The sequence below is a fragment of the Bacteroidota bacterium genome (assembly GCA_025059945.1).
Taxonomy (GTDB): domain Bacteria; phylum Bacteroidota; class Rhodothermia; order JANXDC01; family JANXDC01; genus JANXDC01.
Map to the genome: position 1 here is coordinate 56,197 of JANXDC010000016.1, position 83,642 is coordinate 139,838.

Consider the following 83,642-nt stretch of genomic DNA (forward strand, 5'->3'; position numbering starts at 1 on the left):
GAGGAGAGCGACTATGGAGCTTGAAGCGATTCCGGGCTACACGTACGGAACGGCCGAGGTGGCGCGATCGCCGCTAACGGATGAGGAGTTCGCTCAGCTCAAGGCGGCCTTGCTTTGGTCTGAGGAGGACGTTCGCTACCTGCATCTAGCAGGCGAAGTGCTGCGCGATCAGGTTGAAGCGGTGCTGGATGTCTGGTATGGTTTTGTGGGCTCCCATCCGCATTTGCTGTACTACTTCGTCGGGCTCGATGGGAAGCCGATCGAAGCCTACCTGGAGCGCGTGCGCAAGCGCTTCGGACGTTGGATCTTGGACACCTGTTTTAGACCTTATGATCGGGCTTGGCTGGACTATCAGCAGGAGATCGGGCTGCGCCATCATCGGAGCAAGAAGAACCAGACCGATGGCGTCGAGGCCCCTGCTTATGTGCCCTTGCGGTACTTGATCGCCTTCATCGCGCCCATCGCGCTCACGATCAAGCCCTTTTTGGCCAAGCGCGGCCATGGGCCCGAGGAGGTGGAGAAGATGCACGCGGCTTGGCTTAAGGCCGTCGTGTTGCAGGTGGCCTTATGGAGCCGTCCCTACGCCCGGGAGGAGGACTACTGAGTCAGCGGGCTTGAGCGGGTCCGCTCCGCGCTTGTATTCTTGACGTCGGACAGGCGGAGCCGGTCCGGGCGCATGTGCTGGGGGTTGCTGTTGAGCGCTGTTCTAGGGGCGGAGCCGGATACCACGGCGGACACGGTTCGGATCCGAGCCGTGCTTCCTGAGCTGGTCATCAGCGCGCCCCGATGGCCCGTGGAGCGTTGGGGCGCGCCGGCCGCCGTGTACGCGGTCGAGGTGCGGCAGCGGGGGCAGGCGGGGGCCCTGCGTTCGCTTGGGGAGCTTCTGGAGGGGCTTCCGGGGCTGATGGCGTTTAACTTTTTCAACGCCGCCCAGGACGTCCGATTGGCCGTGCGCGGCCTGGGCGCTCGGGCGGCCTTCGGCATCCGGGGCCTGCAGGTCTGGGTTGATGGGCTGCCCCTGACGCTGCCGGATGGGCAGACGGCTATCGAACACGTTGATCCGGCCGAGGTGCGCCGCTTGGAGCTCCTGCGCGGCCCCGCAGCGGCCCTCTACGGGAACGCCTCCGGCGGGGTGCTCGCGCTCGAGACGGCCCCCCGGGATTCGGATCCTTCCGTGGAGCTAGACGCTTCTTGGGGGGCCTACGGGTGGAGGCGGCTTGGGATGCGGGCCTGGACCAAGGGCCCGGGGATGCGCCTGGGCGCCTCCGCCGCCTACGGGCGCAGCAAAGGGCATCGCGCCGGAAGCGCATGGGAGCGTTACCTAGTCTCGGCTTGGACGGAGGTGCAATCGGGCCCCCGGCATCGGTGGACGCTTCGCGTGGGGCTGCTCGATACCCCTTGGGCCGGAGATCCCGGAGGGCTTAGCCGGGCGCAGGCCGCAGCCGATCCCTGGGGGGGCGATCTCAGCGCCGTGCGCTTTCGAACCGGGGAGTCGGTGGGGCAACTAATGGGCTCGGCCCGCTATACGGGCCTGTGGGGCGATCACGGGGTCTTCGAAGCGGGGACCTACGCGCTGGGTCGTAGCTTCTTCAACCGGCTGCCCTTTAGCACGGGCGGGATCGTCCTGCTGCAGCGCTGGGTTTGGGGCGGATATGCGCGCTACCGCTGGGAGCGCTTGGGACGAGGCGATCGGGGCCGGCGGTTGCTTCTGGGCTTGGACTTGAGCCGGCAGCGCGACGAGCGGCGGCGCTTCGACAACCGCTCCACAGACGAGCTGGGGCCTCTGCGGCTGGACCAACGCGAGGAGGCCGCCACGTTTGGGCTGTACGGGCTTTTTGAGGGGCGGTGGGGGCCATGGACGCTTCAGGTGGGGCTGCGCCGAGACGAGCATCCTTTTCGGATCCGGGACCGCTGGCTGTCCGATGGGGACGACTCCGGCAGGCGGTGTTTCCGGGCCTGGAGCGCGACGGCCGCTCTGGGGCGCCGGCTTGCGGGGCGCCTGTATGCCCACGCGCGGCTGGGCACGGGCTTCGACACCCCCACGTTTACTGAGCTGGCCAACCCCACGGGGGGCGGAGGCATGAACGCCGAGCTGCGGCCCCAGCGCGCTTTAGGTGGGGATGTGGGCCTGAAAGGCTCTTGGGACTCCGTTCTGAGCCTAGAGGTGATCGGCTTTTACGTGTCCCTGTGGGATGAGCTAGTGCCCTTTGAGCGGCCCGAGTTCCCGGGAAGGCGCTTCTTCCGCAACGCCGGGCGATCCGAGCGCCGGGGCCTGGAGGCCGCCTTTCGGGTGGGACTTCCAGGCGGATGGGCGATCTCGGCCGCGATCACCGAACTAGAGGCCCGGTTTCGGCGCTATGGGCTCGCGGGAGCCGATCTGCGGGGTCGCTCGGTGCCGGGTCTTCCTCGACGGGAGCTTTACGGGGCGCTGTATCGGGTGGCTCAAGACGGTCTTACGGTCCGTCTTTTTGTGCGGCACACCGGTGTGCAGTACGCAGACGAGGCCAATCTGGAGCGCGTTCCGGCTCAGACCTTGGTGGGGATGGTTTGGGGGGCGCGCTGGCGGGTCGGCTCGTTCAGGATCAACCCGTTTGGAGAGGTGCACAACCTTTTCGATGTGGCCCATTACGCAAACGTGCGCCCCAACGCCGCCGGTGGGCGCTACTACGAACCCGGACCAGGCCGGCATCTCGTAGTGGGGCTGCGGCTAGAAGGATAGCCTATAGCCCCTATCCGGCAAAGGCGCTTAAGTGGATGTTCCGAGGTATGGAGGAGAACATGTCCGAAACGCTCTGGGATGCGCGTCGCTACCCGATCGGGCCTTTTCGGTATGCGCCCCCCGCGAGCCGAGAGGAACGGCGCGAGCGCATAGAGGAGCTGGCCGCTTTTCCCGCTATGCTCGGGAGAACGCTGCAGCGGGTCTCCAAATCCGACTGGGCCCGTTCATACCGGAGCGGGGGATGGACGGTGCGCCAGCTGGTGCATCATCTGGCCGATAGCCACCTGAACGCCTTTGTGCGTTTTAAACTTGCTCTCACAGCCGAACAGCCGCAAATCACCCCTATTGAGGAGGCCCGTTGGGCGGAGCTAGCCGATGTGACCCAAGTCGACCCATGGGTTTCGGTGCGCCTTCTGGAGGCCCTGCATATCCGCTGGGTGTCTTTGCTGCGGGCGATGGCAGAAGAGGACTTTTCCCGCACCTACTGGCATCCGGCCCAGGGGCGCGCTGTGACGCTCGAAGAGGCCTTGGCGCTGTACGATTGGCATGGTCGACATCATCTGGCTCATATTGAGCTCGCATTGGAGGGCCTCTTATGACCCCCCGCAAGGGTGCCGCGGCCATAGAGGGGATCCGATCCCGGCTTCGGGACCTCTATCCCGAGGCCACCACGGAGCTACTTTGGGAGAGCCCGTTTCAGCTTCTGATAGCGACCATTTTGGCCGCACAGGCCACGGATCGGAAGGTGAACGAGATCACGCCCCTGCTTTTCGCCCGCTACCCTGGGCCGGAGGCCCTGGCCAAGGCCGATCCCGAGCAGGTGGAGGCCATCGTGCGGCCGCTGGGGTACTACAGGCAGAAGGCGCGCGCCATCATCGCCGTTTCCCAGAAGCTCTTGGAGCGCTATGGCGGGCAGGTGCCCCGAAGCATGGCCGAACTGGTGGCCCTGCCGGGTGTGGGACGCAAAACGGCCGCCGTCGTGCTGGGCACGGCTTACGGGATACAGGAGGGGATAGCGGTGGACACCCACGTAAGCCGCGTCGCTCAGCGTTTGGGCCTTTCTCGGCACCGGCAGCCGGAGCGGATCGAGGCCGATCTGCTGCGCCTTGTGCCGCAGCCGGAGTGGAGCTGGTTCGGGCACGCCCTCACCCTGCATGGGCGCTATACGTGCACCGCACGCAAACCGCGTTGCACAGCCTGCGCCTTGGAGCCCTACTGCGAGCAAAACGGGCTTTAGCGCGTGCCCAGCTCGGGTCCCACGGCGGAGGGCCGCCGGAGCGCGCCTGCGGGCCGAGCACCGGTATGCTGGCCTTCCTTTACGACCAGCACGCCGTTTACGATCACGTACTGTATGCCCTCCGGGTATTGATGGGGCCTCTCGAAAGTGGCGCGGTCCTGGATCCGATCGGGGTCGAAGACCACGATATCGGCGACCATGCCGGGCCGGATCAGGCCTCGGTCCCAGAGCCCGAAGGTCTGAGCCGGCAGGGAGGTCATCTTGCGAACCGCCTCCTCCAGGCTGATGATGCCCTCTTGGCGCACGTAGCGGGCTAGCACGCGTGCGGCGTTTCCGTAGCCGCGTGGATGGGGCACGCCCACGCCGTAGCGGATGATCCCCGCATCGGCCCCGATCATGGTAAAGGGTTGGGTTAAGATGTAGCGGACGTCTTGTTCGCTCATTTTGTGATACACCATGCCCACTCGGCGGGGGCTGGCCGCGTACATGTCGAGGACCTGCTCGGCTTGATCCCGAGGGCTCGATCGACCCCGCAGGCGGCGCGTGATCTCCGAGATCCGCAGCCCGTTGAGCGTCGTATCCGGGCCGTAGTAGGCCACTTGGGCATGGGAGAAATCGCGGAAACCCTGCGCGCGCAGGGAGCGGAGCATCTCCGCGATGATGCGACGCCGAAGCGTGGGGTTTTGCAGCCGCTTTAGGGCCGAGTCCCGGCCCCCGTCGAAGACCCAGGTGGGGATGAGCACCTCGATTCCGGTGCTGGAGGCCGGGTAAACGTACTGATCCACCGTCACGGCCAGCCCCTCGGAGCGGGCCTGTGCTACGAGGGCCACGGTGTGGCGGCTATCGCCCCATTTGCGTTTGCTGGCGATTTTGAAGTGCGAAATCTGCACCGGACATCCCGCCTGGCGGCCCACCTCGATCGCCTCCTGGATGGCCGCTTCGACCTGGTTGCCCTCATCCCGGATGTGGCTCACGTACAGGCCGCCTAGATGGGCGCACTGGCGCGCCAGCGCCACCACTTCATCGGTTTGCGCGAAGGTGCCGGGGGTGTATATGAGCCCTGTAGAAAAGCCCAGGGCGCCGGCTCGCATGCCCCGGGCCACGAGCACGCGCATGCGCTCCAGCTCTTCGGCGCTCGGCGGGCGCGCGGCCTCCCCCATCACGAGGCGCCGAACCGTGTTGTGTCCGATCAAGCTGGCCACATGAATCGAGGTGCGCACGGAGTCCAGTTGCCGGAAAAAGCGCTCTATGTCCGCAGCCGATCCCCCGCAGTTGCCCGTAATGGCCGTGGTGATCCCCATGCGCACGAAGTTATCCGCTGTGGGAAGCTCTAGGATGCTGCCCTCCAGATGGGCGTGCGTGTCGATGAAGCCAGGCGCGATCACCTGCCCCTGTACGTCAAGTACGGTGCGGGCATGCAGATGGGCCAGGTTTCCTATGGCTGCTATCTTGCCGCCGCGGATTCCGACGTCGCCATAAAACCACGGATTGCCCGTTCCGTCCACGATCCGCCCGTTGCGCAAGAGCAAATCCAGCGTGTCCGCCCCCTGTCCCAGTAGGGCAAGCGCAAGCAGCCACATAGTCCAGCTCCTCCAACAGTTTTGCTTTCCAAAAGAAGCGGCCCCGTGAGCGGGCAGGCAAGCGAAAAACTCGTAACCGGACCGCTTGTCCCCGGCGCGAGAGGGCCCTATTTTTTACCAAAAGCTTCCCATGCGGCAAGATCCGGTCGAGTCTAGAGAACCGCCCTGGTGCCGATTTACCTGCGAAATCCCCGTACTGGGGCACATGCTCGATCCCCAAGGACGGCTTTACGTGCACCGGTTGCAGGAGTTATTTCAGGAGCTCGGCTACCGGGCCAGTGCTGAACGCGGTTTGGATGTGCGTTGGTATGCAGCGCATCATAGGGGATGGCTTATGCGCCATGTCAAGGTCTCGGTTTCCCTATGGCCTTGCGGAGAGCGTCTGCTGCGAGGGCAGACGTGGGTATGCCTGTTTGCGGGCGCCCGCTCGGCACGTGTCTACCAGCTCTGGGATGCCGAGCAGGAGCGCTTGCTCTTGGAAGCCGAGGTGGAGTGGGTCTTTGTGGACCTAGAGCGCCGCCGTCCCGTGGAGATCCCTCATACGATATCGCGCGCCTTTGAACCATTGGGCCCGTCTTTGCGGTTGCCGCTCCCACCAGAGCCTCCTGAAGGCGAAGTCATCAACCACAAGCCCTGGGTGGTGGGCTATACGGACTTGGACGCCTATGGGCATGTCAACAACGTCCGCTGGGTGGCTTGGTGGACCGAGCACGCTCACCAATTGGGCCTAGAGGGCGTTCCCGATCGCTGGTGGTTGCAGTTTTATCGGCCGGCTCAAGATGGGGAACAACTGCGCGCTTGCTCCGTATGTGTTGCGGCTCCCGGTCTGGGGCGCTTCTGGCGTTGGTTAGTGCGGGGTTCGGGTGAGCAACCCTACGTGGAGCTTCGAGCGATGTGGCTCAAAAGCCAAGGAGGATGAGGCATATGGCGACCGACGGGCGCGCGCTGGGGCGGCTGCTTATCGCAGCGGCCGCTTTTTTAGGCGGTTTAGCTGTGGGCCTGCTTTTCGCTCCGCGATCCGGAGCCGAGACCCGGCGCATCCTGGGAGCAAAGGCCCGCGAGGCAGGCCAGTGGGCCGGAGAAAAGGTTGGACATCTGCGGCAGGAGGCCGTAGCCCGTATCCGAGAGGGGTTGGCTAGAGTCGAGGCGGAACTGGAGCATCTGCGGGAGCGCGTGCTGCCGGATTTGGGTGAGTCTGTGGAGCGGGCATCCGATAGCGATCTGCTCAGCGACCTGTCGCAGATGCCCAAATAAGGGCGCCTAACTCCACCCCCAGGGCGGCTCCCAGCCCCGCCGCCACATCATCCAGCAGCAGGCCCCATGCGCCGGGTAAGCGCTGCAGGCTTTGGATGGGGCCGGGTTTTAGTATGTCCAGGGCTCGGAAAAGCCCAAAGGCCAAAGCGTAAAAGGGCCATTCTGCTCGTGCCGGTAGCAGGGCGAGCCACTGGCCTATCCATTCGTCTACGACCACCCGCGGAGGGTCGGGCCCGTATCGCCGCTGCATGTGTTGGCTTGCCTGCAGCGCGAGCCCGAAGAGTCCGGCTATGCCGAGCAGCTGCCCCCAGAGCGGCAGCTGAGCAAGGCCGGAGACGGCATACAGCAGGGTCCAGGTCAGGCTAGCCAGGGTCCCGGGTCCATAAGGGAAAAGGCCTATACCGAAACCCGTCGACAGGAGCCGAGCCCAAACGGGTGGTGTAGGGTTCACCTCGCTGTGGCCTCTCGAAACCACGCCCAGCTATAGTCCAGAGCCGTCCAGAGGCTCAGGCCCACCAGCGCCGCAAGCCCCCAACTGGTTAGCTCATGCTGTAACCAGAAGCGCGCTGTCTCCCGCCATGCGGGGTGTTCGTAAAGGGCTAGCCAGGTGAGCACGTAGCCCAAAAAGAGCATCTGCAGGGCCGTTTTCCAGCGTGCCAGCTCCGAGGTGCGGATCGGTTGGCTGCGGTGTTCCCCCCACAGCCGCAGGGCCGTCATCCATAGGTCCCGTCCAACAAGCAGAGCGACTGCCCACCAGGGAAAGCGGCCCGGATACACGAAAGGCAGACACAGCAGGGCGCTGAGGGTGAGGATTTTGTCGGCCAGCGGATCCAAGAACTGACCTAGCCGAGAGCGGGCCCGGTAGGCGCGCGCGATCCGTCCGTCGATCCAATCCGTGAGCGCGGCCACCAGAAACACCAGAAGCGCCAGCAACCGCGACGCAAACCCCGGAAGCAACAGCAGGCAGACGAAGACCGGGCTCATTACCAGGCGCGACAGGGAGAGTATGTTGGGTACGTTGCGCACAGCGAAAAGGTGCAGGGGTTAAAAAAATACCCATCCGCGCATCTGGAGCGCAAAACGTCTCGAATGGCTGTCAGCTTGACAGAGCACAGGATTCTGTCCTGTCAAATCGCGGAAGATAACGGCTTGGCATCAAGCTTGTTGTGGCCCCAGGTTGCGCCGTATTAAAGAAGAGGGCAAAAAATGGTAAAGGGGCTTCCGGTACGCGATTGGGATCAGCTTCAGGAGCGCCTGCAGCGAACCCTGGAGGAATGGTTCCCGGCTTTTTGGGCATCTGCTCGGGGCACGCTCAGCCCCGCCTTGGATTTGGTGGAGCGCGAGGACGCGTACATAGTCCGGGTTGAGCTGCCCGGAGTGCGCAAGGAGGAGATCCGGGTCATGCTCAAGGACAACGTGCTTACCATCCAGGGTGAAAAGCGCCAGCAGAGCGAGCAAAAGGGGGAGACGCACCACCGCATTGAGCGTCTGTATGGGTCCTTTTCTCGTTCCCTAACGCTGCCGGAAGAGGTGGATGCATCAGCCGTTACGGCTAAGTTAGAGCATGGTGTGTTGGAAATCATGCTGCCGAAGTTACGGCCTGGTGTTGCACCCAAGGAGGTGCCGATTCAATAAGCGCTCGCTTCCAGCCTGCTCAGGTTTCAGTCCTGGGCGGCCTTGGGGGGTGTGCCGTCACGTGGGGAAGATAACGAAGCCCGGCCTTATGGAGTCCGGTTCGACTTTTTGAAAAAGCACAGAGGAGGATATATGGGCAAGATCGTGGGCATTGACCTGGGTACGACGAACTCCGTGATCGCCGTCATGGAGGGAAACGAGCCCGTGGTGATTCCGAATGCGGAGGGGTCCCGCACCACGCCCTCTGTGGTGGCTTTCACCAAAACGGGCGAGCGCCTGGTGGGCGCCCCTGCCAAGCGTCAGGCCATCACGAACCCGAAGAATACGATCTTCTCTATTAAGCGCTTCATGGGTCGCCGCTTTGACGAGGTGGCCGAAGAGATCAAAATGGTCCCCTATGAGGTCGTGCCGGGGCCCAACAACATGGCCGTGGTACGGATTGGGGACCGTACGTATACGCCGCAAGAGATCTCGGCCATGATTCTGCAGAAGCTTAAGCGGGACGCTGAGGAATACCTAGGCCAGCCCGTCACGGAAGCCGTGATCACGGTGCCGGCCTACTTTAACGACGCCCAGCGGCGCGCGACCAAGGAGGCTGGCGAAATCGCGGGCCTAGAGGTTAAGCGCATCATTAACGAGCCCACAGCCGCCGCTCTGGCCTATGGGCTGGACAAAAAGGGGCGCAACGAGAAGATCGCCGTCTACGATCTGGGTGGCGGTACCTATGACATCTCCATTTTGGAGATCGGCGAGGGCGTCTTTGAGGTCAAGGCCACTAACGGCGACACCCACTTGGGCGGAGACAACTTCGATCAGCGCCTGATCGACTATGTAGCCGACGAGTTCCAGCGGCAGGAGGGGATCGACCTACGCAAAGATCCCATGGCTCTGCAGCGCCTTAAGGAAGCCTGCGAGCGGGCCAAGATCGAGCTTTCCAGCACGACCACGACGACGATCAACCTGCCCTTCATTACGGCCACGGCCGAAGGTCCCAAGCACCTGGTAATGGAGATCACGCGGGCGAAGCTGGAGCAGCTTATCGACGATCTGATCCAGCGCACGATTCCGCCCATGGAGCAGGCCCTGCGGGACGCCAAGCTGCGCCGAGAGGATATCGACGAGGTGATCCTCGTAGGGGGTTCGACGCGCATTCCGAAGATCCAGCAGGTTGTTGAGGAGTTCTTCGGCAAAAAGCCGCACAAGGGGATCAACCCCGATGAGGTCGTCGCCGTAGGAGCCGCCATCCAGGCGGGAGTGCTGGCCGGAGAGGTCTCCGATGTGCTGCTCTTGGACGTGACCCCGCTCAACTTGGGCATCGAGACCTTGGGCGGTGTGATGACCGTGCTCATTCCGGCCAATACGACCATCCCCACGCGCCGTGCGGAGATCTTCTCCACGGCCACGGATAATCAGACCTCCGTGGAGATTCATGTGCTGCAGGGCAATCGCCCCATGGCGGCCGACAACCGCACCCTGGGCCGCTTCTATCTGGATGGGATTCCGCCAGCTCCGCGCGGCGTGCCGCAAATCGAGGTCACCTTTGATATCGACGCCAACGGCATTCTGACCGTTTCGGCCCGCGACAAGGCCACGGGCCGCGAGCAGAAGATCCGGATCGAGGCCTCGACGGGCCTGAGCAAGGAGGAAGTGGAGCGCATGCGCCGCGAGGCCGAGGAGCGCGCAGCCGAGGACCGGCGCAAACTCGAAGAGGTCCAGAAGCTGAATGCGGCCGACAATCTTATCTATTCAACCGAGAAGCAACTTCGGGAATTGGGCGAAAAGCTCAGCGCCGTTCACCGGGGCAAGATCGAGGCCGCCCTGGAGCGTCTGCGCAAGGCTTATCAGGGCCGCAACATCTCGGAGCTTGAGCGCGCCATGGCGGAGCTCAACCAGGTCTGGGCGGAGGCCTCAACGGAGATGTACCGGGCCTCGAGCGCTTCTGGAGGTGCGGCCGACGGGGCGCGATCCGGCTCCTCGGGCGGTGAGGTGCGGGACGCCGATTACGAGGTTGTCGACGAGGGCGACAACAAGTAGTCTGCTTCTCTTAAAGAGCTTCAGAAGCGCTGCGAAACGGGCGCCTGGGTGATGCGGCGCCCGTTTTTGTTGGCGCGGATTTGCGTTTTTCGCGAAAATCCCTATACTACTGACGGAAAGGGTGAGGCTTGTTGCGGTCGTGTAGCAGGGGAGGTGTCCGCTGAGCAGCGAGGAGGTGGTATGATGATGAGCGCGCTTGAAAACCCAGCCTCTCAGCCGACCTTTGGGTATCCCGCTTCACGGTCAGGCTCCTCAGAGATTCCGTCCGCTGATTCCCTATTGCCCACCGGTCCCCGTCCGGAATCGGGGGCTTCGCCTGCGCCGGCTCCGGAGCGCTACCGCGTACAGCCTTTACTATCGGAGCCGACCCCGGAGGAGGCACGCACCGGGGTCTCGGTGCTTCCGGCAGCCGTGGGGGGGGCGGTTTCGGGGGCCGCGATCGGGATTGTTGTGGGATACTCCGTCGGACAGGTGGGCATGATCCCCGTTTTTGGTGCCATAATGATCACGGCTTCCTTTTGCTCTATTGGCGGCATGCTCGGGGCCATGGTGGGCTCGCTATTGGCCCAGTCCGGCCCCGGCGGGGTCTCTCGCATAGGCGGCCTGTTCACCGGGGCCGTAGTCGGGGGGGTAGTTTCCGCTATTTTGGGGCTCCTGTTTCCGGATATCGGCCCCGCCCTTTGCGGCGCGGTCGGGGCCTTATCGGCCGGTTTAGGCAGCTGGATGGGTATGGGGCGCTGAGGTCGGGCCGGGTGGAGGAGGTTTTGCGCCGGCTACGGGCCCGAATGTATTTTCCTGCGCTGCATCCACGGCCTTTGTATGCAATCGGAACCCGTCAAACCGGCAGGGTGTGTGCACGATGCGCCATCTGCTTTTTGCTCTCTTCACCCTAGGCGCTTTAGGCTTTTTTCTTTACAGCGTCCGCCGTCTGTGGCGCGCGCTGCGGCGCGCCAAGGCGGATCCCTTCTCCCGCTTTGATCGCCCCTTAGAGCGGCTGGGCCGGCTGCTTGTGATCGGAATCGGGCAGAGCAAACTCTTCCGGTTTCGGAGCGCCGGGTTGCTGCACGCGCTCGTCTTTTGGGGTTTTATTGTGATCACGATTGGCACCCTGGAGGTGATGATCGAGGGCCTTTTCGGGGGGCATTTTGCTTTCCTGGGGCCCCTTTACACCTTACTTACGGCCGCGCAAGAGCTTTTCGCCGCGGCTGTGATCCTATCCTGTCTGGGTTTCCTGTGGCGTCGCTACGTGGTCAAGCCCCGTCGGTTCTCAGGGGCCGAAATGAAGCCCTCCAGCCGGTTAGATGCCACCTTGATCCTGCTTCTCATCCTGGTGCTCATGATCACGCTGCTGAGCACAAACGCGGCGCTGCTGGCCGCCGGCATGGACCGTCCGTGGGCCGCTCGACCGGTCTCGCATCTACTTGCCGCTTACCTAGCGGTCCTTTCTCCGGAGGGGCTGCGCTGGGCGTATGAGCTTTCCTGGTGGGGGCATATCCTGCTTGTGTACGCGTTCCTGAATTACCTGCCCTACTCCAAGCACCTGCACGTGATCACCTCACTGCCCAACGTGTATCTGTCGCGCCTGGAGCCCATGGGGGTTTTGGGCAAGCTTGAGCTAGAAGATCCGAACGCGAGCAGCTTCGGCGTGCGCGACCTGGAGGACGTAAGCTGGAAGCAGATTCTGGACGCCCTGACGTGCACCGAGTGCGGCCGCTGCACGGCGGTCTGTCCCGCCAACACAACGGGCAAACGCCTATCGCCTCGAAAGCTGTACGTGGACTTGCGGGATCGGCTCGAACAGAGGCTGCTGAACGGGCAGGTCGAGGCGGACGGGAGGGCTTACTTGGGCGATTGGGTGAGCCCGGAGGAGGTCTGGGCCTGCACGACCTGTCAGGCGTGTATGCAGGAATGCCCTGTGATGATCGAGCACGTGCCGCTGATTGTGGATTTGCGACGGCATCTGGTGTTGATGCAGGGCGAGGCCCCGGCGCAGCTGCAGACCATGTTCGCCAATCTGGAGAGCAAGTATACTCCCTGGGCCTTTAGCCCGCAGGATCGCGCCTCTTGGGCTGAGGGGTTGGACATTCCCACGATGGCCGAGCTGGCCGCCCGCGGGGAGGTTCCGGAGGTGCTCTTTTGGGTCGGCTGCGCTGGCTCCTTTGATGATCGCTACAAGCGCGTCACGCGCGCCTTGGCCGCCCTGCTCAAGCAGGCCGGCGTGCGCTTCGCCATCTTGGGCCTAGAGGAACGCTGTACGGGCGATCCGGCCCGCCGATCGGGTAACGAATACCTGGCCCAGATGCTCATCCAGGAGAACGTAGCCACGCTCAACGGATACGGGGTGCGCAAGATCGTTACGGCCTGCCCGCACTGCTTCAACATCCTGCGCCATGAGTATCCCCAGTTTGGCGGCCACTACGAGGTGGTGCACCATAGCCAATTCCTGAAGGAGCTTCTGGCCTCAGGCCGGCTGCAGGTGCAGGCGGAGGCCTTCTCAGGCAAGCGCCTAACCTATCACGACTCCTGTTATCTGGGTCGGGCTAACGGCCTGTACGAGGAGCCGCGGGCGATCTTGGAGGCCCTTCAGGCGGAGCTCGTGGAGATGGAGCGCTCTCGGTCGCGCGGCTTCTGCTGTGGGGCGGGAGGAGCGCAGATGTGGATGGAGGAGCAGCCGGGGCGCAAGCGCGTCAACGTAGAGCGCGCTGAAGAGGCCCTGCGCACAGGGGCTGAGGTCGTGGCCACCGCCTGCCCGTTCTGCATGACCATGCTGCGCGACGGAGTAGCGGCCCAGGGCGCTTCTCTACCGGTCCTGGACGTGGCGGAGCTCTTGGCCCAGGCGGCTCAACCTGCTGCCCATTCAGCGTCGTGAGGATTCTCCTCTCGCTTACGGCTCTGGGGATCTGTCTGGGGGCCTGCACGGGGCAATGGGAGGCGGCGCAGGACGCCTTCGTGCGGCAGGCCTGGGAGGCCCCTCGCGGCTTTACCCGCACCGATCCAACGGGGCGCGTGCTAGAGGAGGACCTGGACGATTGGCGTACGGCTCCGCTGTTTAGGGGGATCCTGCTTATCCATCCTCCCTATCCCAACCCTACGCGCGGAGAGGACCTGCGGCTACCTGTGGAGGTGCTCGCCTTTAGTGGCCTCTCTGGGGGGTTAGAGGGTTGGGCGGCAGACCTGCAGGGGCGTCCGGTGCGGCTGTTCCGGTACGGGCAGTTTGCGGGGCCCGGCCTGTATACAATCCGTTTCTCGCTTGCGGTGCTGGCCCCAAACCTGAACTGGGCCTCTTTGCGGGGGCTACATCGTGTGCGCATCTTCGACGAGCAGGGGCGGATGGTAACATACGGGGACGTAATGCTGGAATAGCGTCTCATCCAAAGGTTTTCCGGTGTGCTAGCTTGGGCCGGCCTCGGCCCGGAGCCGCCTCCTTGATGTGCGGCATCTCGGCCTGGCTGTGTGCCCTTGAGTTTGCGAGGTCGCCGGCGAGGCTTGGGGGGAATGCGTCCTCTGCTTGAACTTGGCGTCGGTCGTCTCAAGGGCCGGCGCAAGGCGATCACAAGGGCGATCCGCCTATGGGGCGTTATCTGGTGCGCAGGCTGGCCGGGGGCGGCCTGTTGCTGATGCTCCTTTCCTGGCTGGCCTTTGCCCTGCGCTCTTGCATGCCGGGCGATCCGGCCTTGCAGCGGCTCGTGCAGGAGGGCCAACGCGCCCCGGCTGAGCTAGAGCGCGAGTTGGCGCTATACCGAGCCCGCATGGGGCTGGATCGGCCGCCGTTTTACGTGCATCTGGGCACATGGGCCGATCCCCCTTACTGGGAGCCGAATCCGGAGCGACGGGCGCTACTGGTGCGGCGGGCTCGCCGGGAAGGCGGATGGCGCGCCTGGATCCCGCGCCTTTTTTGGCATGGCGCAGACAATCAATATCACCGTTGGCTCTCCGGGCTTTGGCGCGGGGACTGGGGCGTTTCTTATCGAGACGGCCGGCCCGTGTGGGCGCTGCTGCGGGAGCGGTTGCCGGTGACGGTGGCGCTTTCAGGGCTGAGTCTGCTGTTTACGCTAGTGCTCGCCGTGGGGATCGGCGCGTACCTGGGGATGCGCCGGTTTTCCCGAGTTGACCGGCTGGGCACCGTCGCGCTGCTGGTTTTGTACGCCCTGCCTTCGTTCTGGATCGCTACTTTGCTGTTGATGCTCTTCGCCTCGGGCGGCCCGCTGGGGGTTTTTCCGAGCGGAGGGGTCTTTTCGCCCGAACATCGGCCCGATTGGCCTTGGTATCGACGTCTGGCTGACGTCGCCTGGCATCTGGCCTTGCCTGTGGCCGTGTACGTGCTCAGCGCCCTTCCCTACGCGGTTCGTCAGGTGCAGAGCGCCGTGGCCGAGCTTATGGCCTCTGAGCTTGTGCTCGCCCTGCGCGCAAGGGGGCTTTCGGAGCGCCGTCTGCTTTGGGCTCATGTCCTGCCCAACGCTCTGCTACCTGTGCTGACGTGGCTAGGGGGGATTTTTGCGGGTTTCCTGAGCGGAAGCGTAATCGTGGAGACGGTCTTCTCCATACCCGGCATGGGGCAGGCCGCTTACGAGGCGATCCTGGCGCGCGACTACCCGGTGGTGCTCGCGGTCATGCTGCTGGGCGGTGTGATGACCGTGCTCAGCCTGCTTCTGACGGATCTGCTGTACGCGTGGGCCGATCCGCGCATCCGGCTGGAGGGGAGGCGCTGATCTGGTGCGCGCGCTCTGGGCGCATCCGCTAGGCCGAACGGGCCTGATCATCTTGGGCTTTTGGGCCCTGCTGGCCCTGCTGGCCGATCTGCTGGCGGGCTCTTGGCCCATCATAGCGCGCTACGAGGGGCGCTACCGGTTGCCCGCTCTGGAGCAGCACCTGGTTCGCTGGGGGTGGATGCGCTGGCCAGAGTCCATGGCCGCCTTAAGCGGTGAACAGGTCCCCTGGGAGTGGGCGCTGTGGCCGCTTGTGCCCTACGGGCCGAGCTCTATGGACTTCGCGCACGCCTTCGCAAGCCCCCTGGACCCGCAGGTTGGTTTAGGGCTGCGGCGTCGGCACTGGCTGGGGACCGATCAGCTGGGGCGGGATGTGCTGGCGGCGATTCTGCATGGGGCCCGCCTTAGCCTCGCCATCGGGCTTTTGGCCACGGTGTTGGCCGCCGTGCTGGGCGGGCTTCTGGGCGCGTTAGCCGGATTTTGGGGAAACGAGGCCCGCCTGCGGCGCGCCCACTTGCTCGTAGGAGGGCTTTGGGGGGGCTGGCTGCTGTGGGCCGCGCTCCACATGGGGCCATACGCCTCCGGATGGACGTGGGCGGGTGTGCTGCTTCTGTGGGCGCTCTCGGGGGCGGGCGCGCTCTGGGCGCTGATGCGTCGCGTGCGTTGGGCAAGTCGGCGCGTCCGCTTGCCCCTGGATAGCTTGGTGCTGCGGTTGCTTGAGCTGGAGCTAAGCGTGCCGCGTCTGCTGCTGGCGCTGGCCCTGTTGGCGGTTCTTCCTTCCGGCGTGGGCACGGTTGTGCTTCTTGTGGGCTTGATCACCTGGACGTCCGTGGCCCGATATCTGAGGGCGGAGCTCCTGCGCGTGCGCGCCTTGGAATACATATTGGCCGCTCGCAGCGTGGGGATTTCCGAAGGACGTATCTTATGGCGCCATGCGTTGCCCAACGCCCTCGGGCCGGCGTTGGTGGCGCTCTCCTTCGGGGCCGCCAACGCCATCCTGATCGAGTCCGCTTTGAGCTTTCTGGGCCTGGGCGTGCCCGCGCACGTGCTCACCTGGGGGCGGCTGCTAGCGGAGGCGCGCGCGGCCTCGTTTGCCTGGTGGCTGGCCTTTTTCCCGGGCCTTTGTCTGTTCTCCGTGTTGTTCGCTTGCGTATTGCTGGGCGAAGCGTGGCGCGATCTGCTTGAGCCCCGATTGCGCGCTCGTTGGGAGGCCATGCAAACCGGATAGGACCGATGGAGCCCATTTGGTACCCCAGTGAAGCCTACTGGCATGGTTCCTGGCTAGAGCGGCTCTGCGCCCACATGGGCGAGGCCGACTATGAGGGGCTGTATCGGCGAAGCCTCGAGGAGCCGGACCGTTTCTGGGCGGCCTTTTTGGATTTGATCGGGCTGTGCTGGGAGCGACCCTATGAGCGCTTCTGGGACCTTTCCGCAGGTCCCGCATGGGCGCGTTTCTTCGTGGGAGGGCGCCTGAACGCGGCCCACAATGCCCTGCGTTGGGCCGAGGGGGGGGCAGCCGATCGACCGGCGCTCCTCTGGGAGCGCGAGGACGGCCTCGGGGGGCAGTGGACATACGACGAGCTGGCCGCGCGCGTAAAGCGCCTCATGAGCGGCTGGGCCCAGCGGGGTTTTGCGGCCGGCGACCGGGTGGGCCTGCTCATGCCTATGCGGCCTGAGGCCGTGGTGGCGCTGCTGGCCGTTGCGGGCCTAGGGGGGGTGGCCGTGCCCTTGTTTTCCGGCTTTGGTCCGGAGGCCGTGCGCGCTCGGCTTGCGGATGCCGAGGCGCGCTGGCTTGTGGTGGCCTGCCGCACAAGCCGAAGAGGGGTCAGCGTGGACTTGCTCGCCGTAGCCCGGGAGGCTGTTCGGGGCCTGCACCCCAAGCCGCAGGTGCTCGTTCTGGAGCCCGATCGACCCTTGGAGCCCCACGAAAGCCCTTGGGAGGCCCTCGAGGGGCCGTCCACGGCCGCCATCTGGGCCTCGGTGGAGGCGGAGACGCCCTGCATGCTGCTGTACACCTCCGGCACCACAGGTCGGCCCAAGGCCTGCGTGCACGTGCACGGAGGCTTTCCCCTCAAGGCCGCCCTGGACATGGCCTTGCTTTTTGATCTGCGTTCCGGGGAGCGCATGCTGTGGGTGACAGATCTGGGCTGGATGATGGGGCCGTGGCTCATCTGGGGGGCTTTGCTCCTAGGCGGCACGGCGGTGCTCTACGAAGGGGCTCCCGACTGGCCCGGAGCGGATCGGCTCTGGAGGCTTGTGGAGCGACACCGGATTACGCATCTGGGGCTTTCCCCTACGCTAGTGCGCGCGCTCATGGCCCGCGGCGTTCTCCCTCCGCAACTTGAGAGCCTGAGGCTGCTGGGGTCCACGGGTGAGCCGTGGAATCCGGATCCGTACCGGTGGCTTTTTGAGGCGGTGGGCCAGAGCAGGCGGCCCATTATCAACTACTCCGGCGGCACGGAGGTATCGGGGGGGATTTTGGGCTGCGTCATCGCGCGGCCCATCAAGGCCACGGGCTTTAACACCGCGGTTCCGGGTATGGATGCCGTGGTTCTGAACGCCTCCGGCCGTCCCGTTGTAGGCGAGGTAGGTGAGCTGGCCGTGCGCACCCCGTGGCCTGGCATGACCCGGGGCTTTTGGCGCGATCCGGAGCGGTACCTCAAGACCTACTGGCAGCGGTTTGGTGGCTTTTGGGTGCACGGCGATTGGGCCCTACAAGACACAGAGGGCCACTGGTTTATCTTGGGCCGCTCCGATGATACGCTCAAAGTAGCGGGCAAGCGCATAGGTCCGGCTGAGCTTGAATCCGCGGCCGTCTCGCATCCGGCCGTGCGCGAGGCGGCGGCCATCGGGGTACCTCATCCCGTAAAGGGCGAAGCCGTACTGCTTTTTGCCGTCTTGCGTCCCGGTTGGGAGCCGAGCCAAGCCCTACAGGCGGCCGTAGCCGAGCGCGTAGCCGCCGCCTTGGGACGGGCCCTTAAGCCGGAGCGCGTGGTCTTTGTAGAAGACCTACCCCGAACGCGCAATGCCAAGATCCTGCGCCGTGTGATCCGGGCCGCCTGGCTGGGTCAGGATCCGGGTGACTTGAGCGCGCTCGAAAACCCTGCCGCCGTGGACTGTATTCGACGCGCAGCCCGTTCCGGTTAGGGTTCTATCCCAAAAGCCGGGGCGCTACGTGTTGAGCTTCTTGGACCGTTCTGCGATATTGCGTACCGGAAAGGAGGCATGAGCCATGCCCCGAAGCTTAAATAAGGTGATGATCATCGGCAACTTGGGGGCCGATCCCGAGCTGCGCTATACCCCTCAGGGCACGGCGGTCTGTACGATCCGCGTGGCCACCAACGAGGTCTTTAAAGACAGCAGCGGGCAGCTGCAGGAGCGCACCGAATGGCACTCGGTGGTCTTGTGGGGCCGGCAGGCTGAGATCGCAGCCGAGTATCTGCGCAAGGGGCGTAAGGTATTTATCGAGGGCAGCCTACAGACCCGCTCCTGGGAGGATCAGGCCGGAAACCGGCGTTACGCAACCGAAATCCGCGCCCGCGAGTTGATCCTGCTCGATTCCCGTGAAAGCCCCTCCGAGGCAGGAGAAGTGGGCCGCACGGGCTCGTTTCCGTCTGAGCCGCCGACCGATTTTTCTGTGGAAGAGGACGACGGGCTGCCCTTTTAGAGCAAAGCGCCTCTGCCCGGGTTTTCCCACGGGCGGTACGGGGGGAAAGCTAGTCGGCGGATCGACGTGGAAAGGCCACCAGTGTGGCCACGACGGCATCTCCGGTTACGTTGAGCACGGTTCGGCACATGTTGACGAGCCGGTCTATCCCCAGAATAAGGGCCACAGATTCGCTCGGCAGGTCCAGGTACTCCAAAACGAGCACAAGCATAACCACTCCAGCGCCGGGAACAGGGGCCGTGCCAACGGAGATGAGCAGCACCAGAAGCCCCAGGCGCAAATAGTCAGCCAGCCCAAGCTCTGCGCCTAGGACCTGCGCGATGAAGAGCGCCGCTACGGCCTGATACAGGGCCGTTCCGTCCATGTGCATCGTGGCCCCCAAGGGCAAAGCGAAGCGGCTAATGGGCTGCGGGATCATAAGCTCGCGCTCGCAGCGTTCCAGGGTCACGGGTAGGGTGGCGGCGCTAGAGCTCGTCGAGAACGCCACAAGCATCGCCGGACGAAAGGCGCGCCAGAAGCGCCGCCATCCGAGCGGAGAGCCTATGGTGAGCGCAAGCGCATACAGCACGAGCATACCGGCAAAGCCAAACGCCAGCACCCCCGCATAGCCAGCGAGGGCCTTTAACAGCGCAAGCAGTCGGTTGAGGCTGGATCCCGCCACATCGACCACAAGCGCGGCCATAAGGGCGAGCACGCCCAGGGGAGCCACGTGCAGCAGAAGCTGCACAAGTTTCAACAGCAGGGCCTCTAGCCCCTCTAAGAAAGCCCGCAGGTTTTCGGTGTGCCTCCGGGGTACAGTCGAAAGGGCAAGTCCAAAGACTAGGACGGCCACCACAAGCTCCAGCATAGCCCGGTTGTCTGAGAGGGCAGCCGCGAAGTTATCGGGTACCATGTGGGCGATCGCCTCAACGAAGCTCTGTTCGCGGTCGGCCCGCCCCTGTTCGGCCCTTTGCTGGGCTTCCCCACCATACCGATCCAAAAGCGCCTGGCGGGCCGTGGGATCCAGATCCCGGCCCGGTCCCCAGAGGGCGCATAGGGTGAGCCCCAGGGTCACGGCGGTTGCGGTGCTCGCAAGAAATCCCAAAACAACCCTCACCCCGAAACGCGGCCAGCCTGCGCTGGAGGCGAAGCTACTGAGAACGGAGCAGACAATCAGAGGCGCGGCCACAAGCTTTAGGCCGTTTAGGAAGAGCGTCCCCCACGGTAACACCCACAACCGCACAAGCTCCGTCCACCCCCCCAAGCTCGCCAGGATTCCCAGCAGCAACCCCGAAAGGAGTCCGATGCCGATTCGGGCGCTAAGGGAAGGGGACCTCATGACGTAGAGACGGCCTCTTCGCGCACAACGGGTTGTAATTTGCCCTCCGAGTGTGCCACAACGCAGGTCACCGTCGCATCGCCTGTGACGTTGGTGACCGTTCGGCACATATCCAGGATCCGATCTATGCCCAGGATAAGCGCGATCCCCTCAACGGGTACATGAATCGCCTGCAGGATGATCACGAGCATGATCACGCCCGCCCCGGGCACAGCGGCGGCGCCGATCGAGGCCAGCGTGGCCGTGAGCACGATCATAAGCTGATCCTGCAGGCCCAGGTTCAGACCTAGAACCTGCGCGATAAAGACCGCCGCCACGGATTGGTACAAGGCCGTGCCGTCCATGTTGATCGTGGCCCCCAGGGGCAAGGTGAAGCTGGAGATCTCCTTGGAAACCCCCAGTCCGCGCTCGCAGCGCTCCATGGTCACGGGCAAAGTGGCCGCGCTGGAGCTCGTGGAGAAGGCCACGAGCTGCGCTGGTCGGAAGGCCTTGTAAAAGTAGCCCACCCGGATCGGCGTAAGAGCGCGCACAAGCAGGGCGTAGGTGCCAAAAGTGTGCAGAAGCAACCCCACCAGCACGGTCAGCCCATACCAGGCTAAGGCGCGCAGCAGCTCCAAGGCTCGGGAGGGGTTGTCTCCGGCCAGGTCCGCGATCACCCCCGTGATCAGGGCGAAAACCCCCAGAGGCGCCATGCGCATGATGAGCTCCACGAGGCGGATGATCACCTCATTTAGGCCGGCGAAAAAGGCCCGGACCGGCTCGGCCTTGCTCCGTTCGATGCCGATGAGGCCGATCCCGAGCAGCAGGGCCACGAAGACGATCTGGAGCATGTTTCGGTTGTCGGAGGCTGCGCGCAGCAGGTTTTCGGGCACGATGTCCACGATCGGCTGTAGGGGGCTGGTCTGTTGTACCTCTTGGGCGCGCTGCGCGGACTGTTCGACGTTGGCCGCGTAGCTCTTCATGAGCTCTTGCCGCATTTCCGCCGGCAAACCCTGTCCGGGCCGAAGCACGTTGACGAGCAGCAGGCCCAGTGTGATGGCCAAGACCGTGGTGCCGATGTAGAGTCCGATCGTCTTGCCCCCAATGCGCGAAAGCTTTGTCAGGTCCGATAGGCTGGCGACGCCCGTGATCAGGGAAGCCAGCACCAGGGGTACGGCCACGAGTTTAAGTAGGTTGACGAAGATCGTACCCCAGGGCTTGATCCAGTCCTTGGCGAACCCCGCCCATCCGAAGGCGCTCGTAAGCAGCCCGAAGAGCACGCCCAAGGTGAGTCCGAGGATGATCTGCCAGTGCAGTTGGCGGTACCACATCCGAGAAGCCCCCTTCGCTAAACGATGCAAAATGAGCCCGCTCCGGCTCTAACGCAACGTCGTCTTCAGGATCCCGGGCCGGTGAGGGTCCACCAGGCCATGGCCATGAGCGCTCCTCCCGTTGCGGCCGCGCCGTTTACGAGGTCGTTGCGCACCCAGCGCAGACCGCTTACGCATACGGCGGGCTGCCCGCAGTGGAGGGCGCGCTCGGTGAGCACGCCGCAGACCGGGCAAGTGAAGCGCGCTTGTAGGAGCGCGCCCAGGAGGCTATCCAAAAAGCTTCCGGTAAGCCCGGCTACAAGAAGGCCCCCAAGCGCCTCTATAGCCCCCCAGGATTCCAGGAAGGCCGAGTCAGCTAGCCACGTAGAGGCCCAGATCGCGCCCGCCCCGGCTGCGGCCGCCAACGTGCCGGCTGCGGACACCCCCCCAGAGGTGCCCGGCGGACAAGGGCGGCCATTTGTGATAAGCCACGTGGGGCCCAAGCGCACGATCGTACCCCACTCCGTCGCCCACGTATCGGCCGTCACGGCGGCCAAACTGCCCAGGTAAGCGGCGTACCAGAGGGGATCGGCGCTCCAGGCGCCCAGCAGGGTGCAAAGCCAGGCTACCCCGCCGTTGGCCAGCACTTGGCCGGCGTCCCGGCGGTGGTCTTTTTCGAAGATCAAGCTCAGGGACGCTTTTTCGGCCTGCCCCAATCGGCTCCAAAGGCTAGAGAGCACAAAGAACACGATCACGGGCACGCTCCAGGCCCAGCCCCCTAGACCGAAGAAGGTGACGGCCATAAGCAGGGTCAGCGCCGCACCTGAGCTCGACAGGGCTCCTGCGCGCCAGGAGATCCCGACAAACGCCAGGCCAATGCCGAACCCCAGCGCCAAGCGCAGGCTGTAGAGCGGCTCCGAGAGGGCCATCCAACCCAGCACGGCGGTCACGGAGACCGGAACCGCGACGTTATCCCAGCCCCGACCGCAGAGCGCCTCGGCCGCTGTGGCCACCCCGGCCCCCACGAGGGCGGCCACGGCGAGCATCCAGTCGGGCCAATAGAGGCGATCCAGAGACCGAAGCCACGCAAGGCCGGCTCCGATCACAAACAGGCTGACCCCGAATACGGCGGCTGAGCCGGCTAGGGTTTTATCGCCGATCCACCTTCGGACTGGCTTTACGACGCCTCCTAGCACCGCCGCGGCTGGATCAGCCAGGGCCAGAACAAGCATGGAGATCGTAAACAGGTAGCGCAGCTCAGGCCACAGCGCCCAGCAGAGCGCCAGCGTGATGCCATAGCCCAAAACGAAAAGCACCGTGCCCCAGCCGGATTCGGCCGCGTGCATGCCGGGCAGCCAGCCCCGCAATCGGCTGATCCCGTTGAGAAGGAGAAACACCGCCCCGAGTGCGAACAGCGCCTCCACGCCCTCAACCACAAAAGGCGTAAGGGCCGCGGCTACGCCTACAAGCGCATGCACGAGTTTACGCGCCAGCCCAGGGCTGAGCCAGCGCAGGCGGTACGCTAGCTCGCCCAGCCCGACAAAGAGCAGATTCAGCCCCAGCAAGATTCCGAACCAGATCCAATCCTGCACAGAGGGGCACCCCCTTCTTGCCGCGGACGACAGGCCAAACATACGCGCCTTCGCGTCGCCTCGCAAAAGCGCGGATCCCAAGCCCCGGATGCGGACGTTTCAGAACCCGTGAAGGTATCTTGCAAAAACCTGATCTCGATCTTGGGGCTCTGGACCTGGGAGCTTCCGAATACGCTCTGCTCGCTATTGTTGTTGTCCGTTGTGCGCTGCCTCTGGGGCCGGAGGGCGCTCTTGTATCGGTATCGCGCCGCTTGGGTGCTCGAGGTGCCCGCTGGCCGCTCCTGCTGGGGGCTTACGCCCGGCAGGCTCATTCTGCTGCGCGCCGGGTGCGCCAAGCGGCTGCTTGCGCACGAATACGGGCATCTGCGCCAAAGTCGCGCTCTGGGCCCCCTGTACCTGTGCGTGATCGGGTTGCCCAGCCTGCTGCATGCGGCCGTAAGCCGACTTCTGCGATGGCCCCGGCATCGGTATCTGCGCTTTTACACCGAAGCCTGGGCGGAGGCGTGGAAGCTGGATGAACGGACCTAAAACAGCTTGAGCTGTCGTCCCCCAAGCTCCCCCGGCCGCGTCTCGAAGCGCTCCCAGCGCGCATGTTCCGCCGGTAGTTCCCGCAGGAAGGAGGAGGGACCCGTGCGGATGCGTTGACCCCGATGGAGGCGGCTGTGCGCGTAGCTGATCAGCACCTGATCCCGAGCTCGCGTCAGGCCCACGAAAAAGAGCCTGCGCTCTTCGGCCTCCGCTGAGGCCGGTTCGTCGGAGCCGAAGCGCAGGGGCAGGAGCCCCTCTTCACAACCGATCAGGAACACGGTGCGAAATTCCAGGCCCTTGGCCGCATGCAGCGTAAGCAGCGAGACCCGGTCGGCCCGTCTATCCCAAAAGTCCACCTCCGTGCTCAGCGCAAGCGCGTTCCAGAAGTCCTCCTCTCCGCGCTCCCGGGCTAGCTGTTTGAGGCGCTCCAGCCACAACATGCGCTCCGGATCCACGGGGAGGGTTTGCTCCAAATCGCAAAGCCTTTGCAGTAGGGGGCCGCCTGCGGCGCCAAGCGCGTCCATGAGCGCCCTTACCACGGGATGCTCCGCTACGGGGCGGTGCGTACGCTTCTGATACGGAATGCCCGCCCGCGCCAAGGCCTCCTCAAGCGGTTCGGCTTGCGCTTCTGTGCGGTAAAGCACGGCGAAATCGCCAAAGCTTTCTTGGGCCGCGGGCATCTTTTCGGCCTGAGGCACGGCCTCAAGCCGCACACCGCCAACGCGGCGCTCGATCTCGCGCGCTACCCAGGCCGCTTCGGCCGTCTCGTTTGGAAAGCCGCGTATCCAAACCGGCGGTCCGGAGCCGCGGACGGCTTGGAGGACTCTACGAGGCCGCAGCGAAACGGGGGCCACCACCTGCAGGGCGCAGGCCAAAATAGGGGCGCTGTTGCGGTAGTTGCGCCCAAGCTCCGCGCTTAAAGCCCCCGGAAAGTCTTGTAAAAACTGCGCAAAGAAGCGCACATCCCCACCGCGAAAGCCGTAGATGGCCTGATCCGGATCGCCGATGGCCAGCAGCCGCGTCTTAGGCCCCACGAGGGCGCGCAAAAATCGGTATTGCTCCGGATCCAGGTCCTGGTATTCGTCCACGGCCACCGCCCAGTAGGTGGCCTGCACGCAGGCCCGCACCGCCGAGTCGGTTTCCAGAAGCCGGATGGCGCGCTCCAGGAGCTCCTCGACATCTAGCAAACCCTGCTCCCAAAGCCGCGCCCGCCAGCGCAGGACGTCGGCCCTGGCGGCCTTCCGCAGCCGGATGCGAGCCCGGACCTGGTTTTCCCGAAACACCTCCACGGCGGCCTGAAGTCGTTCGGCCTCGGTCGCCACCCGAATGGGACGTTTGAGGCCGGCGTGCTCCGCAAACCGGTCGAGCACGATCAGGGCAAGTCCGTGAAAGGTGGTGGTCGTTACGCGGTGCCCGTCCTCAAGGATGGCCGACAGGCGCCGCCGCAGCTCTTCGGCAGCCCGGCGGGTGAAGGTGATCGCCACGCAGGCCTCCGCCGCGATGCCCTCGGTTTGTATGAGGCGCGCAATCCAGTGCGTTAGCAGGCGCGTCTTGCCCGTGCCCGGACCGGCCTCCACGAGCAGGGCGCGGCAAGAGGCCGATAGGATGCGTGCTTGCTCAGGATCCAGCTCCGAAACCTGGGCCTCGGGCTCCTGGGACTCGGGTTGGGCTTCCGAGGCGTCCTTCTGAGGCCGCGCCACAGGGCCAGGCAAGCGCTCCGTGGGCTTCGAAAAGGCGAACAGGACACCCCCTTGCAGTTGGGCTCGTTCCTCAGGCCGAAACAGCCGAATGACCCCGTATTGGCCGTCAAAGCCGGGCTCTCGCAGCACGCGGCCGTTTCGCATCCGATTAAGGGCCTCGTCGAGCAACGGGGGGCCAATGCGGCGTACGTCTTCCAAGGGGGCTTCGCGCAGGATCACGAGCTCCGGCCCCAGGGCTCGAAGCAGGCGCTCGTATGATCTTTGTACGGCCCTGCTGGCGGGCGCGCTGTCGAGCAGTTCGGCCAGCACCTCTTCCAGGGGCACTAGGCTCTCAAAGCGGGCCGCCCCCGGAGGCGGCTCCGGTCGGGTTCGGTCCGCCAGTTCCTCGACCCGATGCAGCACGCCGATCGTAAGGGGGCGGCCGCAGGCGGGGCAGCGCCCCTCTAAGGCGCGCGTTTGGGTCGGTTCCAGGCGCACCCCGCAGGCCCGGTGGCCGTCTAGGTGATACTTGCCCTCTTCGGGGAAGAACTCCACCGTACCCCCGTGCCCTTGGCCGGTCTGGAGGGCGCGTCGGATGGCGAAGTAGTCCAGTTCCGTCTCAAACCGACAGGCTTCGCGTCCCACTTTGCCAGGGGAGTGGGCGTCGGAGTTCGACACCAGCCGGTAGCCGTCTAGAGCCGACCAGCGCCAGTTCATCGGGGGATCGGAGGAGAGGCCGGTTTCCAGGGCGAAGATGTGCGCCGTCAGCTCTCCGTAGGCCTCCTCCAGCCGATCGAAGCCCGATTGCGAGCCGAAAACGGAGAACCAGGGGGTCCAGATGTGGGCGGGTATGAGGTAGGACCCCTCGCCAGAGGTCAGGACCAGCTCCAACAGATCGCGGCTGTCCAGCCCCAAAATAGGGCGGCCGTCTGCGGCCAGGTTGCCGATGCGGGCCAGCGCCGCGCACAGCCGCTCGGCGCTCTCCCAATCCGGCACGTAAACCAGATGATGTACCTTACGCACCCGGCCGTCTTTTTTGTAGATGGTGGAAAGCTCCACCTGAAGCAAAAAGCGCACATCCGATACGCCGGGCGCTTGGGCTTCCAGAACGCGGCCTATGTCCGATCGCAACCGGAACAGGCCCGGCTCGGCGGGTTCTAGTTTCTGGCGTAGCTCTTGTCGCCAGGCCGGATGGGTAAAATCACCCGTGCCGAGCACGCGTACCCCTTTGCGGGCCGCCGCCATAGCCAGGTGCTCGAGATCCAAGTCCCGGCTTGTGGCCCGCGAGTACTTGGAGTGCACGTGCAAGTCCGCGTAAAACGTCATCGCTTTTTAAGCTACGGGAGTGGAGTCAGCGCGGGCAAGGCTTGACTTCCGGTTCGGGGGTGCGGTTATTTCTCCTTATCCTTGCATCAGACGAAAGCCGGCATGCCGTACGTACACGGAGGCAAGCTCGCTGCACGAGCCCTCAGGCGGCTCGGGGTCAGCCACCTGTTTACCCTCTGTGGGGGGCATGTGCAGGCCATCTATGACGGATGCCTGGATGAAGAAATCCGGGTCGTGGACGTGCGGCATGAGCAGACGGCGGCGCACGCAGCCGATGCCTGGGCGCGCCTGACGGGTATTCCGGGCGTGGCCGTGGTCACAGCCGGGCCGGGGGTTACGAACGCCATCACCGCCGTGGCCACGGCCTATAGGGCGCAGGTGCCTATGCTGCTCATAGGCGGACAGGCTCCGTTGACGCACCTGGACATGGGGGCCCTCCAGGAGCTTGATCACCTCTCCTTGCTGCGTCCGATCACGAAGGCGGCCTGGCGGGTGCACGAAACGCGCCGGATCCCGGAGTACATCTGTCGGGCCTTTCAGGTGGCCACAAGTGGGGTTCCGGGTCCCGTGTATTTGGAGATGCCGCTGGATGTGCTGCTAAACCAAATCGACGACTCGCTGGCCGTCTGGAGCGCCTGGCGTCCTGTGCGGATAAGACCCGATCCGGAGGCCGTGCGCGCGGCGGCCCAGATTCTGCGCCAAGCGCACCGGCCCGTGCTCGTAGTGGGAGCCCAGTGGTGGTGGAGCTCAGCCCGAGAGGGGCTGCGCGAGCTCGTGGAGCGTACGAATCTGCCTGTATACACAAATGGCATGGCGCGCGGCGCTCTGGGGGCGGAGCACGCGGCCCTGTTTCACCTGTCTCGCTCTCGGGCCCTTTCGGCGGCCGACGTGCTTCTGCTGGCGGGAGCGCCTCTGGATTTTCGCTTGCAATACGGCCAAAAGCTTGCCGACGGAGTGCGGATCATCCAAATCGACTTGGACGGGGCCGCGATCGGGCAGAACCGCGTCCCCGATGTGGGCATCGTGGGAGATGTGGGCTGGGCCCTATGGGATCTGGCGGACGCTCTGGATGGGTTTCGCGTTGCCGGCGCTTGGCTGGACGCGCTTCGGGAGGCCGAAGCGCGCGCCCGGGAGCACCTAGAGCCCGAGCTCACCTCGGAGGCTTCACCCGTCAACCCGTTGCGCGTGGCCGCCGAGCTGGACAGGCGCCTTACGGAGCGCACTATTCTTGTCATGGACGGGGGTGATTTCGTGGGGGCCGCCGCGCGGGTGCTCCGGCCTCGCGGGCCCGGCCTGTGGCTGGATCCCGGTCCGCTGGGCACCCTGGGGGCCGGCCCCGGATATGCGATGGCCGCTCGGCTTGCGCGGCCGGACCATGAGGTGATCGTCCTTTACGGAGACGGCGCTTTTGGTCTGCATGCGATGGAGTTTGAGGCGCTGCTTCGGCAGCGCATCAAGGTGATCGGCCTCATCGGCAACGACGCGGCCTGGACCCAGATTTTGCGCGGCCAGGTGGCCATGTACGGACCGCAACGCGTCGTGGGCACGCGCCTTGGAGAGGTGCGCTACGAACGCCTTGTGGCGGCCCTGGGCGGCTGGGGGCTGTTCGTAGAACGGGCCGAGGACTTGGGCCCTGCTCTAGAGCGCGCTTTTGCTGAGGACCGAGCCGGCGTGATCAACGTGCGCATCGGGTCCAGCCAAGCGCGGGCCGAGTCGATCAGCTTCTAGTTGCGCAAACCGGCCTTAAGCGCTACCTTCAGGCGGCATCATCGCGAAGCGCCCTATGCGCCCCTTATGGATGGGGCTTTTGTGCGCCGCCTTGGGGGTGGGCCTTTTCCATCCCCAGCCGGATCCTTTCGCCGCGCTAGAGGCCCGCTATGGGTTGACGCTAGGAGTGGCGGCACGCAACCTGAGCACGGATCAGACGCTGTACTACAAAGCCGATACGCTCTTTCCCACCGCCTCCGTAATCAAGCTCCCTGTTCTCGTGGAACTCTACCGCCAGTACGCGCGCGGCTATTTGCATCCCCGCGATACGGTGCTTTTGGATTCTAGCCGCCTTTACCCTGGAAGCGGGGTGCTGAGGTACCTTTCCGTGCCCCGAATGCTGTCGCTTGAGGATGCGGCTGTGTTGATGATCATCCTGAGCGACAATACGGCCACAAACCTTGTTTTCGACAAGCTGGGCCCGCATCATGAGGCCCGACTGGATTCGGTAAACCGCACGCTGCGCGCGCTGGGGCTCGAAAAGACCACCATGCACAACAAGCCCTTCAGCGTGCGCACGCGCAAAAACACCCCCCAGGCGCTCCGCTACGGCATCGGCATGAGCACGCCGCGCGAGATGCTGCTGTTGTTGAGCAAGCTCGCCCGGGGAGAGGTGATCTCTCCGGAAGCCTCCCGGGCCATGATCGAGATCCTGCTGCGGCAGCAGTGGACCGAACTGGCGCCCCGGTATTTGCCTGTGGAGGCCGATTCCTTGAAGATTGCGCACAAGACCGGGGCCATCAGCACAGCCCGTTCGGATGTGGGCATCATCTTCACGCCTCGCGATACGATCGTCTACGCCGTGATGACAGACCGCGTCTCGGATCCGCGCTGGACGATCGACAACAAGGGGAATCTGGCCGTCTCGGAGGCCGCTCGGATCGTATACGAAAGACTGCGATCTCGCTAGGGAGAACCGGCGATGCGTAGATACACCGGCGCCCTCCTGGGGCTGGCTCTATTGGCGGGCTGTGCGACGGTTGGGCCCCTGGAGCGCAGGCTTGAGGGCAGATGGCAGTGGGTCGAATCCACGGGCGGGCTTGCGGGGCTGCGGCGCACGCCCCAAAGCGAGGGCTACAACCAAGAGCTGGTCTTTTATTCCCACAAGCTAGAGGTTTGGCGTTCCGGAAAGCTGGTTACCGTGTTGCGGTATCGCATCGAGCGCAAACGCACCCTGCTGCAGCCAGAGCCCGGCGATGTGCTCGTATACGAGGACTTATTTTTGCCGGAGCAGCTCATCCGCTGGGGCAGAGGCGATACGCTTTACCTGGCCGATGTGTGCGCCGACTGTTTTGTGCATACGTATGTGCGCAGGCGCTAATCGCCTAACCCGGTTTGTCGAGATTGGGAAAGATCCTGGATCCGGAAAGCGAAGAAAGCCGGCCTCGAGCCGGCTTTCTTCACGGGCTTCCGGGCTATGAGGGGGGACGCAAGATGCGCTCAATGCGATCCAGAGCGTCTTCCAAATGCAAGCGCGTGCTCCGATCGCGCACCCGACCAAGCGCGGAGCGGACCTGACGCTGCAGCGCCTGCAGTTCCCCTCGCAGATACGGACGGATGTCGGACTGCGCCACGTTTACGGCGGTCGTCTCGGCTGGAGCTCCTCCGGAGCTCGACGGGCTGGGGGGTTCCTGGGTCATGAGAGAGGCTATTCGGGCCAGGTACCCTCGCTGCAGGTTGCGGCGGAAGGGATCGATGGCGTCTCCGGTCGCTAGTTCGGCCCATAGCCCCAGGCGCAGCTCTTGAAGCATTTCCTCGAGTCTATACGGGGGGGAGGGGCCATCACGCAGCGCTTCGGCTTCGATTAATCGCGCCATGCGGGCGGGATCCAGAAGCCGGTCCAACACGCCCACCTGCAGGGCGCGCACGCGCTCTACGGCCCCAGCCGCCTCGATGCGGCGTAAGATATCGGGCTGCAACATCCAGTGAGGGCTTTGAAAGGCGTGGCGCTGGAGGAACGCCATGGCCGCGCGCTGTCGATCACGGGGCACCGGCTCGTAGACCACCCCCTCTTGGTCGTAGCTTTTGCGGGTTCGATAAACACCTCCGATGATCGTCACCACATGGCCCATGTAGCGGTTCCATTGCGCTAGGATTTGGCCATAGAGTTCGCGCAGATCGGCGTAATCCTTTCCAGGTGCGGCGGTCCAGGCGATCAAGTTAGGCATGATGCGCTTTAAGTTGGCGATCCCGTACTCGCCGGCTCGCACCCCGTCATCGCCCAGGTCTTCGGTCTGGGAGCTGGGGTCGACTGAGCTGGGATCCCCGAAGCGGTACATGGGGTCATGTTCGCGTTCTCGAATCCACTGGTCCAGAACAGGCTTTTCGTCATCTGGAGTGCGCGCGCCCGGAATAGGTCTGTATCCCCAGCGGATGGCGTAGATGTCGTACGGTCCGATTTGCGGCATCAGACAAGCCCCATCGCCGGGTTGGGCTACGTAATTAAAGCGTGCATAGTCCATGATCGAGGGCGCTGTGCCCATCCGACAGGTGAACGTGGCCGAACGCAGGGAATCGACGGGATATGCGGCGCTGGCCTTCATGTTATGGGGCAGTCCCAGCGTATGCCCCACCTCGTGGGCCGCCACGAACCGGATGAGCTGGCCCATGGTCTCCTCATCGAACTGCACCGCCCGCGCCAGGGGGTTAACCGCGGCCGTCTGCACGAAGTACCAATTCCGAAGCAGGTTCATCACATTGTGGTACCAACCGATATCGGCCTCCAGAATCTCCCCTGAGCGAGGGTCGTGTACGTTGGGCCCGTATGCGTTCTGAATCTCGGAAGCGAAATATCGGATCACGGAGTAGCGCACGTCTTCGGGATTGAACTCCGGGTCTTCCTCCGGACTTGGGGGGTCCTTGGCCAGGATCGCCCCCTTGAAGCCCGCCGCCTCGAAGGCCTTGTTCCAGTCCTCGACGCCTTGTTTGAGGTATTTGCGCCACTTTGTCGGTGTGGCGGGATCTATGTAGTAGACGATGGGTTTTTTGGGCTCCACCAGTTCGCCGCGCGCGAAGGCTACTGGGTCTTTCGGCTCCAGGCGCCAACGCACGATATAGCGCCGGGTAGCGGCGCGTTGCTCATCTCGCCCGTAGTCCACCTGCTCGATGCGGAAGAATCCCACTCGCTCGTCGTACAGGCGGGGCATCATGGGTTCTCGGGGTAGCAGGATCATGGAATGATGGGTCTCTAGCGTGATCGTGCGCGTTGAGGCCTGCGAAGGGGGCTCCTGGGCCTCGTAGGTGAGCAAGTTGCGCGCCTCAATGTTGAGCGGGTAGCTATGGATGTAAACCAGCAGCGTCCGGGACTCATCCAGGCGCGTGACCCGAAAGCGCTCCCGACGGGCCCGATCCAGGCCCAAGACGGGCACGTCGCGCGTAAATAGCTCCGTGACCTCGATCACGACTGAGGCCGAATCCCGTCCGATAGCCTGGACGTCAAAGGCTCGTATGATGGGCTCGAAGTTTGAGTTGCGCACGGCTCGGTATATGGGCAGCGAGTCGGCCGCCACGTTCTGATAGGAGACCGTGCGCAGCAGTACTTTGTCGCCGAAGCGCTCCCAGCGCACAACCTGGCGGTTGAGTTCCTCGCCTCCATAGCCCACACCGGCGGCTGTGCGGGCGATACGCGTGACCCAGAGCATCTCACGGCCCAGCAGGCTATCGGGGATTTCGTAGTAGTAGCGTGAGCCGAGCTGATGCACGTCGAATAGCCCGCGGTCTGTACGCGCCTCGCGGGGAATCACTTGTCCATAGGGACGGGGGCCGGTCGGAGCCTGCGGGGAGCGGCCTGACGCCGAGGGCTGCGCTGAAGCGGACGGACTAGGGCTCGGCGCCGAAACAGGCCTAGCCCCAGCCGAGTTCCCCGGAGGGGTGGGCGGACGCGTGGGGGCACAGCTTATCGCAACGATGAGCAGGGGGACCATTATACCCCCTGAGAGACGATCGGGCATAACCGGTCTCCTGTGCTAGGAGGCACACACGCTCGCAAGATACGGCCACACGCTTGCGGCCGTTGGCTCCCGGGGAACGCCATTCGGTAACATTGTGGTGACATCTGGGATCTTGATGGGGCGAAACGACGTACAGCGAGCGCTTGCCTGGAAGGCGCCTGGGGCAGATTTTTACGCCATCCGCTGAATAGGGGTCATATGCGTTGGCGCGACGAAGTCACGGTTTGCTCGCTGCGGCCCTTCTGGTAGGGGCGCTGCGCGCGACGGCGGTTTGCGCTCAGCCGGTACTCCGCTGGGGAGCGGACCCCAGTGGGGGAGCTCCGCACGTCTTCGTCGACCCTCAGAATCCCGATCGCTACGTTGGTTTCGAGAAAGAGTTCGTTGAAGCCCTGGCGGCCGTTCTGGGCCGCCGGCCCGTGATGGTGCCGACGGACTGGGAAACGATCGTCTCGGCGCTGGAGCGGGGTGAATTCGACATCATCGTCAACGGTCTGGAGCCCACCACAGACCGGGCCAAACATATCCTGTTCAGCAAACCGTATTACCTGTTTCGGCAGCAGCTCGTGGTGCGCCGCCAAGAGAACCGGATTCGCACCCTGGCGGACTGCCGGGACAAACTCGTAGGCACGCTCGTCAACACCACCTCTAGTCGTCTGTTGGCCCGCGAAGGGATCCGCTACAAGGCCTACGCGGACCCCCCGGTGGCGTATCGCGATTTGGAGTTGGGCCGCGTGGATGCAGTGCTTATGGATCTGCCCATCGCGCAGTATTACGCTTTCCCTAATCCGAACCTGAAGCCCGCCGGTGAGCCCTTCTACGTGAGCGCCTACGTGGTGGGACTGCGTAAAGATGACAGGGAGCTAAAGGCGCAGATCGATGCGGCCATCGACACGTTGCTTCGAAACGGCACCATGGAGCGCATCCTGCGCAAATGGAATCTATGGGATGAGCTTCAGGCTCAGCTTGCCCAAGGGGAGGCACGCTACGACATGGCCGCCTCCGAGTTCAACTGGGGCGAGGCGCTTTGGCGGCTACTGCGCGCGGCCGCCGTAACGGTGGCGTTGGCCTTCGGCGCCATGGGCGTGGCCCTTCTATTGGGCATTCCGCTGGCCTTGGGTCAGGAGCGGGGCCCGCCAGGGGTGCGCGCCCTCTGCACGGGCTACATTGAGTTTTTCCGGGGCACGCCGGTTCTGGTGCAGCTGTTGTTCCTTTACTTCGGCCTGCCCAAGCTGGGTATTGTGTTACCTGGATGGCTGACGGCCCTCGTCGGGCTGGGGCTCAACTATGCGGCTTATGAATCGCAGGTCTATCGGGCCGCCTTTGCGGCTGTGCCACGCGGCCAATGGGAGGTAGCCTACGCCCTTGGCATGGGGCGCGCGCTGGCCTTCCGAAGGGTCATCCTGCCACAGGCTTTTCGGGTTGCGCTGCCGCCTATGACGAACGATTTTGTGGCCCTTTTTAAGGACACCTCCGTGGCCTTTGCGATTTCCGTTTGGGAGCTCGCCACGGCCTACAGGGAGCTAGCCAACGCCTCGCAGCAATTCTTGTTGCTGGGCGCCATCACTTCAGGCCTATATCTGGCCATGAGTTTGCCGCTGGCGCGCTTGGCACGTCGGCTTGAGGCGCGCCTGCAGCGGGAGCGGGCTCGGGAAATCCCACACGGGGAGGAAGTGCGGGCATGATGCGGGTGCATGTTCTGGAGAAATGGATTGGCCCTCGCCCCATTTTGCGCGGCGTAAGCTTTGAGGTGCCCGCGGGCACGGTGCTGGGGATCATAGGCACCTCCGGCAGCGGCAAAACGACCCTTCTGCGGTGTCTTGTGGGGTTGGAGCGTTTTCAATCGGGTTGGATCGCCTGGGAGGACCTGCGCCTAGAGGGCGGCCTTTCGGAACCGCTCTGGCGCCGTCGGCGGGAGCGGTGGCGGCGGCATGTGGGCATGATCTTTCAGCATCTTTACCTCTTCCCCCATCTCAACGTCCTGGGCAACCTCATTGAGGCCCCCGTGCACGTGCGCCGGATCCCTCGCAGGGAAGCCGAGGCTCAGGCTTTGGAGCTGCTGGACCGGATGGGGCTGCGCTGGGCCGCGCATCGCTATCCTCACTCCCTATCCGGGGGCGAGCAGCAACGCGTGGCGATCGCGCGCGCGCTTATGATGCGACCGGACGTGTTGCTGCTTGATGAGCCCACAAGCGCCTTAGATCCGCAGCGCTCAGCCGATGTGCGCGCCCTATTGCGCCAATACGTCCAGCAGGGCCATACCATGATCGTGGTTTCGCACGCGATCGGTTTTCTCCGCGGCCTAGCCGATCAACTGCTTTATCTGGAGCACGGCGAGGTGGTGGAATGCGGACCGGCTGAGGCGCTGCTTGTAGCTCCCCAGGACCCTCGCACGCAGGCTTTTCTGCGGCACGCCTGATGGCCTAGCCTTCCGGCGGCGCGTGCCGTAAATTGCGCGCCAAAATCAGCGGGAGCAACGCCATGCGGCCGATGCGCTTCGTTTTGCCCCTGGGCCTTGCGGCGCTGCTGAGCTTGGGCTTCTTTCAGGGCTCGGATCGGTTCTTCGAGCTGCGCAAGCACTTCACGATCTTTAGCGAATTGTACACCGAGATCAGCACGCACTACGTCGATGAAGTGCCTCCCGCCAAGCTTATCCGAGGGGCCCTAGAGGGGATGCTGGAGCTGCTGGATCCTTACACGAACTTCATCGACGAAACCCAGCGCGATGATGTCGAGCTCACCGTAAGCGGCCGTTACGGGGGAGTGGGCCTGTCCATAGCCGAACGCGACGGTCGCATCGTCGTGCTGCGTCCTCTGGAGGGTTATTCGGCCTTTCGACAGGGCATCCGGGCCGGGGACGTCATCCTCCAGGTGAACGGGCAGTCCGTCTCCGGTTTGAGCACGGCCGAAGTGAGCGCGCTGCTGCGTGGGGAGCCCAACACGACCGTCTCCGTGACGATCGCACGCGAGGGCGAAGCTAGGCCGCTTGAATTCGTACTTGTGCGCGAGCGCGTCAGGCTCCAGGATGTAACCTACGCCGGCTGGGTGCAGCCCGGAATCGGATACGTGCGCTTGGAGCGCTTCTCCGAAGGCGCACCTCGGGAGTTCGCGCAGGCTCTGGATCGGCTGCGCCGCGAAGGTCCGCTTGAGGGGTTGATTCTGGACCTGCGGGGTAATCCGGGCGGGCTGCTGGAGGCCGCCGTGGCCGTGGTCGGGCATTTTCTGCCCCGCGGCAGTCTAGTCGTCACCATGCGCGGTCGCAAGGGGGTGGTAGAGCGCGAGTTTCGCACCTCCGATTCCCCTACACTGCCCAATATGCCCTTAGTCGTGCTTGTGGACAGGGAGAGCGCCAGCGCCTCTGAAATCGTGGCTGGGGCCCTACAGGATCTAGACCGGGCCGTGGTGATGGGCGAACGCACCTTCGGTAAGGGTCTTGTTCAGGTCATTCGGCCCCTTTCGTACAACACGGCGGTCAAGATCACCACGGCCAAATACTATACCCCAAGCGGCCGCTGTATTCAGGCTGTCGATTACGCCGAGCACACCCGAAACGGGGGGCGCTTGATTCCGGATAGCCTGCGTCGGGCTTTTCGCACCAGCCGAGGCCGAATCGTTTACGACGGAGTTGGCATCGAACCCGACGTGCGCCTGGCTCCGCCTCCGCCGAGCGCCCTGGAGGAGGCGCTCAGGCGCCGGATGTGGGTCTTCGAATTTGCCAACCGCTTCGCCGCTCGGTATCGGCAGCTTCCGGATACGTTCACGGTCTCCGATGCCGTGTACGCGGAGTTTGGGAGCTTTCTACGCGAACGCGGCTTTGCCTACGAAACCCAAACGGAGCGACGGCTGAGCGAGCTCGTGGAGGCCGCGCGCGCCGAGGGCTTCTACGAGGCGTTGCGGCCGGGCTTGGAGGCCCTGCAGAGGGCGCTGGATGCGGAAAAGGGTCGCGATCTGCTTCGGCATGCGGGGTCCTTGAAAGAGGAGCTGCGTCGGGAGATCTTGGCCCGGTATTATGGCAGTTCTCGCCTTATCGCGCTCGATTTGGAACGAGACCCGCTTGTGGACCGCGCGATCGCCCTGCTGCGTGATCCTCAGGCGTACCGCAGGGTACTGGGCGGTTAACCACCCCAGCGCCGCAGCTGGCGTAGGGCGATCGCGAAGTCCTGGGGATAGGGGGCCTCCACGGTTATGCGCTCCCCGGTCCGCGGATGCGGGAAGCCGATCCGCAAGGCGTGCAGCGCCGTGCGCGCCATCAGGGGCTGAGCGGGTGTTCGGCCGGCCTTGTAGCCCGCCTTGAGCTCCTCAAGCAAGAGCGGCCGGCCTGAGCCGTACAGCGCATCCGCTACTAGGGGTAGACCGACGGCGGCCAGATGGGCCCGAACCTGATGCGTACGGCCTGTCCGGGGCTCGACCTCTAGAAGCGCATAAGCTCGCCAGCGCTCTAGAACGCGCACCAGCGTCCGAGCAGGCTTGCCCCGCTTGAAATCCACCACGGTCCGATGCCTGCGGTCTCCATCCGAAAGAAGCGGAAGCGTGATCTCGAGCTCCTCCCAAGAAGGGATGCCCACGACAAGGGCGTGGTAGGTCTTGTATACCGCTTGTCTGGCGAAGGCCTCGTTTAGAGCCCGATGCGCCTGGGCTGTACGGGCCAAGATGAGCACTCCGGAGGTTTCGGCGTCAAGCCGATGCACCACCCAAAGCCGCCCGTACGTTGGCTCCAAGATCGTCCGAACCGTGGGCAGTTGGGTTCCGTCGGCCACTGAGCGCAGCCCAGGGGGTTTGGCCACCACCAGCAGTTGCTCATCGGCCCATAGAATCCTCAGGTTCGCCTCCGGAGGCATGACTATCCTGCGTTTCCGTCTCTGGAGGGGGAAAGCGAGCTGCTTCAAGCCAGGCCAGGTAACGGCTTAGCTCCAGCTGCGTGCGCAGTAGCTCCTCTACGTCCCCACCCAGAAGGCTTTGCTGCCGAATCATTCGGCTGTTTTGTTCTATGAGCCGTTCTAGATTCCAACGCTTTAAGCGTTTGATGGCGTCGGCGGCCGCCTCATGGGGGTCGGGTTCGGGTTGGCCGGCGACGAGGCGTCGCTCCCGCCATCCTGGGCTGAGCTCATGGGGATCGATCAGGACGTCGAGCATGAGCGCCCCCGGCGATGTGCCCTCCAGCTCGCGTATCCATCGGGGTATTTCGATGGGCTCCCCTCGCTGATAGGTTTCCAAAAGGCGGCGCGCTAGCTCCCGGGAGGGGCCCTCTTGGAACTCCTCTAGGCTCGTATGGCTGAAAACATGCCGTACCAGCGCGCCTCCGTGCTCCAGCATGAGCCGCAAAAGCAGCCGCTCCGGCGGGGGTATGTCCGGTTGGAGGGCGGACGGCTGAGGGCTCAATGCCTCCGCCGAAGGCTCTAGACGCACAGGACGGGCCGCCGACGGGCCGGGCGAGCCGGACCGCGCACGCTGTTCTAGGGCGGTCTGCAGCTCGGCCTCGGGCATGCGAAGCGCCTCGGCAAGGGCGCGCACGTAGGCGGTGCGCCGAAGGACGTCCGGGATGAGCGCGATAAGACGCAGGGCCTCGTGGGCGGCGCGCGCCTGGGCTTCCGGAGATGGCGTTGCGGGGAGCTCGCGCGCCAAAAGAAAACGCAGAAAATCGCATTCTTCGCGTTCCCGGTACGCCAGGAAGCCCTCCCGGCCCTCTCGGCGCAGGAAGCTATCCGGGTCGTCCCCCTCCGGAAGCCGGAGTACGCGCACCTCGAGGTTCTCCGCCAGCAACAGCTCCGTGGCCCGAAGCGTGGCCATGAGGCCGGCCGGATCGGCGTCGTAAAGGATTACGACGCGTTGGCTGTAGCGCGCAAGCAGCCGGGCCTGTGCGGCCGTAAGCGCCGTGCCGCCGGAGGCCACGGCCTGTTCGAAGCCGTACTCATGCAAAGCCAACACGTCCGCGTAACCTTCTACCAGCAACGCCTCGCCTCGGGCGCGTATGGCCTCCCGCGCCTGGTAGAGTCCGTAAAGCAGTCGACCTTTGCGGTACAGGGGGGTTTCGGCCGTGTTCACGTACTTGGGCTGATTGGGAACCTCCTTCAGCAAGCGACCGGCAAAGCCCACCACCCGACCCGAGGCCGACAAGATGGGGAACATGAGCCGATCCCGGAAGCGGTCTCGATATGTACCGCCCGGCCCTGGAATCAGCAGATTGGCCTGCGCAAACGGCCTGGGATCCATCCCTAGGGCGCGCACATGCCGATAGAGCGCATCGGCGCTGGCCGGGGCGTATCCAAGCCCAAAACGACGTGCGATCGCATCCGATATGCCTCGAGCTGCGAGATAGCGTTGGGCTTTCTGTCCGGTCGGATTGCGAAGGTGCCGGTAAAAGAAGCGCGCGGCCTGGCCTAGCGCCTCGTAGAGGGCCTGATCGCCCTTCGCGCGCGGTCCGCCTGGCTCCGGCAGGGGCACGCCGAAACGCTCGGCCAGAATCCGCACGGCCTCTGGAAAAGAGACCCGCTCGTATTCCATGACGAAGGTGAAAACGTCGCCCCCTTTGCCGCAGCCAAAGCACTTAAAAAGCCCCTTGTCGGGGGTTACGGTGAAGGAGGGCGTCTTTTCGGCGTGAAACGGACACAAGCCCACCCAGTATTTGCCGCGACGTTTGAGTGGCACGACCTCCTCGATCACGAGCAGGATGTCCGCCGCGGCGCGAACCGCCTCGATCGTATCGGGATGCCAACTCATATCGGAACCGGCCTTTGGTGGCGCCTAGCGCCAAAGACCTGTCAGGTACTGCCAAAGCCAAAAGAGCGCCGCCTGAGCGGCGCGCTCCTTGTTGCGCCGCCGGTCTTGTTCAAATTGGTAACGCCGCGCCCAGGTGCCCGTTGGAGCGGAGAGCCCTATCCAGACCAGCCCTACGGGTTTTTCCGGGGTGCCTCCGGTGGGGCCGGCGATGCCCGTGGTAGCGATGCCCACAGTCGCCTGAAAGCGCCGGCGCGCGCCCTCGGCCATTTGCAGGGCCACGGGTTCGCTTACGGCTCCGTGTTGGGCAAGCACCTCGGGATCGACATCCAGCAGAGCGGTTTTGGCCGCGTTCGCATAAGCCACCACGCCGCCTAGCAAGTAGCGGGAGCTGCCTGGTGCGTTGGTGAGGCGGTCTAGGATGAGTCCGCCTGTGCAGGATTCGGCCACCGCGATCGTCCAAGAGCGTTCGCTTAAAAGCCGCCCTACGACGATCTCAAGCGCCTCTTCATCGGTTCCGTAGATGTATTGCCCGATGCGAGAGCGCAGATGCGCCTCCAGCTCCTCTAGAACGCGCTCCAGCTGCTGCGGATCTCGGCCCCGGGCCGTAAGGCGCAGCCGCACGCCCGTTGGGCTGCTCAGATAGGCCACCTCTAGTCCCCGCGCAAGCCAGGGGCTCAGGTCCCCGATCCGTTCGGCCAAGGCCGATTCCCCGATCCCGGCCGTAAGCAGCGTGCGCCGCCGGGTCCGCTCTCCATCGGAGCGCGCCCCCAGACGAGGCAGTACAAAGTCGCGCATCATGGCCTGCATCTCATAGGGCACCCCAGGGAGCACGACCAGCACCCGGTCTTCCCGCTCAAACCAAATACCCGGGGCTGTGCCGAGCGCGTTGGGGATGCGTTCGGCCTGTCGGGGCAGCCGGGCCTGTCGCAGGTTGTTGTCGGGCATTGGGTGACCCCGAGCGGCAAAAAAGGCGCGCATCCTTGCGACCCACTCGGAATCAAGCTCCAGATGCCAACCGAAATAATCAGCCATGGCCTCTACCGTACGATCATCATGCGTCGGCCCAAGCCCACCTGTGCTCACCAGCACATCGATCCGGGGCCAGAGGAAGGCCAGCGCCTCCTGGATCGCCTCCGGTTGGTCGCCCACGCTCATCTGGTAAACGACCCGGAGGCCCAGCTCCGATAGGCGTTCGCCGATCCAGGCCGCGTTTGTGTTAACGACCTGTCCGATGAGCAGCTCATCGCCTATGGCCAATACAGCCGCCCTCATGCGGATCGTCCCTCTGCGTAGCGCCTGGACCACGCCTCGGGATCTTGATGCCAAGACCAGATCAGGGCCGCTTGTTCTGAGGAGAGCTCGCCCTCTCGCAGGGCGACCTCTACGAGCTCCCGCAGCGTGCACAGCACCAGCACGGGCAGGTCAGCCTGGCGGAAGCGCTCCTCGGTTCCGGGTAGCCCGTAGGCGAAGATGGCCGCCACGGCCACCGGATGCGCCCCTTCACGCCGCAGCGCCTCTATGGCCCGCAGGCTCGATCGCCCCGTTGAGAGTAGGTCTTCGATGAGCACCGTGCGCGCGCCCGCGGGCAACAGCCCTTCTACCTGCTTGCCTTGTCCGTGGCCCTTGGGCTCAGTACGCACGTACACCATGGGCAGCTGAAGCCGTTCGGCCACCCAGGCGGCGTGAGGGACGGCCGCTGTGGCCGTGCCCGCTACAAGCGTCGCCTCCGGATATCGGGTGCGAATCGCCTCCGCTAGGGCGTCAGCTACGAAGGCGCGCAGCGGAGGGTCGGCCATAAGCAGGCGGTTGTCGCAGTAAATCGGAGCCCACAGGCCGGATGTCCACCGAAAAGGCGCTTCTGGGCGCAACGTAACCGCTCCCAGGCGCAAAAGCCCCTCGGCCACTTGGGCTGCGGTCTCTTGGCGCAAGAGAAACATTGCGATGTGCCCTTAAGGTACCTTTAAAGGTAATACGCCCCGCCTGAGCAGGGCTAGCAGTTTGGGTTTCATAGAAAATTCACCATCGCCCTTTGACACCTCCGGAAGCGGGGGCATCTATAGGAGACGAACGACGAGGAGTGCTTCTATATAGCTCATGCTGAGAAGCCTCTGGGGATTAGGCTCTTCGCCGGTACGACCGGCGGGCCTTGGTTGCCTCTGTGCCGCACGCCGGTTATGGGCGAGCCCGTGCGTGTGCCTGTGGCCGTTTGGGGCTTTATGGCCTTTCGAAGGGAAGGCCTGAGGCAGCCGGAACGGTTTCTGAAGGGGTTTGAGGAGATGGCCCCCCCACCTCCAGGCAGTTTCCTCGGGTTCATGGGCGCTCCTGGAAGGGTTACTTTTCGGCAGGCCGAGGAGTTAGGCGATGTGCGCATTATCGCCCGTAGTTTGATCTTGCGGATGCTTGGACTTTTGAGAGAAAATAAGGGCCTACGAGGAAGGGCGCATCTGGTGCCGCTTTTATAAAGTTGCAGCCAAGGAGGCGGAAATATGGCGTATACAATCCGGCAAGAGGTCGATGCACGGGGCATGGCTTGTCCAGGGCCGCTTATGGAGCTCGTCCGGATGGCCAAGAAAGCTCAACCCGGGGATGTGATCGCTGTTATCTCCTCCGATCCTGGCTCGAGTAAGGACATTCCCGCCTGGGCTGAGAAAGTTGGGCACCGGCTTCTAGAGGTTATCGAGCTTGACGGGCGCGCCCGCAAGTTTGTGATCGAGGTTCAGGGTAGGAGGACCTCATGAGCCCCTGTCGGATTCTGATCGTGGGCGGCGGCGTAGGGGGTACACTCGTAGCCAACCTACTGGCCCGCCGACTAAAGCCTGAGGAAGCCCAGGTAACCCTGCTTAGCCAGGATGCAGAGCACCACTATCAGCCTGGCTGGTTGTATGTGGCGGTGGACGACATGGAGGAGACCGATCTGCGGCGTCCCGAAAAAGCGCTTCTGGAGCAGGAGGTTTTTTTCATTCACGACGCGGCTGAGCGTTTTGACCTAGAGCGCCGGCGTGTGTGGACGCGCTCAGGCGAGGTCCTTCCCTATGATTGGCTTGTGATCGCCACGGGCTCGCAGCTGGATCTTGAGCGCATCCCTGGGCTGCAAGAGGGCGCGCATCATTTTTATTCCCTTGTGGGGGCTCGCAATCTACAGTACGCTCTGCGGGCCTTCCGTGGGGGACGCGTGGTCATTGGTATCGGTGGTATGCCCTTTAAATGCCCCGTAGCGCCGTTGGAATTTACTTTTCTGCTGGATGTCTACCTGCGCCGACGCGGGCTGCGTGGGCAAACGGAACTCGTCTACACTTTCCCCATTGGTCGCTGCTTTCCTATTGAATCTGTGGCTGAGCTGGCCCAACGGCACTTAGATGAGCGCGGGATTCGAACAGAGCTTTTCTTTGATATCGAGGGCATTGACCCAGAACGCCGCGTGATCTTCGGTATGAGCGGGGATTTGGCGTATGATCTTGCCGTGATCATCCCGCCCCATCGAGGGGCGGAGGCGGTGCTCCGAAGCGGCATTGGAGACGACGAGGGCTGGATCCCCACAGACCGGTATACCCTTCAACTCGAGGGTGTCGAAGGAGTCTGGGTGATCGGCGACGCTACGAACATCCCGATCTCCAAAGCCGGTTCTACGGCCCATTATCAGGCCCGTGTTGTAGCCGATCGGATTGTAGCGCAGATTCGGGGCCAGGAGCCGACGGCCCGCTATGACGGCCATGTGCAGTGTTTCCTAGAGCTCGGAGATGGCAAGGCGACGCTACTGGATTTCGACTATGAGCATCCGCCGGAGCCGCCTCGGCCCACCCGATTCTACCATCTGGCCAAGAAGCTTTTTAACCGGGCCTACTGGTACTTGATTCCCACCGGGCGTGTATAGGGCTTAGCTATCTGCTGGTTGGGCAAGAGGACCTGCGGAATCGTTTCCGAAGCGGGCGGCTACGTAGCGCTCTAGCAGGGCGATGAACTCCTCGGCGATGCGATCGCCTTTGAGCGTGGCGTAGTGTCGGCCTTCTATGTAGACGGGGGCTCGGGGCGATTCCCCCGTTCCGGGCAGGCTGATGCCGATGTCGGCGTGCTTGGACTCGCCCGGGCCGTTGACGACGCAACCCATCACGGCCACCTTGAGGCGCTCCACGCCCGGGTAGCGCGTACGCCATTCGGGCATGCGGGCGGCCAGGTGCTCCGATACGCGCTGGGCCAGCTCCTGGAAAAACGTAGAACTGGTGCGTCCGCAGCCGGGGCAGGCCGAAACCGACGGGGCCAGCTGCCGCAGCCCAAGCGCCTGCAGGATCTCCCGGGCCACTTCGACCTCCCGCGTGCGGGGCTCTCCGGGGGCCGGCGTTAGCGAGATGCGGATCGTATCGCCGATGCCCTCAAGCAAAAGCGGCACCAGCGCGGCCACGGAGGCCACCACGCCCTTTATCCCCATGCCCGCCTCCGTTAGGCCCAGATGCAGCGGGGCCCGGGTGCGCCGGGCCAGCTCCCGATACACCCACCACAGGTCGGCTGGGGAGGAGACCTTGGCCGATAGGATAATCCGGTCCTCGCCCAGCCCATAGTCCAGGGCCTGCTCGTAGCTGCGTACGGCGGATTCCACGATGGCCTCTAGCAATACCTCGTGGGCCGAGCGCGGCTCGGGCCGGCGCGCGTTGGCGTCCATGAGCTCGGTCAGCAGGTATTCATCAAGCGATCCCCAGTTGACCCCAATGCGTACGGGTTTGCCGAACTCTTGAGCCACCTCGAGCATCGTCCGAAAGTTCGCATCCTGTTGGGCCCCTTTGCCGACCGTTCCGGGGTTGATCCGGTACTTGTCCAGCGCCTGAGCCATGGCTGGGTAGCGGCGCAAAAGCAGGTGGCCGTTGAAGTGGAAATCCCCTACAAGCGGCACGGACACCCCCATCTCGTCGAGCCGCTTGCGGATTTCCGGAACGGCCTCCGCGGCGCGTTCGGTGTTGACCGTGATGCGTACGACTTCGCTTCCGGCCCGATAGAGCTCGGCCACCTGCCAGGCCGTGGCCTGCGCATCTTCTGTGGGCGTGTTGGTCATGGATTGGATAACCACGGGGTGGGAGCCTCCGATGGGGACCTGGCCCACCCACACGGTGGGAGTCTGTCGACGCGGCATGCAACTTATCCTTTCCGATTGGGGCCGCCTTTAGAACGTACGACCTGGCCGTCGGGATTCCGGCTTACGCCGGTTGGGTTTGGCGCCAGGCGCGCAGCCGCCGGAAGGGCCACCAGTGCCCTACGTCGACGTGCACGACCTCAAAGGTGGCCCGATACGTGAGCCAAAGGCCCAGGGCGCCGAACAAGATGTTGCCTCCCCACATCCCGAGCCAGGGCGCGATCTGGCCGCGGTCGGCCATTTTTTCGCCCTGAATGAGCAAAACCCAGTAAAGCAGAAAGCAAAGCGTGCTGATCGTGGCCGCCGTGCCGATGCCGCCCTTGCGCACGGTGGCCCCAAGCGGCGCCCCTAGCAGTACAAACAGCACGCAGGCTGTGGCCACGGCCAACTTCTTGTGTACCTCGACGGCGTACTGGGCGATCCGGTTCTGGCGCCAGGCGCGCAGACTGGCCGCGTTGTCGGCCTGATTGCGCAGCATGCGGGCCCGCGCGGCTGCCCGCTGGGTCCAGATCAGGGCCGAATCGGCCGGCGCCTCCGCAAGGGCCCGAAGGGGGGCGGGAGTGCCAGGCGAGCCGGCATGCAACCGGGCCAGCAGGCGACGATACAAGAGGCTGTCCCCGGGCGCAGGGGGGCTTGTCAGTTCATCCCAGGCGCGCAGCAGGCTGTCGCGTCGAAACAGGCGGCTTTCGGCCCGCAATCGGTCTTGATCGTGTGCGATCTCCTTGCGCAGCGTGTCGATGGCCGCTCGTAGCTCTCTGAGCCGCATCGTGCGATCCGTACCCCGCTGGGAACGTGCATCGGAGCGCACAAACCGATACTCGGACAGATCGAAGTGGAGCACCAGACGCGCAAAGCGGATCCGTTCGTACTGGTGGTCCGTGCCCGAAGGTAGCCCGACTTGCCGATCGATCGCTCCGCGCTCTAGTTCCAGGCGCAGTGTGCGGCCGTCGGGGCGCATCCCCAGCCGCCCCTCCTGGGCCGTGATGATGGTCAGGCGGTTGAAGCCCTGCGAATAGTCGTAGATGAGAAGCCCGTAAAGGCGTCCATCTGCCCCCATGCGGTTTACATAGAGGCTATAGCCCTCCAGGCCCGTATAGAAGGTTCCGGGCCGCAAGGCGAAGGCGGGTTTGGTTTGACGGATGTCGATCCAGAGCGCCCGGGCGCGCGCGTTGGCCCGAGGCAGGATCTCGCTGGCGAAAAAAGCCAAAAAGGCCGCTAGCATGAGGCCCGCTATGAGCGCCGGCCGCATAAGCCGCAGCAGGGGGATGCCCGCTGCGCGGGCGGCGCTCAGTTCGTTGAACTCCGCTAGATCCCCATAGGCTACGAGCGTGGCCACGAGCACGGCCATCGGAACGGCCAGCACGACCATGTAGGCCAAGTTGTAAGCCAGCAGCTCCAGAATCGTCCCCAGCCCGAGGTCCTTGCCCACGAGCTCCGGCAGGTATCGGGCCAGAAACTGCAGCACGAGCAAAAACAGCAGCAGGCTGAAGGCGAACAGAAACGGCCCCAGGTGCGCGCGCAACAGCATCCGCTCTAGGTGCGTCATCCGGAGCACGGCTGGCGTCCTTGCGTGGGGTCGGAAAAGTCCTGTACCTTTTGGCCGCAAGATATCCCGCCTCCAAACGGTTGGGCAACAAAGTCGGGAAAGAGGCCATCTCCTCAGCGACCCTTGCTACCGCGGCCTAAGCCGGTTCGGCTTCTTTCATAACCAAACGACTTGCCCCGTGACATGCCGGAGCACAGCAGCAAGCGGGCGCCGATGGGCCGGCTCCTGGGGTTGGTCTTGATCGCGGGCTGTTCCCTTTGGGCGTTGGGCGCGCCTCGAATCCCGCTCAGGGCCCATTCGACCTCGGGAGAGGCGGATACGCTTTCGCCTGTCCGCAGCTTTGGAGCCGATACGGGCCGCGCCCAAGAGCCCCTGCTTCGGTATCGGATGCGCCCGTACTGGGTAAGCCCTCTTTTCCCCGTTCGCGTCGAACCCCTGGCCGCCCTGCCTGCGCCGCGTTCCGTGTGGCGCCATGAGCTGTCGCCGGATTCTCTGTACAGCCGTTTTACGGCGCGCGAGACTGTATCGGGCCTGACCGTGCGGGTACCCCTTACGGTGGACTACCTCACGTATTGGCGGGAGCGCAGGCGCTATGAGATCGCGCAAACCTGGCGCGAGCTGCTCCGGACGCAGACTCAGGAGCGGGCCTCGCAGCGGGGTCTGTTGGATCTGCGCATCGCGGTACCCGGGGGCCGCTCCGCGGCCTTTAGCACCCTCTTCGGGGCCCCCACCGTCTCACTGCGTGTCAACGGGCAGGCCGACGTGGATCTGGGCCTGTCGATTCAGAGCAACCGCGATCCGAACCTGCCCCCCCAGCAGCAGTATCGCATCGATCCCCTCTTTGGGCAGAACATCCGGCTCGGCATCTCGGGCGGGATCGGGGATAAGCTCACCGTCTCCACCGACTGGGACACGCAGCGTATCCTGGACTTTGAAAACCGGTTGAAGCTGCAGTATACGGGCTACGAGGACGAGATCATCCGGCGCATCGAGGCCGGCAACGTATCGCTGCAGACGCCCTCCCAGCTCATCGGCGGCGGGCAGGCGCTTTTCGGGATCCGCTCCGATTTTCAGTTGGGCCCCATGCGCCTATCCTCGGTCTTCAGCCAACAGGAGGGCGAGCGCACCCGCATCGTGCTCGACGGGGGGGCGGAGACGAACACCTTCGAACTAAAGGCCACGGATTACGAGGACGATACGCACTTCTTGCTGGGCTTTTACTTTCGTCAGCGCTGGGGTGTCGGACCTGGACAGGCCTTCAGCCGACCCCCCTCGATCGTGGCCGAGGTGCAAATCACGGACCTCGAAGTTTGGATACTGCGCCAAACCCAACAACGGCTCCAGGAAAACGAGCGCGACGCCGTGGCCCTGCTTGAGCTCGGCGAAGCGGGTTCGGATCGCCCCCCCAATCCGGCCGCGGACCGGTTTTCGGACGTCGACTTGGATCGGCTGCGCACGGCGGACAACGTAACGGACATCCTGGAGCGCCAACTTGGCCTCAATCCGCGCACCTACGTGCAGGGCACGTTTTTGCGCCTGGACCCCGGGCGTGACTACACTTTTGATCCCAACCTGGGCTATCTGACGTTGCGCACCAGCTTGTCCGGCTTTCAAGCCCTGGCTGTGGCTTACCGGTACGTGGACGCCGCCGGCAGGGCCGTCGAGGTTGGAGACTTCGCCCGCGGCGGGGGGTCGAGCGGAACCCAGACGAACCGACTCGTGCTTAAGCTCATTCGGCCCACGAACCCCGTGCCCAGCGATCCCTCCTGGGATCTGGTGCTGCGCAACATCTACCGGCTGCCCAGCCGCAACTTCCGACGCGAGGAGCTGCAACTGGATATCGTATACCGAAAACCCGGCACCCCGGAGCAGCGCACGCTGCCCGGCGTGGCGATCCGCGGTCGGGACGGACGGTCTGTTTCCCTGTTGCAGCTGACGGCTCTAGACCGGCTCAACGACAACCTGGCCCCTCAGCCCGATGACCGCTTTGATTTTCTGCCCGGTTATACGATCGACGAGCGCGAAGGCCGGCTCCTGTTTCCGGTCCTGGAGCCCTTCGGGGAGGCGATCCGAAACGCCATCAGAAGCACGGCCGCGGATCGGGAGCTGGAGAACACGCTGGTCTTTGACGCCTTGTACCGGGAGACCAAGGTCGAGGCCCGACGCGATCCGCGCGACCTCTACGTGATTAAGGGCGAATCCCGGGGGTCGGTGCGCCAGCAGTACAACCTGGGTGCCGGCCTGGGCGGGGTTGTCGAGGGAAGCATCCGCGTCCTAAGCGGCGGCGTCGTCGTGCCTCCCTCCGCCTACACGGTCGACTACATAACGGGCACGATCACTTTTACGGATCCCACTTACCTGCAACCCGGCCGTCAGATCATAGTAGAGTTTGAACAGCAGAGGGCCTTTCAGCTGCAGCGCAAAACCCTACTGGGCCTGCGGGCCGACTATGAGCCCGCAGAGCAATTTAGATTAGGCGGTACGCTAATCCGGCTGGGCGAGCAGCCCATCGCCGACAAAAACCGCATCGGCGAGGAGCCAGTCCGAAACCTCATCTGGGGGTTGGACGGCAGCTACACGGCCGAACCCTCCTGGCTCACGCGTCTGGTGGACGCGCTGCCCCTCGTGCAGACCCGCGCACCTTCGCGGATCCAGCTGCGCGGTGAGTTTGCCCAGCTCATACCGGGCTTTGCCAGCACCCCTTTAGTGCGCCAGACGCAGGATCGCCTGCGGCGCCAAGGCTATGCGGTGCCTAGGGATGAGCGCCAAGGGATCTCCTACATTGACGACTTCGAGGGCGTTCGCAGCGCCGTATCCTTTCTCAACCCCGGCATGTGGCGTCTGGCCAGCGTTCCGGATTCGATCGGCCGCGTGCGGGGCAGCACAGCTCTGGATGATTCGCTTAAGAGCAACTGGCGCGCCTGGCTTTCTTGGTATGCGATCCCCCTTCAGCTTTACGGACAGGACAAGGCCGCGCTGGGGCCCGAGACCTGGCCCCTGCAGCAGCGTCAGCTTTTTCCGGAGCGGCAGGTTCAGCGCGGACAGGACTACTTGCAGCCCCTGGATCTCTGGTATCTGCCCCAGGAGCGCGGGCCTTACAACTACACGCGCGATCTGCTGGCCTTCAAGGCCAACCCCCGTTCCGCTTGGGCCGGGATCATGACGCGCATCCCGGATGGTTACAACAACTTCGAAATCAACAACATCGAGTTTCTGGAGTTCTGGTTCGCCCCCGTCCTGAGGCCCGGAGACAAGGGCCGGCTCTACATCGAGATCGGCTACATCAGCGAGGACGTGATCCCCAACGGACAGCTTAACACCGAAGATGGGCTGGACTCGACGGCAAGCTCTTTTGTGCGCGACCGCTGGGGCAAGATCTCGCGCGGTATCAAGGACCAGCTGCTGTCCAACGACCCCCGGTTGCGTGCCTACGAAGACGTGGGCCTAGATGGGCTGCGCGATGAGGAGGAGCGCGTTCAATTTCGGGACTTTCTGGAGGCCGTGCGTCGTCAGTTCGGCGAGGGCTCTCCGGAGTACGAGCGCGCCCGGCTTGATCCGTCCAACGACAACTACCGCTACTATCTCGATCCCGCTTTTCCGGCCGAGGCCGGTTGGCAGGAGCGCTTTCGACGCTACCACCCGGGACTGGAGGGCAACGCCCCTCTGAACCGGGCCGGGATCCTGGGCTCGACGAAGTTTCCGGACACCGAGGACCTCAACGGCAACAACGCTCTGGATACGCGCAACGCGTACTTTCAATACGAACTGGAGCTAGACCCTCAGCGTCTGGTCCCGGGCTCGGGCTACGTGGTCGACCGCCGGGAGGTGGAGATCGGAGGGGTGCGCCAGAGCTGGTATCTGGTGCGCATTCCGCTTGCGCAGTACAGGCGTCGTGTGGGGGACATTCGGGATTTCAAGGTCGTCGAGGCCCTTCGGCTTTGGCTTACGGGCTTTGAGCAGCCCGTCACCTTGCGCTTTGCCACCCTGGAGCTTGTCGGCAGCCAGTGGACGCGCCTCAACGTGGGCACGCAAAACCCGGATACGCGCTTTGAGGTGGCCACGATCAACATCGAGGAAAACGCTGCGCGCACGCCCATCCCCTACAAGAGCCCTCCGGGGGCCATTCGGCCCGTCGACCGGACGACGCTGGAGCAGATTCAGCGCAACGAACAGGCCCTGGTGCTGCGCGTGCAGAACCTGTATCGGGGCGATATGCGGGCAATCTTCAGGACCTTCGGCGGGCTCAACCTGCTGCGCTACTCCAACCTGCGCATGGACGTGCACGGAGAGGGCTATGAGCGACCGGAGGAGGCGGAGCTGTTCATCCGCATCGGATCCGATCTGCGGCGTGACTACTACGAATACCGCCAGCCCATCAAGCCCACCCCCGTGTTGCCCGGGGGGCCTGGTGCCTACACGCCGGAGCTGATTTGGCCGGCTGAAAACCAGGTGAACATCCAAATCGAACGGCTTAATGCGCTCAAGCAGCTGCGGGATCGGCTGGGCATACCGGAGGATTCGCTCTTTGGCGGCTCCGCCCTGTTGGACTACGAGGGCGCTCCCCCGGGGGCCAGCCTGTACATCCGGGGCCGGCCCAGCCTGAGTCAGGTCACCAAGCTCGCCATCGGGATCCTCAACCCCCGAGACGGGCGGCCCGTGCTGAACGCGGAGTTCTGGGTGAACGAGCTGCGCGTGAGCGGCTTTGACGCCCAGTCCGGTTGGGCGGCTTTGGGCAGCGCCAGCCTGCAGCTAGCCGACCTGGCGCAGGTGGACTTCAGCCTAGACCGCCGCACCGAGGGCTTTGGCTCGGTCGAGAGCCGGCTTGAAGAACGGGGCCGTGAGGATCGATTCAATTGGTCTTTGAGCTCGCGCTGGTCTCTGGAGCGGCTGCTGCCGGCCCGATATGGCTGGCAGATCCCGCTTTCGATCGCCTGGCAGCGGGCCCGTACGACGCCTACCTACGCGCCCGGAGCCGGCGCGGATGTGCGCTTGGCGACGATCCGCAGCCTCATCGAACGCGACACGGCGCTTACGCCCGCGCAGCGACGGGCCCGGATTGACTCCCTCTATGAAGCCGCCCGCACCCTGCGAGAGGCTCGATCGATCGCCCTGCCGGGGATCCGCAAAGCGGGCTCCGAACATCCCGCAGCGCGCCTCCTGCTTGATCCTCTGGGGCTGCAGTTCGCCTACGCCGAGGAGCTGGCCTCTAGCCCCTCGGTGCTCTTCGACCGCCGCTGGCAGTGGTCCGGTGGCGCCCAATACCAGCTCAGCTTCCCGCAAGCGGCCCCTGTGCGGCCGTTTGCGTTTCTGCGCCGCGTGCCCGTATTGGGCTGGTTGGCCCACCTGGAGTGGAACTACATGCCGAGCTCCCTGCTGCTGCAGGCGGGGTTGCAGCGCACCGTGATGCGCGCGCAGGATCGTCCGAGCGAGGCCGATCTGCGCCGACAGCCCGGATGGCCCTCCTCTGCCCTTAAGCCGATTCGCGAGACGCATCAGTTTCAGTACCGCCAGGGGATGGGGCTGCAGTACAACCCGTTGCCCTTCCTAGGCCTAAGCTATGCTTACAACGGACAGACCAGCCTGGCCGCCCTGGGGGTGGATACGCTCCTCCTTCGGCTTCGGGATACGCTCACGGTCCGGCGCCTGCGCGCGCTTTCGGAGCGCGCCATCTGGGAGCGACTCTGGGACCGGCACCCGGGGATCCGGCCGGAATCCTACAGCCAAAACTTGTCGGCCACCTTCAATCCGCGCCTGAACGCCTATCGGGCCCTGCGCTGGCTGGGGCTTTCGGCCGCCTATACGGCGGACTTCCTCTGGAACAACGGACCGACCGGCGACAGCACCGGAGCCCAGATCGCCAACCAGATGGACGTGCGCGTAAACGGCCAGCTGCGCATCGGCGAGCTGTGGAGCACAGCGCGCTGGTATCAGCAATTGCAGGCCTGGGACCGGGGCCCCAAACCGCCAGAGCCCATCTGGAAGCGCCTCTACAAGCGGCTCCTTGTGACGCTAACCAGCCTACGGCAATTGGATTTGACCTTTGTGCAGCGTCAACAGGCGCGCAACGCCGGCTTCCCTGGGCCGGCGGGGCTAGCCGATCTTTTCCAAGACCAACCCCAGCGTCGCTCTCCGTCCTTGGCCTATCGGCTGGGCTGGACGCGCGCGCCCGATCCGGAACAGCGGGTGCGCGTAGCGGGCGTTCGGTTTCTGGACAGCTGGCAGCAGACGCGCCAGCTGGGAGCGCGCACCAGCCTATCGCCGTCGAACAACCTCCGGATCGATTTGAACTGGGACGCCCAGTGGCAGCAGAACCTGCAAAACGCCGTAAGCTTTGACCCCGGCCGGCGGGCCTTTCAGGAGGCCCTCACCCAGGAGGGACAGCTCACGCTCACCACCTGGGGCGTTGTGGGCTCTTATGCGAAACTGTTTCAAGCTCAATGGCGGCGCCTGCAGGAGGACGGCGTACAGGCCGGAGAGGTGACGGATCGCAACGGCGATGGCCTGGTGGTCGGTTCCGCCCCCTCGCTGCTGCGCGACTTTCAGCGCGTCTTCGGGGGGCCTATCGGCTCCTGGCTTGACTCACGGGGCCTGCCCGTTCTGCCGTGGCCCAACTGGCAGGTGATTTGGGTCGGCCTGGAGCAGCTGGGGCCGCTTCGTCGGCTGGCCAGCTCGATCGTGCTCCGGCATGGCTACACAGGCCAGTATCAGGGCGGCTGGCGTCGGAACATCAACGCCGGCGAGGGACTTAGCTACCGCATCGGGGGCATCCGGGTGCGGGACGTGGTACCCCTGTATGAGGCGCGCGATCTTGCGATCGCGCAGCGCTTCGCCCCGCTCCTTGGGCTCAGCGCCACCTGGAAAGGCGATGTGCGCACAGAGCTCACCTACAACTGGGCGCGCGTCATCTCGATAAGCTTTTCGAACGCAAACGTCAACATCCGCCGCATCGCCGAGCTGAGCGTGCGCGCAAGCTACCGGCGCTCCCGATTTCGGCTTCCGTTTCCGATCCTCGGTATGCGCTCGCTGGAAAACGAGCTCAACGTGGGCTTAGGGCTCTCCTACAGCCAGGAGGTGCGCGACGTCTACTACCTCAGCCAGGACCTAGATGAGGCCCTGGCCGGCGCGCTGCGCCCGGAGGGGCTTCGGCCACGCACCAGCGACGGCTCGGCCCGTTGGGTGCTGGAGCCCACGTTGAGTTATGCGTTCTCGACGCGGGTGACGGCCGAGTTTCGGTGGCGCTTGGAGGACGTCTCGCCCCGGGGCTCTTCGCGCGTGACCCCGTCCACTACCCAGCAGATCGGCTTCAAGATCCGGGTTGGCATCACATCCTAAGGACGCAGGCTATGCGGATCTACACCAGAACCGGAGATGAGGGCTACACGTCCCTGTTCGGGGGGCGGCGCGTGCCCAAGGACGCGCTGCGCGTGGAGGCTTATGGGTGCGTCGACGAGCTCAACGCGGCCCTGGGAGTTGTCTTGGTCCAAGAGGGGCTGCCGGGGGAACTTTCCGAGGCGCTACAGGAGCTGCAGCGCGACCTTTTCGTGGTGGGCGGGGATCTGGCCTGCCCCGAGGCCAACGACTACGTGCCCCGCGTCAAGCCGGAAATGACCGGGCGTCTGGAACGCTGGATCGACGGATGGGAGGCGAAGCTAGAGCGCCAAAAGTACTTCATATTGCCCGGGGGATGTCCGGCGGCCGCTTGGTTGCATCTGGCCCGCACGATCTGCCGCCGGGCCGAGCGCGTCTGCGTGGCCTTGGCGCGTCAGGAGGCCGTAAACCCCGAACTGATCCGCTACCTCAACCGGCTTTCGGATGCGCTCTTCGTAATGGCCCGCAGGGCTAACCAAGAGGCGGGGGTCTCGGACGTCCCCTGGCGTCCTCCGCGCTAAGGTTGCTTTTGGGGGCCTCAGGCTCTTTTTTTGGGCCGATCGAGGAGCAGGGAGCCGTTATGCAGACCGTCCGAACCGCCACCCGGCCGGCCCTGGAGCAAGACCGGGCCTTCTTCGGGCATCCTAAGGGCCTTTCGACGCTCTTTTTTACGGAGCTCTGGGAGCGCTTTAGCTACTACGGCATGCGGGCCCTGCTGATCCTGTTCATGACCGCGCCCGCAGCCGCTGGCGGGCTTGGCTTCGACGTGGCCACGGCCGGGGCCATCTACGGGCTTTATACGGCTCTTGTGTACATGACCGGCCTGCCCGGCGGCTGGATCGCCGATCGGTTCCTGGGCGCCCGAAAGGCCGTTTTGCTTGGCGGCATCATCATCGCCTTGGGCCATTACAGCATGTTTTTGCCCGCCCTTACGGACGCCCTGGGCGATCTTATCCCCTTCTATACGGGGCTTGCGCTCATCATAATCGGCACCGGGCTTCTGAAGCCGAACATCAGCACCATGGTGGGCATGCTCTATAGCCCCGAGGACATACGTCGCGATGCCGGCTTTTCGATCTTCTACATGGGCATCAACCTGGGCGCTTTCGTGGCGCCCTTTGTGTGCGGCTACTTGGGGCAGCGCATCGATTGGCACTACGGTTTCGGGGCCGCGGGGCTCGGCATGACCCTAGGCCTGATTCAGTATCTCGTGGGGGGCCGCTACCTGGGCGAAGCGGGGCTTAAGCCCGCCCGTGCGGTCGATCCAGCTCAGCAAGCCCGGGACCGGCGGCTGCTGGCAGGCGGTCTGGGAGGTGCGTTGGGTACCGTCGCGCTGGCGATTCTGCTGGATCGGCTAGGGGTCTGGCGGCTTACGATCGGTGGGGTCACGCGCGCGATGGGCCTTGTGCTGCTCCTCGTGCCCTTGGTGTACTTCGGGTTGCTCTTCTTGCGGGGCCGGTGGACGGCTCCGGAACGGGGCCGTTTGGCGGCCGTGATGGTGCTGTTTGTCTTCTCGGCCCTCTTTTGGTCGGCTTTTGAACAGGCCGGCTCCACGCTAAACCTCTTCGCCGACCGCTACACGAACACGGTGCTATTCGGCTTTTCTTTCCCCTCCAGCTGGTTTCAGTCCGTAAACGCCTTCTTCATCATCATGCTCTCGGGCGCTTTTGCGGCCCTTTGGTTGGCCCTGGCCCGGCGGGGACGAGAGCCCTCCTCTCCCGTTAAGTTCGCTCTGGGGTTGTTTTTCGTGGGCTTGGGCTTTCTCGTCTTGGTTCCGGCGGCCCTGTTGGCCCAGGCCGGGGTGAAGGTCAGCCCCATGTGGCTTGTGTTCACATACCTGTGCCACACCATCGGAGAGCTATGCCTAAGCCCCGTGGGCCTGAGCACGGTTACGAAGTTGGCTCCGGAGCGGGTGGTGGGCCAGATGATGGGAGTCTGGTTTCTTTCGATTTCGCTTGGCAACTTCATCGGCGGCCAGATCGCCGGGCTTTTTGAGAGGCTCCCGCTACCGGTGCTCTTTTTGGCTGTCTTCGGCACGACAGCCGGTGCGGCGTTTCTGCTGCTGCTTTTGCTCAGGCCTATCAAGCGGCTGATGGGCGCTGTGCGCTGAAGCCTTTCGTAGCAGCCCAACTCAAGGATAACTTTGAGCCGACACAAGCACGAGGAAAGGCGTTGCATGACGGTCGGCGTTCCCAAGGAGGTTAAGCCCTACGAAAACCGCGTGGCCATCACCCCAGCCGGTGTGCATGAGTTTCGCAAGCGAGGCCATCAGGTGCTTCTTGAGGCCGGCGCCGGTTTAGGAAGCGGCTTTACGGATGCCCAATACCAAGAAGCTGGGGCGGAGATCCTCGAGAGCGCAGTTGAAATCTACGAGCGGGCCGAGATGATCTTAAAAGTCAAGGAGCCCGTTGCGTCCGAATACGCGCTTCTGCGCGAGGATCAGATCGTATTTACGTTCTTCCACTTCGCCGCAAGCCGCGAGCTCACCGAGGCCGTGCTGCGATCCGGTTGCGTGGCCATAGCGTACGAGACCGTGCAGCGGGCCGATGGCTCCCTGCCCCTGCTCATCCCCATGAGCGAGGTCGCGGGCCGAATGGCCATCCAAGAGGGGGCGAAGTACCTAGAGAAGACCCACGGGGGCAAGGGCGTGCTCCTGGGGGGTGTGCCCGGGGTGCGGCCGGCGCACGTGCTTATCCTCGGCGGAGGCGTGGTCGGTTCCAACGCCGCGCGCATCGCGGCCGGCATGGGGGCGCAGGTAACGATCCTGGACGTAAACCTGTACCGGCTGCGTCAGCTGGCCGAGGTCATGCCCGCCAACGTCGTCACCCAAGTCTCCAACGAGCACACGATCCGCGAGCTGCTGCCGTCGGTCGATCTGGTGATCGGGGCCGTATTGATTCCGGGCGCACGGGCGCCGCATCTGATCACGCGCGACATGCTGCGGCTCATGCGTCCGGGGACGGTGGTGATCGATGTGGCGGTCGACCAAGGCGGCTGTATCGAGACCTGCAAGCCCACGACGCACGAAAACCCCACGTACGTGGTGGACAGCATCGTGCACTACTGCGTGGCGAACATGCCCGGTGCGGTGCCCATGACGTCGACGATCGCGTTGACCAACGCCACGCTGCCCTATGCCCTTGAGCTGGCGGCCAAGGGATGGGTGCGGGCCCTAAAAGAGAATCGGGAGCTTCTGGCGGGGGCCAACATCATACACGGCCGGATCGTCTACCCCGGTGTGGCGGAGGCCTTCGGCTTTCCGCTGTCCGATCTGAACGAGGTGCTTGGACAGCACTCCATGGTTTAGGCTGCTATGGTGGAGATCCGCGTGCGTCGGCTCCCTCACGCTGGCCAATGGGCGCTCCCGGAATACGCCACCGAAGGGGCGGCCGGGTTGGATCTGCGGGCGGCCATCGAGGAGCCTATTCGGCTCGAGCCGGGCCAACGAGCCCTTGTGCCCACGGGCATCGCTTTGGCGCTTCCTTCGGGCTTCGAGGCGCAGGTGCGGCCTCGAAGCGGCCTGGCGCTGCGGCATGGCGTGACCGTGCTCAACGCTCCGGGTACGATCGATAGCGATTACCGAGGCGAAGTGCAGGTTATCTTGATCAACCTTGGACAAGAGCCCTTCACGATTCAGCCCGGGGAGCGGATCGCCCAACTGGTCATAGCCCGCTACGCACGCGTGCGCTGGGCCGTGGTGTCGGAGCTCGAGGAGTCCGCCCGCGGCGCCGGCGGATTCGGACACACAGGACGCCTCTGAGCTCTGATCACATCGGCCGATTTACCGATTCGTTACATCCTTGCTGAACTTTTCGCACCTGGGATGCGTCTATAAGGCCGAGTTCTCCGGGACTTCCCCGGCAGACCCCTGAAATCAAGACAAACCTCAACGAAAAAACATAAGGGCCTCACCAATATGGGGTACATGCGTTTACTTCTTCTAGGGTTTTGCCTGTTCGGGTTGGGTGCGCTCAAGCTTCAGGCTCAAGATCGGGGCATCGTGATAAGCGGCCGCATTGTCGACGCCAAGGAGCGCACGGGGCTTCCGGGTGCTAACGTGATCCTGCGCGCCCTGCCGGATACCACGCGTATGGTTGGTGTGGCCACGGATGCGCAGGGGAACTTCAGCCTGCGCCTGCCCGGCGCAGGACGCTACCGGTTGCAGGTCTCCTTCGTCGGCTATAGACCCTATCAGCGGGAGCTAACGTTAACTGCGAACGCGAATCTGGGTACAATCCCCCTGGATCCCGCCCCGCTTACGCCTGGTGAAGTGACCGTTGAGGCCGTGCAAGAGCGTGCGGTGGTAAAAGGCGATACGATCCAGTTTAACGCGGCGGCCTTCAGGGTAAGCCAGGACGCCACGGCCGAGGATTTGGTCAAAAAGCTGCCTGGAGTGACCGTGGAGGGGGGTCAGGTTCAGGCACAAGGCGAGACAGTGCGCCGCGTGCTCGTAGATGGACGTGAGTTCTTCGGGCAAGACCCCATGGCGGTGCTGCGCAACCTGCCGGCCGAGGTGGTGCAGAGTATTCAAGTCTTCGACCGCGCAAGCGACCAAGCCCAATTTACCGGCTTTCAAGACGGGAACACCGAGCGCACGATCAACATCATCACGCGTCCGGATCGGCGCTTTGGTCAGTTCGGACGTCTGTATGGGGGTTACGGCCCTGATGCCCGTTACGCAAGCGGCGGCACGGTAAATGTGTTCTCGGGCAACCGCCGGGTCTCGCTCATAGGACTGGGCAACAACATCAATCAGCAGAACTTCGCCATCGAGGACATCCTCGGCGTGCTGGGTTCTGGAAGTGGAGGGGGGTTCGCCCGGATGTTTGGCGCTTTCGGGGGGCCGGGCGGTGGATTTGGAGGCGGAGGCGGACGAGGCGGCCCTGGAGGAGGTGGAGGCGGTGGAGGTATGTTTGGCGGCGGGGGTGGTCCAGGTGGCGGAGGCCCATGGGGGGATATGTTCCGCAACGTCGGCAACTTCCTGATAGGGGAGCAGCCAGGTGTCAACACCACGCACTCGGTGGGGATCAACTACTCCGATGTGCTGCAAAACGGCAAGGTGCAGCTTTCCGGTAGTTACTTCTTCAATCGCTTGGGCAACCAAGCCGAATCCCAGCTTAGCCGACAGTACTTTACGGCCGAGACTGTGAATTGGCTTTACGACGAGGCCACTCGAAACCAGAGCACCAACTACAACCATCGACTGAACCTCCGCCTGGAGTATACCCTCGATTCCCGCAACAGCTTCGTGCTCACCCCCCGGATAAGCTTTCAGGATAATAGCACGCGCAACACTTTGCAGGGGTTATCCGTGTTGGCCTCGGGACAGAGGCTGAGCCAAACGAGCAGCGCTTACAACTCAGACGTCTTCGGCTACAACGGCAGCATCGAGGCCCTGTATCGCCTCCGTTTCCCTGTTCAAGGCCGAACGTTTTCGGCGCGCATCAACGCGGGCTTTAGCGACCGCTCCACAGAGAGCGATCAGCGCTCCGCTAACGTGTTCTTCCGTCCCGGCCCCCTAGGCTGGATTGAAATCGATTCCACCTTCAGCCAGCGCATTCAGGATCAGCGACCGAGCTACAGTTTGGATCTGGACCTGAGCTATACCGAGCCCATCGGCTCTTATGGGCAGCTGCAGATCGAATACGAGCCCACCCTGGAGCGGCGTTGGGCCGATAAACAGACGCGGCGGTTTGACCCCGCGGCAGGGGTCTTCGGCAATCCCATCCCGACGCTCTCCAGTCAGTTCGACAACACCATCCTCACGCATCAAGGTGTGCTGGCCTACCAATACCGCCGTCAGGCTACTCGGCTAACCCTGCGCCTGACATACCAAAATCGCCGGATGCTGGGAGATCAAACCTATCCATACCCGGTCCGAGTGGATCGAGCTTTCAATGTGCTCCTGCCTTTTGCGGAACTGGAGTATCGACTGGGCCCCACGCAGAACCTACGCTTCATGTATCGGGCTTGGTCTGGCCTGCCCTCGATCAATCAGCTGCAGCCCGTAGTGGACAACTCCAACCCGCTCTTTCTTTCGAGTGGCAATCCGGATTTGGAGCCCAGCTACACCCACATGGGCATGATCCGGTATCAGGCGACCGACCCGCTGGGTGGGCGCTTTCTGATGGTCGCGCTGAACGTAAACTATGGGCTCAATTACATCACCAACGCTAGCTTGATCGCCCAACGCGACACGCTTTTGCCCAACGGGGTGTATCTGCCGCGGGGCACTCAGTACAGTTTCCCTACGAACTTGGACGGCAATCGGAGCGCGCGTCTCTTTCTCGTACACAGCCGGCCCTTGGGTGTGCTGCGAACTAGCCTCAACATGCTGGGTGGGCTCAACTACAACCGCACGCCTAGCTTGATCTCCGGCAGGAAGACCTGGTCCGATCTGTACGGACTCAATACGGGTTTGGTCCTGACGAGCAACATCAGCGAACGGGTGGACTTCCTGGTGTTGTACAACTTCAACTACAACCGCGTGCGCACCTCCACGGGCGCCAGCAACAACACCTATCAGCAGCATCGGGCCTCGGTGAACGTAAACCTGCAGCCCTGGAGCCGATTCGTGGTGAGCTCGCAGTTCTCTTACACCCAGTACGTGGGGTTGGGAGCCGAACTTGACGAACCCGTGTTGCTGTGGAACGCCGCTTTGGGCGTAAAATTCCTCAAGGACAATGCCGGTGAGCTGCGCATCGGGCTTTCGGACATCCTGAACCAGAACAAAGCCATCAGCCGCAGCGTAACCGAGCAGTACATTCAGGATACGCGCACGCAGGTGCTCGGCCGCTACGTGATGTTCAGCTTTTCGTATCGGCTGCGGAACTTCCGCATCTGACCTCCTCTTAGCCCTAAGCCGGACCCGGGAACGGGCCCGGCTTTTTTGTATAGGGACTACACCGCGACTTGCTCTAAAAAGTGGCGGCACGGTTTCTTTTGACCGTCTAAGCAGCCACGAGAAGGGGATAGCCTGATGAAAAGCCGCGGGATCTGGGCGCTGTTGTTTTTGGGTAGCGCGCTAGAGCTGTGGGCGCAGCCTTGGCCCTATCGACAAGCAAGCTCCTCGGGGGCGAGCCAAATCCCGGGCCTGCAGCGGACCGCTGGTTGGGATGCCTCGCTACAGATCATCCTGTTGCGCGGCGGGCCCCGCACGGACGTGGAGCAGGCGCTGATCACACAAGGATACGGAGACGTAGACGACGAAGCGCCCTATGTGGGGGGACTGGAACATCCCCGCTCTGATGGGGGCGACTATCTGTCTGTGCAGGTGCGCTTACAGCGGCGGCTTACCGATATGCTTGAGGGAGGTCTGTTGGTGGGCTTAAGCACTCGGGGCTTGACCAATGGGTATAACCGTTCCACGCGCGTGACGGCCGATGTGGGGTATCGCACCTACTGGCTCACCCCCGTTCTCGCCTACCGGATGCTGCCCTATGTGGACACCTTCATCGGTCCTTCTATAATGCTGGCCGAAATCGACCTTCGCCTAGGGCGCGCCACGTTTCTGGATTACGTGCGGACCATAGTATACCGTCCTGCCCCGGGCTTCACAATGGGGGTGCGGTTGTTTTCCTTTAGCGAAACAGGTCTGTTTCTGGAACTTACGGCCCAATATCGCTATGGGGTTTTCCTGCGCTCTCCCGAGCTGACGCTGTCTTTTGAGGACCCCGAGACGCGTCAGCTCGTCACGCGCAGGCTACGCCCCTTCAACTTGGCCTTTCGGTACCTAAGCGCGGGGATCGGCCTGGGCTATCGGTTCTGAAGCGCAGCCTCGTATAGGCGATCTGCGGCGGCCTCCAGTTCGGATCGGGCTTCTAATCCTTCAAGCCAGGCCTGCGGAAAACAAGCGCATCCGTGCAGTGCTCCGCACAAGGCGCCCAGCAGCGCGCCCAGCGTGTCCGTGTCTCCACCCGCGTTGATCCCGGACAGGATCACGGCTTCCGGATCGGCAAAGACGCGCCCAAAGAGCACCAAGGCAAGCGGACCCAGATCGCGTGCCCTTGCCGGAACTTGGGTGAGCCCTTCGGTCAATTCCAGCGGAATCTCATGCCGGCGCGCCCACAGCGCCCGCACCCGTTCCCCAAAAAGGGCCGTCTCGGCGGACGGACCTACAGCCTCTAAAGTTTTGAGCAGCTCCTCAAGCCAAGTCTCAGGCTCAAAAGCCGCCGGATCCGAAAGGGCAAGCCGGCATACCGCCCAGGCCTGTAGAAAAGCCCCCGTTATGGCTTCGGGATGGGCATGGCTGACGCCCGTTATGGCCTCCGTCTGCGCCCAGGCCTGTTCCGGGGATGTCCTGCGCGCCGCCCACCAAAGTCCGAGAGGGGCTGAGCGGGCAAGCGCACCCGCCGTATCGGCTGTGGGGTCTCCGCTTTGGCCAGGAGGGCATCCAGCCTCCAGACGCGATACAGCCTCCCGGCTGTATCGTCCCCATCGGCGGGGGCCAGACCGATAGGCGCGGACCAAGGCTCGTGCGAAGACCTCCGGATCGGGGCCACAGACCTCGCAGAGGGCTTCTAGAAGCGCCCACATCTGCTGGGTATCGTCCGTCCATTGCCCCGCCCGAAGCCCTTCGGGATCGAAGTGGTCGTCCTCATAGCCCCGGATGCCCCGATAGTAGGTCTGAATCGTCCAGTAGCTGCGCCCCTCGACGGGCATGCCCAAGGCGTCCCCTATGGCGGTCCCCAGTATGGCACCCCGGAAGCGCGCGCGTAGCGGGGAGAGGCTCATGGCATGCCGTTACGCCGGTAGGCTGGCGGTGGGCCAATCTGCCGGGAGCTCGCGGTGTTCGTCGACCGGTTCGAAATCCCGCTCGGTTCTTCGAACCCGGCAGAGGGTGATCTCGGGATCATGCTCGAAAAACAGCCACCAGCCCTCTTGTGCGGCTTGCTCCAAGAGAAGCGCTTTCTCTGTCAGGGTAGTTTGCGCGCACATGTCGTAGGCCATAATCCAGGGCAGGCCTATGTGGTGCACCGTCGGAAGCAGATCGGCCGCGTACAGGAGCGTGTGCTGGCCATCGGAGACCTTGACGAGCTGTTGGCCGCGGGTATGCCCGTTTACCACCCGTGTATGGATCCCCGGCAGCACCTCCACGTTGCCGTCTAGGAATTCCAGCTGGTGCGCCTCCAGAAGGGGCAAGAAGTTTTCCCCTAGAAAGCTTGCCCGCTCTCGCGCGTTGGGCTTGAGGGCCGCCTCCCATTGGCTGCGCTGCACGTAGTACGTGGCGCGGGGGAACGTAGGGACCGCGCGTCCGGGCTCGGCCCATCGGGTCGCCCCCCCGACGTGATCGAAGTGCAAATGCGTAAGCAGCACGTCCGTTACGTCCTCCGGGCGTAATCCGTGCGCCCTCAGGCCGCTCTCCAGATCGTGTTCGCGCTGGTCGATTCCGTACAGATCGGCGAACTTCTCCGAGTACTTAGCGCCAATGCCCACGTCTACAAGCACCACGCGGCCGGCGCCGATCAGCAGCAGACAGCGAGTGCCCAGCAGGATCCGATTCCGTTCATCAGCGGGCGTGCGGCGTTCCCAGAGCACTTTGGGCACGACTCCAAACATGGCGCCGCCATCGAGACGAAACCATCCCGCCTGCACGGCGCGCACTTCGTAGGGTCCGATGCGCATCACGGTCTTCCCTTGCTCAGCCATCCATTGCTCTGTACGCGGCGCTGCAGCAAAGCGGTGCCCACTTGCCGGTGCAGATGTTCCACCAAGGCCGATAAGCGAGCGTTCTCGGAGCGCAACTCCAGCAGGCTCTGGCCTTGCTCCAAGCTCAGGTCTCCGTTCGCGGCTAGAAAAAAGGAAACCCTCCGATAGCGGCCGTAGCCCGATAGATCCGGTTTTTTGCCGCTCGTCTCTACCAGCTTGATATGCAACGCGATGGCTCGCTCTCGTAAGGGCTCATCTAGGGGCTCTATTTCGATATCGTCGAAAAAGCGCACTTCGGCTTCCAGATAAAGGGGTCGTTTGAAGGTTTCCAGGATCTCAAAGCGCCGCTCCCCCCGCAACAGGATGTCAAGCCGGCCGTCGGGATACTCGCGCAATAGGCGCATGATGCGCGCTGAGCAGCCCACAGCAGCCAACTCCGACTCGGAGCGTCGCCAGACCACCCCGAACGGACGCCCCTCCTCCAAACACCTTCGCGCCAACACCCGATGCGGGTACTCGGAGACGTGCACAGACAACGTGGTTTCCGGATACAGGATCATCGGGAGCGGAAAAAGCGGCAAACGGATGCTTTCGGCCATACGCATGGGACATTATGGGATGCAATATACATTCAGACCCTTTTGTTGGGCCACCCATTCCGGAAAAACTTGCCCGCGTGCATCTCCCGGAGAAGGGAAAAAATCGATCTCTAGCGGCCTCCGAAGGCCTTTTCCGGCACTTGCGGGAGCTGGCAAAACCTTTGTGCGGAGCCTCCGCACAAGACAGCGAGGATTGTTGCGAGGAGTATGCTGGAACGTCTGCGCAGCGCCGCCAACGCGATGAGCATCTTGCTCCGCCGCCAGGAGCATCTGGCGCATCAGCTCGCGAACCTGGATACGGCCGGTTATAAGCGGGATCGGCTTTTTCTGGAGATGCTCCAGGAAGCACTGCGGGAAGATTCGACATATCAGACCCAGGTTCGTTTGCAGCAGTGGCTAGAGCCTGCTCAAGGGGAGCTGGAGCATACCGGTGGACAGCTCGATGTGGCCCTCCTCGGACCGGGTTGGCTGGCGGTGGAGCAGGCGGGGGAGGTGCTCTACACCCGAAACGGACGCCTGCACTGGGATGAGGCGGGCTTTCTGCGCACTAGCTCCGGGGCGTTCGTGTTGGGCCAAACAGGCCCGATCCGACTAGAGGAGGCACGTTGGGGAGCCCGCGTTCGCATTGATGGAGAGGGCGTGCTCTGGCTTGAGGAGCGTCGCCTCGACCGGCTTCGGTTGGTGCACTTCGCCCGTCCAGAGCGGTTGGAGAAGCTAGGGGGGAGCCTAGTGCGCGCTCCGGCTGATATGAGGCCCCAGCCAGATACGCAAACGCGCCTACGTCAAGGGTACTTGGAACGTTCTACGGTCGACCCCCTGGCGGCCCTGGCGGAGCTGATTGCGCTGCATCGACTGTTTGAGTTTCAGCAGCGCTCTCTTCAGACCGCCGACGGTCTTCTGGGTCGCGTCACCTCGGAAATGGCCAAACTATGAGGGAGCCAAGAGCGTATGATACGGGCTTTGTACACAGCGGCCTTGGGCATGCGCGCCCAGCAAATGGGTGTCGACGTGATTGCCCACAACCTGGCCAACGCCAATACGACGGCCTTTAAGCGAACGCGCGTGGAGTTTCAGGACCTCTTCTACCAGCGCGTACCCGTAGTGCCGGAAGCTCGCAATGAGCGCACGCCTCCGGCTGAGCTAGAGCTTGGTCATGGCGTGCAGGCTGTGGCCACGGCGCGAAATTTTGTGCAGGGAAGCCTCATCGAGACGGGCAACGCACTGGATCTGGCCATTCAGGGTGAAGGCTTCTTCCAGATCGAGCGACCCGACGGCACGATCGTCTACACCCGGGACGGATCGTTCACCCTCAACGAACAGGGCGAGATCCTTACCTCAACGGGGCTGCCGCTTGTGGGCCGTTTCGTGATCCCGCCGGAGGCGGCCTCCGTGGTTATCGGCTCCGACGGGACGATTCTGGTCACCCTGCACGGGCAGAGCCAGCCTGTTCAGGTCGGGCAGATTGAGCTAGCCCGCTTCATCAACCCCGAGGGCTTGCGCCCCATTGGGGGCAACTTGTATGAGGCCACCCCCGCCTCGGGCGAGCCCATATTGGGCGTGCCGAACGCTGACGGCATGGGCGCGATTAAGCAGGGGTTCCTGGAGCAGTCCAACGTGGACGTGGTCCAGGAGATGGTGAACCTCATCGTCGCCCAGCGCGCCTACGAGATCAACACCAAGATGGTGCAGACCACAGACGAGCTGTGGTCGATGACGAACAACATGAAGCGATGATGTGGGGAACCCTACTGTGGCTTGTCGGGGCCAGTCTGGGAAATCCAGGCGCAGAAGAGGTGCTCCGGTGCGTTCTGGAGGCGCTAAGTCGGCGTTTCCCGGACCGCACCGCGCACTGGCAAGTACAGCTGCGTCGGATCCCCTCGTGGCCCGAGGGCAAGCCGTTTCGGATCGAGTACGCGGAAGCCCAACCTCCACGGGGGCTTACGCTCTGCTGGATGCTTGAGCCGCAGGGCGCGCTCCGGCGGCCGGTGGTCGTTTACGTGGCCGAGTTCGATACGGTCTGGGTGGTGAGCCGGCCTATGGAAGCCGGGGAGCCGCTGCGCACCGACGCGCTTAGCCCGCGCTGGATGGAGGTGACCGCTTTGGAGGGGGCCTACGTGCGGCATCCGGAGCAGTGGCAAGACGCGCAGACCCGCAGGCGGCTTTCGGTCGGCACGATCCTGTTGTCTCATCATCTAGAGCGCCGGCCCGTTGTTCGGTCCGGACAACCCGTTACGCTGCTAATCCGCCAACGCGGTCTGGAGATTTCAATCCCGGCCGTTGCGCGCGGCACGGGTCCCCCAGGAACCGTGATTCGGGTCTACGCCCCGGATACCCGACGGATGTACGAAGCGCAGATCGTAGCAGAAGGGATCGTTCTATGGAAGCGCACCTTGTAGCGCGTTTGGCCCTGGTGGCGCTTTTGCTATGTGCCGGGCCTACGGGGGCACAGATCCGCTCCCTCTATAGCGATGTGCGGGCCCGTCAGACGGGAGACCTGATCACCGTCATCCTGGTTGAGTCCGCCCAAGCGCAACGAGAGTCCCGGTGGGCGAACAGCTCCGAGGCCGTCCTAGAGGGCTCTGGGGCGCTTCAGGGGGGCGCGCTTCCCAGCTCTGCTGCGGGCCTTAACGCGAGCGCCAAATCCTCCGCCCAAAACCAAAACCAATCCGCCCAGCGGGAGCTGCTCCGCGGTACGCTCAGCGCGCGCGTCATCGGCACGGACGCGCAGGGCAACCTTCTTATAGAGGGGCAGCGGATGATCGAGATCAACGGTGAGCGGCATTTGATGCGCCTGCGCGGCTTTGTGCGGCTCCTGGATGTGCGCGCCGACAACACGGTGCTCTCAACCCAAATCGCCGACGCGCAGATTACCTATAAACGGGCGGGCTTGGTGCACCGCTTCGCCCAGCCGGGCCTCTGGACGCGCGTCCTGCTCGGAGTCCTGGTAGGGGTGGCCGCATATAAGGTGCTTCCTCAGCTTGTGCCCAAAAGCTCAGGTGGCGGTTCGGGAAATCCATAGAAGGCTGCCGTTACGATGAAAGCTCTCGCCTTGCGGACTGCCCTGATGGCGGCGTTGCTGCTTCTGCTCGGTTCCGCTCCGCGGGCCACAGCACAGGGGCAGAGCCGCATCAAGGATGTGGCCCTCTTACAAGGGGTCGCCCCCGTGGAGCTTATCGGCTACGGTCTGGTCACGGGGCTAGACCGCACAGGCGACCGCACCCTCTCGCGGCGAGGAGGGCAGTTTACGGTGCAGGCCGTGGCGAACATGCTCCGGCACTTCGGCATCGCGGTCGATCCCAACCTGCTCGTCACCCGCAACGTGGCGGCCGTGATGGTTACGGCCGAGCTAAGCCCCCTGCAGCCCAAAGGAAGCCGCATCGATGTGACGGTCTCTTCGCTCGGAGACGCCACGAGCCTCTTTGGAGGGGTGTTGCTTCTTACCCCCTTGATCAACCCCGCCGACGGGCAGGTGTACGCGACCGCCCAGGGGCCTCTGGTGGTGGGGGGCATTCAGGCCGAGGCCGCCGTGGGGGTGTTCTCCTCGCGCACCGGCCGCAATCACGTCCTTACGGGGCGCGTTATCGGCGGCGGGGTGGTGCAGCGGGACCTTCCCTTGGCGCTTAAGCCCGAGCAGCCGGTGAGGTTTCTTCTGAAGGAGCCGGATTTATCCACCGCGCATCGGATCGCGGAGGCCATAAACAAAGCGGCCCTGGGCGCGCAGGCCAAGGTTTTGCACGGAGGCGCCATAGAGGTGGCCATCGAAGCAGGACGAGATTGGTTCGGCACCTTAGCCGCCATAGAGGCCCTGCCCGTTGCGGTCGACGCGCCGGCGCGCGTTGTGATCAACGAGCGCACAGGTACGGTCGTGGCCGGAGGGGAGGTGCGCATCGGCCCGGCCATGGTGGCGCACGGCAATATCCGGATTCAGACCCAGGTCACCCCTGCTGTTTCGCAGCCGGCGCCCTTCTCGCCTCAGGGGCAGACCGTCGTGGTGCCCGTCCCGGAAAGCCAGCTGCGCGAAGAGCCGGGTCGGGTCTTCGTGCTGCAGCCCAACACAACCGTCGCCGATTTGGCCGCTGCGCTCAACGCCGTGGGGGTATCGCCGCGGGATATCGTGGCGATTTTCCAAGCTTTGGCCCGCGCCGGTGCGCTGCGAGCGGAGATCGTGGTCCTATGAGCTTTATAACCCCCAACCCGGTGTCGATAATCCGTCAGGGGGGCGCACTCCGTGAGGGGCGCAAACAAGACCGACTTGAGGAGGTCGCGCGCTCCTTTGAGGCGCTCTTCGTGCGCGAGGTTGTGCGTGTGCTCACGCGTGAGCTCTTCCAACACGGAGGACCAGAGGTGCGCATAATGCAAGATCGGCTCGTCGACGCCCTATCTGAGCCGCTTTTGCGCCAAACCTCCCTCGGTATCGCCGAGGCCGTGCTGCGCCGCTGGGGCGCTCGGGCTCGACCATACGCCGCCCCCAAGGATTCTGCAGAGGTGCATCCGTGAGCCTTATGTGCGTCGATGCTGCATCCTGGAGTGCGCTTTTCGCCCACCTGGAAGAGGAGCGCTCCCGTTTACGGGAGCTGGAGGAGGCGCTCATGCAGCAGCTTGAGGCGCTGCGGAGAGCCGACCTGAAAGCCCTGGATGCCTGCGTGGAGGCGGAAAGCGCGGTTGTATTCGGTCTGCACCGACTTGAGCGTCAGCAACGGAAGCTACTGGGCCGCATAGCAACCGCACTGGGAGTGCAGACCGAGGACGTATCCCTGAGCTGGCTAGCCGCACACGCTCCGGCCGAGTATCGGGAGCCGCTTCTGGAGCGTCTGATCGCCCGCGAGGCGCTTCTGGAGCGCGTGCTGCAGCGTCAGGCCTGTGTGCAGGCCGTGCTTGAGTATGCACAGCGCCTCTTTGAAGAGCTTCGCCGCACAGCGGTCTGCCTGGCCACCGCCTCGCCGATCGCTTATGATCGCTCTGGGCTAAAGGGTGCGACGTTAACCTGGATCGACCAAACCGCATAGCGCGATGGCTGGGATCAACAACCTTTTGGAGCTGAGCAAGCGGGCTCTTTTGGCCTACCAAGGGGCCATGAACACCGTAGGCCACAACGTGGCCAACGCGCAGACCCCCGGATACTCCCGACAGCGCGTTGATCTGCGCGCCACCGGGGTACAAGAAGGGCGCTGGTATCTGGGGTTGGGCGTTCGGCTGGAGGCCGTTGAGCGCGTGCGCGACCGCTTCCTAGAGGCCCAGATCTTAGAGCAGACGGCCCGCTGGGGACGTTTTGAGGGACAGCGCGCCCTTCTGGATCGGATCGAGAGCCTTTTTGTGCTCCACAGCGAAGGGAGCCTGGAAGCGGCCTTGAGTCGGTTCTGGAGCGCATGGAGCGATTTAGCCCAGCAGCCTGAGGCCATGGCGGCCCGGCTGGCGGTTCGCGAAGCCGCGCTATCGCTTCAGCATAGCTTCCGCACCTACGCACGTCACCTAAACGGGGTGCGGGAACAGGCCGCAGAGCAGGTTCAGGAAGCGATTGCGCGCGTCAACGAGCTCTTGCGCCAGATCGCCTCGCTTAACGCACGGGAATACGCAAGCCGCTTGCAGGGGGTAGTGGACAACACCACGCTGGATGAGCGCGACCGGCTCGTACGCGAACTGGCCCGTTATCTGGAAGTGTCGACCCAGTTGGATCCCGAAACGGGCATGTTGCGGCTCTTTACCGGAGGCCTGTGGCTGGTGGAGGCGGACAAGGCCGAGAGCCTAGAGCTCTCCCTGGATTCGACAACGGGCACTTTTTCGTTGCGGCTCAGGCAACACCAACTGGAGCTACAGCCCAGGCAGGGGGAGCTGGCGGGGCTACGGGAGCTGCTAAACGCCTTTTTGCCTGAACTGCGAGCACGCCTGGACGCGCTGGCTCAGGGTCTGGTCTCGACCGTAAACGTGCTCCACGCGTCCGGCTACACCCTGGACAACCAAACCGGTATCCTCTTTTTTGACCCCGCGGGCACCACCGCGGCTACGATCCAACTTAACTCCGCCGTCTTGGCCGATCCATCGCGTATTGCGGCCTCCGATCAGCCCAATGAGCCCGGAAACAACGCCGTCGCCCGCGCGATCGCCGGGCTCCGCACCCAGAAGTTGTTTCAGGCCGGCACCCAGACTCCAGGGGAGTTTGCCGTTTCCCTGCAGGCGCTTGTGGGCGCCCGCGCCCGAGAGACCCGTGCCCAGGCCGAACAGCAGCAGGCCATCTTGGAGCACCTCAATACCGTGCAGGATTCGATCTCGGGGGTCTCTCTGGATGAGGAGATGACCCACCTCATTCGGTACCAGCAGGCTTACGCGGCTTCGGCCAAAGTGCTTCGGACCGTTCAAGAAATGCTTGAGACGTTGCTCAGCCTCAAGTAGGGGGGCGTAAGCGATGCGCATCACAAACGGCATGCTCCATCGTCAAGCGCTCCGGCATCTGGAGCGCCTGCAGGAGAGGCTTTATGAAGCGCAGGTGCAGATCGGAACAGGGTATCGCCTCAACCGGCCCTCCGATGACCCCGCGGCGCTGGTTCAGGCCAGCCGGCTGAGCGAAGAGCGCGCGCTGCGGGAGCAGTATCTGCGCAATATCGACTTCTCCCGCGGCTTCGCCGAAGCCACTTTGGGCGCGCTGGACCGGATCCTGGGCCGCTTAAGCGAACTCGGCGAGCTGGCCGTCCGAGGTGCCAACGAAACGTTTGGCCCTCAGGAGCGCGCCGCCTTAGCCGAAAGGGCGCGCTCCCTGCTTGCGGAGCTCCTTTCGGAGCTCAACGGTCGACACGGGGACCTGTACTTGTTTTCGGGTACGCGCGTGCACACGCAGCCCTTTGTCTATTCGGGGGGCGCCTATACGTACCAGGGCAACACCGCGGAGCTGCTGCGCGAAGTGGGGCCCAACCTGCTTATGGCGCTGAACCTGACCGGGGATCGCCTGCAGGACCTGGGAGGAGGCCAAACCCTAACGGGCATAGTGCAAAGCTTTATTACGGCGCTCGAGACGGATGACCTGCCCGCAATACGCGCCTCCATAGAGAGGCTGGAACAGGCGCAGACGCACGTGCGCGTCCTGTCGGCGGAGATGGGGGCGCGGCTTGCCCGACTGGAGGCCTTAAGGGAGCGTTGGATGGCGGATATAGAAGGTCTTGAAGCGCTGCGCTCGCGCCTAGAGGACGCCGATTACGCGCAGGCCGCCTCCATGCTGGAGCGGGCCCAGACGCTATATACGGCCACGGCTAAGGTCATCAGTTGGCGACTGCCCCAGAGCCTGGTGGATTACTTGCGATAAGGAGACTCGGCGATGTCCTATGCGGAACAGCTTCAGCGCGCTATCGCGCTGCTCGAGGAGGGCGCCTACCCGGAAGCGCTTCCCGTATTCGCAAGCTGCCTTGAGCAAGCTCAGGAGGATCCGGCCCCTTTGTGGGGATATGGGCTCTGCCTGGAACAATTAGGCCGTTATGAGGAAGCGGTCGCGGTCTACGAAAGGCTGCTCGACTCCGAAGGGCTGGAGGCTCGGTTTCGCGCTGTTTTGCTCAACAACCTCGGCCTTTGTCAGGCCCGCTTGGGCCGCTGGGAACAGGCTCGGCGTTGCTTTGAGGCCGCCCTGCCGGATGATCCCACGGCGCAGTCGGGCCGCAATCTGGCCATGGCGCTTGTGGAGCTAGGTGCCTATCAAGAGGGCATCGAGCAGCTTGTGCGCACGTTGCGCGCGCACCCCCACGATGTGCCCACGGCTCTGGTTATGGCGGGGTATCTGGAGGAGGTGGGCGCTTGGAAGCGTGCGGCCTCGTATTACGCTTGGGTCCGGGATCTGCTGCGGCAAAAGGACCCGGAACATCCGGATCTGTCCTGGGTCACGGAGCGGGCTGAGAAGCTGGGCGTGCGTGAGGAGTCCGTATTCCCCAACGGAGGTGCCGCATGAGGCCTCGTGTGAGTCTGGCCATGATCACCCGAAACGAGGAGGCCCATCTACCGGAGGCGCTCCGCTCGGTTGAGGGCGTCGTCGATGAGATCGTGATCGTGGACACAGGCTCGACGGATCGCACCCTCGAAATTGCGCGCGCCTTTGGGGCGCGACTGCTTTCGGTTCCTTGGGAAGATCACTTCGCGCGGGCCCGCAACGCGGCCCTGGCGCACATTACGGGGGACTGGCTGCTGTGGATGGACGCCGATGAGCGCCTGGTCCCCGAAAGCCGGCCCTTTTTTGATCTGCTGCCGGAGCGCCCGGAGCGACCTGTTGGGCTTAAGGTGTATTTGCGGAACTGGGACGCCGAGCGCCGCTTTTTCGACCTCTCCTGGGCGATGCGCTTGGTGAGCGTATTCCCGGGGCTTAGTTTCGAAGGGCGCGTACACGAGCAGGTTACGATGAGCGTGTTCCGCCACGGCGGCCTTATCCTGGACAGCCCCATCGCGTTGGACCACCTCGGATACGGGCTTAGCCCAGAGCGCATGCGGCAGAAGCTAGAGCGCAACTACCGCCTGCTGTGCCTACAGCTGCAGGAGGAGCCGGACTTCGCCTATGCGCATCTGACGATGGGGCTTAACCGAATAAGCGCCGAGGATTACCCCGCCGCCATCGAACATCTGCGGCGCGCTTTGGTTTTGCGCAAGGGTCTGGATTTGTCGCTGGAACTAGCAGCCCGCAATAGACTCGCCCTCGCCTATCTCCTGAGGGGGAACATCGTTCTGGCTCGACGCATCGCGCGCGCCTCTATAAGACGAGAGAGGGCGCAGTGCATGCCCTATCTGATTTTGGGGGAAAGCCACTACAAACAAGGCCAGCTTCGGCTTGCCTACCGGTGTTTTCGAGCGGCGCTTCGGTACGGCCCAGAACGGTCTCGGGCGGCCTACGATGTGAACCCTCACCGCCCTCCCGTGTACCAGATGCTGCTCAGCTTGGCCCTTCGCTTGGGCTATCATCAGGAGGCGCACCTCTACAGGGAGCGCCTGTATGCCGCACATCCCCAGCGCGCGCTTGTCGAACAGGGCTATCGATCCACGGTCGCCTCCGGGGGGCCAGAGGCGTTGGTGTTGCGCGCCTACGAAGAGCTGCTTGCCTACTTGGCATCGGACTCCGAGGCCGACGAGATCCTGCATCCTCTCCTTGAACAAAGGCGTTTTGCTACAGCCGCCCGCGGTTACGAAACCGCCTTAAAGCGGTTTCCGGATTCCCTCTTGCTGCGTCGCCGCCTGGCCGGCTTGCGTGTAAAGCTGGGGGATTTCGAGGGGGCACGCGCTTTGCTTGCCCCAGAGGGCGTCGGATCAAGGTATCCGGCGCAACCTTAAGCGCCAGCCCATGCCGAGGAGGTTTGGGGAATGCATACAGCCGAGTTCACCATTCCCTATGTCAGCCGGGAGGCCTTCTTAGGTCTCGACCTGCATACGCAGGCCGCCACCGCTTTGGTGGAGCTAGTGGCTTTTACGGTAGCCGGACAACGTCTGGCCGTCCCTATGGAGGGGGTGCAGGAGGTCATCCAATGGCGCGAAGTCACGCGCGTGCCGTTGGCGCCGGCCTACTATCGCGGGGTGATCAACCTGCGCGGCACAATTATCCCTGTCTTGGATACGGCGCGCCGGCTGGGGCTGCGACCGCTTCGGGAGCCCGAGCAACTGGTGATCACCCAAACTAGCCGCGGTCTAGTAGCGCTCACGATCGATGAGACGCGCGACGTGTTGCGCCTGCCCCCGGAGGCGATAGACCGGCACGTAGAGAGCATCACGTACTCAGAGCAGCGCTTTTTCCAGGCCGTCTGCCGCTCTGCTGAGCAGCTCTACCTTGTCTTGGACATGGAAGCGCTCCTGTAAAGAGATCGGCGGCTATGCTTCGATTGGGGAATGAGGCGCTCGACTGGAAGCAGCGGCTGACGGAGCTTTCGATGCCGCCGCTTTCGGTTACCTTTACCGAAGCGGTGCGCCTTATGAACCAGCCGGAGCTCATGGAGGCGCGCCGGGTGGCGGAGACTATCCGCCGTGATCCCGTGGTGACCGTTCGCATCTTGCGTATTGTAAACTCCGCCTACTACGGGCTGCGCGCCAAGGTCGGCACGATCGAACATGCGGTCGTGCTCTTGGGGGCGGAGGCTGCCGTGGGCTTTGTGGTGGGGATGGGTATGGTCGCCATGCGCCGGCATTTTCCCTTGGAGTTGCGCCGCACGGCCATGGAGGTCATCCGCCACCTGATCGCTACGGGGGCCATCGCGTCCCAAATCGCTCAACTCTTGGGATGGGGGCGCAAGGGGATCGAGTTCACAGCGGGCCTGCTGCATGACGTGGGGAAGTTGGCGTTGCTCTACAATACCTCCTCGCTTTACCAAGAGATCTGCGAAAAACCAGCTGATGCCATACCGGAGGCCGAGGAGGCACACTTCGGCCTGCATCATGCTGAGTTAGGCGCCTTGTTGGCGGAACAGTGGGCGTTTCCCGCAGAGCTCGTAGAGGCTATCCGATGGCATCACAGCCCAGCGGAGGCCTCGCCTGAACACCGGGCGACGGCTTGGATCGTCCATCTAGCCGACGCCGCCGCCTATGCGTTTCGCCTAGGTGGGCATCAAGATGGGCTCGCCCGCCGAAATGCTTTCTATGACCCCGCAAGTTGGGAGGCGTTTGCGGAGGCCGTAGGGAGAGGGCTCGATGTCGCCGAAGTCATCGCCCACTTGGAGAACGGTCAAATACAACTGCATCGGTTTGTAGAGATGCTGTTGCGCGAGTAGCGCTTATGAACACGCTGGTAGAACCACATTTTACAGAGCTGCGGCGTCTTCTGGAACAGGCCACAGGCATGTACTTTGACGCCAACAGGCGTTATTTCCTGGAGGCCCGGGTGCAACTGCGCATGCGCGCCTTGGGCATCGGCTCCGTGGACGAATACATACGCTACCTGCTGCAGGGTCCGGAGCGCAAGCGGGAACTGGAGCGTCTGCAGGAGCTCGTGGCGGTACATGAGACCTACTTTTTCCGGCATCCCCAGCAGCTGCATCTCTTACGCCAAGTCGTCTTGCCCAAGTGGCGCAGCCGCATGCAGGGTTGGGGGGCTAAAGTGCGCATTTGGTCTAGCGGCTGCGCAAGCGGCGAGGAGCCCTACTCGGTGCTCATGCTGCTGATAGAGCAGTTTGGCTATGAGGCGGTCTCCCAGCGCGTAGAATTGCTCGCCACCGATCTCAGTGAGGCCGTCCTAGAAAAAGCCAGAAAGGGGCTCTATGGCTCGAATTCCTTTCGCGGCCATCTGCCCGCGGAGTATCTGGCCCGGTATTTCCTTCCCCAAGACTCCAAGAGGGTCGTGCGGGAGGAATTGCGCAAGCTGGTGCACTTCCGGGCGCACAACCTAAACGATCCCCACTGGGACGTGGGCGCAGATTGGGACCTCATCTTATGCCGAAACGTGCTCATCTACTTCGACAGCCTCACCCGAAACCGCATCATCGGACGCTTCTACGAGCTGCTGCGCCCAGGGGGGTATCTGGCCCTTGGGGAGTCGGAGTCTCTTTACGGATCTGAACACTACGGGCGCTTTGAAATCCTCCCCGGCGAGGGGGCGATGCTGTATCGAAAACCGGAAAAGGCCATAACGAAGGAGGCGCCCCATGAGCGCACCACACGGTTTTGAGGACATTCTGGATGAGTTCATCATCGAGAGCCTGGAGCTTTTGGAGCAGGCCGATCAGGGTCTGATCGAACTCGAAAAACGGCCGCAGGATGAGGCCGTGCTCAATCAGATCTTTCGGGCTTTTCATACGATCAAGGGCACGGCTTCGTTCGTAGGGTTGGAGCGGACCACGCAGCTTACGCACCGCGCCGAAGATCTCCTCAATCGGCTGCGCAAAGGCGAAGTGCCCGTGACCGCGACAGTTTTGGACGTGCTGTTTGCCGTGGTCGATCGCACGCGTCAGCTCATTGAAAGCGTGCGCTCCCAGCGCCTTGAGGAGCCCACGATCGACGACGTCGTGCTCATGATCGAGGTGTTGTTGGATGCCGAAGTGGGGGTTGTGCGTTCATCCGAAGAAGCGCCCTCGGAAGCCGAAAGTGCCTCCTCGCACAGTCCCGCCGCCTCTGCGGGGAGAACCGAAGAGGCCGATGCGCCGCAAGAGGCCAAGTCCTCGAGCGGGGGGCGCGGCCCCGCAGAGGTCCGATCGGGGCTTTCGGAGCAGACCATTCGGGTCGATGTGGAGCGCCTAGATCACCTCATGAACCTCGTGGGGGAGCTGGTGCTGAGCCGCAACCAGCTTCTGGAGCTTACGCGCGCGCTTCGGGCCGAGCTGCGCGGCCATGCGGCCGTCGAGCGCGTTGTGGACATGCTAACGCAGCTGGATTGGATCACAAACGAGATCCAGCGCGCCGTAACGCGCACGCGTATGGTGCCCGTGGGACGCATCTTCACGCGCTTTGAGCGCATGGTGCGGGATCTGGCACGGGAGCTAGGCAAGCCGATTCGCTTCGAAGCCTCAGGCGGCGATACGGAGGTGGATAAATCCGTGGCCGAGGTGCTCGTCGACCCGCTGGTGCACCTGATTCGTAACGCGGTCGATCACGGGATCGAGCCTTCGGAGGAGCGCATCCGTCGTGGAAAAGCCCCTGAGGGCAAAATCTGGCTTCGGGCCTATCAGGAGGGCAACACGATCGTGCTCGAGGTCACCGATGACGGTCGCGGGATCGACCCGGCGCTCGTGCGGCGCCGAGCTGTCGAGCGAGGGCTGCTGAGCGCCGAAGCCGCCGAGTCGCTCTCCGACGCTGAGGCCTTGCAGCTTATTTTCCTGCCCGGTTTTTCAACCCGTACAGAGGCCAACAACCTCTCCGGCCGCGGGGTGGGCATGGACGTGGTGCGCACAAATCTGGCCAAGATCGGGGGATCGGTTTTTGTGCACACCGAGCTCGGCATGGGCACGACGTTCACCCTGCGCTTGCCCCTCACGCTGGCTATCATACCGGGGTTGACCGTGGGCGTATACGAAGAGTATTTCATCATCCCCCTGGCGAGCGTGCTCGAGATTGTGCGGCTGGCCGATCACCGCGTCGAGGTGAGCAACGGCCGACGGGCGATGGTGTTACGTGACCAGATTCTGCCCCTCTTTTGGCTGCACGAACTGCTGCAGGTGCCTGAGGGCGCTCCGCCGGCCGAAGAGTACGTCGTGGTGATCGCCGTTGGAGAGCAGCGTTTCGGGGTCGTTGTGCACACGCTCGTAGGCCAAGAGGAGGTCGTGGTCAAGTCCATTGGCGCCGTTTTCGGGCAGCTTCCCGGCATCGCGGGGGGCACGATCCGCGGAAACGGCCAGATCGGCATCATTTTGGATATGCCCGAACTATACCGTTACGCGCAGACCACAGCATGGGCGGCCTAGTATGACGCACCAGGAACCGATTCGGGTCTTGATCGTCGACGATTCGGCTTTCATTCGACAGGCCATTCGGCGGGTACTGAGCGAGGAGCCGAATATCGAGGTCGTCGACACGGCCGTCAACGGCCGCGAAGGTCTGGAGAAGATCTTCCGCCTGCGGCCGAACCTGGTGACGCTCGACCTGGAAATGCCCGAAATGGACGGCTTTGCCGTGTTGCGTGCCCTCCGGGACGCGGGCCTGGAGGTGCCCGTGATCGTGATCAGTTCCCTTACGCAAGAGGGGGCCGAGGCCACCCTAGAGGCTTTGGCCTTGGGGGCGGTCGATTTCATCCCCAAGACTCACGGACCCGGCGCGACCGATATAGGCCGGCTGCGCCGCGAACTCCGAACCAAGATCGCCCATATAGCCTCAGGGTACTGTGGGCGCACGGCGATGCGTGTCCCGGGCCACACCGGAGGAGGAGCCGCTAAAGCCCCGGAGTTTTCGGCTAAGAGCTCCGAAAGGCCCGAGGTGGTGCTCATTGGCGCCTCCACGGGAGGGCCCATGGCGCTGCAGCGCATCTTCTCCGCTTGGCATGAACCGCTGCCCGTACCCGTGGTGGTGGTGCAGCACATGCCCCCGCTTTTTACCCAGAGCCTAGCCAAACGCCTCGACAGCGTTTCGGCGCTCGAGGTCAAAGAAGCCGAAAACGGCGACCGGCTGGAGCCCGGCCGGGCCTACGTGGGGCCGGGTGGACGTCAGATGCGCCTGGTGCGGCGCGAGGGGGCGCTCTATGTACACCTGCACGACGAGCCGTATCCCTCGCCCTTCCGCCCCTCGGTGAACATGGTGGCCAGCTCTATCGCCGTAGCCTGTGGTCCGCGCGCTATTGGGGTAATCTTAACGGGTATGGGAGACGACGGGGCGCTGGGCCTAAAGGCCATGCACGATCGGGGGGCATTTATCATCGGCCAGGACGAAGCGACTTCGGTTATCTACGGTATGCCCCGCGCCGCATTTGAAATCGGCGCCGTGGACGTCCAGTTACCCCTGGAGGCCATCCCCCAAGCGGTGCGCAAGCTGCTTAGCCATACCCCCAGAACGGTTGCGGTGTAAACACAAGGAGGACCCCCTTATGGAGCTCACCGTGCTGGTCGTGGATGACTCGCCCACTATGCGGCGGATCATCTGCAATACACTTGACCGAATCGGGTACAGAAACCACGTCGAGGCCGAAAATGGGCAGCAGGCCTGGGAGATCATCCAAAAGGGCGGAATCCAGTTCGTGCTCACCGACTGGAATATGCCCGAAATGAACGGCCTAGAGTTGGTTACGGCCATCCGGCAATCGCCCACCCATAAAGACCTGCCCATTATCATGATCACCACTAAGGGGATGACCGAGGAGGTTTTGGAGGCCGTCAAAGCGGGGGTAAATAACTACATCGTCAAACCGTTTACGCCCGAGGTGCTGGAGGAGAAAATCAAGGCCGTGCTGGCCAAAATGGCCGTGACAAGATAACCCAAAGGAGGAACCGCACATGGAGCACACCAAGCCCATAAGCGGACTGGGTGAGCAACGCCAGATCCTGGAGCGCATCGAACAGCTGAGGCGCCTTTTTAGTCTAGGTCAAGAGATCCTGCCTTTTTTGGAGCAGCTCTTTGTGTTCCTCAAAGAAGTGGCCCCTCTGATGAGCGATCTGTCGCGTTCCGTTTTCGAGGGGTCGCTGCGGATGCCTGAGGCCACAAGCGAAATCGAGACCATCCACGCCAAGACCTCCGATGCTACGTTCCGGATTCTGGAGCGCACCGAGCAGCTCCTGGCGGAGCTGGAGACGCTGCAAGCCGGGCTGCGCTCAGAAGAGGGGTCGGAGCCGCTTGCCGAGCGCGTAGACCGGGCCTATATGGCGGCGCTGGACATCATGACTTCGCTGCAGTTCCACGATATCGTGACCCAGAAGCTCGCCGCTGTACGGGATGTGCTCACGCGCGTGCAGAATCAGCTTATCGAGCTCTTTGAAAACTTCCAACGCCTGGAGATCGACACCCAGCTCAAACACAACCTGATGGCCGCTATGGGTATCAGAGAAGAGGAGTTAGAGCAGATCTTGGCGCTACGCGGACGCAAACCCGCACCTAAGGTCGAGGTCACGATCTCCCAGGCGGATATCGACGCCCTGTTCTCCTAAGCGCCGCGTTGCGCAGGCGGGCCGGACGGGTTAAATTGCATCCGGTGGCCTCGTTCCTAGAGGGACGCGGGTGAGCATGGCGGGCACGCGACGGATTCTGGTCATCGATGACGAGCCCTTACTGGGCACCTACTTGAAAAAACTCCTCACGCGGCACGCCTTCGAGGTGGATACGTTTATCGATCCGGAGCAGGCTCTGGAGGCCTTTGCGCGACAGCCCTATGATTTGGTGATCACCGACTACAAGATGCCCAACCTGACCGGTGAGGATATCCTGCGTCAGGTGCGCCAGATGGAACCCGACACGGGGGTGATCGTCATCACGGGCTATGGCACGATTCAGAACGCGGTGCGCTGTACCCAGCTGGGTGCTTTTGATTACATCACCAAGCCGTTCCCGCCGGACATCCTGGTTGAGCGCGTACAGGCTTTCTTCGCCCAGGCTTCCCAGGAAGAGCGAGCTCGGGGCTCTGAGGCCCGAGAACGTGAGTCCGTGCGCCGGCGTAGCATACGGACCGACAAGACGGTTGTTTTCGTCGGGGAGCACCCTAAGATGGTACAGCTGCGGGAATTGGCCCGCCAGCTTGCCCAGAACGACGCCCCGGTGCTCATCCAGGGCGAAAGCGGCACGGGCAAAGAGGTCCTGGCGCGTTTCATCCACGCGCACAGCCGGCGCGCGCAGGGGCCCTATGTGGCGATTAACTGCGCCAACTTGCCTCGGGAGCTTGTGGAGAGCACCCTCTTCGGGCACAAGAAGGGAGCCTTTACCGGCGCTATCGAGGATGCCTCGGGGGCCTTCGAGCAGGCCCGTGGGGGCACGCTGCTCCTTGATGAGATCACGGAAATCGAGCTGCCGATCCAGGCCAAGCTTTTGCGCGTGCTGCAGGAGCGCGAATTTACCCGTGTGGGCAGCCACGAGCCCATTCAGGCCGACGTGCGGGTGATCGCCACCACAAACCGAGACATCCACGAGAGCATCGCCAAGGGGCTTTTCCGAGAGGACCTCTACCATCGGTTAAGCGTCTTCCCCATTCTTGTACCGCCTCTGCGGGAGCGGGCTTCGGACATTCCGATTTTGGCTCGGCATTTTGTGCGCAAGTACACCTCGCTGTATAATTTGCCCGCTAAAGAGTTAGCCCCCAACTTGATCGAGGCGCTTCTGCACTACGATTGGCCGGGCAACGTGCGGCAGCTGGAGAACCTCATTCACCGCGGGGTGCTACTGTCAGCCGAACGGGAGCGTATTGAGCTGGAGGATGTTTTCTCGGAGTACTTCTCCGATCGCAGCCTATTTCGGTCCCTTCGCCGTGGCCTTACTCCCGAGGCCTCCTGGTCTCGGCGTGAAAGCCCCTCCTCCTCCGTATCGGCTTCGACGGTTCTAGAGCCGGATGTGCCTCTAAGACCCCTGGAGGAAGTGGAACGTCTGCTCATCCTAAAAGCCCTGGCAGAGGCCAATCAAAATCAGCAGCGCGCCGCGGCCATGTTGGGTATCAGCGCGCGCACGATCCGAAACAAGCTCCGTCAGTACCGTCAACAAGGGCTGCTTTAGAGCGGTTCGCGCCGCAGATGGCGCCAAATTCGCTCGGCCAAGGCGCGACGCACCTCCGGACGGTCGTAGTAGCCGCTTTCTAGACGCTTCGCAATCGAAGAGGCTTCTGTAGCATCCTCAGAAGACGACCCTTGTATCGAGGTCGTTTCTTGTTCCGGCCCCCGAATCAGCAGCTCGGCCAATTCCCGAAAGAATGCAGGTCGGCTGTAGAACCCCGTCTCCATGCGGGCCCGGATCTTCTCCAGATTCGCCCGATGCTCACGGTTGAGGGCCTGAAGGGCTTGGCGGGCGAACTGAATGCTGCGCTCCTGGGGTTCTTGTCCGGATCGGATCTCAAGCCGCACCGCCTCTTCGGTTTCGGCTCTGCTATGCCCCAGGCCATCGGGGCGTGCCGCTTCTGCGGCGCGCACCTTGCCCGCTTGGGCATTTTGCGTTCTGTTGGAAGAACCGGAGGATAGGGGGTCGGGTGAGATATGTCGGATGTCCATCATTAGCCCTCCCAATCCAAGCGCCCCGCCAAGGCGGGTTGCTCATGGTATCGACCCTGGGCATGATCATATCGATGAAGGGCGGCCAGTGCCCCCTCGCATTCCTCCAGCTGCGCCGCTAACAGGGTGCGCATTTGGATGTCTCCTTGCAGGATGCGCTCCATCTGGGCACGTGCCGTCTCCCATTCGGCTTCACTGGGGGGAGGCTGGGTTAAGAGCTGTCCCAGCGTGTGTTCTCGGCGTTTCAAGAGCGTCAAGACGTTCTCCAGGTCGCGATCCTGCAAGGCGCGCAGGATCTGCTCCGTAAGCTGCTCCAGGTGTGTTAAGGTCTCGAGAGCCCTCATGGCTATCGCCCTGCAGGTTTCGTAAGAAGGCCTCCAGAAACTCCACCAGCTCCAGAAACTCCATCGGCGGCACTTCGCGGATCACCTCGCCGGTCTCCGCATCGAGCAGCCGCGTGATGATCCGTCCCGTCTCGGGATGCACATGAAAGGTAATCGTAAGGCGCTGCGGGCGCAAGGCGGACTCCTTGCCGCGCAGGTATCCTTGTAGGTAGCGCAGCTGCAGGCCCAGGTCCGAGAGCTCCAGGATCTCTTGGGGGTTCAAAGAGTCCCGTCCGTGGGAGAAGTTTTGGAGCTCCGCCTGTGGGCTGTTCTGGGATCGATCGGAGGCCGCCGGTGCCGAGGGCGTTACGGGGCGTACCGGCGAGGCCGGCTCCGGGGGAAACGGCATCCGCTCAATGGGGTTCACATGGGCCATGGCCGGTCCTCCAAGCGGGTCCTATGGGGTGCGAAAGAACCGCGCCGCGTAAGCTTGCAGGGAAAGCAGCTGCGATTCGGCTTGTGAGAGAGCCTCCTTGAGCTGCGCAAACTGCCGGCGCAGTTGCGTCTCGCGCAGCTTCAAGCGGGTATCGAAGTCCGATAGTTGTTTATTTGTGCGGCTTAGCTGCGCGTCGGCGGATTCTTGCAATTGCCTTAGGGTGCCATCCGACTTCCAGTACCCCTCCACTTGGTTTTCCAATCGAGCCGCCAGCGTCGAAAAGAACGCCCCCACCGCTTCGGGGTCACGCTCTAGAGCCTGCGCAAGCCGGGCCCCGTCTGTAATGCTTAGCGAGCCGTCTCGGCCGCGAGTGATGCCGAGCGCAGAAAGCCTCTGGTACCTGCCTGGAATCTGCTCCAGGGTTTGCTCCTGAAGGTTTCGCAGCAGCTGCGCAATCAGGCTATCGCCGGCCAGCGGGCCGCGCGTTTTGAGATTGCTGTCGACGGCGGTTTGATTCCGCAGGCTGGCCAGCGCTTCGTTGTAAGCCTTGAGGAAGGCCTCGATCGTTCGGCGCATGGCGGCCGTGTCCGAGCCCACCGTCACAGTGGCTTCCCCCGCCGTAGGAGCCAGCAGCGTGAACGTAAGCCCCTCTATGGCGTCAGAGACTACATTGGCGTCTCGGTAAAAGGTAAGGCCGTTTACGCTGAAGGCCGCATTCAACGCCGAGGAACTCGGATCCACCCCCGGCTCAGCCAGGTATCCACCCATGGAGCTCGAAGCTTGCCCATTGCGCGCAAGCTGCAGCTCCCCAAGCAGTCCGGCAGATGAATCCACGAAACCGAGTCGATACCGATAGCCCGTCTGCGGGCTACTGAGCATGAGCCGGACCGTCCCCGGCTGTTCTTGCACGAGGGAGACCGTAGGGCGTTCCGTGCTGCGCAGGTGGCCTGCTGAGACGGCCAGCTCTAGAGCGTCGCGTATGGCTTGCGCGATCTCCTGCAAGATGCTTCGGTTATCCAGGCCTTCTGCTCGGATCGAGACGGCGATTGGGACGCGTCTTTCTGGATCCGTTTCGTCTGGGTGGGCTAGCTCCAGGTAAAAGGTTTGTTCTCCAAGCGCGTCAAAGAAGGCGCGCAGCTCCGTGCCCGTCGCCGCGTACGGCCGGGACAGCCGCGTATCGGCGCGCGCTAGACGTTCAATCCGGATCGCATACACGCCTGAGGCGGCCTGCTCGGAGGCGCTCACCCTAAGTTTATCCGGCTGCGAGGCGTTCGCCGTCATCGCCCGGAAGGCAACGTTTTGGGGATCGCGCAGCTGTTCGAGCTGTCTTTTCAAGGCCGCCAGACGGCTCTGCACCTCCGATAGGGCGTTTTTGCGCGCTTCTAAACGTTTTTTCTGCTCCAGCAGCCGATTTTTGGGCGTGCTTTCGTATTGCAGGATCTTAGAGATCAACTGCTCGTAGGGGTCGTTCAAGAGCTTGTTGATCAGCATAGCGCTACTTCCCTAGCACGTGCGTCCTCCACGTCTCGCGCAGTTCGGTTAGGATGTCCCGCACGGCCTCGTAGCGGCCCTGATGGGTTTGGTGCAGGCAGTACATGTAGAGATGGAAGAGCGTCTGTGCCTGCTCGGCGTAGGTGAAATCTAGGCTATTGATAAGCTCCCGCAGCACGCCGCGCAGCTTCTCCCTGTCCTGACGGGCGCAGGCCTGTAAACCCAACTCGTAGAGCTTGAGGATCAACTCTTCCGGAGTAGCGGACAGAATTTCCTGCTGTTTGTATTGCTGGGCGTATTGTTGTGCGAGCATGGGAGAGATCCCCTCTTTGGTCTAGCTCTTTTTTCCTAACCTCAAGTCGTGTACCTAAAAAGGAGAGGGAGGATGTTCCACCATCCCCCTCCACGCTGGCGTTCCGATGGCTTAGCGGAAGAGCGAGAGCACCGCCTGTGGGTTGGCGTTGGCCTGCGCCAGGGCGACCGTGGCCGTCTGCTGCAGGATCTGCAGCTTGGCCACACGCAGCTGCTCGCGGGCGAAGTCCGCATCGAAGACCCGGCTGCGCGCCCCCTCGGTGTTCGT

The 83,642-nt window shown here is 63.6% G+C and carries 73 protein-coding genes; 50 read left to right on the plus strand and 23 right to left on the minus strand.

From position 1 onward, the window contains the following. Positions 1–13 precede the first annotated feature (13 nt). The 4 genes from NZ993_09495 (at position 14) to nth (ending at position 3,956) form a co-directional block, all read left to right on the plus strand. Positions 14–604, plus strand: a complete 591-nt coding sequence (locus NZ993_09495; protein MCS7156019.1) for a protoglobin domain-containing protein — start codon at positions 14–16, stop codon at positions 602–604. A gap of 72 nt (positions 605–676) precedes the next feature. Then, complete coding sequence (locus tag NZ993_09500) at positions 677–2,719, plus strand: TonB-dependent receptor (GenBank protein ID MCS7156020.1); 2,043 nt, start codon at positions 677–679, stop codon at positions 2,717–2,719. Positions 2,720–2,778: 59 nt separating this feature from the next. Next, positions 2,779–3,318, plus strand: coding sequence for a putative metal-dependent hydrolase (locus tag NZ993_09505; GenBank protein ID MCS7156021.1), 540 nt, complete (start codon positions 2,779–2,781; stop codon positions 3,316–3,318). Then, positions 3,315–3,956 (plus strand): endonuclease III, encoded by a 642-nt coding sequence (gene nth, locus NZ993_09510; GenBank protein ID MCS7156022.1) that lies wholly within the window; start codon positions 3,315–3,317, stop codon positions 3,954–3,956. Before NZ993_09505 ends, nth begins: the two co-directional genes overlap by 4 nt. On the opposite strand, the gene NZ993_09515 is transcribed toward nth, so the two are convergent. After that, positions 3,953–5,536 carry a D-aminoacylase gene (locus tag NZ993_09515; GenBank protein MCS7156023.1) on the minus strand — a complete coding sequence of 528 codons (1,584 nt, stop codon included), beginning with the start codon at positions 5,534–5,536 and terminating at the stop codon, positions 3,953–3,955. The genes nth and NZ993_09515 overlap by 4 nt on opposite strands. 130 nt (positions 5,537–5,666) lie before the next feature. Between NZ993_09515 and NZ993_09520 the strand changes: the two genes are divergently transcribed. After that, positions 5,667–6,455, plus strand: coding sequence for a thioesterase (locus NZ993_09520; GenBank protein MCS7156024.1), 789 nt, complete (start codon positions 5,667–5,669; stop codon positions 6,453–6,455). A gap of 5 nt (positions 6,456–6,460) precedes the next feature. Further along, a complete protein-coding gene (locus NZ993_09525; protein ID MCS7156025.1) occupies positions 6,461–6,790 on the plus strand; it encodes a YtxH domain-containing protein in 330 nt (109 codons plus the stop codon). Here NZ993_09525 and NZ993_09530 read toward each other — a convergent pair. Beyond that, entirely contained in the window at positions 6,762–7,241 is a 480-nt protein-coding gene (locus NZ993_09530) for a phosphatidylglycerophosphatase A (GenBank protein MCS7156026.1), read from the minus strand. The genes NZ993_09525 and NZ993_09530 overlap by 29 nt on opposite strands. After that, a complete protein-coding gene (gene pgsA / locus NZ993_09535; protein ID MCS7156027.1) occupies positions 7,238–7,816 on the minus strand; it encodes a CDP-diacylglycerol--glycerol-3-phosphate 3-phosphatidyltransferase in 579 nt (192 codons plus the stop codon). The genes NZ993_09530 and pgsA overlap by 4 nt, the downstream gene beginning before the upstream one ends. A 180-nt stretch (positions 7,817–7,996) precedes the next feature. Between pgsA and NZ993_09540 the strand changes: the two genes are divergently transcribed. From NZ993_09540 to NZ993_09580, 9 genes are all read left to right on the plus strand, one after another. Further along, entirely contained in the window at positions 7,997–8,425 is a 429-nt protein-coding gene (locus NZ993_09540) for an Hsp20/alpha crystallin family protein (protein ID MCS7156028.1), read from the plus strand. A gap of 132 nt (positions 8,426–8,557) precedes the next feature. After that, positions 8,558–10,459, plus strand: coding sequence for a molecular chaperone DnaK (gene dnaK / locus NZ993_09545; protein ID MCS7156029.1), 1,902 nt, complete (start codon positions 8,558–8,560; stop codon positions 10,457–10,459). 180 nt (positions 10,460–10,639) lie between these two features. Then, positions 10,640–11,200 carry a hypothetical protein gene (locus NZ993_09550; protein ID MCS7156030.1) on the plus strand — a complete coding sequence of 187 codons (561 nt, stop codon included), beginning with the start codon at positions 10,640–10,642 and terminating at the stop codon, positions 11,198–11,200. Positions 11,201–11,318: 118 nt separating this feature from the next. Further along, on the plus strand, positions 11,319–13,328 hold the full coding sequence (locus NZ993_09555; GenBank protein ID MCS7156031.1) for a (Fe-S)-binding protein: 2,010 nt from the start codon (positions 11,319–11,321) through the stop codon (positions 13,326–13,328). Beyond that, positions 13,325–13,822: a hypothetical protein gene (locus tag NZ993_09560; protein ID MCS7156032.1), complete on the plus strand. Its 498-nt coding sequence runs from the start codon at positions 13,325–13,327 to the stop codon at positions 13,820–13,822. The genes NZ993_09555 and NZ993_09560 overlap by 4 nt, the downstream gene beginning before the upstream one ends. 206 nt (positions 13,823–14,028) lie before the next feature. Beyond that, positions 14,029–15,168: an ABC transporter permease gene (locus tag NZ993_09565; protein ID MCS7156033.1), complete on the plus strand. Its 1,140-nt coding sequence runs from the start codon at positions 14,029–14,031 to the stop codon at positions 15,166–15,168. A gap of 4 nt (positions 15,169–15,172) precedes the next feature. Next, positions 15,173–16,393 (plus strand): ABC transporter permease, encoded by a 1,221-nt coding sequence (locus NZ993_09570; protein MCS7156034.1) that lies wholly within the window; start codon positions 15,173–15,175, stop codon positions 16,391–16,393. Positions 16,394–16,398: 5 nt separating this feature from the next. Beyond that, complete coding sequence (locus NZ993_09575; GenBank protein ID MCS7156035.1) at positions 16,399–18,312, plus strand: AMP-binding protein; 1,914 nt, start codon at positions 16,399–16,401, stop codon at positions 18,310–18,312. A gap of 85 nt (positions 18,313–18,397) precedes the next feature. Beyond that, on the plus strand, positions 18,398–18,832 hold the full coding sequence (locus tag NZ993_09580) for a single-stranded DNA-binding protein (protein ID MCS7156036.1): 435 nt from the start codon (positions 18,398–18,400) through the stop codon (positions 18,830–18,832). 49 nt (positions 18,833–18,881) lie between these two features. Here NZ993_09580 and NZ993_09585 read toward each other — a convergent pair whose 3' ends face one another. The 3 genes from NZ993_09585 to NZ993_09595 all read right to left on the minus strand — a co-directional run bounded on the left by NZ993_09585 (position 18,882) and on the right by NZ993_09595 (position 23,031). Next, positions 18,882–20,150: a dicarboxylate/amino acid:cation symporter gene (locus NZ993_09585; protein ID MCS7156037.1), complete on the minus strand. Its 1,269-nt coding sequence runs from the start codon at positions 20,148–20,150 to the stop codon at positions 18,882–18,884. After that, complete coding sequence (locus tag NZ993_09590; protein MCS7156038.1) at positions 20,147–21,460, minus strand: dicarboxylate/amino acid:cation symporter; 1,314 nt, start codon at positions 21,458–21,460, stop codon at positions 20,147–20,149. The genes NZ993_09585 and NZ993_09590 overlap by 4 nt, the downstream gene beginning before the upstream one ends. Before the next feature lie 65 nt (positions 21,461–21,525). After that, positions 21,526–23,031, minus strand: coding sequence for a DUF92 domain-containing protein (locus NZ993_09595; protein MCS7156039.1), 1,506 nt, complete (start codon positions 23,029–23,031; stop codon positions 21,526–21,528). 108 nt (positions 23,032–23,139) lie between these two features. Between NZ993_09595 and NZ993_09600 the strand changes: the two genes are divergently transcribed. Beyond that, a complete protein-coding gene (locus NZ993_09600; protein ID MCS7156040.1) occupies positions 23,140–23,559 on the plus strand; it encodes a hypothetical protein in 420 nt (139 codons plus the stop codon). Here NZ993_09600 and NZ993_09605 read toward each other — a convergent pair. After that, on the minus strand, positions 23,556–26,564 hold the full coding sequence (locus tag NZ993_09605; protein ID MCS7156041.1) for a UvrD-helicase domain-containing protein: 3,009 nt from the start codon (positions 26,562–26,564) through the stop codon (positions 23,556–23,558). The two genes, NZ993_09600 and NZ993_09605, sit on opposite strands and share 4 nt — an antisense overlap. 102 nt (positions 26,565–26,666) lie before the next feature. On the opposite strand from NZ993_09605, the gene NZ993_09610 reads away from it, so the two are divergent. Genes NZ993_09610 through NZ993_09620 form a run of 3 tightly spaced genes read left to right on the plus strand, consistent with a single transcriptional unit; the run spans position 26,667 to position 29,652 of the window. Continuing rightward, a complete protein-coding gene (locus NZ993_09610; protein MCS7156042.1) occupies positions 26,667–28,292 on the plus strand; it encodes a thiamine pyrophosphate-binding protein in 1,626 nt (541 codons plus the stop codon). Positions 28,293–28,347: 55 nt separating this feature from the next. After that, positions 28,348–29,241, plus strand: coding sequence for a class A beta-lactamase-related serine hydrolase (locus NZ993_09615; GenBank protein ID MCS7156043.1), 894 nt, complete (start codon positions 28,348–28,350; stop codon positions 29,239–29,241). 12 nt (positions 29,242–29,253) lie between these two features. Beyond that, on the plus strand, positions 29,254–29,652 hold the full coding sequence (locus NZ993_09620; GenBank protein MCS7156044.1) for a hypothetical protein: 399 nt from the start codon (positions 29,254–29,256) through the stop codon (positions 29,650–29,652). Positions 29,653–29,746: 94 nt separating this feature from the next. On the opposite strand, the gene NZ993_09625 is transcribed toward NZ993_09620, so the two are convergent. Continuing rightward, positions 29,747–32,254: a zinc-dependent metalloprotease gene (locus NZ993_09625; GenBank protein MCS7156045.1), complete on the minus strand. Its 2,508-nt coding sequence runs from the start codon at positions 32,252–32,254 to the stop codon at positions 29,747–29,749. 230 nt (positions 32,255–32,484) lie between these two features. Here NZ993_09625 and NZ993_09630 point away from each other — a divergent pair, with 230 nt between their 5' ends. The 3 genes from NZ993_09630 to NZ993_09640 all read left to right on the plus strand — a co-directional run bounded on the left by NZ993_09630 (position 32,485) and on the right by NZ993_09640 (position 36,397). Further along, complete coding sequence (locus tag NZ993_09630) at positions 32,485–33,963, plus strand: ABC transporter substrate-binding protein/permease (protein ID MCS7156046.1); 1,479 nt, start codon at positions 32,485–32,487, stop codon at positions 33,961–33,963. Continuing rightward, positions 33,960–34,697 (plus strand): amino acid ABC transporter ATP-binding protein, encoded by a 738-nt coding sequence (locus tag NZ993_09635; protein MCS7156047.1) that lies wholly within the window; start codon positions 33,960–33,962, stop codon positions 34,695–34,697. The genes NZ993_09630 and NZ993_09635 overlap by 4 nt, the downstream gene beginning before the upstream one ends. 62 nt (positions 34,698–34,759) lie before the next feature. Next, positions 34,760–36,397, plus strand: a complete 1,638-nt coding sequence (locus NZ993_09640) for a S41 family peptidase (GenBank protein ID MCS7156048.1) — start codon at positions 34,760–34,762, stop codon at positions 36,395–36,397. Here NZ993_09640 and NZ993_09645 read toward each other — a convergent pair. The 4 genes from NZ993_09645 to pyrE are packed head-to-tail and all read right to left on the minus strand — an operon-like array spanning position 36,394 to position 40,932. Further along, positions 36,394–37,116, minus strand: coding sequence for an RluA family pseudouridine synthase (locus NZ993_09645; protein MCS7156049.1), 723 nt, complete (start codon positions 37,114–37,116; stop codon positions 36,394–36,396). The two genes, NZ993_09640 and NZ993_09645, sit on opposite strands and share 4 nt — an antisense overlap. Beyond that, positions 37,076–38,995 (minus strand): DNA primase, encoded by a 1,920-nt coding sequence (gene dnaG, locus NZ993_09650; protein MCS7156050.1) that lies wholly within the window; start codon positions 38,993–38,995, stop codon positions 37,076–37,078. Before dnaG ends, NZ993_09645 begins: the two co-directional genes overlap by 41 nt. 24 nt (positions 38,996–39,019) lie before the next feature. Then, on the minus strand, positions 39,020–40,267 hold the full coding sequence (locus tag NZ993_09655) for a competence/damage-inducible protein A (GenBank protein ID MCS7156051.1): 1,248 nt from the start codon (positions 40,265–40,267) through the stop codon (positions 39,020–39,022). Then, on the minus strand, positions 40,264–40,932 hold the full coding sequence (gene pyrE, locus NZ993_09660) for an orotate phosphoribosyltransferase (GenBank protein MCS7156052.1): 669 nt from the start codon (positions 40,930–40,932) through the stop codon (positions 40,264–40,266). The genes NZ993_09655 and pyrE overlap by 4 nt, the downstream gene beginning before the upstream one ends. A gap of 549 nt (positions 40,933–41,481) precedes the next feature. Between pyrE and NZ993_09665 the strand changes: the two genes are divergently transcribed. After that, on the plus strand, positions 41,482–41,733 hold the full coding sequence (locus tag NZ993_09665; protein MCS7156053.1) for a sulfurtransferase TusA family protein: 252 nt from the start codon (positions 41,482–41,484) through the stop codon (positions 41,731–41,733). Then, on the plus strand, positions 41,730–42,866 hold the full coding sequence (locus NZ993_09670) for an NAD(P)/FAD-dependent oxidoreductase (GenBank protein MCS7156054.1): 1,137 nt from the start codon (positions 41,730–41,732) through the stop codon (positions 42,864–42,866). Before NZ993_09665 ends, NZ993_09670 begins: the two co-directional genes overlap by 4 nt. 3 nt (positions 42,867–42,869) lie before the next feature. Here NZ993_09670 and ispG read toward each other — a convergent pair whose 3' ends face one another. Beyond that, a complete protein-coding gene (ispG, locus tag NZ993_09675; protein ID MCS7156055.1) occupies positions 42,870–44,114 on the minus strand; it encodes a flavodoxin-dependent (E)-4-hydroxy-3-methylbut-2-enyl-diphosphate synthase in 1,245 nt (414 codons plus the stop codon). 64 nt (positions 44,115–44,178) lie between these two features. Further along, positions 44,179–45,660 carry an LptF/LptG family permease gene (locus NZ993_09680; protein MCS7156056.1) on the minus strand — a complete coding sequence of 494 codons (1,482 nt, stop codon included), beginning with the start codon at positions 45,658–45,660 and terminating at the stop codon, positions 44,179–44,181. Positions 45,661–45,873: 213 nt separating this feature from the next. On the opposite strand from NZ993_09680, the gene sprA reads away from it, so the two are divergent. From sprA to NZ993_09715, 7 genes are all read left to right on the plus strand, one after another. Beyond that, on the plus strand, positions 45,874–52,992 hold the full coding sequence (gene sprA, locus NZ993_09685) for a cell surface protein SprA (GenBank protein MCS7156057.1): 7,119 nt from the start codon (positions 45,874–45,876) through the stop codon (positions 52,990–52,992). An 11-nt stretch (positions 52,993–53,003) separates the two neighbouring features. Next, positions 53,004–53,549 (plus strand): cob(I)yrinic acid a,c-diamide adenosyltransferase, encoded by a 546-nt coding sequence (locus NZ993_09690; protein MCS7156058.1) that lies wholly within the window; start codon positions 53,004–53,006, stop codon positions 53,547–53,549. 59 nt (positions 53,550–53,608) lie between these two features. Next, positions 53,609–55,138, plus strand: coding sequence for a peptide MFS transporter (locus NZ993_09695; GenBank protein ID MCS7156059.1), 1,530 nt, complete (start codon positions 53,609–53,611; stop codon positions 55,136–55,138). Between the two features lie 66 nt (positions 55,139–55,204). Continuing rightward, entirely contained in the window at positions 55,205–56,335 is a 1,131-nt protein-coding gene (gene ald, locus NZ993_09700) for an alanine dehydrogenase (GenBank protein ID MCS7156060.1), read from the plus strand. Between the two features lie 6 nt (positions 56,336–56,341). Continuing rightward, positions 56,342–56,788 (plus strand): dUTP diphosphatase, encoded by a 447-nt coding sequence (gene dut / locus NZ993_09705; protein ID MCS7156061.1) that lies wholly within the window; start codon positions 56,342–56,344, stop codon positions 56,786–56,788. 165 nt (positions 56,789–56,953) lie between these two features. After that, entirely contained in the window at positions 56,954–59,872 is a 2,919-nt protein-coding gene (locus NZ993_09710) for an outer membrane beta-barrel protein (protein MCS7156062.1), read from the plus strand. 135 nt (positions 59,873–60,007) lie between these two features. Then, complete coding sequence (locus NZ993_09715) at positions 60,008–60,796, plus strand: hypothetical protein (protein MCS7156063.1); 789 nt, start codon at positions 60,008–60,010, stop codon at positions 60,794–60,796. Here the strand turns inward: NZ993_09715 and NZ993_09720 are convergent. The 3 genes from NZ993_09720 to NZ993_09730 are packed head-to-tail and all read right to left on the minus strand — an operon-like array spanning position 60,784 to position 63,275. After that, positions 60,784–61,761, minus strand: a complete 978-nt coding sequence (locus NZ993_09720; protein MCS7156064.1) for an ADP-ribosylglycohydrolase family protein — start codon at positions 61,759–61,761, stop codon at positions 60,784–60,786. The two genes, NZ993_09715 and NZ993_09720, sit on opposite strands and share 13 nt — an antisense overlap. A gap of 9 nt (positions 61,762–61,770) precedes the next feature. Further along, positions 61,771–62,676, minus strand: coding sequence for an MBL fold metallo-hydrolase (locus NZ993_09725; protein MCS7156065.1), 906 nt, complete (start codon positions 62,674–62,676; stop codon positions 61,771–61,773). Further along, a complete protein-coding gene (locus NZ993_09730; protein ID MCS7156066.1) occupies positions 62,652–63,275 on the minus strand; it encodes an LON peptidase substrate-binding domain-containing protein in 624 nt (207 codons plus the stop codon). Before NZ993_09730 ends, NZ993_09725 begins: the two co-directional genes overlap by 25 nt. 207 nt (positions 63,276–63,482) lie before the next feature. On the opposite strand from NZ993_09730, the gene NZ993_09735 reads away from it, so the two are divergent. The 19 genes from NZ993_09735 (at position 63,483) to NZ993_09825 (ending at position 80,324) form a co-directional block, all read left to right on the plus strand. Next, positions 63,483–64,208: a flagellar hook-basal body protein gene (locus NZ993_09735; GenBank protein ID MCS7156067.1), complete on the plus strand. Its 726-nt coding sequence runs from the start codon at positions 63,483–63,485 to the stop codon at positions 64,206–64,208. A gap of 15 nt (positions 64,209–64,223) precedes the next feature. Next, positions 64,224–65,009: a flagellar basal-body rod protein FlgG gene (gene flgG / locus NZ993_09740; protein MCS7156068.1), complete on the plus strand. Its 786-nt coding sequence runs from the start codon at positions 64,224–64,226 to the stop codon at positions 65,007–65,009. Further along, a complete protein-coding gene (flgA, locus tag NZ993_09745) occupies positions 65,006–65,671 on the plus strand; it encodes a flagellar basal body P-ring formation chaperone FlgA (GenBank protein MCS7156069.1) in 666 nt (221 codons plus the stop codon). The genes flgG and flgA overlap by 4 nt, the downstream gene beginning before the upstream one ends. Next, on the plus strand, positions 65,653–66,294 hold the full coding sequence (locus NZ993_09750; protein MCS7156070.1) for a flagellar basal body L-ring protein FlgH: 642 nt from the start codon (positions 65,653–65,655) through the stop codon (positions 66,292–66,294). The genes flgA and NZ993_09750 overlap by 19 nt, the downstream gene beginning before the upstream one ends. Positions 66,295–66,309: 15 nt before the next feature. Then, complete coding sequence (locus NZ993_09755; protein MCS7156071.1) at positions 66,310–67,452, plus strand: flagellar basal body P-ring protein FlgI; 1,143 nt, start codon at positions 66,310–66,312, stop codon at positions 67,450–67,452. Then, on the plus strand, positions 67,449–67,772 hold the full coding sequence (locus NZ993_09760) for a hypothetical protein (protein ID MCS7156072.1): 324 nt from the start codon (positions 67,449–67,451) through the stop codon (positions 67,770–67,772). Before NZ993_09755 ends, NZ993_09760 begins: the two co-directional genes overlap by 4 nt. Before the next feature lie 5 nt (positions 67,773–67,777). Continuing rightward, complete coding sequence (locus tag NZ993_09765) at positions 67,778–68,281, plus strand: flagellar protein FlgN (protein ID MCS7156073.1); 504 nt, start codon at positions 67,778–67,780, stop codon at positions 68,279–68,281. Between the two features lie 4 nt (positions 68,282–68,285). Next, the gene (flgK, locus tag NZ993_09770; protein ID MCS7156074.1) at positions 68,286–69,662 is read left to right on the plus strand and encodes a flagellar hook-associated protein FlgK; all 1,377 of its coding nucleotides are present in this window, start codon (positions 68,286–68,288) and stop codon (positions 69,660–69,662) included. 13 nt (positions 69,663–69,675) lie between these two features. Continuing rightward, the gene (gene flgL / locus NZ993_09775) at positions 69,676–70,566 is read left to right on the plus strand and encodes a flagellar hook-associated protein FlgL (protein MCS7156075.1); all 891 of its coding nucleotides are present in this window, start codon (positions 69,676–69,678) and stop codon (positions 70,564–70,566) included. Between the two features lie 12 nt (positions 70,567–70,578). Next, entirely contained in the window at positions 70,579–71,199 is a 621-nt protein-coding gene (locus NZ993_09780) for a tetratricopeptide repeat protein (protein ID MCS7156076.1), read from the plus strand. Next, positions 71,196–72,563, plus strand: a complete 1,368-nt coding sequence (locus NZ993_09785) for a glycosyltransferase family 2 protein (GenBank protein MCS7156077.1) — start codon at positions 71,196–71,198, stop codon at positions 72,561–72,563. The genes NZ993_09780 and NZ993_09785 overlap by 4 nt, the downstream gene beginning before the upstream one ends. Positions 72,564–72,593: 30 nt before the next feature. Then, a complete protein-coding gene (locus tag NZ993_09790) occupies positions 72,594–73,082 on the plus strand; it encodes a chemotaxis protein CheW (protein MCS7156078.1) in 489 nt (162 codons plus the stop codon). A 14-nt stretch (positions 73,083–73,096) separates the two neighbouring features. Continuing rightward, positions 73,097–73,987 (plus strand): HDOD domain-containing protein, encoded by an 891-nt coding sequence (locus NZ993_09795; GenBank protein ID MCS7156079.1) that lies wholly within the window; start codon positions 73,097–73,099, stop codon positions 73,985–73,987. A 5-nt stretch (positions 73,988–73,992) separates the two neighbouring features. Further along, positions 73,993–74,880, plus strand: a complete 888-nt coding sequence (locus NZ993_09800; protein MCS7156080.1) for a protein-glutamate O-methyltransferase CheR — start codon at positions 73,993–73,995, stop codon at positions 74,878–74,880. Next, positions 74,858–76,609: a chemotaxis protein CheA gene (locus NZ993_09805; protein MCS7156081.1), complete on the plus strand. Its 1,752-nt coding sequence runs from the start codon at positions 74,858–74,860 to the stop codon at positions 76,607–76,609. The genes NZ993_09800 and NZ993_09805 overlap by 23 nt, the downstream gene beginning before the upstream one ends. A gap of 1 nt (position 76,610) precedes the next feature. Further along, the gene (locus NZ993_09810) at positions 76,611–77,702 is read left to right on the plus strand and encodes a chemotaxis response regulator protein-glutamate methylesterase (GenBank protein ID MCS7156082.1); all 1,092 of its coding nucleotides are present in this window, start codon (positions 76,611–76,613) and stop codon (positions 77,700–77,702) included. Positions 77,703–77,721: 19 nt separating this feature from the next. Then, positions 77,722–78,108: a response regulator gene (locus NZ993_09815; protein MCS7156083.1), complete on the plus strand. Its 387-nt coding sequence runs from the start codon at positions 77,722–77,724 to the stop codon at positions 78,106–78,108. A gap of 19 nt (positions 78,109–78,127) precedes the next feature. Continuing rightward, positions 78,128–78,775: a hypothetical protein gene (locus NZ993_09820; protein MCS7156084.1), complete on the plus strand. Its 648-nt coding sequence runs from the start codon at positions 78,128–78,130 to the stop codon at positions 78,773–78,775. A 76-nt stretch (positions 78,776–78,851) separates the two neighbouring features. Then, complete coding sequence (locus NZ993_09825) at positions 78,852–80,324, plus strand: sigma-54 dependent transcriptional regulator (GenBank protein ID MCS7156085.1); 1,473 nt, start codon at positions 78,852–78,854, stop codon at positions 80,322–80,324. Here the strand turns inward: NZ993_09825 and NZ993_09830 are convergent. The 6 genes from NZ993_09830 to NZ993_09855 form a co-directional block, all read right to left on the minus strand. After that, entirely contained in the window at positions 80,321–80,734 is a 414-nt protein-coding gene (locus NZ993_09830) for a hypothetical protein (GenBank protein MCS7156086.1), read from the minus strand. The two genes, NZ993_09825 and NZ993_09830, sit on opposite strands and share 4 nt — an antisense overlap. Positions 80,735–80,814: 80 nt before the next feature. Continuing rightward, the gene (locus tag NZ993_09835) at positions 80,815–80,976 is read right to left on the minus strand and encodes a hypothetical protein (protein MCS7156087.1); all 162 of its coding nucleotides are present in this window, start codon (positions 80,974–80,976) and stop codon (positions 80,815–80,817) included. Positions 80,977–81,004: 28 nt separating this feature from the next. Beyond that, positions 81,005–81,571 (minus strand): flagellar protein FlaG, encoded by a 567-nt coding sequence (locus NZ993_09840; GenBank protein MCS7156088.1) that lies wholly within the window; start codon positions 81,569–81,571, stop codon positions 81,005–81,007. A gap of 21 nt (positions 81,572–81,592) precedes the next feature. Then, positions 81,593–83,062, minus strand: a complete 1,470-nt coding sequence (gene fliD, locus NZ993_09845) for a flagellar filament capping protein FliD (GenBank protein MCS7156089.1) — start codon at positions 83,060–83,062, stop codon at positions 81,593–81,595. A gap of 4 nt (positions 83,063–83,066) precedes the next feature. Next, positions 83,067–83,375, minus strand: a complete 309-nt coding sequence (locus NZ993_09850; protein MCS7156090.1) for a flagellar protein FliS — start codon at positions 83,373–83,375, stop codon at positions 83,067–83,069. Positions 83,376–83,486: 111 nt separating this feature from the next. Continuing rightward, the coding region (locus NZ993_09855) for a flagellin (GenBank protein ID MCS7156091.1) at positions 83,487–83,642 on the minus strand (156 nt) is incomplete at its 5' end.

Excerpts from the sequence above, each read along its gene's own strand:
- NZ993_09835 (MCS7156087.1), bottom strand. The coding sequence starts at position 80,976 with ATGGAGCGCATCCTGCAAGGAGACATCCAAATGCGCACCCTGTTAGCG.
- NZ993_09665 (MCS7156053.1), top strand. The coding sequence starts at position 41,482 with ATGGCGTATACAATCCGGCAAGAGGTCGATGCACGGGGCATGGCTTGT.
- NZ993_09645 (MCS7156049.1), bottom strand. The coding sequence starts at position 37,116 with ATGCCTCCGGAGGCGAACCTGAGGATTCTATGGGCCGATGAGCAACTG.
- NZ993_09755 (MCS7156071.1), top strand. The coding sequence starts at position 66,310 with ATGAAAGCTCTCGCCTTGCGGACTGCCCTGATGGCGGCGTTGCTGCTT.
- NZ993_09760 (MCS7156072.1), top strand. The coding sequence starts at position 67,449 with ATGAGCTTTATAACCCCCAACCCGGTGTCGATAATCCGTCAGGGGGGC.
- NZ993_09690 (MCS7156058.1), top strand. The coding sequence starts at position 53,004 with ATGCGGATCTACACCAGAACCGGAGATGAGGGCTACACGTCCCTGTTC.
- NZ993_09825 (MCS7156085.1), top strand. The coding sequence starts at position 78,852 with ATGGCGGGCACGCGACGGATTCTGGTCATCGATGACGAGCCCTTACTG.
- NZ993_09670 (MCS7156054.1), top strand. The coding sequence starts at position 41,730 with ATGAGCCCCTGTCGGATTCTGATCGTGGGCGGCGGCGTAGGGGGTACA.
- NZ993_09655 (MCS7156051.1), bottom strand. The coding sequence starts at position 40,267 with ATGAGGGCGGCTGTATTGGCCATAGGCGATGAGCTGCTCATCGGACAG.
- NZ993_09620 (MCS7156044.1), top strand. The coding sequence starts at position 29,254 with ATGCGTAGATACACCGGCGCCCTCCTGGGGCTGGCTCTATTGGCGGGC.
- dnaG (MCS7156050.1), bottom strand. The coding sequence starts at position 38,995 with ATGAGTTGGCATCCCGATACGATCGAGGCGGTTCGCGCCGCGGCGGAC.
- NZ993_09590 (MCS7156038.1), bottom strand. The coding sequence starts at position 21,460 with ATGTGGTACCGCCAACTGCACTGGCAGATCATCCTCGGACTCACCTTG.
- NZ993_09800 (MCS7156080.1), top strand. The coding sequence starts at position 73,993 with ATGAACACGCTGGTAGAACCACATTTTACAGAGCTGCGGCGTCTTCTG.
- NZ993_09750 (MCS7156070.1), top strand. The coding sequence starts at position 65,653 with ATGGAAGCGCACCTTGTAGCGCGTTTGGCCCTGGTGGCGCTTTTGCTA.
- NZ993_09585 (MCS7156037.1), bottom strand. The coding sequence starts at position 20,150 with ATGAGGTCCCCTTCCCTTAGCGCCCGAATCGGCATCGGACTCCTTTCG.
- NZ993_09610 (MCS7156042.1), top strand. The coding sequence starts at position 26,667 with ATGCCGTACGTACACGGAGGCAAGCTCGCTGCACGAGCCCTCAGGCGG.
- dnaK (MCS7156029.1), top strand. The coding sequence starts at position 8,558 with ATGGGCAAGATCGTGGGCATTGACCTGGGTACGACGAACTCCGTGATC.
- NZ993_09790 (MCS7156078.1), top strand. The coding sequence starts at position 72,594 with ATGCATACAGCCGAGTTCACCATTCCCTATGTCAGCCGGGAGGCCTTC.
- NZ993_09625 (MCS7156045.1), bottom strand. The coding sequence starts at position 32,254 with ATGGTCCCCCTGCTCATCGTTGCGATAAGCTGTGCCCCCACGCGTCCG.
- NZ993_09730 (MCS7156066.1), bottom strand. The coding sequence starts at position 63,275 with ATGGCCGAAAGCATCCGTTTGCCGCTTTTTCCGCTCCCGATGATCCTG.
- NZ993_09500 (MCS7156020.1), top strand. The coding sequence starts at position 677 with ATGTGCTGGGGGTTGCTGTTGAGCGCTGTTCTAGGGGCGGAGCCGGAT.
- NZ993_09785 (MCS7156077.1), top strand. The coding sequence starts at position 71,196 with ATGAGGCCTCGTGTGAGTCTGGCCATGATCACCCGAAACGAGGAGGCC.
- NZ993_09565 (MCS7156033.1), top strand. The coding sequence starts at position 14,029 with ATGGGGCGTTATCTGGTGCGCAGGCTGGCCGGGGGCGGCCTGTTGCTG.
- pyrE (MCS7156052.1), bottom strand. The coding sequence starts at position 40,932 with ATGTTTCTCTTGCGCCAAGAGACCGCAGCCCAAGTGGCCGAGGGGCTT.
- ald (MCS7156060.1), top strand. The coding sequence starts at position 55,205 with ATGACGGTCGGCGTTCCCAAGGAGGTTAAGCCCTACGAAAACCGCGTG.
- NZ993_09810 (MCS7156082.1), top strand. The coding sequence starts at position 76,611 with ATGACGCACCAGGAACCGATTCGGGTCTTGATCGTCGACGATTCGGCT.
- flgK (MCS7156074.1), top strand. The coding sequence starts at position 68,286 with ATGGCTGGGATCAACAACCTTTTGGAGCTGAGCAAGCGGGCTCTTTTG.
- fliD (MCS7156089.1), bottom strand. The coding sequence starts at position 83,062 with ATGCTGATCAACAAGCTCTTGAACGACCCCTACGAGCAGTTGATCTCT.
- NZ993_09615 (MCS7156043.1), top strand. The coding sequence starts at position 28,348 with ATGCGCCCCTTATGGATGGGGCTTTTGTGCGCCGCCTTGGGGGTGGGC.
- NZ993_09525 (MCS7156025.1), top strand. The coding sequence starts at position 6,461 with ATGGCGACCGACGGGCGCGCGCTGGGGCGGCTGCTTATCGCAGCGGCC.
- sprA (MCS7156057.1), top strand. The coding sequence starts at position 45,874 with ATGGGCCGGCTCCTGGGGTTGGTCTTGATCGCGGGCTGTTCCCTTTGG.
- NZ993_09720 (MCS7156064.1), bottom strand. The coding sequence starts at position 61,761 with ATGAGCCTCTCCCCGCTACGCGCGCGCTTCCGGGGTGCCATACTGGGG.
- dut (MCS7156061.1), top strand. The coding sequence starts at position 56,342 with ATGGTGGAGATCCGCGTGCGTCGGCTCCCTCACGCTGGCCAATGGGCG.
- flgA (MCS7156069.1), top strand. The coding sequence starts at position 65,006 with ATGATGTGGGGAACCCTACTGTGGCTTGTCGGGGCCAGTCTGGGAAAT.
- NZ993_09765 (MCS7156073.1), top strand. The coding sequence starts at position 67,778 with ATGTGCGTCGATGCTGCATCCTGGAGTGCGCTTTTCGCCCACCTGGAA.
- flgL (MCS7156075.1), top strand. The coding sequence starts at position 69,676 with ATGCGCATCACAAACGGCATGCTCCATCGTCAAGCGCTCCGGCATCTG.
- NZ993_09780 (MCS7156076.1), top strand. The coding sequence starts at position 70,579 with ATGTCCTATGCGGAACAGCTTCAGCGCGCTATCGCGCTGCTCGAGGAG.
- NZ993_09710 (MCS7156062.1), top strand. The coding sequence starts at position 56,954 with ATGCGTTTACTTCTTCTAGGGTTTTGCCTGTTCGGGTTGGGTGCGCTC.
- flgG (MCS7156068.1), top strand. The coding sequence starts at position 64,224 with ATGATACGGGCTTTGTACACAGCGGCCTTGGGCATGCGCGCCCAGCAA.
- NZ993_09515 (MCS7156023.1), bottom strand. The coding sequence starts at position 5,536 with ATGTGGCTGCTTGCGCTTGCCCTACTGGGACAGGGGGCGGACACGCTG.
- NZ993_09680 (MCS7156056.1), bottom strand. The coding sequence starts at position 45,660 with ATGACGCACCTAGAGCGGATGCTGTTGCGCGCGCACCTGGGGCCGTTT.
- NZ993_09635 (MCS7156047.1), top strand. The coding sequence starts at position 33,960 with ATGATGCGGGTGCATGTTCTGGAGAAATGGATTGGCCCTCGCCCCATT.
- NZ993_09640 (MCS7156048.1), top strand. The coding sequence starts at position 34,760 with ATGCGGCCGATGCGCTTCGTTTTGCCCCTGGGCCTTGCGGCGCTGCTG.
- NZ993_09505 (MCS7156021.1), top strand. The coding sequence starts at position 2,779 with ATGTCCGAAACGCTCTGGGATGCGCGTCGCTACCCGATCGGGCCTTTT.
- NZ993_09815 (MCS7156083.1), top strand. The coding sequence starts at position 77,722 with ATGGAGCTCACCGTGCTGGTCGTGGATGACTCGCCCACTATGCGGCGG.
- NZ993_09795 (MCS7156079.1), top strand. The coding sequence starts at position 73,097 with ATGCTTCGATTGGGGAATGAGGCGCTCGACTGGAAGCAGCGGCTGACG.
- NZ993_09550 (MCS7156030.1), top strand. The coding sequence starts at position 10,640 with ATGATGATGAGCGCGCTTGAAAACCCAGCCTCTCAGCCGACCTTTGGG.
- NZ993_09520 (MCS7156024.1), top strand. The coding sequence starts at position 5,667 with ATGCGGCAAGATCCGGTCGAGTCTAGAGAACCGCCCTGGTGCCGATTT.
- NZ993_09805 (MCS7156081.1), top strand. The coding sequence starts at position 74,858 with ATGAGCGCACCACACGGTTTTGAGGACATTCTGGATGAGTTCATCATC.
- NZ993_09850 (MCS7156090.1), bottom strand. The coding sequence starts at position 83,375 with ATGCTCGCACAACAATACGCCCAGCAATACAAACAGCAGGAAATTCTG.
- NZ993_09735 (MCS7156067.1), top strand. The coding sequence starts at position 63,483 with ATGCTGGAACGTCTGCGCAGCGCCGCCAACGCGATGAGCATCTTGCTC.
- NZ993_09725 (MCS7156065.1), bottom strand. The coding sequence starts at position 62,676 with ATGGCTGAGCAAGGGAAGACCGTGATGCGCATCGGACCCTACGAAGTG.
- nth (MCS7156022.1), top strand. The coding sequence starts at position 3,315 with ATGACCCCCCGCAAGGGTGCCGCGGCCATAGAGGGGATCCGATCCCGG.
- NZ993_09575 (MCS7156035.1), top strand. The coding sequence starts at position 16,399 with ATGGAGCCCATTTGGTACCCCAGTGAAGCCTACTGGCATGGTTCCTGG.
- NZ993_09715 (MCS7156063.1), top strand. The coding sequence starts at position 60,008 with ATGAAAAGCCGCGGGATCTGGGCGCTGTTGTTTTTGGGTAGCGCGCTA.
- ispG (MCS7156055.1), bottom strand. The coding sequence starts at position 44,114 with ATGCCGCGTCGACAGACTCCCACCGTGTGGGTGGGCCAGGTCCCCATC.
- NZ993_09605 (MCS7156041.1), bottom strand. The coding sequence starts at position 26,564 with ATGACGTTTTACGCGGACTTGCACGTGCACTCCAAGTACTCGCGGGCC.
- NZ993_09540 (MCS7156028.1), top strand. The coding sequence starts at position 7,997 with ATGGTAAAGGGGCTTCCGGTACGCGATTGGGATCAGCTTCAGGAGCGC.
- NZ993_09555 (MCS7156031.1), top strand. The coding sequence starts at position 11,319 with ATGCGCCATCTGCTTTTTGCTCTCTTCACCCTAGGCGCTTTAGGCTTT.
- NZ993_09695 (MCS7156059.1), top strand. The coding sequence starts at position 53,609 with ATGCAGACCGTCCGAACCGCCACCCGGCCGGCCCTGGAGCAAGACCGG.
- NZ993_09840 (MCS7156088.1), bottom strand. The coding sequence starts at position 81,571 with ATGGCCCATGTGAACCCCATTGAGCGGATGCCGTTTCCCCCGGAGCCG.
- NZ993_09820 (MCS7156084.1), top strand. The coding sequence starts at position 78,128 with ATGGAGCACACCAAGCCCATAAGCGGACTGGGTGAGCAACGCCAGATC.
- NZ993_09495 (MCS7156019.1), top strand. The coding sequence starts at position 14 with ATGGAGCTTGAAGCGATTCCGGGCTACACGTACGGAACGGCCGAGGTG.
- NZ993_09580 (MCS7156036.1), top strand. The coding sequence starts at position 18,398 with ATGCCCCGAAGCTTAAATAAGGTGATGATCATCGGCAACTTGGGGGCC.